Raw genomic sequence first — 112,283 nt, 5'->3', positions numbered from 1 at the left:
CAGCCCGAAGTCGGCGCTGGAGAAGCCGGCCCGGCCCATCGACACCGGCATCGAGACGTACGCCTGCTGGAACAGCGACGCCAGGAGGAGGTTCAGTCCGACGACGGTCATGAAACGGCCGTCGCGCAGCACGGTCAGCATCGAGACGCGCTCGGCGCCGGCCGCGTCCGCCGGTGCGTCCGCGGCCCCGCCCACCTCCGGGCGGGACTCCGGGAGCTTGCAGAAGACCACCAGCGCGCAGGCCAGTACGAGGGTGGCCTCGCCCAGGAAGAGGGCCAGATAGCCGTGTTCGGCGATCAGCCCGGCGGCGGTGGAGGAGATCGCGAAACCGAGGTTGATCGCCCAGTAGTTGAGGGAGAACGCGCGGACCCGGTCCTTCGGGGCGACGATGTCCGCCATCATCGCCTGGACCGCGGGCCGGGAGGCGTTGGACGCCATGCCGACCAGGCCGGCCACCGCGGCGATCGCCACCGGATCGGTCATGAACCCCAGCAGCGCCACGGAAGCCGCCGTGGCCAGCTGCGCGGCCAGCATCGTCGGCCGCCGTCCGAGCCGGTCGGTGAGCACCCCGGCGCCCACCGACGAGATCACCCCGCCCAGCCCGTACACCGCGCCGACCAGCCCCGCGTACGAGGCCGAGTAGCCGCGCTCGACGGTGAGGTAGAGCGCCAGGAACGTCGCGACGAACGAACCGAGCCGGTTGACCAGCGTGCTGGTCCAGAGCCACCAGAACTGCCGGGGCAGACCGGAGACGCTCTCCACGGCGGCCCGCCGGACCCGGGACAGGCCCCTGGGTCGGGGCTCGATTATGGGCGTGGGCATGACAGTTCCCCCTGGTGTGCTGCCCGCTGCCGGACGGCGGGTCGGACGCGATGCGGTAAGTGGCGCAAGTGCTATGCGCAAACTACAAACCGGAGGGTCGGGCAGCCACTCAATTGACCGGAAGCGTCAAACGTCACAGGGCGCCCCGCCCCGGGTCCGCGCAGGTGACAGCCGCGCGCCGGCCCACTCCCCGGCGTCGATTACGCTCGACCGCATGGCCACCGCACCGTACAAGCTGATCCTGCTCCGCCACGGCGAGAGCGAGTGGAACGCGAAGAACCTGTTCACCGGCTGGGTGGACGTCAACCTCAACGAGAAGGGCGAGAAGGAGGCGGTCCGCGGCGGAGAGCTGCTCAAGGAGGCCGGCCTGCTCCCCGACGTCGTCCACACCTCCCTCCAGAAGCGCGCCATCCGCACCGCGCAGATGGCCCTGGAGTCCGCCGACCGCCACTGGATCCCGGTCCACCGCAGCTGGCGGCTGAACGAGCGCCACTACGGCGCGCTGCAGGGCAAGGACAAGGCGCAGACCCTGGCCGAGTTCGGCGAGGAGCAGTTCATGCTCTGGCGCCGCTCGTACGACACCCCGCCGCCCGCGCTGGAAGACGGCGCCGAGTTCTCCCAGTCGGGCGACCCGCGCTACGCGTCGATCCCGCCGGAGCTGCGCCCGAAGACGGAGTGCCTCAAGGACGTCGTCACCCGCATGCTGCCGTACTGGTACGACGGCATCGTCCCGGACCTGCTCGCCGGCCGCACGGTGCTGGTCGCCGCCCACGGCAACAGCCTCCGCGCCCTGGTCAAGCACCTCGACCAGATCTCCGACGCGGACATCGCCGGCCTGAACATCCCCACCGGCATCCCGCTCTCCTACGAGCTCGACGCCGACTTCCGCCCGCTCACCCCCGGCGGCACCTACCTCGACCCGGAGGCCGCCAAGGCCGCCATCGAGGCCGTGAAGAACCAGGGCAAGAAGAAGTAGGCCCTCGCCCGCCCGAACCCCCGCCCGCGGCCCCGGCCGCCGGCGGGGGTTCCGCGTACCGCGGCCCGGATACGCGCCCGGCCCGGCGGCACACCGGCCCGGCGACGCCGCAACACGGTCGCGGCCCCGGTCCGGCCGATCAGGGAGATCGGGCGGACCGGGGCCGCGTTGTCACCGTGCCGTTGTCGTGCCGTGGCGGCAGCCGCTCGTCAGCAGTTGCCGCCGCATTGGCACGGGCCACCGGACTGGCAGCCGCAACCGCAACCGGGCCCGCAACCGCACGCGCCGAGCAGCGGCAGCAGCGGCCGGTCGACGGCCGTCGGCTCGTCCTGGGACGCGGGGATCGGGGAGTCCGCCGTGAGTGCCATGTATTCGCCTCCTTGGGGTCACCTGGTGCTTATTGCAAGCCCGAGTGCGCAGGCGCGTCAACGGCGCGTGGGCGCACGTTACGCGCCCTCCACCGCCGTCGGAGAGGCGATCTCGTCGGCGTGCTCGCCGGTCACGAGGTAGACGACGCGCTTGGCCACGGAGACCGCGTGGTCCGCGAAGCGCTCGTAGTAGCGGCCCAGCAGGGTCACGTCCACGGCCGTCTCGATGCCGTGCTTCCAGCGGTCGTCCATCAGGTGCTGGAACAGGGTGCGGTGCAGCAGGTCCATGGCGTCGTCGTCCTGCTCCAGCTGGAGCGCGAGGTCGACGTCCTTGGTGATGATGACCTCGCCGGCCTTGGCCATCAGGCGCTGCGCCAACTGCCCCATCTCCAGGATGGTGGCGTGCAGGTCGCGCGGCACGGCCCGCTGGGGGAAGCGCAGCCGGGCCAGCTTGGCGACGTGCTGGGCCAGGTCGCCGGAGCGCTCCAGGTCGGCGCTCATCCGCAGGGAGGTGACGACGATCCGCAGGTCGGTGGCGACCGGCTGCTGGCGGGCCAGCAGGGCGATGGCCCGCGCCTCCAGGTCGCGCTGGAGGTCGTCGACCTTCTCGTCGGCGGCGATGACGTTCTCGGCCAGCTTCAGGTCCGCATCGAGTATCGCCGTGGTGGCGCGCCCGATCGCGGAGCCGACGAGCCGGGCCATCTCGACCAGGCCCTCGCTGATCGAGTCCAGCTCCTCGTGGTACGCGTCCCGCATCAGTGACCTTCTCTCGCTTCGAGGATTCCGCGTGCTTCCGGGGGATTCCGGGGATTGTGGGGGATGGTGCGTGGTGATGAGTGGGAGGTGGCCGTTGCGCCTACGCTCCCACGGACCGGCCAGCGGCGGGTCCCCGCACCTTCAATGTGCGGCCGGATCACGACGTGCGGGGCCATCGGGGGTGAACCACCACCGACCTGAAGGTGAACTCTGGGAGACGCCGCCGCGGCCGCGAGGGCGCCCCGGCGGCCCCGCCGTCGCGGTGGGTGAACCACCCCCGACGCCTCGGTGAACTCTGGGCGAAGGGTGTCCGAGCAGCAGCTCCGGGCGCTGGGGGAGTGTCGGACCCGGCACATACTCTGGATTCATGAACGTGGACGCGGCCGTCGCCGCGATGGCAGCGATCGCCGGGCTCTGCACCGGCGTCTTCGCCATGCTGGCGTTCCGCTGGAGCGAGCGGGACCAGGCCAAGCCCACCCGCACGTCGCTGCACACCGAGGCGGTCCTGCCACCCGGCGTCGACACCGTCCTGTCGGTGCTGCGCTCCTCCGCCGTCGTCCTCGACGAGGCCGACACGGTGGTCAAGGCCAGCTCGGCCGCGTACGCGCTCGGGTTGGTCCGCGGCGGTCGGCTCGCCGTCGAGCCGATGCTCCAGATGGCCCGCGACACCCGCCGGGACGGGGAGATACGCCAGGTGGAGCTGGACCTGCCGCGCCGCGGCACCGGCCGCGGGGACGCCCTCGCGGTCTCCGCCCGGGTCGCCCCGCTCGGCTCCCGGCTGGTCCTGCTGCTGGTCGAGGACCTCACGGAGGCCCGCCGCATCGAGGCGGTCCGCCGCGACTTCGTGGCCAACGTCAGCCATGAGCTCAAGACGCCCGTCGGCGCCCTCTCGCTCCTCTCCGAGGCCGTGATGGACGCCAGCGACGACCCGGAAGCGGTCACCCGCTTCGCCGGCCGGATGCAGAACGAGGCCACCCGGCTGACCAACCTCGTCCAGGAGCTCATCGACCTCTCCCGGGTGCAGAACGACGACCCGCTGGAGGACTCCGAGTCCGTTCCGGTCGACGAGCTGGTCGCCGAGGCGGTCGACCGCTGCCGCCAGCAGGCCGGCACCAAACAGATCACCATCGCCGCCGGCGGCACCGCCGACCTGCAGGTCTGGGGCAACCGCGGCCAGCTCGCCGCCGCCCTGGGCAACCTCGTCGAGAACGCCGTCAACTACTCCCCGGCGCGCACCCGCGTCGGGATCGCGGGCCGCCGGGTCTCCGCACCCGGTGGCGACCTGATCGAGATCGCGGTGACCGACCAGGGCATCGGGATATCCGAGAAGGACCGGGACCGCATCTTCGAGCGGTTCTACCGCGTGGACCCGGCGCGCTCGCGCGCCACCGGCGGGACCGGCCTCGGCCTCGCCATCGTCAAACACGTGGCCGCCTCGCACGGCGGGGAGGTCACGGTCTGGAGCGCTGAGGGACAGGGCTCCACCTTCACCCTGCGTCTCCCGGAAGCCGGAGCCGTCCGCGATCGCGAGCGGCCCTCGGACCTCACTGCGGAGGGCCTCGACGACGAGGACCGCCCGTACGAGACCTTCAACGATCCGCTCCCAGCTCACCCAGCCCCGGAGGTCCTTCCGTGACCCGAGTGCTTGTCGTCGAGGACGAGGAATCGTTCAGCGACGCACTGTCGTACATGCTCCGCAAGGAGGGCTTCGAGGTCGCCGTGGCGGCCACCGGCCCCGACGGCCTGGACGAGTTCGAGCGCAACGGCGCCGACCTCGTCCTGCTGGATCTGATGCTGCCGGGTCTGCCCGGCACCGAGGTGTGCCGCCAGCTGCGCGGCCGCTCCAACGTCCCGGTCATCATGGTGACCGCCAAGGACAGCGAGATCGACAAGGTCGTCGGTCTCGAAATAGGGGCCGACGACTACGTCACCAAGCCCTTCTCGTCCCGTGAACTGGTCGCCCGGATCCGCGCGGTGCTGCGCCGCCGCGGCGAGCCGGAGGAGGTCGCCCCGCAGGCGCTGGAGGCCGGCCCGGTCCGGATGGACGTGGACCGGCACGTCGTCACGGTCTCCGGCGGCAAGGTCGACCTGCCGCTCAAGGAGTTCGACCTGCTGGAGATGCTGCTGCGCAACGCCGGCCGGGTGCTGACCCGGATGCAGCTGATCGACCGCGTCTGGGGCGCCGACTACGTGGGCGACACCAAGACCCTCGACGTCCACGTGAAGCGGCTGCGCGCCAAGATCGAGCCCGACCCGGGCGCCCCGCGCTATCTGGTGACGGTCCGCGGCCTGGGCTACAAGTTCGAGCCGTAGGCCGCACCGGCGGCAGACGCGCGTGAAGGGGCGCCCCTCCGGACGGGAGGGGCGCCCCTTCACATGGCTTTGCGCGCCGCGGGCCTCAGTGGCCGGCGTGCGCCGACTCCGAGGGCTTGCCGGAGCCGCTCGGGCTGGTCGGGGCGCCCGACTCCGAGGGCTTGCCGCTCGCGGAGGTGGACGGCTGCGGCGACACCGACGGGCCGTAGTTCTCGAAGATGCTCTTCGCCGGGACGACGTAGGCGCCGATCTTCACCTGGCCGGCGGCGCTGAAGCTGAAGGTCAGCGGCTGGAGGTTGCCGTCCTGGACGGCCTCCCGGCCGCTCTCCAGGAGGGCGCTGGGGTTGCCCTTGCCGCCGATCACGGCGGAGCCGCCGGCCGGCACGTCGATCTTGACGGAGGACAGCTTGGCCGACTGGCCGGTGCCGTCGACCGTGATCCCGGTCAGCTGTTGGTCCTTGGTGCCGCTGTTGAACACCGTCGCGGTGATCGCGGCCGGGCCCTTGGCGTTGGCGTCGGGCTGGGTGACGACGTTGACGTTCTGGATCTTGATGTCACCGACGCTGGTCTCGGCGTTGTCCGGCTTGACCTCCAGCGTCTGGGCGTCGTTCCCGGCACCGCACGCGGAAAGGGTGGCGATGGAGAGCGAGAGGACGGTGGCGGCGAGGACGCCGCGTCGAAGGCTGCGGCTCACGGCGGCGGCATCTCCTTGACGAGCTACGGCGGCCGAACGTTCGTGCCCGGTCGCGGATGGACGGCTGGGACGACCTTGCGCACACGTCATGGCGACGGGCACGTAAAGCCGCCCTAAGGGTGGGTCAGCGCCGCTAGGTTACCGAGCCGCTCTCGCGGCGCCGCACCCGACCCGCCTCCTACGCGATCACGCGCCTCCCGGCCGGTCCGGTCCACCCGCCGCGGCGGTGCCGGGCGAACCGTCCGAAGGCCCCGGGCCGGGATTTCCGGAACGCGTTCTCGGACCGATCTCGGTGGCGATCTCCGCAGAACTGGCTGGCATATTCAGCAGGCGGCTGTTCGAGTGGCCGCCGCGGTGTTTCCCTCGGCGAAAAGAGGTATTCACAAGGAATGCACATGCCGCCCGAAATTGATCACACACCACCGTGCGGGATCGTTGATCAATTCAGGGAATCCCGCCCGGGTCACCGGCAAGCATCCGAACGGAGTAGCGGAACTCGCTCATGCGGATCGGTGCAAACTGTGACTTTTACCCCGTTGATCATTGTGTTTCCGGTGTGCCGCGGGTGGCATTCCGTGCCCCCGGGAAGCCCCTCCGACCTGCGAATACCTGCACCAGGAGCCCCCTCGCAGCACGTTCCGGTCGCTGTTGTCAAGCCCCGAGATATGCCCTGACCTGCGAAAACGCCATTCAGAACGGTCCGTTCCCGTGTTAGCATGGATAGCCACGGAAGGGGTACCTGTCACATGACGTTCAAGGTTGGCGACACCGTGGTCTATCCCCATCACGGGGCCGCGCTGATCGAGGCCATCGAAACTCGCCAGATCAAAGGCGTGGACAAGACCTACTTGGTGCTGAAGGTCGCCCAGGGCGACTTGACTGTTCGTGTGCCAGCGGACAACGCGGAGTTCGTCGGCGTACGCGATGTGGTTGGTCAGGACGGACTGGATCGGGTCTTCGAGGTGCTGCGTGCACCGTATGCCGAAGAGCCGACGAACTGGTCCCGTCGCTACAAGGCAAATCTTGAGAAGCTCGCTTCTGGCGACGTGATCAAGGTCGCCGAGGTCGTCCGTGACCTGTGGCGGCGTGAGCGCGAGCGCGGACTTTCCGCCGGTGAGAAGAGGATGCTCGCCAAGGCCCGCCAGATTCTGGTGAGCGAGCTGGCCCTCGCGGAGAACACCAACGAAGACAAGGCCGAGGCCCTGCTCGACGAGGTCCTCGCGTCCTGACGATGCGCACGGCTGACTGTGGCGACACAGTGTGACGCCGACACGGTGTGACGACTATGGCGTGACGACGACACGGTGTGACAACACAGCAGCAACGTAGCAATGCCGCGGTGCCCGAGTGACGACCCCCGAAGCGGAGGGTCTGTTGCCGGGCGCTGCGGCATATCTACGGCATATCTGCGGGTGGTGCATGGGAAGGCCGGACACCGAGCCGGCGGCGGCTTCCTCGGTGAAGCCCGCCGGTCCCTCCCCCGAGCTCCACGAGCAAGGGGTGCGTCCGGTGGCGTGCCGGGCTCGGGCTGCTGCCCCGACCGCTGTCACGGAAGGGTTCCGGTCAAGGCATAACGCCCGGCACTCCCAGGCCATACCCACCTCGCCCGAGGAAACAAACCTGTCTGCCCCAATTCCGGGTTCGCCCGGACTTTCGGAGCCATCGATGTCAGATCCTTCCCCCCCGGCCGGTACCACCCCGGCCCGTACCGCCGCGGTCATCCCTGCCGCCGGCCGCGGTGTCCGGCTCGGTCCCGGCACACCCAAGGCGCTGCGCACCCTCGGCGGCACCCCGATGCTGGTCCACGCGGTCCGCGCGATGGCCGCCTCGCGGGCCGTCACGCACATCGTCGTGGTCGCCCCACCGGACGGCCCCGAGGAGGTGCGCCGCCTGCTGGACGCCCATCCGCTCGCCGACCGCACCGAACTGACCGTGGTCCCCGGCGGTGCCACCCGCCAGGAATCCGTCCGGCTCGGGCTGGCCGCGCTGCCGGGCGGCATCGACGTGGTGCTGGTCCACGACGCGGCGCGTCCGCTGGTGCCGGTCGAGACCGTGGACGCGGTGATCGAGGCGGTCCGCGCCGGCGCCCCGGCCGTGGTCCCCGCGATGCCGCTGGCCGACACCGTCAAGCAGGTCGAGCCGCGCCCCCAGGGCACCCCGGAGCCGGTGGTCGGCACCCCGGAGCGGTCGCTGCTGCGCGCCGTGCAGACCCCGCAGGGCTTCGACCTGCCGACGCTGCGCAAGGCGCACGAGGCCGTCGTGGAGGGCGAGGGCGCCACCGACGACGCCGGGCTGGTGGAACGGCTCGGGGAGCCGGTGGTGCTCGTCCCGGGCCACGAAGAAGCGTTCAAGGTGACCCGGCCGCTGGACCTCGTCCTGGCCGAGGCCGTACTCGCCCGGAGGAGGGCCACCGATGGCTATGTCTGAGACGTCGGCTGACGCGTCCGCGCAGGTTCCCGCACTGCCCGGGCTGCCCCTCGTAGGGGTCGGCACCGATGTGCACGCCTTCGAGCAGGGGCGCCCGCTGTGGTGCGCCGGGCTGCTCTGGGACGACACGCAGAGCGACGGCTACGGCCTGGCCGGGCACAGCGACGGCGACGTGGCCGCGCACGCCGCCTGCGACGCGCTGTTCTCCGCGGCCGGCATCGGCGACCTCGGCGCGCACTTCGGCACCTCCCGCCCGGAGTGGTCCGGTGCCTCCGGGGTGACGCTGCTGGCCGAGGCGGCGCGGATCGTGCGGGCCGAGGGGTTCGCCATCGGCAATGTCGCGGTGCAGGTCATCGGCGTCCGACCGAAGATCGGCAAGCGCCGGGACGAGGCGCAGCGGGCGCTGTCGGCGGCGGTCGGGGCACCGGTCTCGGTCTCCGGCACCACGACGGACGGACTGGGGCTGACCGGTCGCGCCGAGGGGCTGGCCGCGATCGCCACCGCCCTGGTGGTGCGCACCGGCTGAGGGGTTCTTCGGGTCGAACCGCGGCGTTCCGCCGATCGGGGCCGCACGCTGCGGGAATGTCCGGCGCCGCAAAGGGTGTTGGGGAAGAATCCGGGGCAGTGGTGTCCATCGGAAGCCGACGGTTCGGCCCGTAGGAAGGATCCTTCGTGACTGCAACGCTCTCCGACCAGCTCAAGGAGTTGCTGGACTCCCCGGTCTTCGTGACCGTGGCGACGGTCCAGCCGGACGGCAGTCCCCAGCTCTCCCCGGTCTGGGTGAAGCGGGACGGCGACGACCTGCTGATCTCGACGACCGTCGGCCGCCGGAAGGAGCGCAACATCCGCCGCGACCCGCGGGTGTCGGTGGTCCTCCAGCCCTTCGACGCCCCGTACACCTACGCCGAGATCCGCGGCGAGGCCAGCCTCAGCACCGAGGGCGGGCAGGAGCTGATCGACGAGCTGTCGTTGAAGTACACCGGCAAGCCGTATGCGGAGTTCAACCCGACCTCGGTGGACGACGACCAGCGGGTCGTGGTCCGGATCACCCCGCGGAAGGTGGTCGGGCGCGTCTGAGCCGTTTCCACCGGGCGGCGCGGCGTCTGCGCCCGGAGGAATTCCGTACGGGAAGACCGGCGGATCGGACAGCCGCGAAGCTTCCGTGTCCCCGTGCTCAATAGGGCACGGGGCACTCCCGCGTTCCGACTACCCTGGTCCCGTGACGATTCGCCTGTACGACACCAGCGCCCGGCAGATTCGCGATTTCACCCCGCTTCGGCCGGGCTGTGTCTCGATCTACCTCTGTGGTGCGACCGTGCAGGCCGCCCCGCACATCGGGCACATCCGGTCCGGGCTCAACTTCGACATCATGCGCCGCTGGTTCGCCCACCGCGGCTACGACGTGACGTTCGTCCGCAACGTCACGGACATCGACGACAAGATCATCCAGAAGTCGGCCGAGCAGGGCCGCCCGTGGTGGGCGATCGGCTACGAGAACGAGGTCGCCTTCAACACGGCCTACGACACCCTCGGCTGCCTGCGCCCCACCTACGAGCCGCGCGCCACCGGCCACATCCCCGAGATGATCGAGATGATGCGGGGCCTGATCGAGCGCGGCCACGCCTACGCCGCCGACGGCAACGTCTACTTCGACGTGCGGTCCTTCCCGGAGTACCTCCAGCTCTCCAACCAGGACCTGGACAACCTCCTCCAGCCGTCCGGCGAGGGCGAGACCGGTAAGCGCGACGCACGCGACTTCGCCATGTGGAAGGCGGCCAAGGAGGGCGAGCCCAGCTGGGAGACCCCCTGGGGCCGCGGCCGGCCGGGCTGGCACCTGGAGTGCTCGGCGATGGCCCACAAGTACCTCGGCACGGCCTTCGACATCCACGGCGGCGGCGTCGACCTGGTCTTCCCGCACCACGAGAACGAGATCGCGCAGGCCAAGGCGTACGGGGACGACTTCGCCGCGTACTGGTCGCACAACGCCTGGGTGACCATGAGCGGCGAGAAGATGTCCAAGTCGCTGGGCAACTCCGTGCTGGTCTCGGAGATGGTCAAGCGCTGGCGGCCGATCGTGCTGCGCTACTACCTCGGCACCCCGCACTACCGCTCGATGATCGAGTACAGCGAGGAGGCGCTGCGCGAGGCCGAGTCGGCGTTCGCGCGGATCGAGGGCTTCGTCCAGCGCGTCGTGGAGAAGGCCGGGGTCGTCGAGCCGGCGGCCGAGGTGCCGTTGGCGTTCGCCGAGGCGATGGACGACGACCTGGGCGTCCCGCAGGCGCTGGCGATCGTGCACACCACCGTCCGGCAGGGCAATTCCGCGCTGACCGCCGACGACAAGGAGTCCGCGGTGGCCCGGCTCGCCGAGGTGCGGGCGATGCTCGGGGTGCTCGGCCTGGACCCGCTCGACGAGCGCTGGTCGGGCAGCGGCGCGGACCGCGGCGAGGACCTGCACGGGGTCGTGGACTCCCTCGTCCGACTCGTCCTGGAACAGCGGCAGGGCGCCCGGGCCCGCAAGGACTACGCCACCGCCGACGCCATCCGCGACCAGCTCCAGCAGTCCGGTCTGACCATCGAGGACACCCCGTCGGGTCCGCGCTGGTCGCTGTCCTGAGCCGATCCCCGGGGACCCTCCCGGGGGCCGGCCGCACCCCCGGCCACCAGCCGGATTCGCCCTTCCTCGTGGCCGCGGGCGACACTCAATCCATACGTACGTACCCACTCCACGTCGCGAGACGTCGAGAGCAGTGAAGAAACAGGTGACCCATGGCCGGCAACAGCCAGCGCAGGAACCGCCGCACGTCGAACAAGAAGGGCGCTCAGGTCGGCAGTGGCGGTAAGCGGCGCCGGTCTCTCGAAGGCAAGGGCCCGACGCCGCCCGCGTCCGCGCGCAAGGGGCACGTCAAGAACCGCATCGCCAACTCCAAGGCCAAGCAGGTCGCCGCCGGGCGCCGGCCGGCCCCGCGGCGCGGTGGCCCCAAGGGCACCGCGGAGCTGGTCGTGGGCCGCAACCCGGTCGTCGAGGCGCTGCGCGAGGGCGTGCCCGCCACCACCCTGTACGTGCAGCAGTTCATCGACAACGACGAGCGGGTGCGCGAGGCGCTCCAGCTCGCCAACGAGCTCGGGCTGAACCTCCTGGAGGCGCCGCGGGCCGAGCTGGACCGGATGACGAACGGCCTCAACCACCAGGGCCTGGTCGCGCAGATTCCGCCGTACGAGTACGCGCACCCCGAGGACCTGGCCGCGGCCGCCTTCGACGACGGCGAGGACCCGCTGATCGTCGCGCTGGACGGCGTCACCGACCCGCGCAACCTGGGCGCCGTGGTCCGCTCCGTGTCGGCCTTCGGCGGCCACGGCGTGGTCGTCCCGGAGCGCCGGGCGGCCGGGATGACCGCCGGTGCCTGGAAGACCTCGGCGGGCACCGCGGCCCGTACGCCGGTGGCCCGGGCCACCAACCTGACCCGCGCTCTGGAGTCGTACCAGAAGGCCGGTATGACGGTGGTCGGCCTGGCCGCGGACGGGGACGTGGAGCTGCAGGACCTGGAGGTCCTGGACGGCCCGGTCGTCATCGTCGTCGGCAGCGAGGGCAAGGGCCTGTCGCGGCTCGTCGGCGAGACCTGCGACGTGCGCGTGCGGATTCCGATGCCGGGTGGCGCGGAGTCGCTGAACGCCGGTGTCGCGGCCGGTGTGGTGCTCTGGGAGGCGGCGCGCCGCCGCGGCTGACCGTGGCCGTCGCCGGGTGTTCCCGGCTGTGCCCCGGGCCGGGTGGCGCCGCACCGCCGCCCGGCCCGGGGCACAACATGACGCTCCGTGCGTCCTCGCCGTATCACGTGATCTTTTGACGGGTCTCGGACAGATCGGGCCGGTCAAGGCAGTGTCTTAACCGCGGGTCACTCGGTTAGATGAGCGTGGACACCAGAACACCCCGCACGCCTACGGGGGGACGCTCGTCGTCGAGCTTCGACGACGAGCCGGTCCTGAGCTCGGTCAAGGTGCCGTGCGATCCCGCGCAGGTCATCGTCAACCACGCCAGCTTCCGCGTACAGCTCGCCGCTCCCGTGGTCGCCGGCGCCCTGGCCGAGACTGCGCGCGTCCCCGCTCTCCGGGGATCGCCGCCCAGACGCCGCACGCCCGTGGTCTGGAGCGGCCGCACCGAACCGGGCAGCGCGGCCGGCGCCACCACCCAGCTCCTGCACGCGGTACGCGACGCGGGCGTCGGCCTGGACTCCGGCCCGGCCGAGGACATCGGCACCACCCAGGTGCTCCCCCGGGTCCGGCTCGGCGACACCCCCGCCTCCACCGTCATCGGCCAGCGCGGCCCCGTCGACGACGAGGACACCCTGCCGCGCGGCACCCGCGCGCTGCCCGGACCGTTCCCCGGACCGCGGTACGGCGACGGCGGCGCGGACGACGCCGACGACGAGCGGTTCGAGGCGCGCGATTTCCACGACACCGGGGCCAGACGGCGCGGCGGCGACAGCGTGCGGCACGCGTACTACCCCGGCCGCCGGATGAACCTCGGCGTCGTCCTGCTGCCGCTGCGGATCTTCCTCGGCCTGATCTCCGTCTACGCCGGTATGGGCAAGCTCTGCGACCCCGTCTACTTCGACGGCGGCCAGCGCGGCTCGATGGTCACCTGGCTGCTCTCCCTCCACCCCTGGGAACTGGCCGTCCCGCTGCGGGACTTCGCGGTCGCGCACCCGGTCGGCGCCGGGCTGACGGTGGCCTTCCTCCAGGTCGTGGTGGGCGTGCTGACCATCTGCGGACTGTGGCAGCGGGTCGCCGCCTCGTTCGGCGCGCTGCTCTCCGCGGCGCTGCTGATGACCGTCAGCTGGCGCACCCTGCCCGCCTACGACGCCCCCGACATCATCTACCTCGCCGCCTGGAGCCCGCTGATCATCGCGGGTGCCCCGGTCTACTCCATGGACGCCCGGCTCGCCGGTGAGGCATGGCGGCGGCTCGGCCCGCGCGTCGATGTCGGGGCACTGCGCCGCCGGGTGCTGCGCCGCGGCGCCGTGATGACCGCGGTGGTGGCCGGCCTGACCCTGCTCGTCGGCTCCCTGCTGGGCGGTGCCGTACGGACCGCGCGGGTGCCGACCGTGCCGCGGCCCGGGGAGCCCGCGATCAACAACCTTCCCGGCTCGCCCCTGCCGCGACCCGGCCACGGCGCCTCCCACTCCGGCCATCACACCCCCCACCACCCCGGCGCGCCCTCCACGGGCGCCTCCCGCAAGGCCCACCAGCCGGGCCTGCCGTCGGCCTCGGCCCCCGGCACCCCCTCGGCCGCCGGCCGCACCGGCAGCTCGACCCACCGGCCCGGCGCGACCACCAGCGCCCCGCAGCACTCGGCCCCGGCCCACGCCCCGGCCCGTACGCAGACGCCGGGCACCGGTGGCGGTACGACCGGCAGCTCCAGCAGCGGCACCCCCGGCGGCGACTCCGGCCGCGGCAGCACCCTCGGCGGACTGCTGGGCTGACCCCGCACGGGACCGGCAGCCGGTCCGTACGACGCGTCCCCGATCGCTCCGATCCCTCATGGCCCCAGGGCCAGGGGGTGGCGGGCGGTCGGGGACGAGTGCGTTGACCGGGGGACCGCGTCGGTCGGGGCGACCGTGTCGCGGGGGCGGCGGCCGCGGCGCGCCGGGCGGGGTGCGGCGTCGGTGGGCGTCCGGGGGCGCCTCGGGCGCGCAGGGGGCGGTACGGCGGCCGCGGGGAGCGTTCGCCGTCCCGGGGCTCAACGGGCCTGTGCGGCGAACTCCTTGGCGGCCTCGGTGAGGTCCTTGGCGGTGTCGATGGCACGCCAGTAGGCGCCCTGGGGGAGCGGATAGCCGGCCAGTCGGCGTTCCCGGGCGAGGCGCGGGAAGGTGGTGCGCTCGTGGTCGCCCTGGGTGGGCAGCAACGCGGTGAAGGCCGAGGAGAAGACGTAGACGCCCGCGTTGATCAGATACGGGGAGGGCGGGGCCTCGATGAAGTCCAGGACGTGCCCGAAGGCGTCGGTTTCGACGGCGCCCCAGGGGATGCGCGGGCGGGCCAGCGCCAGGGTGGCGGCGGCGTCGCGCTCGTGGTGGAAGGCGGCCATCTCGCGGAGCGGGAAGCGGGTCCAGACGTCGCCGTTGGTGGCGTACCAGGGCTCGTCCGGGCGGGGCAGGGAACCGGCGGCGTGCTTCAGGCCGCCGCCGCGGCCCAGGGGCTCGGTCTCGACAACGGTCGTGACGCGCAAGGGGAGTCGGGTCCGGTCCAGCCAGTCCTGGAGGACCTCGGCGAGGTGCCCGCAGGAGACGACGGCGTCGGTGACGCCCTCCTCGGCGAGCCAGTTCAGCTGATGGCCGATGATCGGGGTCCCGGTGCCGGGAATCTCGACCATCGGCTTGGGGCGGTCGTCGGTGTACGGGCGGAGACGGGAGCCCTGGCCACCGGCCAGGACCACGGCCTGCGTGGGGTACGGATACGGGGCGCCTGTCATGGTTCGCACCCTATGCGGTGCGAGCAGTGGTCACTGGGCGGCGGCCACGCCGGTGGCGAAGGAGGTGTCGCAGACCGGGCGGGAGAACGCCTGGGCGCGGTGCGCGGCACCGTACTTGGCGACCGCGGCGCGGCCGAGGGCGCGGGCGATGGAGGCGCAGTGCTTGGCCAGCGAGGGCCGGGCGGTGGTGGCCTCCTGGAGGTGCGTCAGGGCGACGCCGGGGTCCTTCTCCTGGAGTTCCACCAGGAGGCGGTCCCGGAGGACGTCCTGGGCGGCGCGGGGGCCGGCCTGGGTGGAGGCCTTCCCGGAGGAGGCGGCGAGTACCTGCGACTCGGAGGTCTTCGACGCCCACGGGACGCGGGTGACCGCGAGGGTCCCGGAGAGCACGAGGACGACGGGCAGGACGAGGGCGAGAGTTCGGCCGATACGGCGGGCTGCGGAGTTCACGGTCGTGATGGTAGCGAGGGGTGATGATTTGGCGACATTCGGTCACCTTATCGGGGGACGGAATGGCTCGTCGGTGCGGTTGTTGGGTTGACGCACTGGTACGAAAAGCCGCCTCCGGGGCGGATTTTGAGGGGTGTGGAGGGGTGTGCGGCATGCCGCCGCGGGCTTGCGGGCGCGGGTCCGCAAGCGGTCCGGACGCGCCGCGGCGGCGGTGCGGGGGACGCGCAATACCCCACACCGCCACCGCGGTAAACCCGTCCCGGGCGGGCCCGGTGGCCCCGCCCGGCCCGCCGGCCCGGCCGGTCGGCTGTCGGGTCAGTCGGTCAGCCGCTTCCCCGTCGAGGTGGAGAAGACATGGGTCTCGCCCGGCTGCGGGACCACGTGCAGCCGCGCCCCCTTGGCCGGGACCTGGCGGCCGTTGACCCGTACGACCAGGTCCTTGACCGTCCCGCCGACCTCGGCCGTTCCGTAGACGTAGCCGTCGGCGCCCAGTTCCTCGACGACGTTGACCGTCACCGGCAGGCCGGCCGGGGCGTCGCCGGCCTCCTTGGACAGCGACTCGGCGGCCGCGCCGTTCTGCTCGACGACGGTGAAGTGCTCGGGCCGGATGCCGACCGTCACGGTCTTGTCGCCCTCGGCGCCGGCCAGCGCCTCCCGGCTGACCGGCACCACGCTGTTGCCGAACTTCACGCCGCCGTCGGTGATCGGCACCTCGATGAGGTTCATGGCGGGCGAGCCGATGAAGCCGGCCACGAAGAGGTTGGCCGGGCGGTCGTACATGTTGCGCGGCGAGTCGACCTGCTGGAGCAGCCCGTCCTTGAGGACCGCGACCCGGTCGCCCATGGTCATGGCCTCGACCTGGTCGTGGGTGACGTAGACGGTGGTGATGCCGAGGCGGCGCTGGAGCCCGGCGATCTGGGTGCGGGTCTGCACCCGCAGCTTGGCGTCCAGGTTGGACAGCGGCTCGTCCATGAGGAACACCTGCGGTTCGCGGACGATGGCACGGCCCATCGCGACCCGCTGCCGCTGGCCGCCGGAGAGCGCCTTCGGCTTGCGCCCGAGGTATTCGGTCAGGTCCAGGATCTTCGCCGCGTCCTCGACCTTCTGCCGGATCTCGGCCTTCGGCACGCCGGCGATCTTGAGGGCGAAGCCCATGTTGTCGGCGACCGTCATGTGCGGGTACAGCGCGTAGTTCTGGAACACCATGGCGATGTCCCGGTCCTTGGGCGGCAGGTGCGTGACGTCCCGGTCGCCGATGCGGATGGCCCCCTCGTCGACGTCCTCCAGCCCCGCGAGCATCCGCAGCGAGGTGGATTTGCCGCATCCGGAGGGCCCGACGAGTACGAGGAACTCGCCGTCCTCGATGGCGATGTCGAGCTTGTCGACGGCGGGCTTGTCGGAACCCGGGTAGATCCGGGTTGCCTGGTCGTACGTGACCGTTGCCATGGTGTGTCCCTTCACCGGCAGGAACGTGCCGGACGATCCGAGTAAAGGAGTGGACGGCCTGCCGCACGGGAGGCACACCACGCGAAGTGGTGTAGTCCACAGCGGCAAACCGCTGGTGACGCTACCGGCGCCGGAGCCGGGTGTCAGTAGGTGCGCGGTCACGAAATGCGGTCGTTGGGTGGGGCCACCCCTGTCACCTCCCCAGGGGGGTGGCTGCGGCGGGGTGGTGGCGGGGCTACGGGGAAGTGGGGGGCGGGGCCAGGAGGGGCGACTGCGGGGCGGTCGTCGAATAAGGCAACGGGCATCGGGCGCGCCTAGGTACACTTCATCCGGCACGCCTCCTTAGCTCAGCTGGCCAGAGCACCGCTCTTGTAAAGCGAAGGTCGTCGGTTCGAATCCGACAGGGGGCTCTGACGCTGAACAGGGAAGAAGCCCCGGGCCGGTGGTGGCCTGGGGCTTCTGACATCTATGGGTGACATCAACGGGGGCGGTCAGTCCCGGTCGATCCGTCGTCTCAGTAGCCGGTCCATGTTGCTGATGGCTTCCCGCTGTGTGTCCTGGGCGACGTGGGTGTACACGTCCATGGTCATGCTGATCTGGCTGTGGCCGAGGATCTCCATCAGGACGCGCGGGGGCACACCGGCCGCGGTGAGCAGGGTGGCGCAGCCGTGGCGGGTGTCGTGCAGACGGATGGGGCGGAGGCCGACCGAGGCCGTGAGGCGGGAGAACGAGCGGTTGAGGTTCCGGGGCTCGATCGGGCGGCCGGAGCGGGTGGTGAACACGAGCCCGGCCGCATCCAGCTCGGCGCCCTGCTTCGCTGCCTCGTGGCTCTGGCGGAGCCGGTGCCAGCGGAGTGCGGCCAGACAGATCAGGGGCAGCGGCACGGGGCGGATCTTCCCGGTCTTGGTGGTGTCCTGGTACAGCTCGCCGCCGATGCGTTGCACCTGGTTGCTGACGCGGATCACCCGGTCGTCCAGGTCCACGTCCGACCACCGCAGGCCCAGGACCTCACCGCGCCGCAGACCCATCGCGATGGCGAGCACGAACGCTGCGTAGAGCGGATCACGGCGGGCTTCTTCGAGGAACGTCAACGTCTCGTCCAGCGTCCAGGGCGTCGTCTCGCGGCTGACGACCTTGGGGGCTTCGACGAGCGAGGCGACGTTGCGGGTCACCAACTCCTCGCGGGTGGCGGCGGTCAGGGCTGTACGGAGCACGCGGTGAGCTTCCTTGGCCGTGGCGGGGGAGGACTTGCGAGTGACATCAGCGAGGAATACCCGGACGTGACGGGGGCCGAGGGTCTCCAGCCGCTTCGTCCCCAGTAGGGGAACGAGGTAAAGCCGCATGTGCATGGCGTACTTGCTGTACGTGCTGCGCTTCCGGTTCGGCTTGATGACGTTGTCGAGCCAGTACGGCAGCCATTCGGCGAGCTTGGCGGAGCGGGTGGGCACGGGGATTCCTTCGTCGACCTTGGCGAGGAGTTCGCGGCGCTTGGTGTCACATTCGGTCCAGGTCTTGCCGTAGGCGTACTTGCGGGCGCGGGTGCCGTCGGGCTGGAGGACGTAGACGGCGGCTTGATAGCGGCCGTCCTTGCGCTGGGTGATGGTGCCGGCGCCGTTGGGATTGCGTTTGCGGGGCTTGGACATCAGGCGGCCTCCTCGATGCGGTCGCGGATGTAGTCGGCCAGGGCGTTTTCGGGGATGCGGCGGGATCGGCCCTCGGTGATCGAGATGAGGCGCTTGGAGCGGATGAGGTCGTAGACCTTGGAGCGTCCGTACTTCAGCCGGGTCATGACCTCCGGCACGGTGAGTAGTTGCCCGGTGGCGGTGGTCATGGCTGGTTGTCTCCTTCGACTTCGGGGTGCGGGTGTTCGCGATGGATGGTGGTGGCGAGCCAGGATTCGCCGGGGGTGAAGCCGGTGCCGGCGAAGGTCCAGTGGGAGAGGACGAGGGTGGTTTCGGCGGTGGCGGCGGGGGTCGGCTCCGGGGTGTTGGGCTGGGCTTGGAGGCGTTGCCATTCGGCGCGGGCGGTGCGGAGGGCGCCGAGGGTGGTGGAGTAGTGGCGGGTCTTGGTGGAGAAGTGGCCGCGGAAGCCGAGCATGTGCGCCCAGGCGCGTAGCCGGAGGTCTTCGAGGTCGCGGCGTCCGCCGAGGGTCCAGGCGGTGCGGATCATGCGGCGGGCGTGGTCGTTGATGTCGAGTTGGGCGAGTTCGGCGAGGAACTTGAGCGGGCGGTCGAGGGTGCCGGTGGCTGTCTCGGCGCCCTTGGTGGCGTACTTGGCGATGTAGGCGGCGACCGCGCGTTCGGTTAGTTCGGCGCCGCCGTCGAGGTCGGCGGAGCGGATGGGGCGGATGTCGAGTTGCTTGCCGAAGGTGAAGGTGTGGGGCCTGCCGTCGATGGTTGGGCCGGGCGCGGTGGCTTTGGTGGTGGCGGCCTGGATGGCGTCGGTCAGCAGGTCGGTGGTGGCCCAGGTCGGGGGTGGGGTATTGCTGCCGGCGGGGCCGTCGAGGCGGATGACGGCGTGGAAGTGGACCGCGCCGCGTTTTTGGTACTCGGCGACCTTGGCGAAGGAGACGCGGGCGTGGTGGCGGAAGGCTCGTTGGGTGAGGCCGGCTCGCTTGGCGATCTCTCGGCGGAGGTAGATGGAGAAGCGTCGCCACAGGGCGCCGGCGTGGGCGTTCCACAGCACTGCTGACTCGTAGTCGTACGTATCCGGGTTGAGCGCGGTGCCCAGCGCGGGGGCGTCGTCGGGGTGGCGGGTTCCGCAGCGGCAAGGGCGGGCCGTTCCGCCCTTTCCCGTGGGGCGGTTGTGGACGGGGCCGAAGGAGGGGGCGGTGAAGGTGGCGAAGACGCGGGGGTGGGTGGCGACTTGTTCGGGGGTGCCTTTGCCGCCGCGGAGGCCGGTGGTGATCAGTTGGTAGGTGTCGCGGCGGTAGGTCTCGGCGCAGGCGGGACAGCGGGTGGTGCGGCGGTTGTTGCAGCGGACCAAGAGGTGACCGGCGGGCAGGTCGCTGGCATGCAACTCGGAGAGGATCTGGCCGGTGGTGGGGTGGATCTCGGTGCGGTGGCCGTCGAGGCGGATGGGTTGGCCGCACCCGCCCAGGCCCCGGAGTTGCCGGAGCAGGGCGGGCATGGTGCCCAGTGAGGCCAGCGCAGCCAGGTGCGTGATCGGCGGCGTGGTGCGGGCGGGCATCGGGTGATTTCTCCTTGGTTGGCTAGTCGTCTAGATGTGTGTGCCGTTGACGATGTGGACTCCGGTGCGGGTGCCGGACTCCACGGCGGGGGCGAGGAAGGTGTGGGCGAGCCAGAAGCCGAAGAGGGCGATGGCGACGGCCGCCCACATGCGGATGCCGAGGAACTTGATCGCGGCCCAGGCGACGACGCCGAGGACGAGGACCAGGGGCAGGGTGACGGTCACGGGCGGGCCTTTCAGCGGACGGGGCAACGGTGGGTGCGGGCCGCCAGCTCGGCGGCGGCGCGGCTGTCGTAGTCGGCGGAGAAGCCGCAGCGCGGGGCGGTGCACGCCGCGGTGTGCTTCTCCCGGCCCCGCATGTCGTAGGCAGTGCCAATCTGGACGGGGCCGATGCGGGCGACGTTGCGGAAGCGGCGGTTGGCGACCATCAGCGCCCCTCCGGCTTACGGACGAAGTCGTCGGCGTGCTCGGTGAGCCACTGCGCGATCTCTTGGCTCTCGTCCGGATCGGCGGCGAGGATGACGGGCTCGGCGGTGGCCATGGCCTCAACGAAGCGGCCAGCACGGGTGAGTTCGGCGGCGTGCTGTAAGGCGTGCAGGGTGGACGGACGCATCGGGTCTTCTCCTGTCAGAGTCGGGCGGCGATGGCTTCGGCGAGCTGTGCGGGGATGCCGAGGCGGGCGCGGAGGGTTGTGGTGTCGATGGGAGCGCCGGTACGGGCGTGGTGGTCGGCGGCGACCTGGCGGGCGTGGTGGACCAGGGCGGCCGGGACGGACGGGACGGGCGGGGCCGAGGGGGCGGGGCTGGTCGGCGTGGCCGACTCGGTGGGCGGCGGTACGGGTGCGGAGGTGTTGAGCTCTTCCGGTTTCCGTTCGGGTGCTTTCTCAGGCGTTGTCTGCTGTGGGGCGGAGTGCGCGAGCAGCGATCCGCCGAGGAAGGCGACCGCGGGCCAACCGGCGACGAGGATGCGGAGCCAGGCCGGGACGGCGTGCAGGTCGAGGAGGCCGGCGGTGGCCACGTTGGCGCCGAGTGAGGCCGTCAACGCGATGACGAACCAGCACCACCCGCTCCGCTTGTCCGTCCCGGACCGCAGCCGCCGCCAGGCCGCCATGAGGAGCAGGTCCACCGACACCGGGTAGGCCCATGCCTTCCAACCGTCCTGCCCGGCTGCCACGGCGATGTCGTGGAGGTGGGCGAAGGACAGTGCGGCGGCGATGACGGCCTGGACGAGCACCGCGTCGACGCGGGCGAGGTACGCAGGCACTGGCTTAGCCCCTTGTCGGTGTGGTGGGCGGGACGGCCCGCGGGCCGAGAACGGCCAGCAGTTCGGCGCGTTCGGCTTCGGCGGTGGCATCCCGGTACAGGCGACGGGCGTCCGCCAGCGCGGTTGCGTAGTCGCCGGCCCGTACGGCCTTCTCGATGCGGCGGACGGATTCGCGTGTCTGATCGCGCATGGGTGGACCTCCTTCCGGTTTCAGGCATGGAGTGGGTAGGGACCTGGCGCGAAGCGGTCGCGCCGACCGTTGAGGGTGTGGGTCAGCCGGTCGCTGGCAGCGGCTTGACCAGCGGAATCGCCGAGTCAGAAGGCTCGGCCGGCACGACGGGCCGGAAGCGATCGAGCGCCGGAACGTCCGGGACCAGGTCGGCCGAGGCGGCACAGACGGCGGCGGCATCGGCGAGCGACAAGTACGGGGTGCGGATACGGGACCAGCCGCCGGAGGTGTCCCCGGCGACGGCCAGGCCAGGGCGTTCGGGCGCGATGCCGCAGGCGGCGATGACCGCCTCAGGGGCGATGTCCCCCAGCGCCATCTTCGCCGAGGCTTCGTCGTTGACCCGGTGGCAGACGCGGCCGGTGAGCTGGGCGCGGAGCATGGTGGCACCCTTGCCCAACTCGGCGCCGAAGCGCTGGCCGCACACTTCGAGGTAGATGCCGGCGGCGCGGCCGAGTTGGGCGAGGCGGATGAGCTGGGTGACCATCTCGTCCCGCCGTTCCTCGTCCTTGCGGGTGGCGACCATGAACAGCTCGGCCACCTCGTCGACGACGACCACCACCGGCACCGGGCGTTCGGACTCCGGCAGGCCCCAGATGTCGGAGGTGATCTCCTCGTCCGGGGTGCCCGGGGCGATGCCCTGCCTGGCCTTGATCAGGTCGTACCGGTCCTCCATCAACCGCACCAGTACGGGCAGCAGTTCAGCCACCTGCCCGGGGTCCGTGGCCAGCGCCGACAGCCGAGGGGCGAACGGTGCCAGCTCTACGCCGCGCTTGCAGTCGATCCCGGCCAGGGCGACCGGCTGCCGGGCCAGCCCGGCGACCAGGTGGCGCAGGAACATCGACTTGCCCGACAGCGTGGCGCCCAGGGTGAGTTGATGCGGGACGGTGCGGTAGTCGCGGACGTATGCGGTCGCGTCCTCCCGCAGCGCCACCGGGACCTTCAGCAACCCGCCCTCGACCTTGCGCGGCATCCGGACCTTGCGGAGCACGTCGAAGCCGACGAGCCGCAGTTCGACCACGCCCGGCTTGACCTCGGTGACGTACACGGCGTGAACGCCCCAGGCATGCCGCAGCCGTTCAGCGGAGGCCGCCACGTCGGCCGGTTCCTGTCCCGGAGCCAGCCGTAGCCGGAGCCGCATGCCTGTCGAGGTCGGGCGGATCAGGCCCCGGCGCGGCGGAACCGGCCGTACCTCGCGCCGAGTCGTCGCCTGGACGAGCAGAGCGCGGAGGCGGGACGGCTGGACGGTCAGTCCGCACGACTCCATGGTCGAGCCGTACGTGCCGAGCAGGCGGGCGGTGGAGATCGGCAGGCCGGCCGTGCACCAGAATGCGGCCGGATGCTTCGCCCGGAGGTAGGCACCCACGCCACCGAGTGCGGCGACCGGAGCACCCACCTCCAGCAACGTCAGCAGATCAGACATGGCGATCAGGCCGCCACCGCAGCCGGAACGGGGAACTCGCCGGGCATCACGGCGGTGGCGCGGAAGGCGATGCCGTGGCGCTCCTGGCCGTTGAAGGTGGACTCCCAGGGGCGAGCCACCAGCCCGGCCAGCGAAACCGGCGCCCCGACCGTCAGGCCCTCGGTCAGCCCGTTCTCCGGCACGGTGACCTTGAGGAGCGCCGATTCGCCGCCCTCGATGTAGACGACCCCTACCGTCCACAGCACGTCACCGGTGTTGGCGTCGGTGGCGACCTCGCCGGTCCGCCGGTCCTTCAACTTCTTCTCCGGAGCCTCGGTCAGCAGGATCGTGGCCGCCGAGGTCTCCACGCGGATGGAACGCAATGCTTTCTCCTCCTCCATGACAGCTAGTCATCTAGACAAGCTGCCGCCGTCGCCCCGCAATCCGGGGGCGTGCGCATCACTATGACATAGAGACAGCTACTCGTCTATACATGTTGGCTGTCTTGTGTGTACGAGTCGACGGAGGGGAGGGCGGAAGCGCATCGCGTTCCATCCGCCCCGTCATCAGGTGGCGGGGAGCTGGTAGTTCAGGACGTAGGCGTCAGCGGCCATCACCGTGTCGCAGACCTCGACCGCGCGTCCTTCGCTGTCGTGCGCGGTGCGGATCAGGTGGATCACCGGCACTCCGGAGGCCAGGCGGAGCGTCTTGACCTCCTGGGGCGAGGGCATCCGGGCACGGATCTCCTCGTCGAAGTGGTCGAGACGGTGCCCCAGCTCTTCCAGCCGGGCGTAGATGCCGCCGGGGCCGGGATTCGGCTCGGCGATCGGAGTGCCGGTCGCCAGGTCCAGCGGGATGTACGAGGTGGCGAACTCCACCGGCCGGCCGTCGAGCAGGTAGCGGCGGCGACGAGCCAGCACGCGGCGCGGCCCACCCAGGCGCGTGGCGATGTCCTGTGAGGGGCGCTCCTCCTTCACCTCCAGGCTGTCCACCTCCGGCCGGCTGCCCGCGGCTTCGGCCTCCACGGTGAACGCGGACTTGCCCTGCTCCCGGTGCCGCCGGGCGAAGCGGTCCGAGGCCAGTCGCCGGACCGGCGGACGCGGCCGGACGAAGACCCCCTTGCCGTGCTCCGAGACCACCAGGCCCTCGCCCTGGAGGACGGACAAGGAGTTGCGGACGGTCATCCGCGATACGCCGTAGTGCTCGACCAGCTCAGTCTCGGACGGGAGCTTGTCGCCCTCCTTGAACCGGCCCTTGTCGATCGCCTCACGGAGCTGATCGGCGATCTGCCGGAACACCGCACGGTCACTGGTGGGGTCCAGTGCACCGAGCAGGGCAGTACCCTGAGCGGGCATTTTGACTCCTTTAGGTATCTAGACGAGCGGCTGACACTTGTTGCTACGGTGGGAAGCCTAGCCAGCCGAAGGGGATGGAAGTTCCGTGAGCGCCGAGCGTCCGCACTCTGTGAGCGTCGCCGGAGTCATCGTCGACGACCGGGGCCGGGCCCTGCTCATCCAGCGCCGGGACAACGGCCAGTGGGAACCGCCCGGCGGCGTGCTCGAACCAGGCGAGACCATCCCCCAAGCGCTCCAGCGCGAAGTCCTGGAAGAGACCGGCATCAAGATTGCCCTCCCGGCGACCCTGACCGGCATCTACAAGAACATGACCGGCTTGATCGTCTCGATGGTCTTCCGCTGCGAAGAGATCGACGGCACCCCCACGACCGGCGAGGAAACCCGCGCCCTGCGCTGGGCAACCCGCGAGGAAGTTACGAAACTCGCCGACGAGGCGTACGCGATCCGCGTCCTGGACGCCCTTGACGCGACTTCGCCACCCGCCGTGCGAGCGCACGACGGCGTGAAACTCATCTAGCTCGAACCCACTACCCATAGCGGCCCACCAGCACAAAGGAACTTGTATGCACGAGTATACGAGCAGTCGCCTAGCTGTTGGAGGCGAACGCCCAACTTCGCTGGAGGAAGGTGCCGATGTCGGCGGCAGGTGGACGCTGCGCGACATTGCCCGCGATCAAGCGGTCGGTGCTGCTGCCGGCTACCGGTGCGAAGCCGTTGCCCACTCGTTCCCTGAAGGCGGTTCCGTTCCGCTCGGCTCGGGCTCGGTGGCCACTCCACGCCTGGCACTGCGGTGGCTCCGCAGCCGAGCCATCGACATCGCGGACCAGCTCGACGCCGCGGCGGCCCGACCGATCCGCCACTGGCTCAGTGATCACGCCGCCCACGAGTACGCACTCTTCACCCTCGCCCGGGGCGACTCCTACCTCCTCACGATCTTCGAGGAAGCCACCCGCTACACGCTGTCAGCGAGCCCCGCATGGAGCACCAAATGACCCCCGCAGTCATGCCTGCCCTTCGCCCCGGTTACTGGTGCGAGTGCTGGACCCAGAGCCCGGCGACCGGTGAGGCCCCCGTCCTCCTCGCCTCCTGCCAGGCCGACAACGCCGTCCAAGCCGTCCGCTGGATCCGCGTCGCACTCCGCACCATCACCTCAGCCCTCGAAGCCGAAGCAGCCGCATGCGCCCGGAGTTGGCTGGCCGGCGGTTACGTGAACGCCATCGAGACCCTCGCCTACACCACGCCCTACGAGATCACCGTCAGCCACCGCGACACCCACATCGAGTGGACCGCCCGTCCCGTGCTCTTCGTCGGCCTGGCCCACCGCGAGGCAACCGAACTCCCAGCCTGTGCCGAGAAGTTCACACCGCGACCGAAAGCCCCCACGCCCTACTGAGTAACAATCTTCTCTACGGGTTCAAGGCGGCTCGCTCCGCTCGCCGCGCGCGGCCCGGCCCCCGGCCGGGCCTGCGCTCCTGTCTCCGCCCCGCTCCAGCCCGGCCGGCGCCCGTGCCGCGCTCACAGCATGCAGCCGCCTGACGTCAGCGAAGAATCCGTCGGCCGGCTCCAGGTCTGAAGCCACCTCTCCGGCCGGGTTCACGCAGCGTGGCGCCGCCATCCGAAGCGACGCCCTATGCCGACGACCAACACCCGCGATCTCCATGCCAACTTGAGGGCCCATCAGTAGAGTCAGCACAAGCCAACCCGAAGATCGCGAGGGGGCACAGATGCACAAGATTCACCAGGTGGACGTCAAAGGCTTGTTCGGCTACATGAATCACTGCCTCGACTTCTCAACTGACTCACCCATTACTATCATTTCTGGCCCCAACGGAAGTGGAAAAACTCATCTCCTGAAACTACTGCATGCCATTTCCGTCTTGAACCTTGCAGAACTAGCTTCAGTCGATTTCCAAGAAGTAAAAATTACCTTTCAGGATAAAAGAATTCTCCGCGTAGTTCGACAGGAAGAAGATCACCCAGGCGAAGTCTTCAAGTTTTTCGGCAGGACACCACCTGCCCGCAACTGGAAAACTCTGACTCTAGAGTACTCGCCAGAGGATGAAGACACTCCTGATATTCCTTCATGGGTTGTACAACTCCCCAACGGGGAATGGTACGACACGCGCACTGAGCGAATCATTCCAACGGACATGGCAAAACGTCGTTACAACACACCGGATCGACTAGCTGGGATTAAGGCGGTCCGAGGTTCATGGCTGGCTTCGTATTACGATGATGCGAGTGCGGTATTCATTGATACCAAACGCCTGGACAGCACTGGCTCTGGGCCCGGCAGTTACACCCGTAGTACCTCTCGGCATCTTCAAAACCGGGTACAACAGTATAGCGCCCAGGTCGCCGCCCAGATTTCGGAGGCTCGGCGGAAATCGCTCAATGAATCGCTGGATGCTGACCAGAGCTTCGCTGCAAGGATGCTTCAAGCCGCACACACCAGCGTAAAAGAACGAGAACTCAAGGAGCGCTACCAGCGCATTGCCGACCAACATGCAGAACTGCATGCGAGCGGAATTAGTGTAATCCCAGTAGATGTGGCCTTCCCTGCACAAAAGACAAATCCGACCACAAGAAGGATTCTCAACGTTTTCCTTGATGACTGGGAGCGTAAACTTCAACCACTTCTACCAATCCACGAAAAGCTGAAGCTGCTGCGCTCCATTGTTGATTCAAAGTTCACCGGTAAAACGCTAGACTTGACTGCGCGCGGGCACATCCGTTTTAAATCCAAACACAACGGAAAGCCCCTGCTTATGAGGTCGCTGTCTTCAGGCGAGCAGCACCTGTTCGCCGTGTTTGCGCTCCTTCTCTTTTCCGCTCGTCACGGAACACTCGTGCTTATCGATGAGCCTGAAATCTCCATGCATGCGGCATGGAAGCACGCCTTTCTAGAAGACATCGAGGAAGTGGCGCGAGTCTCGGACCTGCAAATTGTCCTGGCGACTCACTCAAGCTCGATCATTAAGGGAAGGTGGGACATTGTGAGGGAAATTGAGGTTCCCGAGACAACTCCACCTCCAGGTGACAGTGACGAGGACGATCAATTTGACGGACTCGACTCGGAGGTCGTCGCGTGAAAGGTGGATCCCTAAGAGACTACGACAGGCTTGCTGATCGGATTCGCTTGCACCGGCAGGTGGACAAGCGGCCAGTTATCATCGTGGAAGGTCCATCAGACGAAAGAATCCTCGGTCGAGCTTTTGGAGAAAGCGTTAACTACTTCTCCGCTGGCACACGCAACTCGGCCTTGGAGGAATCTCGGGCTCTGCATGAATGGAAACAAGACTTCTTCACGTGTGTCGTCGATCGAGACTTCGACGACACAGTAGCAGAGTATGAAGCCCGGCAAATTCCAATACACGCTTACGGAAACGCCGACCTGGAGGCAATGCTTACCATTTCGGGCGCCGCTGCCGCGCTAATCGCCGAATTCGGCAGCGCGGGCAAAATAGAGGCTAAGGGGGGTGTCGCTCATATCCTTGAGAAACTCCACCATCTCGTAGAACCTGTAACGCTTCTCCGTCGAGCAAACGTTGAGAACTCCTGGGGTCTCGCGTTCGACGCCGTCGATCTGCGATCAAAAGTCGACAAGAAGAACTTGGAGTTCAAGGTCCAAGGGTATTGCGCGGCCCTAAATGAGACCTCAGACAATGCCCCCGGACAGAAGGTGCTGGTTCAGTACGCGACAGGCGAAACGCCGCTCAAAAAGTCACCATCGTGTCCGCGCGGTACTACCCCCTACTTCCGCGGTCGAGATTTCCTGGCCTTTCTGAGTGCCTCTCTGTGCGGCTACTGTGGGACAAAAAGAGCTCAGAGCGTAGAACCGGATATCCTGGAAGGCTCTCTTCGCTTGGGTGGGTCAGACCACCTTCGAACAAGTTCATGGGGACAGGAACTGAAGGCCCACATCGAAGCACTCAGTGGCCGCAAGTAACGAGGATCAGTCAGCCAGCCATGCGCGTCTAGCCGCGAGGTGCGCACGTTCACTGCTGCCGGTGCACGCCTACTCCCGACAAGAGCGGCGGCGTGGCTGATGCCGGTTGTGGTGCGGCGAGGCATACGCGCGCCTAGTCGGCCGGCGCACCCGCCGTCGTAGCTGACTGTCGTCGGCTGAGGTTCGTGCCACAATCGTGCCAGATCCAGGGGTCAGCCACGGTCAACACCGGTGCCCTTCGGTGGAGTGGCCGCCCGCTTCCTCGGCCGCCGATGTCGCAGTTCAGGCGCGTGATCACCCAGTCTCTCTCCTAATGCGGTGCTCACAAGGCAGAAGCCCGGGCTTGAGCACGGAGTCGCCCGTCGTGACATATAGGCCGGGCGCTCGATGGTTCGTCGTATCCCTGACGCCCTCTACAGTCGAGTGCGACGTTGTTCGATCACGGTCAGACGGGGGCATTGTGCTGCGGCAAGAAAGCGTTGAGGAGCTCTGTGCGGCGGTCGAGACGCTGCGGGTGGATCAATCCACGGGGCTGCCGGCGCGGCATCAGCCGGTCACGCTGTTGTGGGGGCTGGGGCGTGCCGCGGCCGGACAACCACGGTTGGTGCCATGGACCAATGCGCGCACCGAGCTGCGCCGCCTTCTGAGCAAGTACGGGCGCCCGGGTTCGGACCCCTCGCCGGAGTATCCGTTCGTGGCCCTGGGGCGAACCCGACTGTGGGAGCTTGACGGTGTGGCCGGCGAGTTGCCACAGGCGCGTGGCTCAGGGCTACGGCCATGGCTCAATGCGCAGAACCCACGCGGTGGCCTGCGTGACGAGGTGTACACCCTCATGGCTACGAACCCGGCTGCGCGCCAGCGAGTGGTTGACGCACTCTTGCACCGCTTCTTCGATGGCGAAGATCCCTCCAGGCTGTTGCAGGACTGCCAGCTGGCCGAGGAGCTATTTGACGGATTCGGAGCTGTGCCCGGCATCGCGGTAGGCCAGGTCTATATAGACCGTCGAGCGTTGGCAGCCGCGCGCATTCATCGCCCGCTACAGGCGGGTATCTGTGGCACCGCGGAGCAAGGCGCCGAATCCATCGTGGTCTCGGGCGGTTACGAGGACGATGAAGACTACGGTGATGTGATCGTCTACACCGGTCAAGGCGGCCGCGACCCCGAAACTGGCAGACAGATACGCGACCAGGAACTCACCCGAGGCAACGCCGCCTTGGTCACCAGCCTGACCACTGGCGCACCGGTCCGCGTGGTGCGCGGATCCGGCGGTGAGCGGCAGTACTCGCCAGGGACCGGACTGCGTTACGACGGACTGTTCCGCGTAGAGGACCACTGGTCCGAGCGTGGCCGCTCCGGCTATCTGGTGTGGCGCTACCGGCTCACCCAGCTTCCACAATCAGCAGCGATTGAGCAGCAGGCCCTCCCCGCCCCGCGTCGACCGAAGGGACAGCAGACCCCTGGACGTGCCACGGTTACCACGCAGCGCGTCGTACGCAGCACCGCGGTCGCAGACTTCGTCAAGCGTGCCCATGACTACACCTGCCAAGTCTGCGACACGCGCCTGACCACCCCGACCGGGGCCTACGCCGAAGCCGCCCATGTCAAGCCCCTTGGTCGCCCCCACGCCGGCCCTGACGTCGCTGCCAACGTCTTGTGCCTGTGTCCCAACCACCACGTGCTCTTTGATCTCGGCATGCTGACCATTGCCGACGACTTGACCATCACTAGTCGCGCTGGCGCACCCCATCGAGAACGACTCCGGGAGGTCGCCACCCACCAGATCGGCCGCGAATATCTCGCCTATCACCGCGCCCACCACATCCAGCAGCTCCCCGTAGAACCGTGAGACGATCCGCGGAAGCTTGGCGATCGGGCCTCCGGAGCCGTTGTCGTGCAGCGGCGAAGTACAGCAACCAAAGCACCGCCCGCGAGCGACAACGCCCCTGAGGGACCGAGCGGCGGCTTCTATGCGCCTCGTTGGCTGATCTCTGTAGAGCTACGGATCAGAAGGCTTCTGACATCCACGGCTGACATCAACGACGCCGGACAGAGGCGTACACCAGCGGCTCTGTCCGGCCGTCGCACCAGTCGACGGCAGCAGCCGGAGCAGGCCTGGATCGAACTTGTAAAGCGAAGGTCGTCGGTTCGAATCCGACAGGGGGCTCTGTGCGCCAAGCCGCTGACTTGGGGTTTCCCCGGGTAGGCGTCTTGCTCGGCCTCGGGCTTTTCGTCCGGGGCCGTTTGCGTGCGTGGATGGGGTGCCGGTGCTCTGCTGGTCCCCGGCCACCCTGAGGGGAAGGTAGGTCTACGTCGGTGTTCTCTTCGCTGCGGGCAGAGCCGTGATGCCGGCCGTGGCGGCCGGCCTGGTCGCCAGGTGGCGCCCCGCGGTCGTGTGGCTGATCGGGAGCCTCGTGAGTGGGCATGATCACCGGCTTTGGGCTGTCGCGCACGGTGGGGCTGCCCGACGGCTACTGCGAGCCCGGCCGGGAGCCGCCGTACGGGCTCCTGTCCTTGATCGTTGAAGGGGTGTTCGTCCTCGCCTTCCTGGTGTGGTTTGCGAGAGGGGAGGGGGCGTCAACTCCGTTTGGGGACTGCTGTTTTGGGGCTATTTCCGGTAGAATTCTGCTGTGCGTTGAGTTGACTCGACGAGGTGGGGGCCAGTGCGTGAGTGATTCGTCATCGCCGCATTCGAAGAGCGCCGCGGGTGGGAATTCTGATTCCGAGGCAGGGCGGCAAAGACGGTCGAGCCGGCCGGCGAAGGGCCGTGAGCCGGTGGGGCCGCGTAGTTGCGCACCGGAGCGTTCAAAAGTGAAGCGGATTGCGCTCAAGCCGCCGGCTCCCGGGCCGCTCCCCGGGAGTGAGCCCCGACGCGGCGGGGATGAGCAGCCCGATCCGCTTGACTCCATGCTGGAGAAAGTGGAACGAGGCGAGAAGATCGCCGCGCCCGGAGGGAAGCAGGAGAGCGGGGACCGGGACATCTGCGACGAGGAATGGCGCGCCCACGATAGTCATGGTCCATATGGCCAACGGCGTCGCCGTCGGAACTGATCACGGTTCCTGGGCGGTGTGCGTCGGGCGCATCCGTGCCTGGTGTGGCGGGGCGCGGGTGATGTGAAAAGGCTTGGGAATTCCTGTGGGTCAGTGGGAACCGCGGTATGTGGTTTTCGCTGACCCGCAGGAATTTTTCGGTGAATGCGGAGATCGGTCCCGGCGGGGCGAGGTGCGGCGCGTTTCAGGAGGGCCGGGGCGGTCGGGTTTGGGTGCTGTCCGCGCCGGGCGGGTGCTGGGCGAGGGCGGTCCAGGAGCGCAGGAGCAGGGCGTAGGCGTCGACGGCCACGTCGTCCGGGATGCCGTCCGGGGTCAGCAGGCGCTGGATCAGTAGCCCGTCCTCCAGGGCGTGGACGATCAGGCCGAGGAGCGCGGGGTCCGCGGGCGGGGTGACGCCGTGGGCGGCGAGCGCCTGCTCCAGGCCGGTGGTGTGGGCATCCCGGACGAGGCGTTCGCGTGCGCCGAGCAGTGGGCGCAGTTCCTCGTTCCGCAGGGCGTGCAGGACGAGTTCCATGCGCAGGGCGAGCCATTCGGGCAGGTGCGGGGCGCGGGCGCGGTTCCAGGTGCGGAGCCGGTCGAGGGCGTCGGCGCCGGAGTCGGCGTCCTGGGTGAGGGTGCGGACCTCCTCCAGTTCGCGGTCGGTGCGGCGCTGGAGCAACTCGGCGACCAGGGCGTTCTTGCCCTCGAAGTTCCCGTAGAAGGCGCCGCGGCTGTAGCCGGCGCGTTCGGCGATCTGCTCGACGGAGGTGCCGTTGACGCCGCGTTCGGTGAACAGTTCGGCGGCGGCGGCCAGGAGGCGGCTGCGGGTCTGCTGCCGGCTCTCTTCGCGGGTCAGGCGCTTGCGTTCGAGTTCGGGTGTCACGGCGGCATCCTACGGCGCCACCCGGTGGGAATATTCAGTTCTGTATTCAGATACGGGTGTGTATCTTGCCTGTCGGAGTGATCGATCGACGTGATCGATCGACGTGATTGATGTGATCAGGACGGTCGGGACGGTCGAGGGCGATCGGGGCGGTCGGGATGGTCCGGGTGAAGGGAGAGCCAGATGGGGGCCGGTGAGGTGTGGGCGCTGGGGGCCGTGGAGCTGGCGGCGCTGGTGGCGGCCGGTGAGGTGTCGGCGGCGGAGGTCGTGGCGGCGCAGCTGGAGCGGATCGCCGTGGTGAATCCGCAGGTGAACGCGGTGACCAGGCTGATGGGGGACAGTGCGCGGCAGGCGGCGCAGGAGGTCGACCGGCGGCGGGCCGCCGGGGAGCGGCTGGGCCCGTTGGCCGGGGTGCCGTTCACGGTGAAGGAGAACATCCACGTCGCCGGGTCGGCGACCACCCACGGTGTGCCGTACTTCCGGGACCGGGTGGCGGAGGCGGACGCGCCCCCGGTGCGGCGGCTGCGGGCGGCCGGGGCGATCCCGATCGGCCGCACCAACATGCCGGACCTGGCGATCGCCGGGGTGCACACGGTCAGCCAGCTGTTCGGGGACACCGTCAACCCGTGGGACCCGGGGCGCACCCCCGGCGGCACCAGCGGCGGCGACGCGGTCGCGGTGGCGACCGGTATGGCGCCGCTGGGCCTGGGCAACGACTCCGGCGGGTCGGTGCGCAACCCGGCGGCCTTCAACGGCGTCGCGGCGCTGAAGCCGAGCTACGGGCGGTTCCCGGCCGACCACCGGATGGGCGACCAGGACCCGGTCCTCGGGCACCAACTCTTCCCGGTGGACGGGCCGTTGGCCCGTACGGTGGCGGACCTGCGCGCGGCCTACGAGGCGCTGGCGGGGGCCGATCCGCAGGACCCGCGGGCGGTTCCGGTGCCGCTGTACGGGCCGCGGCCGGACGCGCCGGTACGGGTCGGCGTGGTGACCGACCCCGGCGGCCGGGGCGACGTCCACCCGCAGGTGCGCGCGGCGATCGAGGCGGCGGCCGCCGCCCTTCAGGACGCCGGGCACCCCATCGAGGAGGTGGAGGTGCCGCGGCTCCAGGACGCCCTGGACGGCTACGGCGCGCTCCTGCGAACCGAGTTCGCGCTGGCCTGGCCCAAGCTCAGGGGGCTGCTCACCGACGACAGCGCCCGTTTCATCGAGCTGTTCACGCAACGCCACCCGGCCGTCGGCCTGGAGGGGTACGTCAGCCAGGCCGGGGTGCGGCTCGGCGTCCAGCGGGCGTGGGCGGCCCTCTTCGAGCGCTGTCCGCTGCTGCTCGGGCCGGTGTCCACGCAGCCGGTGCCGGAGCCCGTGGTGCCGAGGACCGTGGAGGAGCACGACGCGTTGATGGCGCCGATGCGGCTGCTGACCGCGTCGACCTATGTGGGCGTGCCGGCCGTGGCCGTGCCCACCGGGGTCGCGGACGGGCTGCCGCAGGGTGTGCAGATCATGGCGGGGATGTACCGCGAGGACCTGTGTCTGGACGCGGCGCAGCGGATCGAGGAGCGGTTGGGGGTGTTCGCTCCTATCGATCCGGTCGGGTCGGTCGGGTCGGTCGGGTCGGTCGAAGCGGTCGATCCGGTCGGTCCGGGCCCTTCGGGCGGCTAGGGGCGATCGGTCTGCCCGGGCCGCGTACCGGCTTGCGGGGGAGGGGTTTTGCCGGGTGGGCGAGGGGGCGGCGGCGTACATTCGCGGCATGGTGACTTCGATGACGCGGGACGAGTACGAGCGGCGGATGGCGCGGGCCGGGCGGGCCGCCGAGGAGGCCGGGCTGGCCGGGCTGATCGTCACGCCGGGGCCGGATCTGGTGTGGCTGTGCGGGTACCGGCCGACGGCCGTCACCGAGCGGCTGACGGCGCTGGTGATCGAGCCGGGGCGGGCGCCGCGGCTGCTGGTGCCCGTACTGGAGCGGCCGGACGCGGAGCGTGCCGCGGGGGCCGGGGCGCTGGAGGTGGTGGGGTGGTCCGACGGCTCGGATCCCTGTGCGGAGCTGGGCAAGTGGCTGGCGCCGCAGCGGCGTTACGGGGTGTCGGACGGGATGTGGGCGCTGCATCTGCTCGGGTTGCAGCGCTCGGTCCCGGGGGGCGGTTACGCGGCGCTGACCGAGGCGCTGCCGATGCTGCGGGCCGTCAAGGACGCCTACGAGGTGGAGCGGCTGGCGGCGGCGGGGGCGGCCGCGGACGCGACGTACCAGGACATCCTGGGGGTGCGGTTCGCCGGGCGGCGGGAGTGCGACGTCGCGGGGGACCTGGCGCGGCTGCTGACCGAGCACGGGCACAGCCAGGTGGACTTCACGGTCGTCGGGTCCGGTCCCAACGGGGCCAATCCGCACCACGAGGCGGGGGAGCGGGTCATCGAGGACGGCGACATGGTCGTGCTCGACTTCGGCGGGTTGAAGGACGGGTACGGCTCGGACACCTCGCGGACCGTGCACGTCGGGGAGCCGGGTGCCGAGGAGCGGAAGGTGCACGAGATCGTGCGGGAGGCCCAGCAGGCGGCGTTCGAGGCGGTGCGGCCCGGCGTCGCGTGCCAGGAGATCGACCGGGTCGCCCGGCGGGTGATCAAGGCGGCGGGCTACGGCGAGTACTTCATCCACCGCACCGGGCACGGTATCGGGGTCACCACGCACGAGCCGCCGTACATGGTGGAGGGCGAGCATCTGCCGCTGGTGCCGGGGATGTGCTTCTCGATCGAGCCGGGGATCTATCTGCCGGGGCGGTTCGGGGTGCGGATCGAGGACATCGTGGTCTGCACGGAGACCGGTGGGCGGCGGTTGAACGTGACGGGGCGGGAGTTGGCGGTGGTGGCGTAGGGGCGGGTGCGCAAGGCGGTGGGGGCGAAGGGCCGGGGCGGGGGGTGACTTTGGTCCCGGGCGGGGGAGGCCGTCGGGCCGGGCCGACGCGGCCGGGTCGACGCGGCCGGGAGGGGCCGTGCCGGGTGCCGCGGACCCGGCCGCCGGTCACCGGACGGCCCTTACGGCTCCAGGACGACCTTGCCCATCGTGCCGCGGGATTCCAGGGCGCGGTGGGCGGTTGCGGCCTCGGCGAGGGGGAAGCGCTGGACGGTGGGCACGAGGCGGCCGGCGGCGGCTTCGGCGAGGGCGGCGATCTCCAGGGTGCGGATCGGGTTGATGCCGCCGACCCGGGCCAGCATCGGGGGGCCGAGAACGGATTCCGAGGTGATGCCGCGCTCCGTGAGTTCGGCTTCGGTGAGCTCCAGCGGGCCGCCGGTGAGCGGGCCGCCGGAGGACCAGCCGAAGACCAGGTGGCGGCCGCCGGGGGCGAGGAGGTCCACGGCCGCCCGGCCCGGGTCGCCGCCGACCGAGTCGAAGACGAGGGTGGCCCCGGAGGCGCCGCGTTCGTCGAGGAAGCCGCGGGCGAGGACCGGCCAGTCGGCGTCGGTGTAGTCGAGGGCGAGGTCGGCGCCCAGCTCGCGGACGTGGGCCACCTTGCGCGGGCCGCCGGCCAGGCCGATGACCGTGGCGCCGGTGTTCCTGGCGTACTGGACGAGCAGGGAGCCGATGCCGCCGGCGGCCGCCGGGACGAGCGCGATGTCGTCGGCGGTGAGGGCGGCGCAGAGCAGGATGCCCATGGTGGTGCGGCCGGTGCCGATCATGGCGACGGCCTGGGCCGGGTCCAGGCCGTCGGGGAGGGCGTGCAGCCGGTCGGTGCTGGTGACGGCCAGTTCGGCGTAGCCGCCCGGGACCATGCCGAGGTGGGCGACGACGGGCCGGCCGAGCCAGCTGGGGTCGGTGCCGGGGCCGAGGGCGTCCACGGTGCCGGCGACCTCCCGGCCCGGCACGGTCGGCAGGTCGGGCAGCGGTGCGGGGCCGCCCTCCTGGCCCGCGCGGAGGGCGGTGTCCAGGAGGTGGACGCCCGCCGCGGCCACGGCGATACGGACCTCGCCCGGCCCCGGTGTGGGGTCGTCGACCGTCTCGTAGACGAGGTTTTCCGCGGGACCGAAGGTGTGCAGCCGTATTGCGCGCATGGCGGAGTGGTCTCCTCTGGGGAGGGCGGGCAGGGCGGGGCGCCGTGACGGGCGGCCGCCTCTGCCGGTGGGGATGGTCAGCTGCCGCCACTCTGGTACCTCAAGTCGGGTTGAGGTCAAGGATGCGCCGGAGGGGGCCGGGGGTGGGCAACTGGCGGGCGCCGCGCCTCGGTTGGGTGGTCGGCGGGCGCCGCCGTCGGTCGTCGTCGGTGGATGCGGTCAGCGGGCGCGGCCCAGGGGGGTGACCGCCGGGTGGTGGAGGCGGGTGCGCAGGGCGAGGGAGACCGCCTCCAAGGCGCTGGTGAACGACACCTCGCACAGCACGCCGGGCGCCGCGACCTGGTCGCCCGCCAGGTAGACGCCGTTGCCGCGGTCGATCGCCGGGCGGTCGCGCCAGGAGGTGCCGGGGAGGTCCACCGCCCCCGTACGGCCGGTGGCCAGCGAGGTGCGGCGCCAGGCGGTGCGGTCGCGCCAGTCGGGGAAGCCGGCGTCCAGGAGGCGTTCGGCGCGGGCCTCGCCGTCGGCGCGGGCCTCGTCCGGGGCGATGCCGATCTGCCCCTGGAGGAGTTGTTCGCCGCGCGGGGCGAGAGTCGGGTCCTGGCAGGTGAACCGCTCGATCCAGCCGGGGAAGTCGAGCCCGGAGAGCGCGAACGGGTCGCCGCGCCGGGTCCGGACGGCGAGGTCGAGCAGGACCGTGCGGGTGCCGGTCCAGTGCAGCCGGTCGTCGCCGAGGAGGCTGCGGGCGGAGTCGAGATGGGTGGCGACGACGACCGGGCGGTCCTCCGGGAGGGCGTCGACGCGGGACCCGGTCTCGATGCGTACACCCAGGTCGCGGGCGTGCCGCGCCATCCGTTCGATGAGCGTGCCCCAGCCGCCGGCGGGGTAGTGGGCCTCCGGCGGCAGGTGGGTGGAGCGGCGGAGCCGTTCCTGGACGAAGGCGGCGGAGAGGCTGCCGGGGTCGTGGTGGAAGGTGGCCACGCCGACGTAGTGGGCCGCGGCGCGGGCGGTGGCGTCGTCGGTACGGGTCCGCGCCCAGGTGAGGAAGTCCCGCTCGACGGGGGCGGTGCGGTGGGCGCGCAGCTTCAGCAGGCCGAGCGGGGGCATCCGGTGCAGACCGCCGCGGTGGAAGAAGCGCAGCCCGGCGGCGTCCCGGAGGGGCAGCGCGGCGAGCGGCCGGAGCAGGCCGCGCTGCCGGAGCCAGGACCAGTGCGGGCCGCGGCGGTAGAGGGCGTGCGGGCCGTCGTTGGTGCGGTAGGGGCCGTCGGCGGTGCGGGCGCGGCCGCCGAGCGTGCGGTGGGCCTCGTGGAGGGTGACGGTGGCGCCGGCCTCGGCGGCGGAGATGGCCGCGGTGAGGCCGGCGAAGCCGCCTCCGATGACGGTGAGCGGGCGGCGGGTCATGGCAGCTCCTTCGGTCGCGGATGGTGCGTCTGCGGTGGCGCCGGTGGTGGCGTCCGCGGTGTCGGCGGGCGTTCACGGAGGGGACGGGCGAGGGGGCCGGAGATGTGACATACCCGCGCGGGAACGAAGGTTTTCGCAGGTCAGCGGGGATTGTCAGTGGGGTGGTCCAGCATGGGGGTGTGGGCGTGGAGCGGTCCGCCGGGTGCGGCGCCGAGCCGGTCCGCGGCAGGGCGAGGGACCGGGCCCGGACCCGGACGGACGGAGGCGGTGAGCGCATGGGCGGTGAGCGCGTGGCAGGGCGCGGCAAGGAGACGGTGCGGGCGGTGCGGCGCCCGGAGGTGCGGCTGCCGGAGCTCCAGGCGTACGACGGCCGGGAGCTGGAGCCCGAAGGGGATAACGACGGGCTGGAGTTCACCGAGGTGGACTGCGCGGGGCAGTCGGCCCGGGGCGCCCGGTTCATGGACTGTGCGCTGCGCCGGTGCGCGCTGGACGAGACGGTGCTGAGCCGGGCGCGCGTCATCGACAGCGTGTTCAGCGGGGTGCGCGGGGTGGGTACGGATCTGTCGCAGGCGTCGTTGCGTGACGTGGAGGTGGTCGATGCCCGGCTCGGCGGGGTCCAGCTCCACGGAGCGGTGCTGGAGCGGGTGGTGGTGCGCGGCGGGAAGATCGACTTCGCCAATCTGCGCCGGGCCAAGCTGCGGGACGTCGCCTTCGAGGGGTGCGTGCTGGTCGAGGCCGACTTCGGGGGTGCGGAGCTGGAGCGGGTGTCGTTCGACGACTGCACCCTGGCGCGGGTGGACTTCTCGGCGGTACGGATGAAGGACGTCGATCTGCGCGGTGCGGCCGGGCTCGACATCGCGCGGGGCATCGACTGCCTGGGCGGTGCGGTGATCAGCACAGCCCAACTGATGGATCTGGCACCGGCGTTCGCGGCCCAGGTGGGCGTGCGGGTGGAGTGAGGCAGGGGAGGGCGGGGATGGTTCAGATGCGGGGGAAGCGGGCCTGGAGTGCCCAGATGCCGGGGTTGTCGGCGAGGCCCTCGTGCATATCGGCGAGGTCGGCGATCAGGTCGTGCAGGAAGTCGCGGGCCTCGCGGCGCAGTGCGGCGTGGTTGAAGGTGAGCGGGGCCTCCTCGACCGGCATCCAGTCGGCGGCGACGTCGACCCAGCCGAAGCGCCGCTCGAAGAGCATCCGGTCGGTGGATTCGGTGAAGTCCAGCTCGGCGTGGACGGGGCGGGCGGAGCGGCTGCCCCGGGGGTCGGTGTCGAGCTGCTCGACGATGTCGCACAGCGCCCAGGCGAAATCGAGCACCGGCACCCAGCCCCAGGCCGTGGACACCTCGCGGTCGGACTCGGTGTCCGCGAGGTAGACGTCGCCGCAGAAGAGGTCGTGGCGCAGGGCGTGCACGTCCGCGGTCCGGTAGTCGGTCTGCGGAGGGTCCGGGAAGCGACGGGAGAGGGAATAGCCGAGGTCGATCACCTCTTGATGGTGTCACGCGCGGAGTCGGACCGGCGCGGCGGAGGGGCCGGACGGCCGGGCCCTCCGCGGCGGCGGTGCACGGGAGTCACACAACGGCAGGCAGTCAGAGGGTGGGGTAATGATCGTGTCTGGTTCCTTGGTGAGACGTTCGGGGGTCGCGCTGGTGTCGGCGGCCGTGCTGATGGCGCCGGCGACCGGAGTGGCGGCGCCGGTGCCGCCGGACGGCACGGGCGCGCCGGCCGCGGCGTACGCGGCGGCCGCGCAGGGGTCCTGGCACGGTGGCTGGGCCGCCGCGCCGCAGCAGCCGACCGAGGTGTTCGGGAAGAACTGGTCCGTGAGCGGGTTCGCGCGGCAGACCGTCCGGCAGGTCGTCCGGGTCAGCACGGGCGGCGCGCAGATCCGCATCAAGCTGTCGAACCGCTACGGCACGGCGCCGCTGAAGATCGCCGGGGCGACCGTCGCGCGGACCGACCGCGGCGCCGCGGTGCAGGCCGGTTCGGTGCGCCAACTGACCTTCGGGAAGCGGAGGTCGGCGACCGTGGCGGCCGGCGGCGAGCTGCTCAGCGACGGGGCGGGACTGACGGTGCGCGCCCTGGAGCCGGTCACCGTGACGCTGTACTTCGACGCGCCGACCGGCCCGACCACCTTCCACGCGAAGTCCACCGCCACCAGCTACCGCGCGGCCGGTGATCACCGGGCCGACGCCGGGGCGGCGGCGTTCGCGGAGACCACGCAGTCCTGGTACTACCTCTCGGGCGTCGAGGTGGCCGGCGGTGCGGCCGCCCGGCGGGACGGCGTCGTCACCTTCGGGGACTCCATAACCGACGGCTACGGCTCCACGATCGACGCCGACCACCGCTATCCGGACGCCCTGGCCGAGCGGTTCGCCGCCGCGGGGCGGCCGCGCAGCATCCTCAACGAAGGCATCAGCGGCAACCAACTCACCAACAGCACGGCCGACTTCGGGGAGAAGGCGGTGGCGCGCTTCCCCAAGGACGCGCTGAACGAGCCGAACGTCCGCACCGTGATCCTGCTGGAGGGCATCAACGACATCGGCATGAGCGTGCCGACGGGCGGGTCGAACAAGCCGACCCCCGACGTGTCGGTCCACCAACTCATGTCCGCCCAGCGGGAGTTGATACGCCAGGCGCACCGCAAGGGCGTCAAGGTGATCGGGGCGACGCTGACGCCGTTCAAGGGGGCGGGGTACTACACCGAGCGCGGTGAGACCAAGCGGGTGGCGCTCAACCGCTGGATACGGACCTCCGGCGAGTTCGACGGGGTGGTCGACCTGGACCGGGCGCTGTCCGACCCCGCCGACCGGGGGCGACTGGCCGCCGCGTACGACAGCGGGGACCATCTGCACCCGAACGACGCCGGCTACCGCGCGATGGCCGAGGCGATCGACCTCGACGCGATCTGAGCCGGGGCCCGGCGGTGCGGGCCGCGTCGCGCGTCACTGCCCGCACCGAGCCCCGGGCCGCGCCGAACACCGCGCCGAACGCCGCCACCCGCACCGAGCCCCGCTCCGCGTGCACGGTTCCGCGCGTCCCGTCCCGTCCGGTCCCGCCCTGCCCGTCTCGTGCCCTTACGGCAGGGTGAGGACGCGCGGCCCCTCGTCCGTCACCGCGACGGTGTGTTCGAAGTGGGCCGCGCGGCTGCCGTCGGCGGTGCGCAGGGTCCAGCCGTCGGGGTCGGTCTCGTAGCGGTGGCTGCCGCCGGCCAGGAACATCGGCTCGATGGCGATGACCAGGCCGTGCCGGAGCACGAAACCGCGGCCCGGCCGGCCGTCGTTGGGGACCGCCGGGTCCTCGTGCATCGCCCGGCCGATGCCGTGGCCGCCGAAGTCCTGGGGGATGCCGTAGCCGGCCGCGCGGCCGACGCTGCCGATGGCGTGCGAGACGTCGCCGATCCGGGCGCCGACCACGGCGGCCGCGATGCCCGCCGCCAGGGCCTGCTGGGTGGTCTCCATCAGTCGGCGGTCCTCGGCGCGTTCCGTGCCGACGGTGAAGCTGGTGGCCGCGTCGCCGGCCCAGCCGTCGACGACCGCGCCGCAGTCGAGGCTCACCAGGTCGCCGTCGCGCAGCAGGTAGCCGTCCGGGATGCCGTGCACGATCGCGTCGTTGACGGACGCGCAGATGACCGCGGGGAAGGGGGTGGGGGCGAAGGACGGGCGATAGCCGAGGAACGGCGAGGTGGCGCCGGCCTCGCGCAGCACGGCGCGGGCCACCTCGTCCAGGTCGGTCAGGCGCACCCCGGGGGCGGCCGCGGCGCGGGCCGCGGCCAGCGCGTCCGCGACCACCCGGCCGGCCACCCGCATCGCGTCCAGTGACGCGTCGGTCTTGATCTCCACCATCGGTACGCCTCTCCAATCCGCCGCCCGGCGCGTTGCGCTGCGCGAGCGGTGTGATGTTTCGCCACCGGCCGCCGGAACATGGCGTTCCGTCGACCGGACCGGTATTTCTTTACCGGTATTTCTTTACCGGTATTAGTATCACGAGCATGGTGCGGACTCCACTGACCCCTTGGGAACGCGAACGCGGCGAGCGGCTGGGCGCGCTGCTGCGGGTGGCGCGCGGCGAGCGGAGCATGGTCGAGGTCGCCGCGGCGGCCGGACTGTCCGCGGAGACGCTGCGGAAGATCGAGACCGGCCGGGCGCCGACCCCGGCGTTCTTCACGGTCGCCGCGCTCGCCGGGACGCTCGGGCTGTCGCTGGACGAGGTGGCCGTGCTGGCCGTACCGCCGGCGGCGGAGCCCGCGGCGGCCCCGCACGGCAGCGCGGCGGCCTAGAGCGCAACGGCCGGGGGCGCAAAGCCCCAGGACACAAAGGCCCGGGGTGCAAAGGCCGAGGGCCGGCCCCCTTTCGGGAGCCGGCCCTCGCTGCCGGGTGCGTCCGGCGGTGCTCCGCCGGTGCCGTGGCTCAGACGTTGACGCCGAAGTCCTGGGCGATGCCGCGCAGGCCGGACGCGTAACCCTGGCCCACCGCGCGGAACTTCCACTCCGCGCCGTTGCGGTACAGCTCGCCGAAGACCATGGCGGTCTCGGTGGCGGCGTCCTCGCTCAGGTCGTAGCGCGCGATCTCGGCGCCGCCGGCCTGGTTGACGATGCGGATGAAGGCGTTCCGCACCTGGCCGAAGTTCTGGCTGCGGTTCTCGGCGTCGTAGATCGAGACCGGGAAGACGATCTTGTCGATGTCGGCCGGCAGCGCGCCGAGGTTGACGTTGATCGACTCGTCGTCGCCCTCGCCCTGGCCGGTGGTGTTGTCGCCGGTGTGGACGATGGACTGGTCCGGCGTCGCCTTGTTGTTGAAGAAGATGAAGTGCTGGTCGGAGTAGACCTTGCCGGTCGGGTTGACCGCGATGGCGCTGGCGTCGAGGTCGAAGTCCGTGCCCGTGGTCGTGCGGACGTCCCAGCCGAGGCCGACCGTGACGGCGGTCAGGCCCGGCGCCTCCTTGGTGAGCGAGACGTTGCCGCCCTTGGACAGGCTTACAGCCATGGGAAGTCCCTTTCCTCGTGGAGTCGCGCCGACCTGGGGTCGGTGGTGCCGCTGGTGTGTGGTGTCGGTGATACCACGGTGGACCCGCCCGGGAGCGGAGCCGCCGTCACCCACCTCAACGTGGCGGGGAGCCCAGGTGGTTCCAGCCCTCTTTACTTTCTTTGCCTGATTCTGATGCCCGGCCCGGCCCGCGCTCCTGAAGGCGGCGGGCCGCTCCGGCCGGGAAAACCGAGGTGACGGGCGGCCGCCGGCGCGGGATTATGGGGGGCATGTCCGGACCCCATGTCATCCGCGGTGCGGTCGTCCTCCCGGAGGCCGAGCTGGTCTGGCGGTTCTCGCGCTCCTCCGGTCCGGGCGGCCAGCACGTCAACACCAGCGACAGCCAGGTCGAGTTGCGCTTCGACCTGGCGCGGACGAAGGCGCTGCCCCCGGTGTGGCAGGAGCGGGCACTGGAGCGGCTGGCGGGCCGGCTGGTCGACGGCGTACTGACCGTGCGGGCCTCCGACCACCGCTCCCAGTGGCGCAACCGCGAGACCGCGGCCGTCCGCCTCGCCGCCCTGCTCGCCGAGGCCACCGCGCCGCCGCCCAAGACACGCAAGAAGTCGCGGATCCCGCGCGGCATCAACGAGCGGCGGCTGCGCGAGAAGAAGCAGCGCGGCGACACCAAGCGCGGCCGCTCCGGCCGCGCTTGGGACTGAGGGCCGGACCCGCCGCGGACCGCGCTCGGACCCGCCCCGCCTCGCGCCCGGGCCCGCTCACCCCAGCTGCCGGTACTTCCCCCGGAAGTACGTCAGCGGCCCGTCGTCCCCGGCGGGCGCGGTCGCGGCCAGCACGCGGCCGATGACGAGGGTGTGGTCCCCGGCCACCACCCGCTGCTCGGTCCGGCACTCCAGCGTCGCCAGTGCGCCCCCGATGAGCGGCGCACCGGATGCTTCGCCCCGTACGGAGGGGATGTCCTGGAAGAGCAGACGGTCGCTGATCCGGCCCTTCATGGCGAATCGCCCCGCTACGTGCCGCTGGTGGCCCGACAGCACCGAAACCGCCCACAGCGGCTGCTGCGCCAGCAGGTCGTCCATCCGTGAGTCGTTGCGAACGCTCACCATCACCAAGGGTGGGTCGAGGGACACGGAGAGGAATGCCGTGGCGGTCATGCCGACGTCCTCGCCGCGCGGCCCGGCGTCCGGATCGTGGGCGGTGATCAGCACCACGCCGGCGGCGAGACGGGACAGGGCGGCACGGAACTCGTCGTCACTCACCCCCACAGCATGCGCGATCGGCCCGTCGCCCGGCACGGAGGTGAGGGCGACGGTGGGTGCGGCGGTGGCGGTGGAGCCGTGGGACGGGGCGGCGGCAGGAGTCTTCGTGAACACGCCATGAACGCTAACGTCGTCAGGTCCGCTCGCGCATCGGGCCCCGGAACCATCCGCGCCCTAGGTCCCGCGGCGGAGGCGGCGGCCGGCGAGGGGTGCGGCAATGGTCCGGACCTGGGGTCGAAGTTGGCTGGAATTTGCGTTCAGGAAGTTTTCATCGGGCGCCCGGACGGCGTCCACGTGCGCGGACGAGTCCCTGGTCGGCGATCCGTAACGACCTGTCACGGATTGTGACTTGAGTCACATGGGCCCCTAATTGTTGACCCTGTGTACCGGGTGAACAGCTCACTGTGATTCAGTGAGCGTGGAATCGGACGACAAAGAAATCGGTGGAGTTGCTGTCGAGGTCTCAGGGAGAGCGAGCGATGGAGACCGAGTCGGAGCCCTATGTCCGTCTTGCGACCCTGCGGCAGCTGCACCGAGTGGTCGCCGAACTGAACACCGCACGCAGCCTTGCGGACACCTTGCAGTCCGTCGCCGACGGGGCGATCGTCGGGCTCGGCTTTGAGCTCGCCGCGGTCAACCTCGTACGGCAGGACGGCGATCTCGTGGTCGCCGCGGTGGCCGGCAGCGCGGGCGCGGAGGCGCTGATGGCCGGGCGGGTGGGCTCACGCGCCTCGTGGGAGCGCCGACTGTCCATGGGGGAGCACTGGGGCGAACTGTGCTTCATCCCGTACACCGAGGGCTGGGTGCTGGACGACGACGACGTGCCGCAGTGGCACACCGCCGGGCCCGCGCCGCGCTTCCCCGACGAGTGGCACCCGATGGACCGCCTCTTCGCGCCCATGTACACCGCCGCCAACGGCAACGGCGAACTGCTCGGCGTGATCTCCGTGGACCGGCCGCGCAACGGCCGGCGCCCCGGCCCCTGGGGCCAGGAAGCGCTCCAGATGTACGCGTTCCAGTCCGCCATCGCGATCAGCAACGCCCGGCTGCGGGCCAACATGCAGCGGGCACTGGTCCGCTTGGAGCGCGAACAGCAGGCGCTGCGGGCGAGCGAGGAGAGCTTCCGGCAGGCGTTCGAGTACGCGCCGAGCGGGATGGCCGTCGCCGAGATGGGCGGCGACCAGCACGGCCGGCTGCTGCGCACCAACGACGCGCTGTGCCGGCTGCTGGGCCGCCCGGCCTCCGGGATGCGGCGGCTGTCGTTCTCCGACATCTGCCACCCCGAGGACATCGGCACGCTGCTGCGCACCTCCGCCGAGGGCGGCCGGGCCGAACTGCGCCTGCTGCGCCGGGACGGCACCTATGTGTGGGTCTCGCTGCGCAACTCGGTGGTCGCCGACACCGCCGACGGCCCCCGCTTCCTCCTCACCCACGTCGAGGACATCGAGGAGCGCAAGCGGCACGAGCTCCAGCTCGCGCACCGGGCCAGCCACGACTCGCTGACCGGCCTGCCCAACAGCGCCGAGCTGCGGGCCCGGCTCTCGGCCCGGCTGTGCTCCCGCCCGCCGAGCGCGCTCGCCGACGCCTACGCCTCCTCGGGCGCCGGGGCCGATCCGCGGGCCCCGCACGGCTTCGCGGGGGACGGGCCGGAGCCGTTCGACGGGCTCGACGGCTTCGAGGGCGAGAAGCCGCGGGCGGTGCCGGCCGGTGAGCTCCCCTTCGACCACCACGTCCACCTCTCGGCGCCCGCCGACGGCGTCGAGGACGACGGCGCGAAGGGGCTGGCGGTGCTCTTCTGCGACCTGGACGGCTTCAAGTCGATCAACGACCGCTTCGGGCACAACACCGGCGACGCGGTGCTGATCGAGGTCGCCCGCCGGCTGACCAGCGGCGTCCGGGACGGCGACACCGTGGCCCGGCTCGGCGGCGACGAGTTCGTGGTGCTCGCCGACGGGCTCGGCACGGCCGACGCCCAGGACCTCGCGGTCCGGCTGCGGAACGCGATCATCCCGCCGATCCGGGTCGAGGGCCGGGCCGTCCGGGTCGGCGCCAGCTTCGGCATCGGCTGGGCGAGCTGCGGGATGACCGCCGAAGAGGTGCTGGAATCGGCCGACCAGCGGATGTACGTCGAGAAGCGGCGGTCGAAGAGCAACCGGCGGGCGGCCGGCTGAGCCGCCCCGAACGGCCGCGGCACCGGATCCCGACCCGGTGCCGCGCATCTCACATCCGCGGTGTCCTGCCTGGGCACCGCCCGTTCACCGATCCGTAGTGATCTTGTGAACGTCGGGGACCGGCGTGGCCGGGTTCCGACGGGGTAGGCTGCGCCGATGCGGCGCGGGGGCGTCGGGTGGCCCGGAAGAGGCAGTGCGCACGCAGCCCCGCGAACGCGTACCGCCGCGCACAGACGCGCAGAGACCGCTTGGGAGTGACACGGAATGACGGCCGGCAACAACGGCGCGGACACGCCGGAGAACGACGACCCCTTCGCCCACCTGTACCGCTCGGACGGCGGCGAGGGCGGTTCGGGCACGTCGGGCGCCGGCATCTCGCGGCAGCCAGGCGTTCCGCGGACCTCCTACAACCAGGTGCGCGCGGTCGGCGAGCGGCAGTACGGCAACCCGCAGGGCCAGCAGCCGTACGGCCGGCAGAACCCGACCCCGCACTACGCGGCCCCCGAGACGCTGCCCGGCGGCGGCGCCGGCGAGCGCACCCGCCCGATATCCGCCCCGGAGCCCCGGAAGGGCCGCAACGGCCTGCTGATCGGCGCGGTCGCGGTGGTCGCGGTGGTCTGCATAGGCATCGGCGCGGCCATGCTGACCAACTCCGACAGCACCAAGAACGACGCCGGCGGCAAGCCGGACCCCACCGCCGCCGAGTCGGTCCAGCCCAGCAACCAGCCGTCCACCAAGCCCAGCGCGGCCCAGCTCCCCAAGGACGACGCGGGCGCGCTGCGCCTCGACGGCGGCGCCACCACCGCCAAGGACATCCCCGGCGCCCGGACCGCCAGCGGCTCGTACGTCACCAACATGAACAACCAGGGCGCGGCGGCCACTTGGACGCTCGACGTGGAAGCCGCCGGCAAGTACAAGCTCTGGGTCGGCTACGGCGTGCCCGGCAAGGACGCCAACCTCACGCTCAACGTGAACGGCCAGGCGCTGACCCGGCCGATAAGCCTCAAGAACTTCGCCGGCGCCCCCGAGGGCGCGTGGGACAAGGGCTGGACCAAGTCCTGGTCGTACATCCAGCTCAACAAGGGCACCAACGTCATCAAGCTCTCCTGCGAGAACGGCAACCAGTGCGAGGTCAACCTCGACCAGGTCTGGCTCGCCACGCCCTGAGCCGTCACGCCCTGTGCCGCCGAGCCCTGCGCCGGCGGGCCCGGGGAGCACGTTCCCAGGGCGCGGCCTGAGGGCCGTTCAGGCCGCCGTGGGACGGTCCGTCACCACCACGTGGGGCAGCAGCTCTTCGTAGGTCGCGGCGTCGAACTCGCCCGCAGCGGTGGCCCGTACGGTCGCGGCGGAGAGCGCCACCGCGCGGCTCAGCCGGTCCGGCCAGGGCAACTCCTCGACCAGTCCGGACAGCAGACCGGCCACCGCGGAGTCGCCGGCCCCGGTCGGGTTCCCGGCGTACCGGCGGGGCGGGGCGGCCTGCCAGGCGCCGTCGGCGGTCACCGCGAGCATCCCGTCCGGGCCGAGCGAGGCGGCCACCGCGTGGGCGCCGCGGCGGCGGGCGTCGCGGGCGGCGCGCAGCGGTTCGGTGCTGCCGGTGAGGGCGGCCAGTTCGTCGGCGTTGGGCTTGGCCAGGTCGGGGCGGGCGGCCAGGCCGCGGCGGAGCGGTTCGCCGCTGGTGTCGAGCAGGACGGGGACGCCGGCCGTGCGGGCGGTGCGGATGAGCCGGGCGTAGACGTCCACCGGGACGCCGGGCGGCAGGCTGCCGCAGAGCGCCACCGCCCGTGCCTCGCCCAGCAGTTCGCGGTAGGTGCCGAGGAAGGCTGCCCACTCGGCGGGGGAGACGGTCGGGCCGGGCTCGTTGAGCTGGGTGGTGTCGCCGGTGCTTCCGTCGACCACGGCGACGGTGCGGCGGGTGGCGCCGCCGACCGGGACCAGCGCGTCGGTCACGTCGGTCTCCTGGGCGAGCAGGGCGCGCAGCGCCTCGCCGGTGCCGCCGCCCGCGAAGCCGGTGGCGACCGTGCGGTGGCCGAGCGCGGCGAGCACGCGGGCGACGTTGAGGCCCTTGCCGCCGGGGCGTTCGGCGACCTCGGTGACGCGGTGGGTGGTGTGCGGGTGGAGCCGGGGGACGCGGTAGGTGATGTCCAGGGCGGCGTTCAGCGTGACCGTGAGGATCATGGTCTCCCCTCCAGGAGGAGGCCGGCCGGACGGCCGTGGGTGAAGACACCGCGTTCCGCGGTGGCATACGGACAAGTGCGCGAGCGATCATGCCATCGCGGACGGCCGTAGGCCCAGACCCGGGTCGGCCACCCTGGGCCCGGCCGCCGGTGCGGCGGCCGGGCCGGGGTACCTCCCGGCGATCGCCGGGGGAGAGCCGGTCCGGACGGTCAGACGCCCGGCGGGCGGAGCAGCCAGGCACCCTGCCGCAGCACACCCACGACGTCGTATCCGGCGTCCAGCACCACCAGGTCGGCGTCCTTGCCGGGCTCCAGGGAGCCGGTCCGGTCGGCGATGCCCAACAGCCGGGCGGGGGTGGCGGAGAGCGCCTGCACGGCCTGCTCGACGGTGAGGCCGTCGAGCGTGACGGCCCGCTTGAAGGCCCGGTCCAGGGTGAGCGTGGAGCCCGCGATGGAGCCGGCGGTGGGGCCGTCGCTGATCCGGGCGACGCCGTCCCTGACCTCGACCCGCATGGGGCCGAGCGGATACATCCCGTCGTTCATCCCGGCCGCGCCCATCGCGTCGGTGATGAAGGCGACCCGTCCGGCGCCCGCCTCGCGGAACGCCATCTGGAGGATCGCCGGGTGCAGATGGGTGCCGTCGTTGATCAGCTCGACGGTGACCCGCTCGTCCTCCAGGAGCGCGGCGACCGGGCCGGGGGCGCGGTGGCCGAGCGCCGGCATCGCGTTGAAGAGGTGGGTGGCGACGGTGGCGCCGACGTCGACGGCCTGCCGGGTGGCGTCGTAGGTGGAGTCGGTGTGGCCGATGGCGGCGATCACCCCGGCGTCGGCGAGCAGCCGTACGGAGTCCAGGCCGCCGGGCAGTTCGGGGGCGACGGTCATCATGGCGGCGGTGCCGCGGGCGGCGTCGACCAGTCGGCGGACCTCGGCGGGGTCGGGGTCGCGCAGCAGCTCGGGCTGGTGGGCGCCGCAGCGGTGCGGGGAGATGAACGGGCCCTCGAAGTGGATGCCGGCCAGGTCGCCCTGCTGCACCAACTCGGCCAGCACGGCGGCCTGCCGGGTCAGGTCGTCCAGGTCGCCGGTGACGGTGGAGGCCACCATCGAGGTCGTGCCGTGCCGGCGGTGGGTGCCGATGACGGTCAGGCACTCCTCGGGGTCGGCGGAGGAGAAGGAGCCGCCGCCCCCGCCGTGGACGTGCATGTCGACGAAGCCGGGGACGATCAGATGCCCGGTCAGGTCGAGGACGGTCGCCGCGGCCTCGTCGAGGTCCTGGTCGGCTGCCGTGTCCGGCGACCGGCCGCGGTCCCTGCCCCGGCTGCGGACCGCGGTGATCCGGGTGCCCTCGACGGTGATCCGGCCGTTGTCGGTGACGCCGGAGGGCCGGGCGATCCGGGCGCCGGCCAGGACGGTGCGCCCGGCGTCCGAGGGCCGTCCCGCGGACTGTTGCTGTGCCATCAGGCGGTTACCTCCGTGGAGAGAAGATCCCAGGCGAGCAGTCCTGCGCCCAGGCAGCCGGCGGCGTCCCCGAGGGCCGCCGGGACGATCGTGGGGAGTCGCTGGAAGGTAACGCGCCGACGGACCGCCTCCCGCAGCGGTGCGAACAGCGTGTCGCCGGCCTCCGCGAGCCCGCCGCCGATGATCAGCGTCCGCGGGTCGAGCAGGGTCAGCCCGGTGACCAGGCCGTCGGCGAGCGCGTCCACGGCGCTCTGCCAGACCTCCCGGGCCCGCGGGTCGCCGGACTCCACGGCCTTGGCGCAGTCGGCGGCGGCGGCCTGCGGATCGCCGCAGGCCGCCGCCCAGTCGCGGCCCACCGCGGCGGCCGAGGCCAGCGTCTCCAGGCAGCCGCGCTGTCCGCAGCCGCACGCGGGGCCGCCGGGCCGGACGACGATGTGGCCGATTTCGCCGGCGCTCCCGTGGGCGCCGGCCTCGATGCGGCCGTCGATGCCGATGGCGCCGGCGATGCCGGTGCCCAGGGGTACGAACAGGAACCGGTCGGCGTCCCGGCCGGCACCGATCCGGCCCTCGGCCAGCCCGCCGGTGCGGACGTCGTGGCCGAGCGCGACCGGGACCCCGCCGAGCCGTTCGGAGAGCAGGGCCCGCAGGGGGACGTCCCGCCAGCCGAGGTTGGCGGCGTAGACGGCGGTGCCGGCGGCCTCGTCGACGATGCCGGGGACGGCGACGCCGGCGGCCAGCGCGGTACCGCCGAACCGCTCCCGGCCGATGTCGCGCAGCTCGGTGGCGAAGCCGAGGATCGTCTCGACGACCGCCTCGGGGCCGCGGTCGCGCCCGGTGGGCAGCCGGGCCTCGTACAGGAGGGTGCCGTCCGCCCCGGCGAGGGCGGCCTTCATTCCGGTGCCGCCCACATCAAGGGCGATGACGTGTTTCACGGGGAACAGTGTCGCGCGACCTGCCAAGAAAGGTCTAGTCCACTCACCGTGCTGATCGCCACGCGATGATCGTCAACCGGTGCCGCTGCCCGGATCCGGGCAGCGCGTACGCGCCGGTAGCCTTCCTTTCGCGCCATCCCACAGGGCCCCTGACCTGCGCAAGAGGCAGGGCGATACGGAAAGCGAATAGGGGGTGGTGTAGACCTTGTGGGGGACAGTGGAGAGACTCGCTGTTCCACGTCGATCGCGGGCGATCCCCAAGACGACGCAGGCAATACCCGCAAGCACGGAATTTACGGGACAAAAGGGGCGGTAACAGCGGTGCGACGGCGGTACGTGAGCCTGGCGGCGGCGGGACTCGCCGCCACCATGACACTGACTCTTACCGGCTGCGGCAGCGGCTCAGGGGGCAACGGCGTCGCCCTCACGCTGATCGCCGCGGACTACGGCGACAGCAAGGCCAACAGCTCCCAGCACTACTGGGACGCACTCGTCCACGCCTTCGAGGAGCAGAACCCGGGCATCAAGGTCGACGTCAAGGTCTACAACTGGACCGACGTCGACAAGAAGGTCGAGGACCTGGTCAACGCCGGCAAGGCCCCCGACATGGCACAGATCGGCGCGTACGCCGACTACGCCGCCCACGGCAAGCTCTACAGCGCCGACGACCTGCTCTCCATCCCCGTCCAGGCCGACTTCGCACCCTCCCTCGCGGGGGCCGGCGAATACCAGCGGAGGCAGTACGGCATGCCCTTCGGGGCCAGCACCCGGCGCCTCTTCTACAACAAGAAGCTGTTCACCGAGGCGGGCATCACCACCCCGCCGCAGACCTGGGCCGACATCGCCAGCGACGCCCGGGCGCTCAAGGCGCACGGCGTGAAGATCCCCTTCGCGCTGCCGCTCGGCCCGGAGGAGACCCAGGCCGAGACGCTGGAGTGGCTGCTCGCCGGGGGCGGCGACTACACCGACAACATCGGTAAATACACCATCAACTCGCCCGAGAACATCAAGACCTTCGAGTGGCTCCAGAAGGACCTCGTCGGCAAGGGCCTCACCGGCACCGACCCCGCCAAGCTCAACCGCGAGGACGCCTTCGCCGACTTCGCGAACGGCGACGTCGGCATGCTCAACGGCCACCCCACCCTGATGAAGCAGGCCGAGGCCAAGGGCATCGACTACGGCACCGTCGAACTCCCCGGCACCACCGGCAAGGCCAAGGCCACCATGGGCGTCGCCGACTGGATGATGGCGTTCAAGCAGAACGGCCACCGCACCGAGGTCGGCAAGTTCCTGGACTTCGTCTACAGCCAGAAGAACGTCCTGAAGTTCTCCGCCGACTACAACCTGCTGCCGGTCACCACCTCCGCCTCCCAGGCGATGCTCGCCGACGACAAGTTCAGCAAGCTGCACGGCTTCCTCACCCAGCTGCCCAACGCCCACTTCTACCCGTCCGACAAGACGTCCTGGCCGCTGGTCTCCAAGACCATCAAGTCCCGGATGGGCGCCACGGTCGGCCCGCACGGCAACCCCTCCGCGACCCTCACCGACATCCAGAACATCGCAGAGACCGCCGACAACACCGGCGAATAGCGCCGCCCGCGGGCCCGGTGGACCACCCCGGGCCCGCCCCGGCAACGCCCCGCGCGGTGGGCTTATCGTGGGAACGAGACGACGGACGGCGGAGTGGAATGACGGACGGCACCGACGAGGGCACCGCGCGCGGGCTCTCCACCCGCGACGAGGCGCTGCTCGCCGTCGAACGCCGCTCCTGGACCGGCCCCGGCGCCAAGGAACGCGCCATCCGCGAACAGCTCGGCATCTCCCCGACCCGCTACTACCAACTCCTCAACGCACTCCTCGACGACCCCCGCGCCCTCGCGCACGACCCGGTGACCGTCAACCGACTGCGCCGCGTACGGGACGCGCGGCGGGCGCGCCGCTGAGCCGCCCCGGCCCGCCCGCCCGGGGCCCGCGCCCCCTGGCCCGCACCCCCGCCGCCCCGCGGCGCGCCGACCCGCCCGGCACCCCGCCGCCGTCCCCGGACGACGGCGCCGCGCGCCACCCCGCCGTTCCGATGCGCCCGTACACCCGGCGTGCGCCCACGTCCCGCCGGTAGGGTCGGCGTCATGGGCACCCCGAACGCCGCGCCATCTCCCGAACCGGCACCGGACCCCGTGCCGGCGCCGCCCGCCGTCCCGACTCCGGACACCCCCGCCGGCCGCGAGGGCCTCGCCGCCCTGCTGGCCCACCCCGAACGCGCCGTCGTCGCCCTCGACTTCGACGGCACGCTCGCCGACATCGTCCCCGACCCGGCCAAGGCCCGCGCCCACCCCGGCGCCCGCGCCGCCCTCGCCCGCCTCGCCCCGCACCTGCGCGCACTCGCGGTGATCACCGGCCGCCCGGCCGGCGTCGCGGTCCGCCTCGGCGGCCTCGACACCCTGCCGGTTCTGCCCCACCTCGTCGTCCTCGGCCACTACGGCGCCGAGCGCTGGGACGCCGCCACCGGCGCCCTGCACGCGCCCGCCCCGCACCCGGGCATCGCCGCCGTACAGGCCGAACTCCCCGGCGTACTGGACCGCTCCGGGGTCTGGCACGGCACCTGGGTCGAGACCGCCATCGAGCGCAAGGGCGGCCGCGCCATCGCCGTGCACACCCGCCGCGCCGCCGACCCGCAGCGCGCCTTCGACCGGCTGCGGGAACCGCTCACCGCACTCGCCGAACGCCACGGCCTGATCGTCGAACCGGGCCGGCTGGTGCTGGAGCTGCGCCCGCCCGGTATGGACAAGGGCGTCGCGCTCGCCGAGTGGGTCGAGGAGACCGGGGCCGCCACCGTCCTCTACGCCGGCGACGACCTCGGCGACCTGGCCGCCTTCGCCGCCGTCGAGAAGCTGCGCTCCGACGGGACCGGCGGCGTCCTGGTGTGCAGCGGCAGCAGCGAGGTCACCGAACTCGCCGACCGCGCCGACCTGGTCGTCGACGGCCCGACGGGCGTGGTGGCCCTGCTCGACGCCCTCGCCGACCGGATCGAGCACCCGCCGGCGGCGGGGGGCGACGCCCCGGGCGGGACCGGGGACAGCGGGACCGGGGACGGCCCGGCTACTCCTTGAGGCCCAGCGAGGGCAGTGCCGTCGTCCAGTCGTACGCGATGGCCTGCTGCGCCTTCGCCAGGTCGGCCTTGCCGGAGCAGATGGCGGCCTTGAGCTTGTTCTCCACGCCGTCCTTGGGGTTGTTGGGCCCGGCGCCCGGCTTGTGCCCCGGGGACGGCGGCTCGACCCAGAGGTTGCGCGGATCGTTGGGGTCGCCGCCCAGCTGGAGGCTGATGAGGTGGTCGTACTCGGCGTCGTGCAGCGGGCCGGTGTAGCCGTACGACTTGGCGTTGGCGGTCTTCTCCCGGCCGGTGATGCTCACCGGCGGCCGGATGCCCTTGGTGTACCCGCTCTGGCAGATCGTGGTCTTCAGCGTCTGCGGGGTGACCTTGGGGTTGGTGGCCCCGGGGGTGCACTTGGGGTCGGGCAGCGGCTGCTTGTCCGCGGTGTAGTGGACGTGGCAGGAGCCGGGGGCGGGCTGCTGCTGCACCGTGTACGCCGACTGCGGGCCGGGGCCGACCGGTATCGACCCGGACGGCGCGGAGGCGGACACCGAACCGGACGGTGACGCAGCGCCCTTGGGGTCGGCGCCGCCCTTCCCCGACGAACAGCCGGCGACCGTGGTAGCCAGAACGGTGACGGCCGCAACCGCGGCCCACCGTGCGGAATGTGACCGTGCGCTGATTGGCATGGAAAAGGACTACCCCACTCCGGGCCGCCGCAGCCGCGGGACCGCGGCGCGGGGGTGCACCGGGGAGCACCGAAGGGGCGGACGGGGGGCGGACGGGGCCGGTCCGGCGGACCCGAGGGCCGGTCCGCCGGACCAGGACCGGACGGGCCCTAGCGCCCCCGTCGGAACCGCTCGCCGACCTCGCCCTGGTCGGTCTCCCACCACGGCCGCGTCAACTCCGGCTCCGGAGCCGCCGCCGGTGCCGCCGCCGAACGTGCCGGTGCCGCCGGTGCCGCCGACTGCGCCGGTGCCGCGGCGGCCACCGCCATCTCCCGGTCCAGCCGGTCGTCCAGCGCCCGCGTCCGCCGCCGCTCGTCCCGCACCCACTCCGCGAACACCGCGATCAGGAACGGCAGTCCGACCAGCTCGGCGATGGTCAGCATCAGCCCGCCGCCGATCATCTGGTCCTGCTGGAGGCTCGGATCCCACGGCTGGTGCCGAGACGCGTACCAACCGCCCGCGATCAGCGTCCCGCTGGTCATCACCACGATCCCCGGCACCGCGTCCACCAGTCCGTCCAGCAGGACCAGCAGCGCCCGCACCGGATGGCTGCACCACGACGGCAGCAGCTCCTCCCGGGTGAGCATCGGCAGCACGAAGAGACTGCCGACGACCAGCAGTTGCAGATACATCAGCTCGTGCAGCGGACCGTGCCGCAGCGCCGTCGGAAAGTACGGCGTGAAGTAGATCGCCAGCTCGGAGGAGAGCACCAGCACCGTACTGACCAGCGGGAACGTCAGGAAGCGGACGACCCGGCCGGAGACCGCCGCGCGCAACCGACGGGCCGCCCACCGCTCCTGCGGCAGCGCCTTGAGCGCCAGCGCCAGCGGGTCGCCCAGCGCCAGCCCCAGCGGCGCGATCAGGTCCAGCACGATGTTCTGCACCGCGGCCGGCCAGAACAGCTCGTGGTCGTAGACCGCCAGGCCCGACATCGTCGCCACCGCGATCGCCCCCAGCCCCAGGCCGGCGAACGCCACCACCCGGGCCACCGGCCAGCGCTCCCCGCGCCGCGCCAGCCGCACCACACCCCAGGCGTAGAGGCCGCCCAGGACGAGGATCAGGACCAGGGCGTACGGGTCGAGCCGCCAGCTGTCGAGCAGCCGCCCGGCGGTCAGCTCCGGCAGACCCGACGCGACCGTCGTCGATGCAAGCGTTGTCACTGTCACGGCCCACCACGCTAGCCCCGCCCGCTGACGATCTACCGGCGGGGCACCCCCCACGCCCTCACGGAGCGGCAGGACCCCCCGCCGCGCCCGCGGCCGGTCACTCGCCCAGGGCCCGCAGCTGCTCCAGGAACCACCGCGCCGGCGGCAGCGCGGTCGCCGCCGCGGCCAGCCGGGCGGTGCGGGCGGCCCGCTCGTCGGCCGGCATGGTCAGCGCGGTGTGCAGCGCCTCGGCGGTCTGCCCGACGTCGTAGGGATTGACCGTCAGCGCGTCGGCGCCGAGCTCCTCCCACGCCCCGGCCTCCCGCGAGAGGACCAGCGCGCACCCCGCGTCGGAGACCACCGGCACCTCCTTCGCGACGAGGTTCATCCCGTCCCGGATCGGGTTGACCAGCGCCACGTCGGCCAGCCGGTACGCGGCCAGCGACCGCGCGAAGTCGTCCTCGACGTGCAGCAGGACCGGCTGCCAGGCGGCCGTCCCGTACTCCGCGTTGATCTCCTCGGCGAGCCTGCCGACCTGCGCGGTGTAGTCGCGGTAGACGGGCAGGTCCTGCCGCGAGGGGTAGGCGAACGCCAGGTGCACCACCCGCTCGCGCCACTCCGGCCGGTCGGCCAGCAGCCGCCGGAACGCCAGCAGCCCGCGCACGATGTTCTTGGACAGCTCCGTCCGGTCCACCCGGACGACGGTCTTCCGGCCGGTGCCGCCGATCTGCTCGCGCAGCGCCGCCATCCGCTCCTCGACGTCCGGCCGCCGCGACCGCTCCCGCAGGAACTCCGCGTCCGCCCCCAGCCCGTGGACCCCGATCCGGGTCCGGCGCGCCGTGTGGTCCGGCGGCACGGCGACCACACTGGGCGCCTCGTGCCGCGGCCAGTGCGCCGTGCAGTCCGGCCCCAGCGCCCGCTCGCAGCACGCCGCGAACGCCCGCGCCCACCGCTGGGTCAGGAAGTTCGCCCGGTCGGCGCCGAGGATGCCCAGCACCAGCTGCCGCTGGATGTCGTCGGGCAGCATCGCGAAGTACTCCGGCGGCGCCCACGGGGTGTGCGAGAAGTGCGCGATCCGTACGTCCGGCCGCACCTCGCGCAGCATCCCCGGCACCAGCGCCAGGTGGTAGTCCTGCACCAGCACCGCCGCACCGGGGCTCGCGGAGTCCGCCAGCGCGCTGGCGAACGCCGCGTTGTACGCCTCGTAGGCCGCCCACTGGCCCCGGAAGTCCGCGTCGAAGACCGGCTCCAGCGGCGTCTGGTACAGCATGTGGTGGACGAACCACAGCACGGAGTTGGCGACGCCGTTGTAGGCCGCGGCGTGCACATCCGCCGGGATGTCCAGCATCCGGACGCGCTGTCCGCCGGTGTCCGCGGTGTCCAGCAGGCCACCGGTCCGCCGCACCGCCTCCCGGTCCCCGTCACCGAGCGCCGCACACACCCACACCGCGTCCGTCTCGGGCCCGATCGCCGAGAGCCCGGACACCAGCCCCCCGCCGCCGCGCCTGGCGGTCAGCTCACCGCCCGCTGTCCGGACATACGAAACCGGCCCGCGGTTGGACGCGACGAGGACCTCGGCACCTGGCTGGACCGCACTGCGCTCGGAGACCATGTCGCGACATTAACCCGCAGGGGATCCGCGCAAACGTACGATCGCCCCTCAGGCCGCCCGCCGTTCCGCGTACTCCGGTATTCCGGCCATCGGCGGCCGCTCCTCGGTGTCCACCGCCGTCGTCCGCGGCACGAAGCCGTTCTCCCCGCGGTCGAACTGGGTCAGCCGGGGCCGCACCAAGTGGCCGCGTGCCAGCCGGAGTTGGGCGGTGCGGTAGATCGCGGCGGCCATCCGGCCGAGCGCCTGGCCGCCCTGGTGGCGGTGCTTGCGCACCCCCACGTCCACCTGGGCCAGCGCGTCCAGCCCGACCGTGTGCAGGGCGTCCACCAGCAGCCCCAGCTCCACCCCGTAACCGACCGGGAACGGCAGCCGCTCCAGCAGCGAGCGGCGGGCCGCGTACTCCCCGCCCAGCGGCTGCACGAACCCGGCCAGCTGCGGCCAGTGGAGGTTGAGCAGCGGCCGGGCGACCAGCTCGGTGACCCTGCCGCCCTGCTCGCCCCCGGCCGCGGGCGCCGAGCCCGCCCCGGTCTCCAGCGGCCGGTCGTACATCGCCTTGACGAAGTGGACCTCCGGGTCGGTCAGCAGCGGCCCGACGATCCCCGAGACGAAGGTGGACGAGAACTCCCGCAGGTCCGCGTCGACGAAACAGACGATGTCGCCGCTGGTCACCAGCAGGGAGCGCCACAGCACCTCGCCCTTGCCGGGCAGCGCCGGAAGCCGGGGCAGCACGCTGTCCCGGTGGACGACCCGGGCGCCGGCCGCCGCGGCGACCTCCGCGGTGCGGTCGGTGGAGCCCGAGTCCAGCACCACCAGCTCGTCGACCAGCGGCACCTCCTCGGTCATGAGGTCGGCGCGGATCGCCGCGACGATCGCGCCGACCGTCGCCTCCTCGTCGAGCGCGGGCAGCACCACGCTGACCGTCCGGCCCGTCTGGCGCTTGGCCTCCACCAACCGCTCCAGCGGGCGGTCCGCGGCCGACCAGGAGCGGCCGGCCAGCCAGCGCTCCACTTCTTCCAGCACGTCTACGACTCTCCTCGGTGGCCCCCGAACGGAAGCCCGTTATGTGATCCATCTCGCGGACCGGACGACTATCTCAACGGCGAGTGCCTTCGGTTACAGTCTTGAACAACGCGGATGCCCCTCGCATGTCGGGGTCGCCGCGCAACAAACGCCTGGGCTCCGTCCCAGCGCCATACCGCTCATCCAGAGGGGCAGAGGGATACGGCCCGTTGAAGCCCCGGCAACCCTCCAGTCGGTCTCCGCCGCACGCCAGCACAGTGCGCGCGAGGCTCCCGGCTAGGGAAGGTGCCAAATCCGTCTCACGGCGAGATGCGTCGTGAGGAAGATGAGGAGAAAGGGCCTCGCCTCCATGGCTGTGCAAGTCACCGAATCCGCTCCCGCCGTCCCCCTCGGCCCCGCCGTCGCGCTGTCCTGCCGCGAATGCGGGCAGCGCTTTCCGCTCGGCCCGATCTTCGCGTGCCAGGAGTGTTTCGGCCCGCTGGAAGTCGCCTACGAACTCCCCGACGGCGACCCCGAGGAACTGAAGAAGCGGATCGAGGCCGGTCCCGCCAACATCTGGCGCTACGCCCCGCTGCTGCCCGTCCCCGCCGACGTGGCCGACAAGCCCAACCTCAACCCCGGTTTCACCAAGCTCGTCAAGGCCGACCGGCTCGCCGCCGAGCTCGGCGTCACCGGCGCCCTGTACGTCAAGGACGACTCCGGCAACCCCACCCACTCCTTCAAGGACCGGGTCGTCGCGATCGCCGTCGAGGCCGCCCGCGCCTTCGGCTTCACCACCCTGTCCTGCTCCTCGACCGGCAACCTCGCCGGTGCGGTCGGCGCCGCGGCGCGCCGCGCGGGCTTCAAGTCCTGCGTCTTCATCCCGCACGACCTGGAGCCCGGCAAGGTCGTGATGGCCGCGGTCTACGGCGGCGACCTGGTCGCCATCGAGGGCAACTACGACGACGTGAACCGCTTCTGCTCCGAGCTCATCGGCGACCCGCTGGGCGAGGGCTGGGGCTTCGTCAACGTCAACCTCCGCCCCTACTACGGCGAGGGCTCCAAGACGCTGGCGTACGAGATCTGCGAGCAGCTCGGCTGGCAGCTGCCGGACCAGCTCGTCATCCCGATCGCGTCCGGCTCCCAGCTCACCAAGATCGACAAGGGGCTGAAGGAGCTGATCGCCCTCGGCCTGGTCGAGGACAAGCCGTACAAGATCTTCGGCGCCCAGGCCGAGGGCTGCTCCCCGGTGTCCGCGGCCTTCAAGGCCGGACACGAGGTCGTCAAGCCGCAGAAGCCGAACACCATCGCCAAGTCGCTGGCGATCGGCAACCCGGCGGACGGCCCGTACGTGCTCGACATCGCGCGCCGCACCGGCGGTGCGGTCGAGGACGTCACCGACCCGCAGATCGTGGACGCGATCAAGCTGCTGGCCCGTACGGAGGGAATCTTCGCGGAGACCGCGGGCGGCGTGACCGTCGGAGTGACCAGGAAGCTCATCGAGAACGGCATCCTGGACCCGTCGCTGACCACCGTCGTGCTGAACACCGGTGACGGCCTGAAGACCCTCGACGCCGTCGCCTCCGGGCCCACCGCCACCATCCGGCCCGACCTGGACGCGTTCCGCGCGGCCGGCCTGGCCGACTGAGCCGGTCCCCCGCCCCGATCCCGCACCCGTACTTCCCGGAAGGCAGAACCATGAGCGTCAAGGTCCGCATCCCCACCATCCTGCGCACGTACACCGGCGGCGAGGCCGAGGTGGCCGCCGAGGGCGCGACCCTCTCCGAGGTCATCGCCGACCTGGAGAAGAACCACCAGGGCATCGCGGCCCGAGTGCTCGACGACGCGGGCAAGCTGCGCCGCTTCGTGAACGTCTACGTCAACGACGACGACGTCCGCTTCGAGCAGGGCCTGCAGACGCCGACCCCGGACGGTGCGGGCGTCTCGATCATTCCTGCGGTGGCGGGCGGCTGCTGACCCCGCGGCCGGCGCCGGTGCTCCCGCCGTTCCGGGCATTGAACGCGCCGATCGAATTTGCGCCAACTCTTTGCCGGTAGTGACCGGAAATTGCCCCGTCCGTACGAAACGGACGGGGCAATTCCGTGTTGTGAAAGGGGATACCATTGGGGTGATCCCCCTCCGGTTATCTCCGCGTGCATGCCGAACGCATATGAGATCGCGGTGACTTGTGCGCAAGTTGTGTGCGCGTTTTGTCGTTTGCGCGGCTTATTCCTGGCCCGACTTGGCCTGAGATAAAGGGATTTGAGCGCATACGGCCGATTCTCCGGCGCCAGAATTCTCGTCCGATTGACCTGTTGCGCTGGGCATTGGTCCGGATACATTCAGCGGCGGTCGACGCGTTCCGGCGCACATCCCACGGACCATTTCCGGTGGGGTGAGGTCTGACCCGGGTCCGCGGAGTGCGGTCCTGCGCAAGGGCCAGTAATAGGGGAGTTAGGCATGGCTCAGGGCACCGTCAAGTGGTTCAACGCGGAGAAGGGGTACGGCTTCATCGCGGTCGACGGTGGTGCGGATGTTTTCGTCCACTACAGCGCGATCCAGATGGACGGGTACCGCACCCTGGAGGAGGGTCAGCGAGTCGAGTTCGAGATCTCGCAGGGCCAGAAGGGACCACAGGCGGACATGGTCCGGGTCACCGCCTGAGGCGGCGGCCGACTGCATCGTTGCAAGAAGGCCCGCATCCCCGAACACGGGGTTGCGGGCCTTCTGTCGTTCCCGGACGTCACAGGTGCCCCGCGGGGATGGTACGCGGGCGCGCGGGCGGAGATAGCTGCCTCGGGGGCGGGGCCAGATCCTCTCGGGGGCGGGGTCCGATCGTCTCGCGGGCGGGGGCCCGACCGTCTCACGGACGAGGGGTCCGGCCGTCAAGCGCTTGCACTCGATGGGTGCGAGTGCTAATCATTGCGTTAGCACTCTCCCCGTGAGAGTGCTGAATGTGGACCGGGTCGGTGAGGCCCGCACGCCAGGTGGGGCAAGGAACCACACGGTATGCAGGCCGTCCGTCGCGGGCGCCAACACGGTCCGGTATTTCCACCCCCAGTCCGGAGGGACCACTTCACATGGCCAAGATCATCGCGTTCGACGAGGAGGCGCGGCGCGGCCTTGAGCGCGGTATGAACCAGCTCGCCGACGCCGTCAAGGTCACCCTCGGCCCCAAGGGCCGCAACGTCGTCCTTGAGAAGAAGTGGGGCGCCCCCACGATCACCAACGATGGTGTTTCCATCGCCAAGGAGATCGAGCTGGAGGACCCGTACGAGAAGATCGGCGCCGAGCTGGTCAAGGAGGTCGCGAAGAAGACGGACGACGTCGCCGGTGACGGCACGACGACCGCGACCGTCCTGGCCCAGGCGCTGGTTCGCGAGGGCCTGCGCAACGTCGCCGCCGGCGCCAACCCGATGGCCCTGAAGCGCGGCATCGAGAAGGCCGTCGAGGCCGTCTCCGGTGCGCTGCTCGACCAGGCCAAGGAGATCGAGACCAAGGAGCAGATCGCCTCCACCGCGTCCATCTCCGCCGCCGACCCGCAGATCGGCGAGCTGATCGCCGAGGCGATGGACAAGGTCGGCAAGGAAGGCGTCATCACCGTCGAGGAGTCCCAGACCTTCGGTCTGGAGCTGGAACTCACCGAGGGCATGCGCTTCGACAAGGGCTACATCTCGGCGTACTTCGCGACCGACATGGAGCGCATGGAGGCGGCGCTCGAGGACCCCTACATCCTCATCGTCAACTCCAAGATCGGCAACGTGAAGGACCTGCTGCCTCTCCTGGAGAAGGTCATGCAGTCCGGCAAGCCGCTGCTGATCATCGCCGAGGACGTCGAGGGCGAGGCCCTGTCGACCCTGGTCGTCAACAAGATCCGCGGCACCTTCAAGTCCGTCGCGGTCAAGGCGCCCGGCTTCGGTGACCGCCGCAAGGCCATGCTCGGCGACATCGCCATCCTCACCGGTGGCACCGTCATCTCCGAGGAGGTCGGCCTCAAGCTGGAGAACGCCGGTCTCGACCTGCTCGGCCGCGCCCGCAAGGTCGTCATCACCAAGGACGAGACCACCATCGTCGACGGTGCCGGCGACAGCGAGCAGGTCCAGGGCCGGGTCAACCAGATCCGCGCCGAGATCGAGAACAGCGACTCGGACTACGACCGCGAGAAGCTCCAGGAGCGCCTCGCGAAGCTGGCCGGCGGCGTGGCCGTCATCAAGGCCGGTGCCGCGACCGAGGTCGAGCTCAAGGAGCGCAAGCACCGCATCGAGGACGCCGTTCGCAACGCGAAGGCGGCCGTCGAGGAGGGCATCGTCGCCGGTGGCGGCGTGGCCCTGCTGCAGGCTTCCTCGGTCTTCGAGAAGCTGGAGCTGGACGGCGACGAGGCCACTGGTGCCGCCGCCGTGAAGCTGGCCCTGGAGGCCCCGCTCAAGCAGATCTCCGTGAACGCCGGCCTTGAGGGTGGCGTCATCGTGGAGAAGGTGCGCAACCTGACTCCGGGTCACGGCCTGAACGCCGCGACCGGCGAGTACGTCGACATGATCGGCGAGGGCATCATCGACCCCGCCAAGGTCACGCGCTCCGCGCTGCAGAACGCCGCCTCCATCGCGGCGCTGTTCCTCACCACCGAGGCCGTCATCGCCGACAAGCCGGAGAAGGCCGCCGCGGCCGCTCCGGGCGGCATGCCGGGCGGTGACATGGACTTCTGATCCACCGCGGCTCCGGCCGCCGGTCGATCAACGTCCGCTCGTTCGCCGGGGCGGTACCCCCTCTCCCAGGGGGTACCGCCCCGGCGGCGTTTTCTCTCCGGGCCCCTCGCCCTATGGGCCTACGGGCCTACGGCCGATGGTCGGGCCCTTGTTGCGGCCGATACCACGGCCCGTGCCACGGCCGGTGTTACGGCAGGCGGTCGAGGAGCCAGCTGGACAGCTCCTCGGTGATCAGGGTGTGCTCCTCGTTCCGCGAGGCCAGGACGAAGTCGTCCAGGGGGCTCTCGTCCGGGGCGAGTTCGTCGATCGGGAGGTACAGGTCGGCGTGGTTGCCCGGCTCCCGAACGGCGACGGCGCTCACCGCCGGGACGAAGCAGTGCGCCCGGACCGGGTTCTCCACGGCGAACCCCAGGATGGGGGCCAGCTTGTCGAGCTCGTCGGCGAGGATGCCGAAGCCGTCGAGAGTGCCGCCGGGGGCGCCGTCGATGTCGGGCAGCCCGCTGGTACGGACCTCGCGGGTCGGGACGGTGACCACCCGGAGCTTGGCCACCAGCTCGTCGTCGCCCTCGGACTGGGTGCGCAACTCCGTCCCGTAGACGGCGTGGCCCTTGCCGACGACCGCCTCGACGCCCGGCCGGATGCCGTTGCCGGAGCCGTCGCCCGGCCCGTTGGAGAGGGCGAGGAGGCGGGGCAGCCGCGGCCAGTTGCCCACCTCCTGGAGCCGGTCGAGGAAGTCGGTGCGCAGCGGGCTGGGGCCCGGTTTGTCCTCCCAGTGGGAGAGGTGGCGCCACAGCAGCTGCTGCGCGGCCGGGCTGTTGATCTGGTCGGAGAAGCGGCTGTCCAACTTCCTGATGTAGTGCGCGAACGCCTGCAGGGAGAGCGGGATCCAGGCGCCGGTGTGCGGGCTGTCCCAGGAGAAGTAGACGGCCGTCTGGTGGTCGATGCCCTCGTCCTCCAGCTTGGCGAGGGCGTAGCGGGTGACCAGGCCGCCCATGCTGAAACCGCCGACGACCAGCCGCTCGCCGCCGAGGCGTTGGGCGAGCGCCCGGTCGATGGCGGCCGTGGCGACCCGGGCGTTGTCGAGGATCGAGGCGCTGCGCTCGTCGTAGCCGACCAGGACGACGTCCCGGCGACGGCGGCGGAGCTCGTCCAGGAGCGGGAATCCGCGCCGGTTGAGGTGCTCCCAGGACAGGTCGAGGTCGCTGGGGCCGGTGTTGAACCCGTCGGCCATCAGGACCGGCCGGACCAGGCCCTGGTGGCCCTCGCCGTAGTAGACCCAGGCGGTGCCGCCGGGCAGCTGCCAGGTCTCGTCGGGGGCGGGGGCCGGAGCGGTGGCGGTCCTGGCACCGGTGGCGAGGAGGACCGGGTCGGCGGCCTTCAGTGCCGCGGCGGCCTGTTCTTCCGTGGTGCTCATGGGCGTTCCTTCCGTGCGGGAGGGGGGAGCCGGTGCGCGCTGGTCACTTCGCGGGCGTGACGACGGAGACCGTGGCGGTGGACGTCTGGCCGCGCCTGTCGGTGACCGTGTAGGTGAACGCGTCGCAGCCGGAGAAGCCGGAGTTGGGCGTGTAGACGACCTTGCCGTCCCGGACGGTGGCGGTGCCGTTGGCGGGGGCGTCCACACCGCTGACGGTCAGGCCGCCGGCCGTGGTGGAGCCGCCGTCGGTGTCGTTGGCGAGGACGTCGATCGTCACCGGGGCACCCGGGCGGGCCTGCGCCGCGTCGTCCCGGGCGACCGGGTTCTGCGCGACACGGGTGCTGCCGTAGTAGGTGAGGATCGCGTACGTGCCGTCGCCGCGGTCCACGAGCTGGAGGCTCTGCGGCTGAGTGCCGTTGAACGGCCGCGCGGTGACCGACGACCCGGCGACGGTGAGCGCCAGACCGGAGTAGGTGTTGCGGATGCCGGTGCTGCCGTCGCCCTGGGCGACGAGGTCGAAACTCTGGTTGGCGTTGCCCGCGTAGGGCTCGACGGAGACCTGACCCGGGCCGCGGACGGTCAGCACGCCCTCGGTGCCCCGGTGCCGCAGACCCCAGCTCCCGTCGCCCTGCCGGACCAGGGTGAAGGACTGCGCACCGGCCCCGTCCTGGTAGGGCGCGGTGCCGACCGAGGAGCCGTCGACGGCGACCGCCGTGCCGGAGATCGCGCCCGGCGAGGAGTCGTTCACCGCACCCGTCGCCATGTGGACGGTCGCGGTGGACCGCTGGCCCAGCTCGTCGGTGACGGTGTAGGCGAAGCTGTCGCAGCCGGTGTGGCCCGGGTCCGGGCTGTAGACGACCTTGCCGTCGCGCAGTTCGGCGGTGCCGTGCTCGGGCTTGGCGACGGCGGTCACGCGCAGGCCGGCGGAGGTGGTGGTGCCCGTCCCCCGGTCGTTGGCGAGGACGTTGACGGTGGTCTCCCTGCCCGGCTCGGCGACCGCCGCGTCGTTCTCCGCCTTCGGCTCCTGCGGCAGCCGGTCGCCGCCGTAGAAGGCGCGGATGCCCCAGCTCCCGTCGCCCTGCTTGACCAGCTGCCAGCTCTGCGGCTGGGTGCCGTTGTAGGTCTGGCCGGTGACGGTCGAGCCGTTCATGTTCAGGACTTTGCCGGAGTAGCTGTTGCGGATGCCCCAGCTGCCGTCGCCCTGCTTGACGAGGTTGAAACTCTGCGGCTGGGTGCCGTTGTAGGTCTGGCCGGTGACGGTCGAGCCGTTCATGTTCAGGACTTTGCCGGAGTAGCTGTTGCGGACGCCCCAACTGCCGTCGCCCTGCTTGACCAGGTGGAAACTCTGCGCCTGCGTACCGGCGTACGCCGCGCCCGTGACCGTGGAGCCGTTCATGGTGAGCACCGTGGGCGTGGCGGCCTGGGCCGCCGGGGCGCCGACGAACACCACCGAGCCGACCACCGCCGCGCAGGCCACCGCCGCGCTGATGCGGCGGCCGCTCTCCCCGTGCCCGTTGCGCCGGTGCGCGGTGCTCTGTGTCTGGACCATTGCTGTGGTTCCTCCCCGCGGGTCAGGTGCCGGGGCGAAGCCGTTGTGGTTCGCATCCGTATCCCGGCGAGGCAATGACAGCGGGTCCGTCACTCTCCGCACCAGGTCGTAAGTGGATAGTCATGATCGCCGCTATACGGAAGCGTGATCGGCGATCGATCGAGAATGATGCATTGCTCACGCGAACGCGTGTTCCCTTGATCAGGAACGCTCGGAAACCGGTCGCCCAGTGATCGTCCGGCGCCCCGACAGAGCCTCAAACCCGATGCCGCAATTGGCTGGATCATGTGATCAAGGGATTGGCTGGGCCTGACGGGTGAAGGCTCGGCGCGCCTCCGACCGGCGCGCCAATGGAGAGGGCTTTGCCAGGGAGAACCTTCGCACTAGGCCCCCGCCCCCACCCGGAACAGGACCCGCCCGTGCCGAACGTCCCGAACCCCACGCGGACCGGTGCCCGCACCGTCTACGAGCCCGTGGTCACCCCCACCACCCGCTACGCAGGCCGAGAGGCGACGGCGGCCTTCCTCTTCGCCGTCGCCGCCCTGCTCTACAACTGGTGGCTGCTGGAATTCCGCCTCCGCACCGGCCTGGACCCCCGCCACTCCTACGTCAGCGAGCTCTACGCCGCCGACCAGCCACTGCGCCACCTCTTCGGCGGCCTGGAGAGCGGCTGCGCACTCCTGGTCATCACCGGCGCCCTCCTGGCACGCAGCACACCCGCCGGCCACGGGCGCTGGGCCCGCACCGGCTGGCTCGCACTGGTCGGCCTCGGCCTCTCCTCACTGGCCGACGTCATCCTCCCCATGACCTGCGCCCCCTCGGTGGAGCCCGGCTGCGTGGCGGTCCATCCCTGGCACACCGCCACCAGCGCCTTCGCCCACTTCTTCCTCTTCGCCTCGATGGCCACCCTCAGCCGCGCCGCCGCCGTACAGCGTCCCCCCATGCCACTGGTCCGCCGCTGGGGCCCGCGCGTCCTGGCCGTGGCCATGCCCGCCGCGATCCTGACCATCGGCCCGCTCATCGGCCACCCCGGCTGGCACGGCATCCCGCAGCGCGCCCACCTGACGCTGGTGGGCGTGTGGTTCGCCCTGCTGGCCTGGGAGTTGGGCCGCTCGGCCCGCCGACGGCGACGCTGGGCCGGCCACTGGGACGGCCCCTGGGAGCGGTACGTGGAAGGACTCAGGCGCGTATGGCGGACCGAACCTGCCGGGCGCGGGAACGGACCCGGTCCGGAGCGAGGCGGTCCGGAGCGAGGCGGTCCGGAGCGAAGCGGGGCGGAGCTGGACGGTCCGGAGCGAGGCGGTCAGGAGACGGCCGGTCCGGGGTAGGTCGGTCCGGGGCAGGTCGGGCAGGGGAAGGCCGGTCCGGAGCTAGGTGGGTCGGAGTAAGCCGGGCGGGGGTGAGTTGGGTGGGGGTGGGTTGGGTCGGAGTGGGGTGGTTCGGGGTGGGTGGGGCTGGATGGGGGGGGTTGGGGGCGGTGGTCTTGGTGGGGCGGGTGGGGCTGGTGGTGGTGTTGGTCGCGGTGGTCCCGTTGGGTTGGCCGGTCTCGGCGGTCTCGGCGGTCGCGCCGGTTTCGCTCCGGCAGTCGCGGCAGATGCCGCCGGGGAGTGCCGCCGGGCGTCCCGGCGCGCGGCAGACGGTGCACTCCATGATGCGGAGCGGTGTGGTGGGTGCGGCGGCCGGCGTGGCGGGCGTGGTTGCCGGTGCGGTGGGGGCCTGGGTGATGACGACGGGCGGCAACTTGGCCGTCAGCCGGGACAGGACGAACCGGGCCGGGTGATGGACGGGGGTGGGGAGCCCGGCCGTCAACGTGGCCAGGACTTGGTCCGGTGAAGCGCCCCTGGCCAGCCATTCCGCGACGTACGGCGCCAGCGAGGTGCAGTCGGCCGCCGAGAGCGTCAGGCGGGGTTCGGCCCGGCCGAGGCCCGCGAGAAGCGCGTAGGCGGGGTTGTGCGGGCGGAGGGGGCGGGGTCCGCTGGTTGGTGCTCGTCTGGTTCGGCCTGCGGCACGTTCCCGGCGGGTAAGGCCGCCCACCAGGAGTCGTCCCGCGCCGTACGGGAGAAGTAGGTCCGGGTCACCCACTGCGGGCTGCCGCCGCTGCCGATGAACGTCTCGGTGAACCGCCGCAGGTGACCGGCGTCCGACAACCGGCGCAGGGCGGTGCGGAGGGCGCACTGCCCGTAGTCCGGCAGCACCTTGGCCAACGTCTTCACCGAGACGTCGGCCCCTTCGGGGAGCCGGTCGAGGTATGCGGCGATGGACGCCTCGCGGCGGGGGAAGTGATCGAAGTCGGTGGCGCGGCGGGGGTGTTGGTCCGGGGCGCCGCGTTTGCCGAAACCTGGTTTGGCGAGGGGGTGGGGGGCTGCGTATGCGGCCGTGGGAAGGCTAGAGTTTTCGTCAGCCACGAGATCGGTTTCCTCTTGCATCGATCTTGATGGTGAGACCCCGGCGAGGTGTTGGCGCACCTGCCGGGGTTGTTTTGTTGCTGCGCGCGCCAGACGGGTGGGACGCCGCGTGGCAAGCCCGCTACGGAACGTCATCTGACCTGGTGTGAGCGGGAGTTGGGGCGCGGGGGAGGGTGGGGGGGACTGACCCGTCCGCCCGTTCCTTGGAAAGAGGGCTCGGATTACGAGGCTTGAGCCCCGGGGGCGGTCCGGGGCTGCGGGGGCGGCCGGAGTTGGGTGGCTCACCTTGATGCCGTCGATGAACGTGGACCATGCCGCCGCCCGAAACACGAGCGCCGGGCCGCGCGGATCCTTGGAGCCGCGAACGGGGGCGACGACGGCGTGGTCGTCGGAGACTTCCAGGCGGTTGTCCGACTCCGTCGTATCAGCGAACGGACCCGGACCCCGGGGTGGCTGCTTACCCGATTCCTTCGAGGGCGGTGTTCCGGGGGTCCGGGTCCGTTCGCCGGGGGGTGTCGGGGGGTGTCGGGGGTGCCGCGTCGGCTTCGCCTTTCCGTACGGTGTGCGGTGCCTCGGGGGTCGTGTTCAGGTCCGCGCGTTGCTGCTTGCTGAGGCCGAAGAGGTAGGTGGCGGCGAAGCCGACCGCGTAGCCGATGAGGAGGCCGAGGGCGTAGACGGTGATCGTCGTGGCGAGTGGGTGGTTGCCCTTGACCAGGGGGAAGAGGGCCCAGCCGGAGGGTCCGATGGCGGTGGAGCCGACGGCGTCGCCGAGTTGGTTGAACAGGCCGACGAAGCCCCCGCCGAATGCGCCGCCGACGCAGGCGGTGACGAAGGGGCGGCCGAGGGGGAGGGAGACACCGTAGATCAGGGGCTCCCCGACGCCCAGGAAGCCCGCGGGGAGGGCGGAACGGATCGTCGTGCGGATCGCGCGGTTGCGAGGGAGGCGGAGGTAGACGGCGAGGGCGGCGCCCACCTGGCCCGCGCCGGCCATGGCGAGGATCGGGAGGAGGGTCGTATAGCCCTGCTGCTGGATCAGGGTGGTGTGGATGGGGATGAGGGCCTGGTGGAGGCCCAGCATGACGAGGGGAAGGAAGAGGCCGCCGAGGAGGAAGCCGGCGAGGGCGCCGCCGTTGGCGAGCAGCCAGTCGGCGGTGGTGCCGATGGCGGTGGAGACCTCACCGGCGACGTACATCAGGCCGAAGACGGTGACCAGGCCGGTCAGCAGAACGGTGAGGGTGGGCGTGAGGAGGACGTCCAGGGCCTCGGGGATGCGTCTGCGGAGCTGCTTCTCCAACTGGGCGGCGAGGAGGGCGGCAGCGAGGGCCCCGAGGACGCCGCCCTGGCCGGGGGCGAGCTTCTGGCCGAAGGCGGTGACGTTGGCGATGCCGGGGAAGACGATCACCGCGGCGACCGCGCCGCCGAGGACGGGGGTGCCGCCGAATTCCTTCGCGGTGTTGTAGCCGACGAAGACCGCGATCAGGGACATGAAGCCGGAGGCGATGGCGGTCAGGGCGGGCACCAGGGCGGGGAGCCAACCGGCGTTGGTGAGCAGGCCGTTGAGGCCGGCGATGATGCCGCAGCCGATCAGGGCGGGGATGAGCGGCACGAAGATGTTGGCGATGCGGCGGAGGAAGAGTTTGACGGGGGTGGCGTTGCGGGCCTTCTGGCGGGCCTTGAGGGCTGCGCCTTGGGCGGCGAGGTCGACGGCGGTGGCTGTGGCGGTGGGGGTGGCGTCTGCGGTGGTGGGGGAGGCGGCGGCTGTCGGGGTGAGGGTGTTTGTGGGGGTGGCGTTGTGTGGGCGGGGGTGCTGGGGGGTGGTTTTTGTGGGGGCCGCTGGGGCGCCGCTTCCTTCCTTTTTACGGCAATGATTACTGAGAGTGAATTGTTCCTGCTGAGTGTCACCGAAGGTGGCGGTTTCGGCTGCCAGGCGTTCGAACTCCGGGGTGACGCGGGCGACCGTGCCGGGACCCAGGACGATCTGGTAGGTGTCGTCCTCCACCACGCCCAAGACGGCGGGCAGTGCCTTGAGGGCGTCGTCCTGGACGAGGGTGCGGTCCTGGATGCCCAGGCGGAGGCGGGTCATGCAGTGGGCGACGGAGGTGACGTTGTCGGCGCCGCCGACGAGGGGGAGGAGCGCGGCGGCGATGGCGCGGTTCTTGTCTTCGGTCATGTGTGGCGCCTTGCTGTCGGATGACTGACGGTAAGTCAGTTCGGGTGGGCGTGACCGGTGGCGGACTGGAGGGCGGCGCGGAGATGGCCCTTGGAGGCGTTGAGGAGGCGGGCGGCTTCGTGGCCGTCGACGCCGCCGAGCAGGACGAGGATGGCGTTCTTCACCTCGCCGTCGGTCTCGGTGAGGGCGGCCTCGATCTCCGGGTCGGAGGCGCCGGTGGCGAGCGCGACGATGCGGCGCGAGCGGGCCCGTAGTTTGTCGTTGGAGGCCCGGACGTCGACCATCAGATTCCCGAAGGTCTTGCCCAGGCGGATCATGGTGATCGTCGAGATCATGTTGAGGACGAGCTTCTGGGCGGTGCCCGCCTTGAGGCGGGTGGAGCCGGTGATCAGCTCGGGGCCGACGACGACCTCGATGCCGTGCTCGGCGGCCGCGGCGAGCGCGGAATCGGCGTTGCAGGACAGGCCGATGGTCAGGGCGCCGATCGTTCGGGCGTGCTCGACCGCGCCGACGGCGTACGGCGTGCGGCCGGAGGCGGAGATTCCGACGACGACGTCGCGGTCGGCGACGGCGAGCGCGGTCAGGTCGGCGGCCGCCAGCTCCTTGCTGTCCTCGGCGCCCTCGACGGCGGTGACCATCGCGGACGGGCCGCCCGCGATCAGGCCGCGGACCTCGGAGGGGTCGGTGTTGAAGGTCGGCGGGCACTCGCTGGCGTCCAGGACGCCGAGGCGGCCGGCCGTACCGGCGCCGGCGTAGATCAGGCGGCCGCCGCGGGCCATGCGGGCGGCGGTGGCGTCGATGGCGGCGGCGATCTCGGGGAGGCGCTCGGCGACTGCGGTGGGGACGGTGGTGTCCTCCCCGTTCATCAGGCGGGCGATGTCAAGGGTGGGGCGGCGGTCGATGTCGGCGAGGTCGGGGCGGTACGCCTCGGTGGTGAGGGAGGCCAACTGGGAGCGGAGCGCTGTGTAGTTGGGGTCGGTGGGTGGCATGGGGCGGGCTCCTTGGGGTGCGGGGGCCTTGGGGTGGCGTGGGCTCGGTTGCGGCTGCCGGGCGGGGCGCGCCGCTTTATTTCCGGCTGCCCGCGGGTGGGTGCCGCTGTGCCCACTCGCGCCCCGGCGGCACGACGGCCCGCAACGGGGCGTCGCGGCAGGTGCGGCCGGCCGCGGCGGGGTGTGGCGCGGCCGCCCTCGGCGGGGTCCGGCCGCGGTGTGACGGGATGCCGCGGTGTGGGGTGTGGTCAGTGGCGGGGGTTGTGGCGGTGAGCCAGGGCTTCGTAGGAGGCGGAGAGGGCGGGGGCGGCGGTTTCGTAGGTGCGCTGGGCGACGCCTATGAAGAGGCAGTCGACGACGAGGAGTTGGCTGGTGCGGGAGGACATGGCCGCGGGGCGCAGCTCGCTCTCGCGGGCGGTGGACGTCGTCAGGATGTGGTCGGCGTAGGCGGCGATCTCGCCGTCCGGGCGGCCGGTGATGGCGATCGTCGTCGCGCCGTGGTCGAAGGCGACCCGCAGCGGCTCTATGACGTCCGTCGTCCGGCCGGAATGGGTGATCGCGATGGCCACGTCACGGGCCCGCATCTGCACGGCGTTGGTCACCGCGAGATGCGGGTCGGAGTGGGCATGGGCGATCAGCCCGATGCGCAGCAGCTTCTGGACCAGGTCCTGGGCGACGAGGTTGGAGGCGCCTATTCCGTAGACGTCGATCCGGCGGGCGGAGGCGAGGGCGGCGACGGCCGCTTCCAGCTGGGTGACGTCCAGCGCGGCGGCGGTGTCGGCGAGGCACTGCTGCTCTTCCTGCGCGAGCTTGGCGACGACGTCGATCAGGGAATCGTCGACCGCTATGTCCGCCGTGACGGCGGGCGCGCTGCCGGTCGCCTGCTGTGCGGCGAGCGCGGCGAGGGCGAGGCGCAGGTCGCGGTAGCCCGGGTAGCCGAGCAGGCGGGAGGTGCGCACGACGGTGGCTTCGCTGGTGCCCGTGCGCTCGGCCAGGCCGGTGACGGTGAGGGCGGCGCAGCCGGCCGGATCGCTTGCGACGGTCTCCGCGACCCGCTGCATGGAGCGGGTCATCGTCGGCGCGAGCGTGCGGACCTTGGCGGCCAGTGCCGCGGGGGCCGGTGGCGCCGGAGCCGAGGCCGGCCGGGCGCCGATGAAAGTTTCCTTCACTCCGCTACTCATGGCTGAAAGATATTTTCAGCTCCGGTGACGCGTCAATACCGACCGTGAAGCCTGTGGACGGACCGCCGATGCCACCCGGCCCGCCTGTGGATAACTTCAGCCGCCCGCCCGCCTCGCGCAAGAATGAGGTCATGGAGCTTGAACAGGCATTGCACACCGCGCGAGCACTGGTGCTCGCCGACCTGATGGCGGACGACGTAGCGGACGCCGAGATCGTCTCGCTCGTCGAGGATGCGGTCACGCATCGTCGATGGTGGGTGGAGCAGTGGCCTGAGGGCGCCTCGTTCGTCGCGGGACTGATAGCGCAGGACGTACAGGACGCACTGCTGGAGCGGTACGGCCGCTGGCCGTTGTGCCCGGTGTGCACGGAGTCCGGAGACCCGCACGCGCTCGATGTGGAGCCGGAGTTGGGCCCGGATCCGCACTGGGTGTGCCCGAAGACAGCGGTCGCCGTCGCCCCCGTCGGGCAGCTGCGCGCGCCGGCGGAGGGCTGACGTGACGGTCTACATCGACCCGCCCGACTGGCCAGGGCACGGTCGCATGTGGTCGCACCTCGTGAGTGACGACTCGTTCGAGGAACTGCATCACTTCGCGGCGGCCCTGGGCGCGCCCCGGCGGGCCTTCGAGCGCGACCACTACGACCTGCCGGCCGAGCGCTATGCCGACGCCGTGCGGGCGGGGGCGGTGGAGGTCGGCTCCAAGGAACTGGTGCGCCGCCTCACGGAGGCAGGACTGCGGCGGCCTAAGGGGAGGTGAGGGGCGGGGTGAGGGTGGGGCTGGGGGTGGGCGGGGGGAGGGGGAGGCCCCCCAGGTGGGGTGAGGGTGACCCGGCCAGCAGCCTCCGGCCAGCGCACCCCCCCGGCACGCTCGCAGTGTCACCAGACCAGACCAGACCACGCCCGTCCGTCCGTCGGTGGGCCGGGTGTGTCGGGGCGTGTCGGGGCGGAGGTGCGGCCCGGTTCCCCGCCGCCGACGCTCCGTACGGGTGTCGGTCCGCGGAGCAGGCGCGTGATCAGCCGGTGTTCGTGCGGGCCGGCTGGTTGTCCGTGCGGCCGTCAGGGGCGTTCTGCGGTCTCCGCGGAGAGGAGGGCGGATGCCGAGGTGGATACGTCGTCGGCACCGGTGCTGTGGTCCGTGCCGGAAGCGGCGCCGGGTCCGGGTGCCGAGGACGCGACCACGCGGGAGGGGGCCGAGGCGCGGTGGAGGCGGAAGGCGAGGCCCGTGGTGAGGACGGCGACGGCGGCGAGGGCCGCGCCGGTCCAGGCGACGGACGGGTAGCCCCAGCCGGCGCTGATGGTCAGGCCGCCCAGCCAGGGGCCGAGGGTGTTGCCGATGTTGAAGGCGGCGGTGGTGGTGGCGCCGGCGAGGGTCGGGGCCGCGTTCGCCACGTTGAACATCCGGGCGTTGAGGGCCGGGGCGGTGGTGAAGGCCGTGACGCCGAGCATGAGGGAGAGGGCCACGGCGGCGATCGGGCTGTGCGCGGTCAGCGCGAGGACGGCGAGGACGGCGGTGGAGGCCGATATTCCGCCGAAGAGCGTGCCGAAGAGGTGGGCGTCGGCGATCCGGCCGCCGATGAACGTACCGATCAGCGCGCTGACGCCGAAGAGGGCGAGCACCGTCGGGACCCAGCTCTCGGCGAGTCCGGCGGTGTCGGTCAGGAGCGGGGAGAGGTACGAGAAGAGGGCGAAGACCGCGGCGCCGTTCATGGCGGTGGCGATCAGCGCCAGCCAGACCTGCTTGTCCTTGTAGATGGTCAGCTCGCGGCGGAGCTGGGGGCGGTCCTCGCCGGTGGGCACCTCGGTGTGGGGCACGAGGGCGACGACGCCGATGAGGCCGATCACGGAGAGCCCCGCCACCGCCCAGAAGGCGGCGCGCCAGCCGGCGTGCTGGCCGAGCAGCGCACCGGCGGGGACACCGGCGATGTTGGCGATGCTCAGGCCGCCGACCATGACGGCCATGGCGCGGGCCCGGGCGTTGACCGGGACCAGTGAGACGGCCACGGCCGCGCCCACCGCCCAGAATCCGGCGCAGGCCAGGGCGCTGACCACCCGGGACACGAAGAGGACGGCGTAGGAGGGTGCCAGCGCGCCCGCTACCTGGCCGAGGCCGAAGAGCGCGAGCAGGGTGATGAGGGTGGTGCGGCGGGGGAGGCGGAGCGTCGCGGCGGCCAGTACGGGGGCGCCGACCACCATGCCGATGGCGAACGCGGAGACCAGCAGTCCGGCCTGCGGGATGGAGACCTGGAGATCGCGGGCGAGCGGCTGGAGGATGCCGGAAAGCATGAACTCGCTGGTGCCCAGCGCGAATACGGACAGGCCGAGGACGTAGACGGCGAGGGGGAGGCGGGCGCGGGGAGGGGCGGCGGCTGGTGCTGGCATGACAGGTACCAACCGGGGAATGGGTGCTGGCATTCCCGGTCGGGGGGTGGTGTCCGCCACGCGGAGTCCGTGGCGGGTGCTCGGCCGGCGCAGCCGCAGCGGTCGGCCGGAGGCGGTGCCCGGTGCTCGACCGGCTCGGTCGGAGCGATCAGCCGGAGGCGGTGCCCGGTGCTCGGCCGGCACGGTCGGAGCGGTCGGCCGGCGCTGGGAGCTCGGTCGGCGCGGTTGGAGTGGCCGCAGCGGCCGGTCGGAGCCCGCCGCCGGTTGCTCGGTCGGAGCGATCAGCCGGAGGCGGTGCCCGTGCCGCTCTCCAGGAGGGCGAGTTCGGTCGACAGGTTGTGGCGGGCCGGCCGCTCCCAGCGGTCGTGTCCCTGGGGGGTCGCGAACAGGCGGGGCAGCGCGAGGAGTTGGCGGAGAACGGCGGCGCGACCGGCCCGGAAGTCCGGGTCGGGGACGAAGTCGTACTCGGCGCGGACCGCGGCGGCGTAGGCGGCGTACGCGTCGGGGGAGCCGGCCAGGACGGCCAGGTCGGCGTCGCAGAGGACGGCGCCGTTGTGGTCGTCGGGGGCCGGGTCGTGGGTGACGGTGAGGCGGACGAGGCGGGCGGCCTCGGCCGTGCGGGCGGGGGCGATGCCGAGTTCGGGGAGGGCGCGCTCGGCGAGGGCGGCGCTGCGTTCCTCGTTCTCGGAGCGGTCGGGCCGGTAGACGGCGTCGTGGAACCACGCCGCCAGCTGGACGGCCGGCAAGTCGTCGGCGTACGCGGCGAGTTCGTCGACCCGGTCCAGGACGGTGGTGAGGTGGTCGGTGGTGTGGTAGCGGCGCTGCGGTTCGGCCCAGCGGCGGAGGAGGTTGGCCGCGTACGGGGCGGGGTCGGGGTGCTGCTGGGTGCCGTGGGCCCGGGTGTCGCGGGCCTGGGCCACGGTGGCCGCCCAGCGGGCGGCCAGGTCGGGGCGGGACTCGGTCATGTCGGCCATTGTGCCCGGTCAGGGGGCGGGTTCGTCGCGGCAGGAATAGAGCTCGATCTCGTCCGCGGTGGGTTTGTAGTGGGCTTGCCAGTCGACGTCGGCATCGGTGATGGAGTGGAGCGAGGACTTGAAGTCCTGGTCCCAGTCGCTGGTGGTGACGTAGGCGCGCAGTGCGTCGCGGAGTTTGTAGCAGTCGGCGCGGTGGCCTTTTGCCATGGCGATTCCGTAGCGGTTCGCGGAACCGATGGTGAGTTTGGGGATGACCTTCAGGTTCTTGTGCCGTTCGGTGAATCCATAAAGGATCATCTGGTCGGTGGAGACTGCGCTGGCGTATTTCGTATTGAGGTCGTCGATGCAGCTGGAGGCGTCGGGCGCCTCGTACCACTTGCTGCCGGTGTATTTCTTCAGGGTGTCGACGGAGGTGGTGCCCGTCCAGGTGCAGACGCGTTTGCCGTCGAGGTCGGAGATCTTCTGGATGCTGTGATCGTCCGCGCGGATCATGAAGCCCTGGAGGGTGGAGGCGTACGGGCCGACGAAGTCGAGGTCTTTCATGCGGTCGGCGGTGATGGAGAAGGTCGCGACGACCAGGTCCTTTTTCTTGTTCTTCAGTACGGTGCCGCGGAGTTCCGAGGGGACCGCGCCGAAATCCGGTTCCACGTTGAGTGTTTTGAGTACGTGGTTGGCGACGTCGACGTCGAATCCGAGGGGGTGGTAGTGCTCGATCGAGCTGGTGCCGGGCTGGTCGTCCTTCATACCCACCGCGACCCTGCCGGAGTCGAAGAGGGATTCCGAGGAGCCGCAGGCGGTGGCGGTCGCGGCGAGGGCGGCGAGGACGAGGAGGGGCGCCAGCGTGGTGCGGCGGATCGTCATGGGGTCCCCGTTTCTTCCGTGCGTTGTACTGGACGTGCGTCGGCGCGGTCACCTGCGGTGAGGGGCGCGGCGCGGTCACATGTCGTGGCGGGTGTCGCCGGTGTGGCCGGTGTGGCCGGTGTGTGTGGCGGGTGTGGAGCGGTCACGTGTCGTGGAGCGTGGCCTGTGTGGTGCGGATGTCCAGGAGGCAGCCCTGGCCCGCCTTGAGCTCGACGTCGATCCGTACGGTGCGGACCTGCCCGCCGAGGAGGAAGTCGGCGGTGCCGCCGTGGCGGACGGTCGTCGGCTGGGCCGTGCTGCCGGAGCCGAGCAGGGTGAGGTCGGCGGAGGAGCCGGGGCGGCAGGTCGGGCCGGCGGTGTCGTTGTCGTTGATGGCCAGGGTGAGGCGGAGGGCGTTGCGGGACTCCTCGGGGGTGGCGACGTCCAGGCTCAGGGTGAAGTGGGTGCCGTTGGACAGGGCGCGCTTCACCGGCGGGGTGATCTGCCCCGTGACGTCGATCTCGCCGTGGGTGACGACGTTCCGGAAGGCCAGGTAGCCGCCGACGGTGGCCAGGACGGAGACCAGGGAGAGCGCGGCGACGATGCGGGCGTCGGCGGGGCGCTGGACGAGGACGCGGCCGGTTGCGGTGCCGAGGGAGACGGCGGCCAGGATGCCCCACAGGACGTACTGGGAGGCCGGGCCGTCCGGCCAGGTGCTGCCCGAGACGATCAGGGCGGCGCAGGTCAGGAGCAGCGGCAGCCAGCGGGCGCTGGGGTGCTGCAGGACCCAGCGGATGATGACGTTCCGGATGCTGCCGGCGGCGATCGCGTGGTCACCGGTGGCGGTGGTGTCGTGGTGGATGTGCTCGGGGTCCGGCCGCGGCGGTCTGCGGGGGGTCATTCGTTGCCCTGGGGGCGTGGGGTGCCTCCCATGTTGATGGTGCCGTGGATCTCCCCGGCGGCGAGGGAGTGGTCGCCGGTGGCGGTGACGTGGTGGTGGACGGTCCGCGGGCCGGTGGAGGCGGCGAGCCGGGTGACGTGGTCGCGGAAGCCGGCGGCGTCGCGGTCGCCTGCGGGGGAGTCCAGCCAGGTGGCGAGGGCGTCGGCGAGCAGTCGGCGGTCGTCGGCGTCGAGGGTGGCCAGCAGTGCGTCCAGGGCGTCGGCGCGGTCGGTGTCGAGGCGCGGCGCGGTGGTGTCGTCGTCGCCGAGGGTGGTGGTGTGGTCGCGGCGGTGCAGCAGGCGGCGGAAGAAGCCCTCGCCGGCGGTCACGGTGTGTTCGGCGAGCCGGTCCTGGGCGGCGGTGAGGACGGAGGTGCCCAGGCTGTTGGCAGCTAAGGCCAGATATGGGGCTATTTCGGCGGATACGGTCGCAAGGTCGGACATCTGGGTTCTCCGTGCTCGAAGCCATGGGTGAGCGAGGTGTCAACGCAACGCCCTTATGGGAAAGGCGTGTTACCCAAGCGAGGGCTGATCCACACTCGTGCCATTGGGTGGTTTTCGGGGTGGCGAGAGTGGAGGGGGCGGGTGGATTTCGGCCGCGTCGCGGGACGGATGGCGGCGCCGTGGTCAAGGAGCGCTTAGGCTGGGTATTGGACTAGACCTGTTGGGGGCGGGGGTCGGGACGACGGGCCGCGGCAAGCGCGTGCGGCGTCGCCCCGGCCGCCCGCCCCAAGGGCTCTGGCCGCGTCGGTCGTCATCGGAAGGTTGGGTCGTATGAATCAGCGCGCGCTCCTGGAGGTGATCGCGCTCGGTCCCGAGGATGCGGTCGCCGCGCAGGCCGGCGGTGCCGACCGTCTGGAACTGGTCGCGGACATGGCGGCGGACGGGCTGACACCGCCGCGCGCCACGTTCGCCGCGATCCGCGCCGCCGTCGGCATTCCGCTGCGGGTCATGCTGCGCGCCGCCGACGGCTTCGCGGCGGGCGACGTGGACGCGCTGTGCGCGGAGGCGGCGGCGCTGCGGGCGGAGGGGGCCGAGGAGTTCGTCCTGGGGTTCCTGATGCCGGACGGACGGCCGGACCTGGTGGCGGTGAAGGCGTTGGCCGAGGTGATCGACGGCTGCCGGTGGACGTTCCACCGGGCCGTCGACCGGGCCGTCGACCGGGATGCGCTCCGCAAGGAGCTGGCAGGCTCGGCCGGGCTCGACACCTACCTGAGCGCCGGTTCCGCGGACGGCGTCGACGCGGGGCTGGCGGTGCTGATTGCCGAGCAGGCGCGCACCGCGGCGGGCGAGCCCGGGTACGCGCCGCGGATCCTGGTGGGCGGCGGGCTCCGGCTGGACCACCTGCCGGAGCTGCGGGCGGCCGGGCTCGACGCGTTCCACATCGGCGGCGCGGCCCGCCCCGGAGGATGGGCCGCGCCGGTGGACGCGGCCGCCGTGCGGGAGTGGCGGGCGGCGCTGGACGCGCCGGTGGCTTCCACGGCCTGAGGGCACGTCAAGTCGTAGGAGGTGCCGGGCCGTTCGCGGGCGTCGGCCACCCGGTCGGCGACCTCTCGACGGCCGGGTGGCCGACCGGCCTGGCGGTCCGTCGGGCGGTCGACCGGCCAACCACCGCCCAACCGGCCGAAAACGGTCAGACCTCCCATTGTTAGGATTTACGGGAATCGGCAAGAGGGAGTGAATTCCAACGGCTTGGGGGGATTCGCTCTCTCCTGGCGCCCTCCGGCCCGCACGACCCATCGCCTGGAGGGCAGATGACCCATCCCGTCATATCCCGGCGGCCTTGGACGCCGGGCCGCTCCGCGCGTTCGCGACGCCTGCTGACCGGAGCCGTCGCGCTGACCCTCGCGGTCACCGCCGGCCCGCTCGTCGCGCCCGCCGTCGCCGCCACCCCGGCCGCCGCCGGGGCCACGGCCGCCCCCGCGCAGCAGCTGAAGATCGCTCCCGGCTCCGAGATCCTGAGTGCGGGACGCACCGGCTTCCTCTCCGTCGCCGCGGACGAGACCGTGTCGTGGACGCGTTACGCGGACGGCGAGACGACCGAACTCGCCCGGGACGACGGCACGTTCACGGACTCCACGATGCACGGCACCGCGTCCGACGTCGTGGCGCTGGGCGACGCGCCGTATCTGCCCAGCTCCAAGAAGATCACGCTGCGCGACATGGCCACGGGGTCGTCCACCGTCATCGACCTCACGCCGTACGGCTACTCGTACGCGGGCGCCGTCGGCACGTCGGTGATCGCGCTGAAGGACTCCGGGAAGACCCGGGAAGCCCACATCCTGGAGAACGTGGGCGGAAAGGTGACCGACCGGGCGGTCACCGGCCTGCGCTTCCCGGCACGGGACATGGCGGCGGTGGCGGGCGAACCGGGCGCGGTCGTGCTGCGGTACGAGCCGGACGACGTCATCGGCTCACTGTTCAGCGAGTACATCGTGGTCGACCTGGCCTCGGCCAAGGTCACGCACCACACGCTGGGCGCCGACTTCTCGCGCGTCGCACTGTCCGGCACCCACGTGGCCGTCATGGGCCACGAGAACAACAACCGCGACGACATGAAGCTGGAAGTGGAGAAGCGCGGCGACAACCAGCAGCGGACGACCCACTCGCCCGGCCGCATGTACGACCCGATGGTGGGCCTGGTCGGCAACTGGGTGCTGTACGGCACCAAGCGCAAGGTCCACGAGGGCTGGGCCAACTTTCCCCAGGGGCTCTACGCGATGCCCGCCGACGGGTACGCCGCCCACAAGGTGATGGACCACGCCACCTCCGTCACGCCCACACCGGACGGCGACCTGCTGGTGATGGGCGGCACGACCGAACACGGCGAAGGTCTCTACCGGGTCTCCGTCGGGGCCTTCGCCGAGCCGGTCGCCAAGCTGATCGCCGGCACCGGCGAGCCCACCAAGGTCACCGTCCTCGACTCCGAGGTCCCGGCCGTGGCCGAGATGGACAAGGGCCGCTGGAAGGCGCGCTGGCGGCTCTCCCGCCCCAACGTCGAGGAGGTGGCCGTCACTCTGCGCCACACCGCCTCCGGCGTCGAGCGCGAGGTCGAGATCCCGATCGACTCCGAGGTGTCGACGTCCGGCAAGCCCACCTGGATCGAGCTCGATTGGGACGGCCTGCTCGGCCCCTCCTACGCCCCCGACCGGGCCGCCCCCAACGGCGACTACACCTGGCGGCTGACCGCCAAGCCCACCAACGGCGTCGGCCCGGACCTGAGCGCGAGCGGCACCTTCAAGGTCGCGCGCAAGCCCGCCCCGCACGACTACACCGACAACGGCTCGCCGGACCTGCTCATCAGGAGCGGCGGCGACCTGACGCGCACCGACACCTACCGCGACCCGGAGAACGGGCGGCTGAAGACCCGCGACGCGGAGAAGGCCGGCTGGGGCTGGGACATCTACAACCAGGTCACGGCCGTCGGCAACGTCGCCGGCGCGGACCACGGCGACGTGGTCGCGCGGGACCGGGACGGGGTGCTGTGGCTGTACCTCGGCAAGGGGGACGGCACCTTCGACGGCCCGGTGCGGATCGGCGCCGGCTGGGGCGACTACACCCGGCTCACCGGCGGCGGCGACGTCGACGGCGACGGCCGCGGCGACCTGCTGGCCCGTGACTCCGCCGGGGTGCTCTGGCTCTACAAGGGCACGGGCAACTGGAAGGCGCCGTTCGCCCCCCGGGTGCGGATCGGCGCCGGCTGGAACATCTACGACCGGATCACCTCGGTCGGCGACGTCGCCGGCGGACCCGCGGGCGACGTGGTCGCGCGGGACAAGAACGGGGTGCTGTGGTCGTACCTCGGCAAGGGGGACGGCACCTTCGACCGCCCGGTGCGGATCGGCGCGGGCTGGGGCGCCTACTCCCAGATGGTCGGCGTCGGTGACGCCGACGCCGACGGCAAGGCCGACCTCGTGGTCACATCGGACGACCAGGTGTACGTCTACCACGGCACCGGCAACTGGAAGGCGCCGTTCGCCCCGCGCGAGCTGACCGGCGTCCACAAGAGCCGGAGCGACGAACTCGCCTGACGGGGGAACGGGTCACCCGGTCACCGGGCGGCCGAGGGACGCGCCCCGCCCGGTGGCCGCCGTCAGTCGGTGCCGAGCTGCTCCGGCAGCTCCGTCGCGTGGACGATCGTCAGACCGGAGACCGGCCGGGTCAGGCACACGTACAGGCGGCGCAGGCCGGTCCGCTCGTCCGGTTCGCCGTCCACGATCGCCGCCGGCTCGTCCAGCACCACGTAGTCGTACTCCAGACCCTTGGCCAGGGTCGCCGGCACCAGCGTCAGCCGGGCCTCGGCCGAGGTCTCCGCACCCGGAGGCAGACAGCCGACACCGGCCTCCTCAAGGGCCGCGCGCAGCACCGGAATGCGGGCATCCGCCGCGATCAGGCCGATCGAGCCCTCCTTGGCCAGCGCGTCACGGCAGGCCGCCAGCACGGCCGCGTCCAGCTCCTCGGACCGCACCGCGCGGATCGCGAAGTCGCCCGCCGACTCGCGGATGGAGGTGGCCTCCTTCAGGTCGGGCGCGATCGCCGGCAGCAGCCGGGACGCGTACGCGATGACCTCGCGCGGCACACGGAAGCCCTGGGTCAGCTCCTCGACGACGGAACCGGGCTTGCCCAGGTGGGCCAGCGCCTGCTGCCAGGTGTCGGTCGCCCACGGGGTGGTGCCCTGCGCGATGTCGCCCAGGATCGTCGCCGAGCCGGTGGTGCAGCGGCGGCCCACCGCCCGGTACTGCATGGGGGAGAGGTCCTGCGCCTCGTCCAGCACCACGTGGCCCAGCGAGTGCGTCCGAGCCACCAGGTCCGTCGCCTCGTCGATCAACACCGCGTCCGCGGACGACCACTTGGCGCTCTTCACGCTGCGCGGCGCCTTCCTGCCCGACCCGGGCAGCGCCCAAAGGATCGTCTTCTGCTCCTCGTCGGTGAGCAGCCCGTCCGCGTGCTCGGCGAGGAAGTCGGCGTCGCTCAGCAGCCGCAGCACCAGCTTCGCCGGATCGACCGGCGGCCAGATCGCCTTGACCGCCGCCTTCACCGCGGCGTTGCGCGCCACCGCGTCCTGCACCCGGTCGTCGGGCGCCTCGCCCGCCTGCTCCATCCGCACCAGGACGGCGTGCGCGATCCGCTGCGGCAGCGCCTCGCGGGCCGCGCCGTACCGGATGTCGCGGTCCCGCAACTCCTGCACGATCTCTTCGAGTTCGTACGCCGGGATGCGCCAGCGGCGGGAGCCGCGGACCACCATGCAGGGCTCCTGCGGCATCGTCACATGCGAGCGCACCGCCCGGCGCAGCACCTCGGCCATCCGCGCGTCGCCCTTGACCATGGCCGCGGCCGCGTCGTCCGCGCCGCGCACCTCCACATGGCCCACCAGGTCGTCGATCGTGGCCTGCTTGACCTCCAACTCCCCCAGGGCGGGCAGCACCTGCTCGATGTACTGGAGGAAGGAGCGGTTCGGGCCGATGACCAGGGTGCCGGAACGGGCCAGCCGCTCCCGGTGGGCGTACAGCAGGTACGCGACCCGGTGCAGGCCCACTGCCGTCTTGCCCGTGCCGGGCGCCCCCTGGACGCAGACCGTGCCGCCGATGCCGGCCCGGACGATCTCGTCCTGCTCGGGCTGGATGGTGGCGACGATGTCCCGCATCGGGCCGACGCGCGGGCGCTCGATCTCCGCCTGGAGGAGGGCGCTGGTGGTCTCGGCCTCGGCCGGGTCGGTGAGGTGCTCGTCCTCGTAGGCGGTCAGCTCGCCGCCCGTGTAACCGAAGCGGCGGCGCAGCTTGAGGTCCATCGGGTCCTTCTTGGAGGCCCGGTAGAACGGCTGGGAGACGGGCGCGCGCCAGTCGATGACCATGGGGTCGCCGTCGGCGTCGTGGACGTGGCGGCGGCCCACGTAGAAGTTCTCGCCGGCGGCACCCTCGGCGAGGTCGACGCCGGGGGCGTGGAGGTAGTCGAGCCGGCCGAAGAAGAGCGGGGTGCCGGAGAGGTCGGCGAGGGCCTTGATGCGGGCGTCGATCTCGCCCTGGAGGACCTCGGCGTTGACCCAGTTCGCGGTGACGTCCGCGATGTTCAGGGCCTCGGCGTCCTCGCGCATGGCGCGGAGGGCGGCCCGGGAGGCCGCGAGGTGCGCGCGCTCCCGCTGGAGCGGGTCGGCGGCGGGGGGCGCTGGCGTTGCGGGGAGCTGGTCGGGTGTCGGGTGGGCGTGCGAGGGCACGGCTTGCCTCCGGTAACGGGTCAATCCTCGGTATGCGGCGCGACGGCGCGACGGCGTGCGACGGCATGATGCGACGGGCCGCCCGGTTTCCGACCGGACGGTGGCGCTCCCCTGAACGGGAGACAGGCAGGCGCGCGATTGTAGCCACCACCTATCCCGGGCGCCAACGGATTTTCCGGTGCCGGGCCGGTGCCGGGCGCGGGGTGCGGGCGCGCGATGCCGTCCTCGGGAGGGGTAACCCTGAGGTCCCTAGACCTCCCGTAGGGGATGGCATGGGCCCAGAGGCTGATGCCGGGGCGTGGAGAGATGGAACCGTGGGGCGATGTGCGCCATTCGCGTGAAAACGATGATGGAGACATGAGCAGCGCGACGATCTCCTCAGCCTCTGTCCACGCCGTCCCCCGACGCTCGGCCAAGGGCGCCACGGCCCTCGGCGCCGACCCGACGACCGACTCGGCGGCCGCCCACGAGCAGCGCCACCTGCTGGGCAACACCGTCCGCGCGGTGAAGGTCTTCGCCGCGGCCGCGTTCAGCGTCGTGGTGATGGGGGAGTACGCCGACGGATGAGGCGAGGCGCACCGCGAGCGCACAGCGAACGCACACCGAGGTCCGCACCACGACAGGACCGGACCTTCACGGGAACGGACTCTCACAGGACCGGACTCTCACAGGACCGGACCCTCACGGGACCGGACTCTCACAGGTCCGAGCGACCACAAGTCAGAACCATCGCAAGTCAGAACCATCGCAAGTCCGAGCACGTACGAGCCCGAGCAAGCACGAGTACCGAGCAAGCACGAGTACCGCACACCCCGCATGCACCGCACGCGCGGACGGCACCGCCGGCGGCCGACGCTGCGCGGTTCGGCCGGATCACGCACCTTTCGTGCGTGTGACAGCCGATTCCGCATGGACATCCGGTTGACCGGAAAGCGTTACGGACGGTCGGTCTCGAACGACTAGCGTCGCCGCAGAGAGCGCGCTCAGGGCGACGAGGAGGGGTCAACAGGTGTCTGCCGCCGACGGGACGGGGACGTGGACGTGGAGACGCACCTGGGCGCAGAGCATCGCCAGCCCCGGCCGGCTGGCGATAGGCGTGCTGCTGCTGGGCCTGTCCTGCGCCGGGCTGTATGCGCTCTCCCTGGCCGTGCAGCTCCCGATGTCCGACATAGAGGTCTACCGCGCCGAGGGCCAGGCCGCCGCGACCGGCGGTGACCTCTACGGCTTCACGGTCACGAAGTGGGCGCTGCCGGCGACGTACCCGCCGTTCGCCGCCCTGCTGTTCGTCCCCACCACCTGGATCTCGCTCACCACCCTCAAGATCACTTGTGTGATGGCCAACGCCGCCCTCCTGGCGCTGCTGATCCACCTCTCCTGCAAGACCGCCGGCCTGCGCCGGGCCGCGTACTCCGCGCCGCTGGTCCTCGGCACCACCGCCCTCGGCCTCTGGCTCGAACCGGTCTTCCAGACCCTGGTCTTCGGGCAGGTCAACCTCGCCCTGACCTGCCTGGTCCTCTGGGACCTCTCGCGTCCGGACGGCGCCCGCCTCAAGGGCTTCGCGACCGGCCTCGCGGCGGGCATCAAGCTCACCCCCGCGATCTTCGCCGTCTACCTGCTGATCACCGGCAGGGTGAAGGCCGCCTTCACCGCCTTCGCCGGATTCGGGGTGTCGGTGCTGCTCGGCGCGCTGGTGCTGCCCGCGGCCAGCCTGGAGTTCTGGACGCGGCGGATGTTCGAGACGCAGCGGGTCGGCAAGGTGTGGATCGTCGACAACCAGTCGCTCCAAGGACTGCTCGCCCGGCTCCTGCACACCACCGAGCCGGGGGCGTGGTGGCTGGCGGCGGCCGCGGTCACCGGCGCGGCCGGACTCTGGATCGCCCGCCGGTGCCACGTCCACCGCGGCCTGGACCACTGGGGCGTCCTGGCCACGGCCGTCACGGCACTGCTGGTCTCGCCGATCAGCTGGTCGCACCACTGGGTCTGGTGCGTGCCCCTGCTGGCCGCGCTGATCGCCCATGCCCGCCGCGACGTCCGGCGCTGGGCGCTGGTGGCCGCCGTCGCGGTCGCCTTCACGGCCCGCTCGATGTGGGCGCTGCACCACAAGGGCACCCTGGCCCTGCACTTCTCCTGGTGGCAGCAGCCGTTGGCCTCCCCCTACCCGGTGCTCGGCCTCGCCCTGCTGGCCGGGCTGGCCTGGTGGACGCGCCCGACGCCCGGCCGCCCCGGCGCCCTCCCGGACACCCGCCGGGTCCCCGCGCCCCGCGCCGGCGGCCGCCGTCCCACCGGGGCCCCGGCGAGCTGACGGCCGTCACTCCAAGGGCGCCGGCGGGCCGACGGCCGCCACTTCCGGCCCCGGCGGGCCGCCGTCCGTGATCACGCCGGAGCGGGGTCGTCCTCCCCGGCCGTGACGTCGTCGACGTCGTCCCGGCCCGCCGTCAGCACCTCGTGCGCGTCCATGATCCGGTACGCGTAGCCCTGTTCGGCCAGGAAGCGCTGGCGGTGGGCGGCGAAGTCCTGGTCGACGGTGTCGCGCGCCACCACCGAGTAGAAGCGGGCCTCGTGACCGTCCGCCTTGGGGCGCAGCACCCGGCCCAGCCGCTGGGCCTCCTCCTGGCGGGAGCCGAAGGTGCCGGACACCTGGATCGCGACGGTGGCCTCCGGCAGGTCGATGGAGAAGTTCGCGACCTTGGACACCACCAGCACCGAGATCTCGCCCTCCCGGAACGCGTCGAAGAGCTTCTCGCGCTGCGCGTTGGACGTCTCGCCCTTGATCACCGGGGCGTCGAGGTGCTCGCCCAACTCGTCCAGCTGGTCGATGTACTGCCCGATGACCAGCGTCTGCTCGCCCGCGTGCCGGCGCACCAGCGCCTCGGTCACCCGCTGCTTGCTGTCCGTGGTGGCGCAGAAGCGGTACTTCTCCTCCGTCTCGGCGGTGGCGTACGCCAACCGCTCCGCGTCGGTCAGGTCCACCCGCACCTCGACGCAGTCCGCCGGCGCGATGTACCCCTGCGCCTCGATCTCCTTCCACGGGGCGTCGAAGCGCTTGGGCCCGATCAGCGAGAAGACGTCCGACTCCCGTCCGTCCTCGCGCACCAGCGTCGCGGTGAGCCCCAGCCGCCGCCGCGCCTGCAGGTCGGCGGTGAACTTGAAGACCGGCGCGGGCAGCAGGTGCACCTCGTCGTAGACGATCAGGCCCCAGTCCCGGGAGTCGAACAGCTCCAGGTGCGGGTAGACGCCCTTCCGCTTGGTCGTCAGCACCTGGTACGTGGCGATGGTGACCGGCCGGATCTCCTTCTTCGTGCCGCTGTACTCGCCGATCTCGTCCTCGGTCAGCGACGTCCGCTTCACCAGCTCGTGCTTCCACTGCCGGGCCGAGACGGTGTTGGTGACGAGGATCAACGTGGTCGCCTTGGCCTGCGCCATCGCCCCCGCGCCGACCAGCGTCTTGCCCGCGCCGCACGGCAGCACCACGACGCCGGAGCCGCCGTGCCAGAAGCCCTCCACGGCCTGCGCCTGGTACGGGCGGAGCGACCAGCCGTCCTCCGCCAGCTCGATCGGATGCGCCTCGCCGTCCACATAGCCGGCCAGGTCCTCGGCGGGCCAGCCCAGCTTCAGCAGCGTCTGCTTGATCTGCCCGCGCTCGGACGGGTGCACCACGACGCTGTCCGGGTCGATCCGCGCGCCGACCAGCGGCTGCACCTTCTTCGAGCGGAGGATCTCCTCCAGCACGGGACGGTCGGTCGTGGACAGCACCAGGCCGTGCGCGGGGTGCTTGGTGAGCGTCAGCCGCCCGTAGCGCGACATGGTCTCGGCGACGTCGACGAGCAGCGCGTGCGGCACCGGGTACCGCGAGTACTGCACCAGCGCGTCCACGACCTGCTCGGCGTCGTGGCCGGCGGCCCGCGCGTTCCACAGCCCGAGCGGGGTCACCCGGTAGGTGTGGATGTGCTCCGGCGCCCGCTCCAGCTCGGCGAACGGCGCGATGGCCCGCCGGCAGGCGTCCGCCAGCTCGTGGTCCACCTCCAGCAGCAGCGTCTTGTCGCTCTGGACGATGAGAGGTCCGTTCACGCGCCTCGCCTTTCGCATTCCGGTGTGAACCGTCGGCCCGGGGCCGCCCGGCGGCCCCGTGTGCCAAACGTCCAGTGTGCCGCATCCCGCCGGGAAGCCGGCCCGGTCGGGTGCCGGGCGTGGCCGGGCCCGTGTCCGGGGTGGAGGGTTCCGTCGCAGGTCAGAGGGTGTCGTCGGCGAGTTCGCTGACGCCGGTGATGCGGTGGAGGGGGTAGGTGCGGACCTCGTCGGAGGTGTGGTCGTAGGCCGTGACGTAGCCGCCCTCGACGCGGACGGGGGCGATCACCCGCTGGCTGGCGGCGCCGTCCGCGTTGACGTAGCCGATCCAGACGGGCGAGCTGGTGAGGACCGCGGCCTGCATGGTGGCCAGGGTCTCGGCGGAGGTGGTGCGGGGCAGCGCGCCCGGGGCCGGGGCGTCGGTGGGCGCGGTGGCGGGTTTGCGTTCGGCGGTGGCGGCCAGGTCGCCGGCGCGGATGGCGCGGACCGCCGCCTCCAGCAGGGTGCGGTCGGGCGGCGGCGGGCCGTCCGGGACCGGGGTCGGGGCCGTCCGGGGCGGGGTGCGGTAGGAGTCGGCGCGGGCCACCAGGACGTCGCCGGCGGCGGATTCGGCGGCCGGGGCGTAGCCCATCGCCCGTAGGCCGTCGAGGAGTTGTTCCGGGGAGGACTGGGTGGCGAGCACGGTCGGGGCCAGCCGGCGCAGGCGCAGTGCGGCGGCGCGGCGGTCGGCGAGGATCTCGGAGAGCAGCGCGTCGTCGTCGCAGCGGACGTAGGCGGTGGCCGCGCCGACCCGCAACTGGCCGTGTTTGCGGGCCACGTCGTCGATGAGGTAGGCGAGCGGCTGAGGGACCGGGGTGCGGGAGTGGGTGGTCAGGAACTCCTGGAGCTCGGCGGCGGACCGGCCGCTGTCCAGGGCGCGGCGCACCGAGGCCGGGGTGAAGCGGTAGACCGTGGCGCCGCCCTTGGACTCGATGTCGGCGAGTACGCCGAGCGCCTCGGCGAGCGGGCGGTGCAGCGGGCCGGGCGCGACGGCGGTCAGGTCGGCCTGGAGCAGGACGTGGTCGAGCGGTTCGGGCAGCAGCGGGGTGAGCAGCGCGGCGGCGCGGGTGGCGGCGGTGGCCGCTTCGGCGGGGGTGAGGGGCGTCGTGGCGGCGCCCGGCACCGTTTCGGCGGCCCGGTCGGCGCCGATCAGGGCGCGGCCGTGGGCGGCGAGGGCGCCCCGGCCCGTCACGCCCAGCAACTCGGCTTCGAGGAGCGTCTCTTGGGCGAGTCGGGAGCGCAGGTCCCCGGTCGGGCCGTCCGGGGCGGCGGCCGGGGACGGGGCCTGGCCCGGCACCTGGGCCGCCGGTGCCGGCGCCGGGGGCTGGGCGGCCGGTGCGGCGGCGCGCAGCGGGCGTTCCCAGCGCAGTCGGGACAGCAGCGCCGACTCCGGTACGGAGGTGCCGGGCGGGAGGGTGGCCAGCAGGGTCAGTACGCGGTGGCGGACCTCGGGGGCCGGGGAGCGGTCCAGGTGCGGGCCGAGGGCGGCCAGCGCGCGGCCCTTGGCGTCGGCGGTGCCGACCACTCCGGGGGTGCGGGTGGCGGGCAGCCAGGCGGCGACCAGGGTCGCCCAGCGCTCGTGGTCGGGCAGTTGGAGCCAGTCCTCGGCGGCCGGGGTGGCGGCGTAGCGCTCGTCGGCCTCGCCGTCGGAGGCGATCAGTCCGGCCGCGTAGGCGAGTTCGAGCCAGAGGGCGGCGAGCTGCTCGGTGGTGTCCAGGGCGGTCGCGGTCCGCTTGAGGTCGCGGACGCTCAGGCCGCCGGCGCGCAGCACGGGCGGGCCGCCGAGGTCCCACTCCTTGAGCAGCTCCTCGACGGTGGCCAGCGCGGTGAACGCCTGGCTCGCGGCGGCGTTGTCCACAAGCTGTGGATCGCGTGCGGTGGCCGGGGCGAGGGCGGGCGGCGCCGGCTCGGGGACGCGGTGGGCGCGCCCGGCGCGCAGGTGCAGCGCGGCCTCCCTGGGCAGCACGACGTTGCGGGCGCCCGCCGGCAGCAGCAGCCCGCGGTCCAGCAGCCACTGCAGGTGCGGGGCCGGCCGGTCGGTGACCGCTCCGTAGGGCGGGCCCCACAGCAGCTTGTCCAGGACGGCCACGGCCTCGGCGGGCGCGGTGTCCAGGAGGGCGGCCGTCCGGGCGCGGTCGGAGAAGAGGGCGGTGAGGGCGGCGACCGCGGACACCGGGTCATGGGTGGCGGGCAGGCCGGCCGCGGCCAGGATGTCCTGGAGCCGGCCCGGCGACATCCCGGAGGCGGCCTCGGCGACGGTCGGGCCCAGACCGGTCGGCGAGGGGCGGGTGGGGCTCGGGGTGAGCAGTTCCCGGGCGGTGCGCACCAGCCGCAGCCGGTCGTCCGGGCCCCACACCAGCGCCTGGGCGCGCAGTGCCGCCACCGCCCCGGGCAGGGCGGCGGCGACCGCCTCGTCCCCGGCGTCCCCGGCCATCAGCGCCGCCAGCGTCCCGTACGGGCAGGGGTCCGGCGCGACCGCCAGCGCCTCGGCGGTCTGGAGGGCGAAGGCGTCCAGCCGCTCCACCGCCCGGACCACCGACGCCCGGGTCCCGGCCCGGGTGGCCAGCTGCGTCAGATCACCCGGCACCGGGTTGAGCAGGTCGGGCCGGGCCCGCAGCAGGCCGGCGAGCCCGCGGTCCGAACGGGTCCTGAGCTCCTCGGCGAGGGTGCGGGGGGTAGCGGTGGTCATTCGTCTTACGTTAGCCGGGCGGGCGGGACGGCGGGAGCAGGCGGCGGGCGCGGACCGGCTGCCCGTCCGCAGGGGTGCGCGCCGTCCCGCGCGTCGTCCCGTGTGCCGTTCCGTGGGCGGGCCGAGGTGGCGGTGCGGGCCCACGGGGTACCGTCGGGGCAGCAACCAGCGGACGCCGCAGGGGATTTCGTGGGGATCGAGAGCGAGCAGCTCGTCTTTGACTATCTGAGCCGGGTGGGCGACCTGGCCCAGCAGCGGGGGCTGCCGTCCGGCACCCGGATGCGGCTGGTGGCCTCGCTGCGGGCCGAGATCGACGCCCGGAAGACCGACCCGAAGGCCGATTCGGTGCCCGGGGTGAAGCGGATGCTGGCCCAGCTGGGGACGCCGGAGGCGGTGGTGAAGGCCGCGGCCGACGGGGCGGGCGGGCCCGCCGCGGAGGGCGCCGGTGGGACCGGTGTCCGGGCGGCCGGGCCGGTGGCCGGGCCCGCGGAACCGGTCCGCCCCGCACCGTGGTCCGGTGCGCGGGAGAAGCTCGGCGGGCTGATCGGCAAGGTCCCCGGGCCGCGCGACGCGGACGCGCCGGACGAGGACGGCCGCCGGCCGGGCTTCCTCAAGAAGCGCGCCGCTCGGCCGGCCGTCCCCGAGGTCCCGTCGGGCGGTGCGCCGCCCCATCTGGCCGGCGCCGACGAACTGGGGGACGGGGAGTCCCCGCCCGACTGGTGGCGGGTGGACGCTGCGCCCTACGGAACGGAGGCCATGCCCTTCGGGACGGAGGCCATGCCCTTCGGGACGGCGGCCGCGCCCCCCGGGGCGGAGGACTCCGTGCCCGGGTTCGTCGGCGGTATCGAGCTGCCGGAGGTCTGGGAGCGGCCGGAGGAGGAGGCCAAGGACGGCGCGGCCAAGGACGCCAAGGGTGTGCCGCCGGCGGAGCGGGGCGGCGGCAAGGGGCGGGGGCGGGTGCTGCCGGCCCTGTTGCGGCGGACCCTCGGGCGGCCGGCCAAGGAGGCCGCGGCCGAACCCGCGGCCGCGGCGGGGGGCTCGGGCGGCGCGGGGGACGGTGCCGCGGGCGGTGCGGAGGGGCCCGCTCCGGTTCCCTTGCGGGCGTGGCTCAGCCCGGTGCCGACGCTGGCCGTGCTGCTGCTGGTGGCCGGTGCGGTGGCCGGCTCCTGGCTGGCGCTGGCCGGCGGCTGGGGGATCGCCTACGTCTCGCGCCGGCTCAGCCGTACGGAGACGAAGTTCGCGGCGCTGGGTGTGCCCGGGATCGTCGTCGGCGGCCTGGTGGTCTGGGTCTGGGGCCGCTACGACGGCCGCTGGGGCGCGCCGATCGCCCCCGGGCACCTGGGGCAGGAGCTGCTCGACGGCCTGCCGGGCGTGGTACGGGTGGCCGCGGTCGCCTCGGCGCTGTTCCTGCTCTGGCGGATGCGGCGGACGGCGCGTTGAGGTGCGGGCGGCGCACCGGAGCGCCGCCCGCGCCGCCTCACTTCTTGGCCAGCCGCTGCTGGATCTCGTCCAGGATCTTGTCGGCCGCGGTGTAGCCGATGCCCTGGATCCACAGCTGGTCGTCGACGCGGAGCGACCTGCCGTTCTTGACGGCCCGGAGGTTCTTCCAGAGGGGGCCGGCGGTGATCTGGGCCTCCTTGGACTTCTCGGGGCTGCCGTAGGTGGAGTAGAAGACCGCGTCGGCGTCGGCCTTGGCGATCTGTTCGGGGCCGACCTCGACCATCAGGCCGTTCTGCGCGCCGTCGACGACCGCGGTGGGGCCGGTGCCGAGGTCGTCGAGGACGGTGCCGATGTAGCTCTGGCAGCCGTAGATGCGGGTGTCGGCGCCCTCGACGAAGCGGACGACGTTGGTGCGCAGGCCGCGGGCCTTGGCGGGGCCGCCGAGGGCCCGGGTGACGCGTTCGGCGTGCGTCCGGTAGGCGGCGACGGCGCGTTCGGCCTCGGGGATCCGGTTCAGCGCGGCGGCGTGGACGGCGAAGTTCTGCTTCCACGGGTAGCCGGTGGTCTCGGTCATGACGGTCGGCGCGATCTTCGTGAGTTCGGCGTAGCGCTGGCCGTCGCGGACCTTGTTGGTGAGGATCAGGTCGGGCTTGAGGGCGGCGACCGCCTCCAGGTTGGGGGTGCCGATCTTGCCGACGTCCTTGATGCCGGCGAGTTTGTCCTTGGGCAGGTAGTCGAGGAAGCCGGAGGCGACGTCGGAGCGGGTGGCGCCGACGGGGGTGACGCCGAGGGTGAGGGCGGAGTCCAGTTCGGCGGTGTCCAGTACGACGACCCGCCGCGGGGCGTCGGGGACGGTCACCTCGCCCATCGCGGTGCGGACCGGGTGGCTGCCGCCGCCCTTGGGGGCCGGCTCGGGCCAGGTGGTGGTGGGCTGCGCGGGGCATTTCGCCGCTTTGAAGGTGCCGTCGGGGCCGGTGGCGGAGGCGCCGGAGTCGCCGCTGCCGCAGGCGGTGAGGAGCAGTGCGCCGGCGGCGACGGCGGCCGCGGCGGCCCGGCCGGTGGCGCGGGACCGGGCCGGGCGGGGGGAGCGGGTCTTCGCCGGGTGGGTGGGGCGGGTCATAACAGCCCTTTCGGCTCGGCGGCGGGGAGGTCGGCGGGGCGGGTGCCCCGGGGAGCGGTCGTCACTGCCGGGGTTCCCCTTCCCAGGGACGGCCCGGCACCACCAGGGGCGAGCCGGTCACCGGGTCCGGGACGACCACCGAGTCCAGGCCGAAGACCTCCCGGACCAGGTCGGCCGTGACGACTTCCCCGGGGTGTCCCTGGGCGACGACCCGGCCCGCCTTCATGGCCACCAGGTGATCGGCGTAGCGGGCGGCCTGGTTGAGGTCGTGCAGGACGGCGACGACGGTCCGGCCGCGTTCGTGGTTGAGCTGGCGCACCAGGTCCAGGACCTCCACCTGGTGGGCGATGTCCAGGTAGGTGGTCGGCTCGTCCAGGAGCAGCAGGTCGGTCTCCTGGGCCAGCGCCATGGCGATCCAGACCCGCTGCCGCTGGCCGCCGGAGAGCTCGTCGACCGGGCGGTCGGCCAGTGCGGCCACGTCCGTCCGCGCCATCGCCTCGGCGACCGCCCGTTCGTCCGCCGCCGACCACTGCTGCCACCAGTGCTGGTGCGGCTGCCGGCCGCGGGCCACCAGGTCGGCGACGGTGATCGCCTCCGGTGCGACCGGGGTCTGCGGCAGCAGTCCGAGCGACTGGGCGATCTTCCGGGTGGGGATCCTGGCCAGGTCCGTCCCGTCCAGCAGGACCGCGCCGCGGCGCGGCCGGAGCAGCCGCCCCAGGGCGCGCAGCAGCGTCGACTTGCCGCAGGCGTTGGGGCCGACGACGACGGTGACCGCACCGTCCGGCACGTCCAGGTCCAGGCCCTCGACGACGGTGCGTTCCTCGTAGGAGAGGGTGAGGTCGCGGGCGGTCAGGCGGGCCGCGGCGGACTCCTGGGCGGCGGTGGCCGCCGCGGCCGCCGGCCGGGGTGTGCCGGTACCGGTCACGCTTTTCCTCCTGTGGCCCGGCCACGGGCCCGGTGGCCCCTGACGATCAGCCAGATCAGATACGGGGCGCCGACGGCGGCGGTCAGCACGCCCACGGGCAGTTCGGTCGGCGCGAGCAGTTTGCGGGCGAGCAGGTCGCCGAGGACGACGATGACGGAGCCCAGCAGCGCCGAGCAGAGCAGCGGGATCTGCGCGGTCCGGGTCAGCCGGCGGGCGATCTGCGGGGCGAGCAGCGCCACGAAGTCGACCGGCCCGGCCGCACCGGTCGCCATCGACGCCAGCACCACCCCGACCGCCACCAGTCCCAGCCGGGTGCGTCCCAGTCGGATGCCGAGTGCGGTGGCGGTGTCGTCGTCCAGGGACACGGTCCGCTGGGCGCGCGCCGCCCACAGGACGGCCGGCAGCAGGACCAGCAGCGCCCACCCCAGGGGCGCCGCCTCCGGCCAGCCGCGCCCGTTGAGGGAGCCGGTCATCCACACCTGGGCCTGCTGGGCGACGAGGTAGTCGCCCTTGGTGAGGAACAGCTGGGTGACCGAGCGCAGCGCCACCGCGAAGCCGATGCCGATCAGCACGAAGCGGGTGGCGTGCAGCCCGCCGCGCCAGGCGAAGACGTAGACCAGCAGCGCCGCCAGCAGCCCGCCGGCCACCGAGACGTACGGCAGGACCGCGAACGAAGTGACGCCGAAGGTCATCGCCCCGACCGTCACCGCCCCCGCGCCCTGGGTGACGCCGATGATGTCGGGGCTGGCCAGCGGGTTGCGGGCCACCGTCTGGATCAGCCCGCCGGACACCCCGAAGGCCGCGCCGACCAGCAGCCCGACCACCATCCGGGGCAGCCGCAGCGTGCCGACGACGAGTTCCTGCGGGGACGGTTCGCCCGCCAGGACCTTGAGCACCTCGGAGGGCGCCACCCAGCTCTCGCCGGCGCACAGGTACGCCACGCAGACCACGGCCAGGAGGACGGCGAGCTCGGCGGCGACCAGGGTGGCGCGGCGGTGCAGCAGGAAGGAGCCGCGGCCGGCCCGGACCAGTGCGTACCCGGCGGGGCGGACCGCGCCCGGGCGGGCGGCGGGGGAGAACCCGGGGGCCGTCATGCCGCCACCGCCCGTCGCCGGACCAGGGTGACCAGGAACGGCACGCCGATCAGCGCGGTCATCACGCCCGCCGGGACCTCCGACGGCGGGAACAGCACCCGCCCGACGGTGTCCGAGACCAGCACCACGACCGGGCCGAGCAGTGCGGCCATCGGCAGCGCCCAGCGGTGCTGCCCGCCGACCAGCGCCCGGGCGAGGTGCGGGACGGCGAGGCCGACGAAGGCGATCGGACCGGCCGCCGCCACGCCCGCGCCGGTCAGCACGGTCGCCCCGAGACCGCCCACGATCCGCACCGTGGCGACCTTCTGGCCCAGGCCCCGGGCGACGTCCTCGCCGAGCGCCAGGGCGTCCAGCCCGCGCGCAACCGACAGCACCAGCACCGCGCCGACCAGCAGGAACGGCCAGATCTGGGCGGCCACCGCGGCGTCCCGGCCGGTGAGCGAACCCACCTGCCAGAACCGGAACTCGTCCAGCGCCGCGGCCTTGGTGGTCAGGATCGCCATCGACACCGACACCAGCAGCGCATTGATCGCGGCGCCGGAGAGCGCCAGTTTGACCGGGGTGGCGCCGCCCCGGCCGCGGGTGGCGATGCCGTAGACGACGACGGCGGCGACTCCCGCGCCGGCGAACGCGAACCAGACGTAGCCGGTCAGGGTGTGCACCCCGGCGAAGGCGATGGCGGCCACGACGGCGGCCGCGGCCCCCTGGCTGATGCCGAGGATGCCGGGGTCGGCGATCGGGTTGCGGGTGATGCCCTGCATGACGGTGCCGGCCATCGCCAGCGCGGCGCCGACCATCAGGCCGATCAGGGTGCGCGGCAGCCGCAGGTACCGCACGACCTGCGCGGCGTCGTCGGTGCCGCCGTGGACGAGGGCGTCGAGCACCGCAGACGGCGGGAACGCGCGGCTGCCGACGGCGAGCGAGAGGACCACCGCGAGCAGCAGCGCCAGCACCGCCAGCGCGGTCAGGCCGAGCCGTCGGCTCCGCTTCCGGTGCGTCACGGGCATGGCATCACGGGTGTCGGGTCCATTTCGCGCGATCTGGAGCTGTCGGTACGGACCCGTGGTCACCGCACGGCAGCCACGGGTTAGGTAAGGCAAGGCTAACGGTACGTCCTGGCCGGTTCCGTCCGCAGGGGCGCAGGCACAATGGCAGGCATGGCTCCGCATCCCCTGACCGTCGGGTTCGACCTCGACATGACGCTGATCGACTCCCGCCCCGGCATCAAGGCCGCCTACGAGGCGCTCGCCGCCCGCACCGGCACGTACATCGACGCGGCCGCCGCGGTCACCCGGCTCGGGCCGCCGCTGGAGGAGGAGATCCGCCGGTGGTTCCCGGCGGAGCGGGTGGCGGAGATCAGCCACGTGTACCGCGAGCTGTACCCGGCGCACGCGGTCACCGGCACCCTGGCGATGCCGGGCGCGCGGGAGGCGGTCGAGGCGGTGCACGCGGCCGGCGGCCGGGCCGTCGTCGTCACCGCCAAGTACGAGCCCAACGCCAAGCTGCACCTGACCCACCTGGGCATCGCCGCGGACGCGGTCATCGGCTCACTGTGGGCCGAGGCCAAGGCCGAGGCGCTGCGCGAACACGGTGCGCGGGTCTACGTCGGCGACCACACCGGTGACGTGCGCGGCGCCCGGACCGCCGGCGCGCTGTCCGTCGCGGTCGCCACCGGACCGTGCGACGCGGGCGAACTCCGCGCGGCCGGCGCCCAGGTGCTGCTCGACGACCTGACCGACTTCCCGTCGTGGCTGGATCGTTACGTAGCGGATCCGGATCGCTACCCGGCGGGTGGCGCCGACGGGGACGGGGCGAGGGCCGCCTCCGCCTGACGGCGCTGCGCGCCCACGGAGCGGACCACTCCGGCACCCGCGATCAGGAAACCGGCGCCCATCAGCATGGAAACCCAGTAGAACTCCCACGGCAGCGGGTGCGTACCCAGGAACAGTGGGAGCACTGTGACGAGAGTGCCCAGTGCGCCAACTAGGAACACGATCGCGCCGATTCGGACAAGCAGATCCCCGGCCTGGGGCGTTTCATGAGACACCTGACCAGGGTAAGTCGGGGCCAGGAGCGCCGAGGATCCCCCTGGCGACGTCTTGTCACCGGGCCCCGGACCATTAGCCTTGGGGGAGGCGGGCTCGGTGGCCCGCTGCACTGCTATCCAGACCCATTTTCCGCGCCGCGGCTCCCCAGTGTGCCCGCGGTGGACCAGCCCGCATTTCCCGACGAGTACGAGGACGAGGACAGACGTGCCTACCGGCAAGGTCAAGTGGTTCAACAGCGAGAAGGGCTTCGGCTTTCTCTCCCGCGACGACGGCGGTGACGTCTTCGTACATTCGTCGGTGCTGCCCGACGACGTGGAGGCGCTCAAGCCCGGCCAGCGCGTCGAATTCGGAGTCGTCGCAGGCCAGCGCGGTGACCAGGCACTGAGCGTCATCCTCCTCGATCCGACCCCCTCGGTCGCCGCCGCCCAGCGCCGCAAGCCCGACGAACTCGCCTCGATCGTCCAGGACCTCACCACGCTGCTGGAGAACGTCACCCAGCAGCTGGAGCGCGGGCGTTACCCCGACAAGGCGCACGGCGCCAAGATCGCCGGCATGCTGCGGGCGGTCGCCGACCAACTCGACGTCTGAGCCCGACCGCTCAGACGAACGTCAACGCATCGCGGCCGAGGGGCGGAACGAGCCCCTCGGCCGCGGCGCGGGTGAGCAGCCCGCGCACCGCGGCATAGCCGTCCTCGCCGAGATCGGCGGTGAACTCGTTGACGTACAGCCCGATGTGCTGGTCGGTCACCTTCGGGTCCATCTCCTGGGCGTGCTCCAGGACGTACGGCCGGGACGCCTCGGGGTCGTCCCAGGCCATCCGGACCGACGTGCGGATCGCCTCCGCCAGCCCGCGCAGCACCGGCTCGCCCAGCGACCGCTTGGCGATGATCGCCCCCAGCGGAATCGGCAGGCCGGTGGTCGACTCCCAGTGCTCGCCCATGTCCGCGAGGCAGTGCAGCCCGTAGTCCTGGTACGTGAAGCGGGCCTCGTGGATCACCAGGCCGGCGTCGACCTTGCCGTCCCGCACGGCCGGCATGATCTCGTGGAACGGCAGCACCACGACCTCGCCGACCCCGCCGGGCACCTCGGCCGCCACCCACAGCCGGAACAGCAGGTACGCGGTGGACCGCTCGCTGGGCACCGCGACAGTCTTCCCCGCCAGGTCCGCCGTACCGCCCGGCTCGCGGGTCAGCACCAGCGGGCCGCAGCCGCGCCCCAGCGCCCCGCCGCAGGGCAGCAGCGCGTACTCCTCCAGCACCCACGGCAGCACCGCGTACGACACCTTCAGCACGTCCAGCTCGCCGCGCTCGGCCAGGCCGTTGGTGATGTCGATGTCGGCGAAGGTGACCGCGAGTTCCGGCGCGCCCGGGACCCGGCCGTGCGCCAGGGCGTCGAAGACGAACGTGTCGTTCGGGCACGGGGAGTAGGCGATGGACAGCGGCCGGGTCACGGGGTCCTCCGGGGAGTGTGGGGCGGGGATGCCGGAGCGCCGGAGGGGCCGGAGGGGAGTGCCGCAGCGGGGGCGCCCGCCAGGGCTCCGGGGAACGTGCGGAAGGCGCCGGTCAGCGCGGCGAGGGCGGGGCCGATCCGCCAGGCGGCGCGGTCCCGGGGGCCGACCGCGTTGGAGACCGTGCGGATCTCCAGCACTGGTAGGCCGTGCGCGGCGGCCGCCTCGGCGACGCCGAACCCCTCCATCGCCTCGACCAGCACCCCGGGGTGAAGCGCGGCCAGCTCGGCGGCGCGGGCGGCGCTCCCGGTGACCGTGGAGACCGTGACGACCGGTCCGGCCGCCCCGCCGGTCGCCGCCGCCAGGGCCGCCACCAGCACCGGGTCGGGCAGGTGCGCCACGGTCCCGAAGCCGAGCTCGGTGACCGGGACGAAGCCGTCGGGGGTCTGGGCACCCAGGTCGGCGGCGACGATCGCGTCCGCGACGACCACCGAGCCCAGTGGCGCGGCGGGCGGAAAACCTCCGCCGATGCCGGCCGAGACCACCAGGTCGTACGGGGCGCCGGCCAGGGCGGCGGCGGTCAGCGCGGTGGCGGTGCCGGCGGCCGCGGCGGCCGGGCCGACGCCGGCGGCCAGCACGTCCGGGGCCGGCGACCCGGCGGGCGCACGGTGCAGCGCGTAGCCGCCGGGCAGCACCTCGGGCCGATGGCCGTCCGTGCCGTCCCCGGCGTCCAGCGCGGCGCACACCGCGTCACGCTCGGCGGCCACCGCGGTGACGACCAGCGCCCGCATCAGGCGCCCCGCACCGTGTGCCACCGGTCCCCGGCCCCCGCGCTCAGTGCGCTCAGTCCTTCAGCTTCAGGTTGAAGTGCCACAGGGCCATCGGGCCCGCGCCCTGGGACTTGCCGGCCTCGGCGACCATCAGGGTGACCTCGGGCAGGGACTCGCTCTGGCCCGTCGCCGGGTTCATCGCCTTGAACAGCTCGTCGGTGCTGAAGGTGCGGTACGTGTCGGTGCTGGGCGCGGACATCACCGGCCCGCCGCCGACCACGAACCAGCCGGACTTGGCCACCTTCGGGTCGACACCCACGCGGACCCGCTCGCCCGGGCGCACCGTGATGGTGTCGCCGCCCTTCTTGGCGATGCAGCTCTGCACGGCCTGCTTGTCGAGGGACTTGCCGTCGCCGTCGCAGCCGGGGGTCACCTCCGCCGTGACCGTCTTCGTGCCGACGGTCACGGTCGCCAACGAGGTCGGCTGCTGACAGGCGGAGAGGGTGAGCAGGCCCAGGGTCACGGCACCGAGGGCAGCGGCGGCGCGGCGGCCCTTGCCCCGGGAGATCAACGCAGCGGTCATACGGGGCAGGCTATCGGGCGTCCCGGCGCGCGCCACGCGCGGGTGCGGCGCGCCGCACCGCGGCCCGCCGCACGGGGTGCTCCGGGCGGCGGCGTCACACCACCCGCGGGGCCGGCCGGCCGCCCCGGCGGGCCGCGCCCAGCAGGCCCCGCACGGCCAGCGCCGCACCCAGCGCCACCAGGCCCGCGGCCACCACCATGCCCAGTGTGCCGATCAGCGGCAGCGCGATCCCGAGCGCGCCGCCCACCACCCACGACAGCTGGAGCACCGTCTCGGACCGGGCGAACGCCGAGGTCCGCACCGCCTCCGGCACATCGCGCTGGATCATCGCGTCCAGCGACAGCTTCGCCAGCGCCTGGCACAGCCCCGCGGTGGCGGCCGCCGCGGGCACCACCACGACCGCCAGTACCTCGTAGCAGAGCGCCGCCAGCACCGTGGCGGCCAGCGCCAGCCCCAGCACCGCCGCGATGATCGGCTCCGGGCCGCGCGCCCTCAGCCAGGCGCCGACCGCCGTGCCCAGCGCGTTCCCGGCCCCGGCCGCCACCGCCACGAGTCCCAGCGACACCGCCGGCCCCAGCCCGCCCAGCGGGTGCTCGCGCAGCAGGAACGCCAGGAAGAAGGTGAGGAAGCCGGAGAGCGAGCGCAGTGCCGCGTTCGCCTGGAGGCCGTGCAGCACGGACGGGCCGACGGTCCGCAGTCGCGGCCGCCGCCCGCCCGCCCCGGCGTGCCCCGCGCCGTCCCGGGACGCCAGCCGGGCCCGGGCCTCGCCCTTCCCCGAATCCACCGCGTGCGGCAGCGAGAACGACAGGAACGCCCCGGCCAGGAACACCGCGCACGCCCCGTACAGCGGCCAGGCCGGCCCGATCAGATGCAGCCCCGCGCCCAGCGGCGCCGCCACCCCGGTCGCCAGCAGTCCCGCCAGCGTCACCCGGGAATTGGCCTTCACCAGCGAGACCCGCGGCGGCAGCAGCCGCGGCACCACCGCGCTGCGCACCACCCCGTACGCCTTCGACGACACCAGCACCCCCAGCGCCGCCGGATACAGCCCCGGCCCGCCGTCGGCCACCGTCCCCGACATCGACAGCGCCAGCAGCGCACGGGCCAGCATCGAGCCGGCCATCGCCGCCCGGCGGCCGTGCGGCAGAAGGTCCAGCAGCGGCCCCACCACCGGCGCCAGCAGCGCGAACGGCGCCATGGTGACCAGCAGGTACAGCGCCACCCGTCCGCGCGCCTCGTGCGTCGGCACCGAGAAGAACACCGTCGAGGCCAGCGCGACCGTGATCATCATGTCGCCCGCCGCGTTCACCGCGTGCAGTTCGATGAGCTGGGCCAGTCCGGATTCCCCCGCGCCCTGCGCATGCGTGGCCCGCCGCACCCCGCGGGCCGCGCCGGCCAGCGGTCGGCGCAGCGCGCGCCCGGCCGCCCGGCCCGCCCGGCGGGCCTTCGACTCCCTCGTCCCCCTGACGGCAGCCACCCGGTCATACTGCCCCAACTCGCCCCGGAGGTGCCGTTTTCTCCCCCCGTTCCGGCGGGGCGCAGCGGCCGTCCGGCCGTCACCGTCGCCCTCCCGCGCGGTCACGGTCGGAGAGATTTGCTCCTCCCGCCGAGGGGTCGTGCAGCGTTGAAGGGGTAGCGTGTCCAGAGCGCCACCGGCGGTCCGTTCCGGCCGCGTACCTCATTTCCCTGCTATCCCGCAGAATAGGACGTAAGAGGTGCGCTCGACCGAACGATCCAGCCGGGCGCGGACGTCGACGCGGTCCCCTGGTCCGCTCCGCCCGCCCCGGTCCCGCCGGTCGTCCGGACAGGACCAGGACAGCCCCGGCTGGCGCGCTCGTGAGACGGCGTGGAAGAGAGAATCGATTCTTGTGAGTGCTGCGATGCGAAGCCGTACCCCGGACCGCCTGTGCGCCGAGGCGGTCGACCTTGCCCGTGCGGCGGCCGAGGAGGTCGCCACGCCCGGCATGGTCGGCGAGCACCTCGACGCCGTCGCCGAGGCGGACCGCGTCGTCACGCACCTCTTCGCCTGCAAGGAGCCCGGCTACCGCGGCTGGCGCTGGGCCGTCACCGTGGCCCGCGCCTCCCGCGCCAAGGTGGTCACCCTCGACGAGTCGGTGCTGCTGCCCGGCCCCGACGCGCTGCTGGCCCCCGAGTGGGTGCCGTGGAGCGAGCGGCTGCGCCCCGGCGACATGGGCCCCGGCGACCTGCTGCCCACCGAGGCCGACGACCTGCGGCTGGAGCCCGGCTTCAGCGGTGAGGACACCCCGCCGCCGAACTCGCCGGTAGCCGAGGGCATGGCCGCCGACGTCGCCGACACCGAAGAGGCCGACGTCGTCCCCGGCTCGCCCGCGATCCAGCCGGCGCCCGCCCGCGGCAGCATCGCCGCGGTCGCCGGGGAACTGGGCATGCGCCGCGCCCGGGTCCTGTCCCGCTACGGCCTGCACGCCGCCGCCGACCGCTGGGAAGAGTCCTTCGGCTCCAAGACCCCGATGGCCCAGGCGGCCCCCGCGACCTGTGTGAGCTGCGGCTTCCTGACGCCGATGGCCGGTTCCCTGCGGCAGGCGTTCGGGGTCTGCGCCAACGAGTTCTCGCCGGCCGACGGCCGTGTCGTCTCGCTGTCCTACGGGTGCGGGGCGCATTCGGAGGCGGCCGTCATGCCGAAGCCCCCGAAGCCGGCGGAGCCGGTGCTGGACGAGACCGTGGTCGAGCCGGTCACGATCCGGCCGGTGGCGGACGGGGGGTCCGTGGAGGACGCCGGTCCGGCCGAGGAGCTGGGCCACAGCTAGTCGCCTGCCGCCGGGCGGGCGTGCGGGACGGGTCCGTCGCGGTGGCTCCCGGACCGGAGGCGCGGGTGCGGCAACACCCCCGCCACCGGCGGAAACCCGTACGGCGGGAAAGCCGACAGCGTGGGGGTACCGTCGGGTCAGACACGGTCTGACGAGGGAGACGAGAAACGTGGCAGGTATGCCGTGGGTGCGGGGCGCGGACGACGGCGCCGACCCGTTCGGTACGGCCCGGTTGCGGCGCGGCGTGCTCGACGCCTGGGCCGCCTCGCCGGCCCGGTTCCGTGAGGACGCCAACGCCGAGGAGGACCTCGCGCTGGGCGGCTACCGCGACCGGCTCGCCGTGGAGCTGGCGCAGAACGCGGCGGACGCGGCGGCCCGGGCCGGCGTCCCCGGCCGGCTGCGGCTCACCCTGCACGCCGCCGACGGCGACGCGCCCGCGGTGCTCGTCGCCTCCAACACCGGTGCCCCGCTGGACGCCACCGGCGTCGAATCGCTCTCCACGCTGCGCGCCTCCGCGAAGCGGGAGAGCAGTGTGGCGGCCGGTGCGGTCGGCCGGTTCGGTGTCGGGTTCGCCGCGGTGCTGGCGGTCAGCGACGAACCGGCGCTGGTGGGCCGTACCGGCGGCGTCCGCTGGTCGCTCGCGGAGGCCCGGGAGCTGGCCGAGGCGGTCGCCGCGCACAGCCCCGGCCTGGGGGGCGAACTCCGCCGTCGGGAGGGGCACGTACCGCTGCTGCGGCTGCCGCTGCCCGCGGCAGGCACCGCTCCCGAGGGGTACGACACCGCGGTGGTGCTGCCGCTGCGCGACGGTGCCGCGCAGGACCTCGCCGAGCGGCTGCTGGCCGGTATCGACGCGGCGCTGCTGCTGACCCTGCCGGGGCTGGCCGACGTCGTGGTGGAGACGCCGGAGGGCGTCCGGACGCTGACCCGGCGCCAGGACGAGGCGTATGTGCTGATCGAGGACAGCGAGCGGGGGGCCACCCGGTGGCGGGTGGCGACCGACGGCGGCGCGTTGGACGCGGCGCTGCTGGCGGACCGCCCGGTCGAGGAGAAGCTGCGTCCGGCCTGGTCGGTGACCTGGGCGGTGCCGGTGGACGCGTCGGGTGCGCCGGTGCGGCCGGGCACCGTGCCGGTGCTGCACGCGCCGACCCCGACCGACGAGCCCCTGGGCCTGCCCGCGCTGCTCATCGCCTCGTTCCCGTTGGAGCCGACCCGGCGCCATGTCGCGCCCGGTCCGCTCGCCGACTTCCTGGTGGGTCGGGCGGCCGCCGCGTACGCGGGCCTGCTGGGTGACTGGCAGCCGGTGTCGACCGGCACCCTGGACCTCGTTCCGGGACCGCTGGGCAAGGGCTGGCTGGACGGTGAACTCCGGCGGCAGGTCGGGGAGTTGCTGCCCCGGGTGCGGTTCCTGCCGAGCGCGGCGGCGGAGCGTGCCGCGTGGAGCGAGGGTGAGGGCGAGGGCGAGAACGGCGAGCGGTACGTCCTGCGGCCGGTGGACGCCGAGGTGGTGGAGGGCGCCGGGGCGGCGACCGTCGGGGTGCTGGCCGAGCTGTTCCCCAGCCTGCTGCCGGCCGGGCTCGAACGGCGGGCGGAGCTGCGGGCGCTGGGCGTGGCCCGGGTGCCGCTCACCGAGATGATCGACCGGCTGGCGGGCGTGGAGCGGTCGCCGGAGTGGTGGTGGCGGCTCTACGACGCGCTGGCCGGCACCGACCCGGACCGGCTCAGCGGCCTGCCGGTGCCGCTGGCGGGCACCGGGCGGACCGTCATCGGGCCGCGCCAGGTGCTGCTGCCGCTGCCCGACGGCGGCCCGGACGCCGGGGACGAGGCCGCGGACCGGCACCGCACGCTCACCCGGCTGGGCCTCAAGGTCGCCCACCCCGACGCCGTCCACCCGCTGCTGGAGAAGCTCGGCGCGACCCCCGCCGCGCCCCGGGCCGTCCTGACGACGCCTCAGGTGCGGGCGGCCGTCGCGCACTCGCTGGACGCCGACGAGGACGCCTACGACGTCTTCGAGGACGAGCTGGCGCCGGGCGCCGGGGTGCCGCTGGGCGCGGAGGAACTGGCCGAGGCGGTCCTCGGGCTGGTCCGGGACGCCGATCTGGCGCCCGGCGACGAGCCCTGGCTGGCCGCGCTGGCACTGCCCGACGAGGACGGCGAACTGGCGCCGGCGGGCGAACTGGTCTTCCCCGGCAGCGACTTCGAGCGCGTCATCAGGGAGGGCGAACTCGCCGCCTGCGAAGCCGAGTTGGCGGAGCGGTGGGGTGCCCAGCCGCTCACCGCGGTGGGGGTGCTGGCCACCTTCGCGCTGGTCCGGGCCACCGACGTGGTGCTCGACCCGGACGAACTGGAGCCGCGGGACGGCGACTTCCCCGAACCGGACGACGCCGGGCTGCTGGACGCCGTGGACGTGTGGTGCGAGGACATCCTCGACACGCTGCCGGAGGCCCCCGTTCCCCCGGTCGTCACCGAACTGGTCGCGGTCCGCGACCTCGACCTGGTCGCCGACGACGCCTGGCCGCAGGTCCTGGAGATGCTCTCCCAGCCGCCGCTGCGGGACGCCCTGACCACGCCGGTGCGGGTGCTGCTGCCCGACGGCACCACCGAGTCGGTGCGGCCGTACACCGCCTGGTGGCTGCGCGGCCACCCGGTGCTGGACGGGCGCCGCCCCGCCGGGCTGCGCGCCGCGGGCGGCGATCCGCTGCTGGCCGGGCTGTACGAGGCGGCGGACGCGGGCCGGGTCGACGCGCAGGTGCTGCGCGCCCTCGGCGTCCGCACCTCGGTCGGGGCGCTGCTCGACGAGCCGGGCGGCGCGGCCGAGCTGCTGACCCGCCTCGCCGACCCGGAGCACGGTGTGGGAATCGGCCAACTCCACGCCCTGTACGGCATGTTGACCGACCTCGATCCGGACCACGTGACGCTCCCCGACGAGCTGCGGGCGGTCGTCGACGGGCAGGTCCGGGTGGTGGACGCGGCGGACGCGCTGGTCGCCGACGCCCCGGACCTGATGCCGCTGGCCGGCGACCGGGCGCTGCTGCCGGTGCGGCCGGCCCGCGCCGCGGAGCTGGCCGAGCTGTTCCAGGTGCGGCGGCTGAGCGAGGCGGTCGCCGCGGAGGTCCGCTCCGACGGGGCGGCGCACGACGTTCCGGAGGCGGTCCGCGCCCTGCTCGGCCCGGCCGCCCCCGACGCGTACGTCGAACACGAGGAGTTGCTGGTCGACGGCCCCGACGGGGGTGTGGAGCTGGACTGGCGGTGGAGCCCGGACGGCACCCTGCACGCCGCGACCCTGGAGGGCGTGGCGGCCGGTCTGGCCTGGGCGAGTGGGCAGTGGCCGCGCCGGTTCGAGGTCGCGGCGCTGCTGGAGGACCCGGAGCGGGTCGACGAGCTGGCCCGGGCGCGGTGGTTCGACTGAGAGCGGTGCGCCCGGTGTGACCGGGTGGAGCGGAGGCGGTCGTCGGGCGTGGGCCCGGCGGCCGCCGTCGCGTTTCCGGGCCTTGCCGCCGGCCGCGGCTCCCGGGGCGTGCGAATGCGGAGAAGCGGGATGCCCCGGGCAAACAGTGCGTCAATAACAGAGCCTGACACGGAAGTTGCCGGACGCCGCCGACAGGCTAGAGTGCCAGAGCGATCTTCGATCACCCTCTCGTCGCACACCGAGACCCGTACTGAACGGTGCCCGCCGCGGATCGGCATCCCGATGCCCGGGCCCCGTCCCCGCCGATCGCTCCTCCTGCCCCGCCCGCCGTCGCCATCGCCACGAGGACCTGTTTGATGCCAGCACGGATATCCTCCCGCCCCGGGGCAGCGCCCACACCGCTGGGCGCCGCACTGCGCACGCTGGCGGTCGCTCTGGTGGTGACCGGCGGGCTGTGCGCCGGCGTCGTCCTGCTCGTACCGGACTCCGCGCGCACGCTGCTCGCCTGGACCGGGGGGATCTGCGCGGCGCTGCTCAGCGGCGCGGTGGCCACCGCGGTCTACCAGCAGCGGCTGGTCCGGCTCTACCGGTCGCGGATCGGGAGCATGAAGACCGAGGCCGAGCGGCTGGCCAACGTGACGATGCCGGGGCTGGTCGCGCAGCTGCGCGACGGGGCGTCGGTGGACACCGCGCTGGGCCGCACCGACCTGCCCGCGACCGCGGCGCACCAGCGGATCGTGCGGACGCTGGCCGAGGAGGTCGGGCGGGGCGAGCGGATGCGGGCCGCGGCGATGTCCGCGTGCGCCAACGCCGCCGGCCGGGTGCAGGCGCTCGCCACCGGGATGCTCGCCGACCTGCGCGAGATGGAGAACCGGCACGGCGAGGAGGTGCTGGGCGACCTGCTGAAGCTCGACCACACCACGGCGCAGGCGGGACGGCTGGCGGACAGCATCGCGGTGCTGACCGGCGCCCGGTCCGGACGCCGGTGGAACAAGCCGATCGCCATGGAGAGCATCCTGCGCGGCGCGATGGGGCGGATCAACGCCTACCGCCGGATCCAGCTGCACAGCAGCAGCGACGTCGCGATCGCCGGCCACGCGGCCGAGGGCATCATGCACGCGCTGGCCGAGATCATGGACAACGCCGCCTCGTTCTCCCCGCCGTCGTCGCCGGTCCACGTGTACGTGGAGGAGGCGCAGGCCGGAGTGGTGGTGAGCGTCGAGGACAGCGGGCTGGTGATGGGCGAGGCCGCGCTGCAGCGCGCCCAGGAGACGGTGTCCGCGGACACCCTGGACCTGATGTCGCTGTCCGGGACGCGGCTGGGGCTCGCCGTGGTCGGCTGCCTGGCGCGCAAGCACGGGCTGAACGTCTCCTTCCGGCCGTCGGCGCGCGGCGGCACGGGCGTGGTGATGCTGATCCCGCAGCAGCTGGTCACCGAGACCCGCCCGGCGGTGCAGCCGTCGGCCACCGCCCCGGCCGCCCCCTCCGGGCCGGCTCCGCGGCCCGTCGCCCAGGCTCCCCGGCACACCCCCGAAGCCGGCCCCGAGGAGCGGCCGTCGGCCCGGACGCAGGACCGGGAGCCCGGCGCGGCGCCGGACCGGGCCGCGCGCCCGGCCGACGCCCCGGCTCCGCTGCCGCGGCGCACCGCCCGGACCGGTGGGGCCGAGCCGGCCGCCGCAACCGCGCCGGAGTTCGGCGAGAGCGGGCTCCCCAAGCGCCGCCGTGGCCAGACCCTGGCCTCCGCCCCCACGGGGACCGGCCCGGCGCGCGACGAGGCGGCGCGGCCGACGCGCTCCCGCGAGGAGTCCGCGGCACGGTTCCGCGCCTTCCGTCAGGCCGTCCAGGGCAGGTCCGGCCAGGACGGCGCCGACGCCCCCCGTACCAGCGTCACCCCCGCGTCACCCCCAGCCCCCTCGCCAGCACGCCCGGAGGACGAGACCCGATGAACACCACTGACCACAGCCTCGACTGGATGCTGGAGAACCTGCTCCAGAAGACCCCCGGGGCCCGGCACGCGCTGGTCCTGTCCCGGGACGGGCTCAAGCTCTGCCACTCCAAGGACCTGACCGTCGACCAGGCCGACCAGCTCGCCGCGATCGCCTCCGGGATCCAGAGCCTGTCGCACGGCGCGTCCGTGGAGTTCGGGGACGGCACGGGGGGCGTGCGGCAGGCGATGACGGAGTTCCACGGCGGGCTGCTGTTCATCGTCGAGGCGGGCAACGGCGCCCACCTGGCCCTGATCGCCGTCGAGGACGCCGACGTCGGCGTGATCGGCTTCCACATGAACGAGCTGGTGGAGCAGATCGGCGAGTACCTCCAGGCCGCCCCGCGCGGTGAGGGCGGGCCGTCGGCATGAAGCGGCTCGGTCCTGACGACGATCCGGACCGGCTCTACACCGTCACCGGCGGCCGCAGTCGGTCCGCCGACGACCACACGCTCGACCTGGTCACCCTCATCGTCAGCGAATGCGATCCGACTCCGGGCATGCAGTCCGAGCATGTCCGGATCCTGACCCTGTGCCGTCGCCCGACGGCCGTGGTCGAGATCTCGGCGGAGCTGCGGATGCCGGTCAGCGTGGTGCGGATCCTGCTGTCCGACCTGCTGGACGGCGGCCGGGTCACCGCCCGGCACCCGCGGGTCCCCGCGACCGCCCAACTACCCGACGCCGACCTGCTGAAGGAGGTGCTCGATGCACTCCACCGCCTCTGAGCCCGCGCATCCCGAGGGAGCGGCCGGCACCGAAGCCGACCGCGTTCCGCTGCGCGCCACCGCCGACAACGGCCTGAAGATCGTCATCGTCGGTGGCTTCGGCGTCGGCAAGACCACCATGGTCCGCTCGGTGAGCGAGATCCGGCCGCTGAACACCGAGGAGACGATGACCCGGGCGGGGGTCGGCGTCGACGACCCCAGCGGGGTCGAGTCCAAGACGACGACCACCGTCGCCTTCGACTTCGGCCGGATCACCGTCAACGACAGTGCGGTGCTCTACCTGTTCGGGGCGCCGGGCCAGGAACGCTTCTGGTTCCTGTGGGACCGGCTGTTCTCCGGCACGCTGGGCGCGGTGGTGCTGGTCGACACCCGCCGGCTGGACGACTCCTGGTACGCCATCGACCGGCTGGAGGCGCACGGGATGCCGTTCATCGTCGCGCACAACGACTTCGGCGGGGACCCCCACACGTTGCAGCAGATCCGCGACGCGCTGGACCTCTCCCCGAACGTGCCGATGGTCGCCTGCGACGCCCGCGACCGGGAGTCCAGCAAGGCCGTGCTGATCGCGCTGGTCGACCACCTCTACGCCCTGTCCACCCAGGGCGCCGTATCCGTTCAGGAAACCGCGGAGACCGCACCGTGAACGATCCGCAGCACCCCACGACCGGCGGCTGCCCGCTGAGCGCCGGTACCTCCGGCGCCCCCGGCACGGACGCCGTGCCGCTCTACGGCGCCGGCCTCAGCGGCGACCCGTCCCGGCTCTACCGTGAGATGCGCGCACGGTACGGGACGGTCGCGCCGATCCTCCTGGACGGTGACGTGCCCGGCTGGTTCGTGCTCGGCTACCGCGAGCTGCACCAGGTCACCAGCAACCCCGAGCTGTTCGCCCGGGACTCCCGCCGCTGGCACGCCTGGGACCGGATCCCCGAGGACTGGCCGCTGATGCCGTTCGTCGGCCACCAGCCGTCGGTGATGTTCGCCGAGGGGCCCGAGCACCGCCGCCGGGCCGGGGCGATCAGCGACGCGCTCACCGCGATCGACCAGTTCGAGCTGCGGCAGATCTGCGAGCGGCTGGCGGACGGGCTGATCGACACGTTCGCCGGGTCCGGCGAGGCGGATCTGATGGCCCGTTACGCGGCCCGGCTGCCGCTGCTCGTCATCGCCGAGCTGTTCGGGTTCCCGCACACCGAGGTGCCCGAACTCGCCGCCGACATCGCCGCCTCGCTGAACGAGGACGACGGGGCCATCGCCGCGCACCAGCGGGTCGCCGGACGGATGCAGCGGCTGGTCAAGGCCAAGCGGTCCGCGCCGGGCGCCGACGTGCCGTCCCGGCTGCTGGCCCATCCGGCGGGGTTGGCCGAGGAGGAGGTGGTCATCGACCTGCTGGTGGTGATGGCCGCCGCCCAGCAGCCGACCGCCAACTGGATCGGCAACACCCTGCGGTTGATGCTGACCGACGACCGGTTCGCGCTCAGCCTCTCCGGCGGGCGGCGCAGCGTCGGCCAGGCGCTCAACGAGGTGCTCTGGCACGACACCCCGACGCAGAACTTCATCGGCCGCTGGGCGGTCCGCGACACCCAGCTCGGCGGGCGCCGCATCCGGGCCGGGGACCTGGTGATCCTCGGGCTGGCCGCCGCCAACACCGACCCCCAGGTGCGGCCGGACTTCAGCGACGCCGGGGCCGACGGCAACCAGGCCCATATGTCCTTCAGCCACGGCGAACACGCCTGCCCCTACCCGGCCCCGGAGATCGCCGAGGTGATCGCCAAGGCCGCGGTGGAGGTGCTGCTCGACCGGCTGCCGGACGTGATGCTGTCGGTGCCGGCCGAGGAGCTGGTGTGGCATCCGTCGCTGTGGATGCGCGGACTGGTCAGCCTGCCGGTGGAGTTCACGCCCGCGTACACCCCGATCCCCGCGATGGCGGCACCGCGCACGACGCACCACTGAGGTCCAACGGGGTGGTGTGGGGCGGGAGTTGCGGGCCCGCGTCGCCGACTCCGCCGCACCGGTGACGTTTCACGTGAAACGTCACCGGTGTCCGCGTGCCGCTAGCCGGCCGGGGTGAACCGCACCGGCAGCGCGTCCAGTCCGCGGGTGAACACCCCCCGCTCCCGGGGCCGCGCTCCCGGCTCCACCGCCAGGTCAGGCAGCGCGTCCAGCAGCTGCGCCACGCCCACCTCGACCTCGGCCTTGGCCAGCAGCGCGCCGACGCAGAAGTGCCGGCCGAGGGCGAACGCGAGATGGTCCGCGGCCGCCGAGAACGCCGTGGTGGCGGACAGGTCGGTGCGGTGGATGTCGAAGACGTCCGGGTCGGCGTAGCGCCGCTCGTCGCGGCCGGCGGCGCCGATCAGGCAGGTGAGGGTGGCGCCCTTGGGTACCCGGCCGCCGCCGATGGTGAGGTCCTCCGCGGCCTGCCGCATGATCATGTGCACCGGCGGGGTGTACCGAAGGGTCTCCGCGAACGCCCGCGGGATCAGCGAGTGGTCCGCGCGCACCGCGGCCAACTGCTCCGGATGCCGCAGCAGGTTGTGCACCAGGCTCGAAATCGCCTTGTCGGTGGTGTCCCCGCCCGCGGTCAGCAGCAGGCTGCAGAACGCCTTGATGTCCTCGTCGCTCATCCGCGTGCCGTCGATCTCCGCGGCGCAGAGCGTGGAGAGCAGGTCGTCGCCGGGGTGTTCGCGGCGTTCGCGGATGATCGGCAGCAGGTACGCGGCGAATTCGTCGCGGGTGCGCAGGCCGGCCTCGGTGACGTCCGGGTCCTGGGCGAGGTTGCCGAGGAAGCCGATGATCGCGGTGTACCAGCGGTGGAAGCGGTCGTGGTCGGCCCGGTCCAGGCCCAGCATGTCCGCGATGACGTTGACGGGGAAACGGGTGGCGAAGTCGGCCACCAGGTCCGCGCTCCCGGACCCCCGGAAGGCGTCGATCAACTCCCGGGCGTTGCGCTCGATCACGGGCAGGAACGACTGCTCCAGGGCGTTCCCGCGGAAGGCCGGGGCGACCAGCGCCCGGCGCACCGCGTGTTCCCGGCCGCTCATCTGCAGGATGGTCCGACCGTGCACCGGCTCCAGCTGCCAGTCGTAGTTGTCCGTGGTGAACACCGCGTCCTTGAAGGCCCGTTCGACGTCCTCGTACCGCGAGACGACGTAGCTCTGGGTGGCCTCGTGGTGCAGCAGGGGGAAGTCGTCGCGCAGCACGCGGTAGGCGGGATAGGGGTCCGCGGCGAATTCCGGCGACAGGATGTCCGGTGCGTCTCGGTAATCGGGCACGACTCTCCTCGGTTGGGTTGCCGGACGGGGCCGCGGCGGGCGCGGGCCGTCCGTCCCCCCAAGATCGTTGCTGGGGAGGGCCGTTATCAAGACCGCCGACGCGACGGCTCGACGACCGGAGAGGGAAGATCGGCGGTCCCCCGGGGGACGCCTAGGCCGTTTCTGATGG

General features: G+C 72.4%; 105 protein-coding genes, 2 tRNA genes, 1 pseudogene and 1 riboswitch (1 of these 109 running past the window's edge). Of the genes and pseudogenes, 51 read left to right on the top strand and 57 right to left on the bottom strand.

What is annotated here, in order from left to right; all coding sequences use genetic code 11:
• A protein-coding gene (locus CG747_RS35685; protein WP_257980957.1) for an MFS transporter crosses the window boundary here: on the bottom strand, nt 1–822 show its 5' portion. 600 nt of this gene lie to the left of the window's left edge; only the first 822 of its 1,422 coding nucleotides appear in the window; the start codon lies at nt 820–822; its stop codon lies beyond the left edge, outside the window.
• A gap of 214 nt (nt 823–1,036) precedes the next feature.
• Between CG747_RS35685 and CG747_RS35680 the strand changes: the two genes are divergently transcribed.
• On the top strand, nt 1,037–1,798 hold the full coding sequence (locus CG747_RS35680) for a phosphoglyceromutase (protein ID WP_100606040.1): 762 nt from the start codon (nt 1,037–1,039) through the stop codon (nt 1,796–1,798).
• A gap of 209 nt (nt 1,799–2,007) precedes the next feature.
• Here CG747_RS35680 and CG747_RS48370 read toward each other — a convergent pair whose 3' ends face one another.
• A complete protein-coding gene (locus CG747_RS48370) occupies nt 2,008–2,166 on the bottom strand; it encodes a hypothetical protein (protein WP_180985839.1) in 159 nt (52 codons plus the stop codon).
• Between the two features lie 78 nt (nt 2,167–2,244).
• Nucleotides 2,245–2,922, bottom strand: a complete 678-nt coding sequence (gene phoU, locus CG747_RS35675) for a phosphate signaling complex protein PhoU (RefSeq protein WP_100606039.1) — start codon at nt 2,920–2,922, stop codon at nt 2,245–2,247.
• A gap of 367 nt (nt 2,923–3,289) precedes the next feature.
• On the opposite strand from phoU, the gene CG747_RS35670 reads away from it, so the two are divergent.
• Together CG747_RS35670 and CG747_RS35665 are read left to right on the top strand one after the other, a co-directional pair.
• On the top strand, nt 3,290–4,558 hold the full coding sequence (locus tag CG747_RS35670) for a cell wall metabolism sensor histidine kinase WalK (RefSeq protein ID WP_100606038.1): 1,269 nt from the start codon (nt 3,290–3,292) through the stop codon (nt 4,556–4,558).
• Nucleotides 4,555–5,235, top strand: coding sequence for a response regulator transcription factor (locus CG747_RS35665; protein WP_016572018.1), 681 nt, complete (start codon nt 4,555–4,557; stop codon nt 5,233–5,235). Before CG747_RS35670 ends, CG747_RS35665 begins: the two co-directional genes overlap by 4 nt.
• An 85-nt stretch (nt 5,236–5,320) precedes the next feature.
• Here the strand turns inward: CG747_RS35665 and CG747_RS35660 are convergent, their stop codons facing one another.
• Entirely contained in the window at nt 5,321–5,929 is a 609-nt protein-coding gene (locus tag CG747_RS35660) for a DUF461 domain-containing protein (protein WP_100606037.1), read from the bottom strand.
• Nucleotides 5,930–6,675: 746 nt separating this feature from the next.
• Here CG747_RS35660 and CG747_RS35650 point away from each other — a divergent pair.
• From CG747_RS35650 to CG747_RS35620, 7 genes are all read left to right on the top strand, one after another.
• Nucleotides 6,676–7,158: a CarD family transcriptional regulator gene (locus tag CG747_RS35650; RefSeq protein ID WP_003953493.1), complete on the top strand. Its 483-nt coding sequence runs from the start codon at nt 6,676–6,678 to the stop codon at nt 7,156–7,158.
• A 436-nt stretch (nt 7,159–7,594) separates the two neighbouring features.
• Nucleotides 7,595–8,356: a 2-C-methyl-D-erythritol 4-phosphate cytidylyltransferase gene (ispD, locus tag CG747_RS35645; RefSeq protein ID WP_100606036.1), complete on the top strand. Its 762-nt coding sequence runs from the start codon at nt 7,595–7,597 to the stop codon at nt 8,354–8,356.
• Nucleotides 8,349–8,882, top strand: coding sequence for a 2-C-methyl-D-erythritol 2,4-cyclodiphosphate synthase (ispF, locus tag CG747_RS35640; RefSeq protein ID WP_100606035.1), 534 nt, complete (start codon nt 8,349–8,351; stop codon nt 8,880–8,882). The genes ispD and ispF overlap by 8 nt, the downstream gene beginning before the upstream one ends.
• A 146-nt stretch (nt 8,883–9,028) precedes the next feature.
• Nucleotides 9,029–9,433, top strand: a complete 405-nt coding sequence (locus CG747_RS35635; RefSeq protein WP_100606034.1) for a PPOX class F420-dependent oxidoreductase — start codon at nt 9,029–9,031, stop codon at nt 9,431–9,433.
• A gap of 142 nt (nt 9,434–9,575) precedes the next feature.
• Entirely contained in the window at nt 9,576–10,970 is a 1,395-nt protein-coding gene (gene cysS, locus CG747_RS35630) for a cysteine--tRNA ligase (RefSeq protein WP_100606033.1), read from the top strand.
• Nucleotides 10,971–11,122: 152 nt separating this feature from the next.
• A complete protein-coding gene (gene rlmB, locus CG747_RS35625; protein WP_100606032.1) occupies nt 11,123–12,079 on the top strand; it encodes a 23S rRNA (guanosine(2251)-2'-O)-methyltransferase RlmB in 957 nt (318 codons plus the stop codon).
• A gap of 179 nt (nt 12,080–12,258) precedes the next feature.
• On the top strand, nt 12,259–13,833 hold the full coding sequence (locus CG747_RS35620; RefSeq protein WP_257980955.1) for a DoxX family protein: 1,575 nt from the start codon (nt 12,259–12,261) through the stop codon (nt 13,831–13,833).
• Nucleotides 13,834–14,090: 257 nt separating this feature from the next.
• On the opposite strand, the gene CG747_RS35615 is transcribed toward CG747_RS35620, so the two are convergent.
• From CG747_RS35615 to CG747_RS35605, 3 genes are all read right to left on the bottom strand, one after another.
• Entirely contained in the window at nt 14,091–14,819 is a 729-nt protein-coding gene (locus CG747_RS35615) for a nucleotidyltransferase family protein (RefSeq protein ID WP_100606030.1), read from the bottom strand.
• 30 nt (nt 14,820–14,849) lie between these two features.
• Nucleotides 14,850–15,266, bottom strand: coding sequence for a hypothetical protein (locus tag CG747_RS35610; RefSeq protein ID WP_100606029.1), 417 nt, complete (start codon nt 15,264–15,266; stop codon nt 14,850–14,852).
• A gap of 315 nt (nt 15,267–15,581) precedes the next feature.
• Nucleotides 15,582–16,712, bottom strand: coding sequence for an ABC transporter ATP-binding protein (locus CG747_RS35605; RefSeq protein ID WP_100606028.1), 1,131 nt, complete (start codon nt 16,710–16,712; stop codon nt 15,582–15,584).
• A 336-nt stretch (nt 16,713–17,048) separates the two neighbouring features.
• On the opposite strand from CG747_RS35605, the gene CG747_RS35600 reads away from it, so the two are divergent.
• Nucleotides 17,049–17,122: transfer RNA gene (locus CG747_RS35600), tRNA-Thr, on the top strand.
• 81 nt (nt 17,123–17,203) lie between these two features.
• Here CG747_RS35600 and CG747_RS35595 read toward each other — a convergent pair.
• The 11 genes from CG747_RS35595 to CG747_RS35545 all read right to left on the bottom strand — a co-directional run bounded on the left by CG747_RS35595 (nt 17,204) and on the right by CG747_RS35545 (nt 24,147).
• Nucleotides 17,204–18,355 carry a site-specific integrase gene (locus CG747_RS35595; RefSeq protein WP_100606027.1) on the bottom strand — a complete coding sequence of 384 codons (1,152 nt, stop codon included), beginning with the start codon at nt 18,353–18,355 and terminating at the stop codon, nt 17,204–17,206.
• Complete coding sequence (locus CG747_RS35590; RefSeq protein WP_100606026.1) at nt 18,355–18,543, bottom strand: helix-turn-helix domain-containing protein; 189 nt, start codon at nt 18,541–18,543, stop codon at nt 18,355–18,357. Before CG747_RS35590 ends, CG747_RS35595 begins: the two co-directional genes overlap by 1 nt.
• Nucleotides 18,540–19,901: a replication initiator gene (locus CG747_RS35585; protein ID WP_257980954.1), complete on the bottom strand. Its 1,362-nt coding sequence runs from the start codon at nt 19,899–19,901 to the stop codon at nt 18,540–18,542. The genes CG747_RS35590 and CG747_RS35585 overlap by 4 nt, the downstream gene beginning before the upstream one ends.
• Before the next feature lie 30 nt (nt 19,902–19,931).
• The gene (locus tag CG747_RS35580; protein ID WP_100606025.1) at nt 19,932–20,126 is read right to left on the bottom strand and encodes a hypothetical protein; all 195 of its coding nucleotides are present in this window, start codon (nt 20,124–20,126) and stop codon (nt 19,932–19,934) included.
• Between the two features lie 11 nt (nt 20,127–20,137).
• A complete protein-coding gene (locus CG747_RS35575; RefSeq protein WP_100606024.1) occupies nt 20,138–20,329 on the bottom strand; it encodes a mobile element transfer protein in 192 nt (63 codons plus the stop codon).
• Entirely contained in the window at nt 20,329–20,514 is a 186-nt protein-coding gene (locus CG747_RS35570) for a hypothetical protein (protein WP_100606023.1), read from the bottom strand. The genes CG747_RS35575 and CG747_RS35570 overlap by 1 nt, the downstream gene beginning before the upstream one ends.
• Nucleotides 20,515–20,528: 14 nt before the next feature.
• The gene (locus tag CG747_RS35565; RefSeq protein ID WP_100606022.1) at nt 20,529–21,164 is read right to left on the bottom strand and encodes a DUF2637 domain-containing protein; all 636 of its coding nucleotides are present in this window, start codon (nt 21,162–21,164) and stop codon (nt 20,529–20,531) included.
• 4 nt (nt 21,165–21,168) lie between these two features.
• Nucleotides 21,169–21,354, bottom strand: a complete 186-nt coding sequence (locus tag CG747_RS35560) for a hypothetical protein (protein WP_100606021.1) — start codon at nt 21,352–21,354, stop codon at nt 21,169–21,171.
• An 82-nt stretch (nt 21,355–21,436) separates the two neighbouring features.
• Nucleotides 21,437–22,813 (bottom strand): FtsK/SpoIIIE domain-containing protein, encoded by a 1,377-nt coding sequence (locus CG747_RS35555; protein WP_100606020.1) that lies wholly within the window; start codon nt 22,811–22,813, stop codon nt 21,437–21,439.
• 5 nt (nt 22,814–22,818) lie between these two features.
• Complete coding sequence (locus CG747_RS35550; protein ID WP_100606019.1) at nt 22,819–23,175, bottom strand: hypothetical protein; 357 nt, start codon at nt 23,173–23,175, stop codon at nt 22,819–22,821.
• Between the two features lie 183 nt (nt 23,176–23,358).
• Nucleotides 23,359–24,147, bottom strand: coding sequence for a GntR family transcriptional regulator (locus tag CG747_RS35545; RefSeq protein ID WP_100606018.1), 789 nt, complete (start codon nt 24,145–24,147; stop codon nt 23,359–23,361).
• A 109-nt stretch (nt 24,148–24,256) separates the two neighbouring features.
• Between CG747_RS35545 and CG747_RS35540 the strand changes: the two genes are divergently transcribed.
• The 7 genes from CG747_RS35540 to CG747_RS48365 all read left to right on the top strand — a co-directional run bounded on the left by CG747_RS35540 (nt 24,257) and on the right by CG747_RS48365 (nt 30,260).
• Nucleotides 24,257–24,664, top strand: a complete 408-nt coding sequence (locus tag CG747_RS35540) for an NUDIX hydrolase (RefSeq protein WP_100606017.1) — start codon at nt 24,257–24,259, stop codon at nt 24,662–24,664.
• A gap of 247 nt (nt 24,665–24,911) precedes the next feature.
• Nucleotides 24,912–25,139 carry a hypothetical protein gene (locus CG747_RS35535; protein ID WP_257980953.1) on the top strand — a complete coding sequence of 76 codons (228 nt, stop codon included), beginning with the start codon at nt 24,912–24,914 and terminating at the stop codon, nt 25,137–25,139.
• Nucleotides 25,136–25,540, top strand: coding sequence for a hypothetical protein (locus tag CG747_RS35530; protein WP_100606016.1), 405 nt, complete (start codon nt 25,136–25,138; stop codon nt 25,538–25,540). Before CG747_RS35535 ends, CG747_RS35530 begins: the two co-directional genes overlap by 4 nt.
• Nucleotides 25,541–25,871: 331 nt before the next feature.
• The gene (locus CG747_RS47560) at nt 25,872–27,239 is read left to right on the top strand and encodes an AAA family ATPase (RefSeq protein WP_146022205.1); all 1,368 of its coding nucleotides are present in this window, start codon (nt 25,872–25,874) and stop codon (nt 27,237–27,239) included.
• On the top strand, nt 27,236–28,096 hold the full coding sequence (locus tag CG747_RS47555) for a DUF4435 domain-containing protein (RefSeq protein ID WP_146022204.1): 861 nt from the start codon (nt 27,236–27,238) through the stop codon (nt 28,094–28,096). The genes CG747_RS47560 and CG747_RS47555 overlap by 4 nt, the downstream gene beginning before the upstream one ends.
• 460 nt (nt 28,097–28,556) lie before the next feature.
• Nucleotides 28,557–29,942 (top strand): YDG/SRA domain-containing protein, encoded by a 1,386-nt coding sequence (locus CG747_RS35520; RefSeq protein WP_219621576.1) that lies wholly within the window; start codon nt 28,557–28,559, stop codon nt 29,940–29,942.
• A 254-nt stretch (nt 29,943–30,196) separates the two neighbouring features.
• Nucleotides 30,197–30,260, top strand: a tRNA-Tyr gene (locus tag CG747_RS48365).
• Between the two features lie 1,068 nt (nt 30,261–31,328).
• Here the strand turns inward: CG747_RS48365 and CG747_RS35510 are convergent.
• The gene (locus CG747_RS35510; RefSeq protein ID WP_100606013.1) at nt 31,329–32,006 is read right to left on the bottom strand and encodes a TetR/AcrR family transcriptional regulator; all 678 of its coding nucleotides are present in this window, start codon (nt 32,004–32,006) and stop codon (nt 31,329–31,331) included.
• Between the two features lie 183 nt (nt 32,007–32,189).
• Here CG747_RS35510 and CG747_RS35505 point away from each other — a divergent pair, with 183 nt between their 5' ends.
• Nucleotides 32,190–33,665 carry an amidase gene (locus tag CG747_RS35505; RefSeq protein ID WP_100606012.1) on the top strand — a complete coding sequence of 492 codons (1,476 nt, stop codon included), beginning with the start codon at nt 32,190–32,192 and terminating at the stop codon, nt 33,663–33,665.
• A gap of 100 nt (nt 33,666–33,765) precedes the next feature.
• Nucleotides 33,766–34,869, top strand: a complete 1,104-nt coding sequence (locus CG747_RS35500; RefSeq protein ID WP_100606011.1) for an aminopeptidase P family protein — start codon at nt 33,766–33,768, stop codon at nt 34,867–34,869.
• Between the two features lie 161 nt (nt 34,870–35,030).
• Here CG747_RS35500 and CG747_RS35495 read toward each other — a convergent pair whose 3' ends face one another.
• Nucleotides 35,031–36,044: a zinc-binding dehydrogenase gene (locus tag CG747_RS35495; RefSeq protein WP_100606010.1), complete on the bottom strand. Its 1,014-nt coding sequence runs from the start codon at nt 36,042–36,044 to the stop codon at nt 35,031–35,033.
• Between the two features lie 219 nt (nt 36,045–36,263).
• A complete protein-coding gene (locus CG747_RS35490; RefSeq protein WP_100606009.1) occupies nt 36,264–37,442 on the bottom strand; it encodes an FAD-dependent oxidoreductase in 1,179 nt (392 codons plus the stop codon).
• Between the two features lie 275 nt (nt 37,443–37,717).
• Between CG747_RS35490 and CG747_RS35485 the strand changes: the two genes are divergently transcribed.
• Entirely contained in the window at nt 37,718–38,401 is a 684-nt protein-coding gene (locus tag CG747_RS35485; RefSeq protein ID WP_180985831.1) for a pentapeptide repeat-containing protein, read from the top strand.
• A gap of 22 nt (nt 38,402–38,423) precedes the next feature.
• Here CG747_RS35485 and CG747_RS35480 read toward each other — a convergent pair whose 3' ends face one another.
• Nucleotides 38,424–38,921, bottom strand: a complete 498-nt coding sequence (locus CG747_RS35480) for a hypothetical protein (RefSeq protein ID WP_100606008.1) — start codon at nt 38,919–38,921, stop codon at nt 38,424–38,426.
• A 118-nt stretch (nt 38,922–39,039) separates the two neighbouring features.
• Between CG747_RS35480 and CG747_RS35475 the strand changes: the two genes are divergently transcribed.
• Nucleotides 39,040–40,344 (top strand): SGNH/GDSL hydrolase family protein, encoded by a 1,305-nt coding sequence (locus CG747_RS35475; protein ID WP_100606007.1) that lies wholly within the window; start codon nt 39,040–39,042, stop codon nt 40,342–40,344.
• A gap of 165 nt (nt 40,345–40,509) precedes the next feature.
• Here the strand turns inward: CG747_RS35475 and map are convergent, their stop codons facing one another.
• Complete coding sequence (gene map / locus CG747_RS35470) at nt 40,510–41,277, bottom strand: type I methionyl aminopeptidase (protein WP_100606006.1); 768 nt, start codon at nt 41,275–41,277, stop codon at nt 40,510–40,512.
• A 146-nt stretch (nt 41,278–41,423) separates the two neighbouring features.
• On the opposite strand from map, the gene CG747_RS35465 reads away from it, so the two are divergent.
• Nucleotides 41,424–41,711, top strand: coding sequence for a helix-turn-helix domain-containing protein (locus CG747_RS35465; protein WP_100606005.1), 288 nt, complete (start codon nt 41,424–41,426; stop codon nt 41,709–41,711).
• A gap of 130 nt (nt 41,712–41,841) precedes the next feature.
• Here the strand turns inward: CG747_RS35465 and CG747_RS35460 are convergent, their stop codons facing one another.
• Nucleotides 41,842–42,417: a TerD family protein gene (locus CG747_RS35460; protein ID WP_100606004.1), complete on the bottom strand. Its 576-nt coding sequence runs from the start codon at nt 42,415–42,417 to the stop codon at nt 41,842–41,844.
• 269 nt (nt 42,418–42,686) lie between these two features.
• Between CG747_RS35460 and arfB the strand changes: the two genes are divergently transcribed.
• Nucleotides 42,687–43,115 carry an alternative ribosome rescue aminoacyl-tRNA hydrolase ArfB gene (arfB, locus tag CG747_RS35455; protein WP_100606003.1) on the top strand — a complete coding sequence of 143 codons (429 nt, stop codon included), beginning with the start codon at nt 42,687–42,689 and terminating at the stop codon, nt 43,113–43,115.
• 57 nt (nt 43,116–43,172) lie between these two features.
• Here the strand turns inward: arfB and CG747_RS35450 are convergent, their stop codons facing one another.
• Nucleotides 43,173–43,709 (bottom strand): flavin reductase family protein, encoded by a 537-nt coding sequence (locus CG747_RS35450; RefSeq protein WP_100606124.1) that lies wholly within the window; start codon nt 43,707–43,709, stop codon nt 43,173–43,175.
• A 443-nt stretch (nt 43,710–44,152) separates the two neighbouring features.
• Here CG747_RS35450 and cdgB point away from each other — a divergent pair, with 443 nt between their 5' ends.
• Nucleotides 44,153–45,844, top strand: coding sequence for a diguanylate cyclase CdgB (gene cdgB, locus CG747_RS35445; protein ID WP_100606002.1), 1,692 nt, complete (start codon nt 44,153–44,155; stop codon nt 45,842–45,844).
• 264 nt (nt 45,845–46,108) lie between these two features.
• On the top strand, nt 46,109–47,011 hold the full coding sequence (locus CG747_RS35440; RefSeq protein ID WP_100606001.1) for a CBM35 domain-containing protein: 903 nt from the start codon (nt 46,109–46,111) through the stop codon (nt 47,009–47,011).
• Between the two features lie 78 nt (nt 47,012–47,089).
• Here the strand turns inward: CG747_RS35440 and CG747_RS35435 are convergent, their stop codons facing one another.
• The 3 genes from CG747_RS35435 to CG747_RS35425 all read right to left on the bottom strand — a co-directional run bounded on the left by CG747_RS35435 (nt 47,090) and on the right by CG747_RS35425 (nt 50,405).
• Entirely contained in the window at nt 47,090–48,019 is a 930-nt protein-coding gene (locus CG747_RS35435) for a 1-phosphofructokinase family hexose kinase (RefSeq protein WP_100606000.1), read from the bottom strand.
• 209 nt (nt 48,020–48,228) lie between these two features.
• Nucleotides 48,229–49,473, bottom strand: coding sequence for an N-acetylglucosamine-6-phosphate deacetylase (nagA, locus tag CG747_RS35430; protein ID WP_100605999.1), 1,245 nt, complete (start codon nt 49,471–49,473; stop codon nt 48,229–48,231).
• A complete protein-coding gene (locus CG747_RS35425) occupies nt 49,473–50,405 on the bottom strand; it encodes an ROK family protein (protein WP_100605998.1) in 933 nt (310 codons plus the stop codon). Before CG747_RS35425 ends, nagA begins: the two co-directional genes overlap by 1 nt.
• A 369-nt stretch (nt 50,406–50,774) precedes the next feature.
• On the opposite strand from CG747_RS35425, the gene CG747_RS35420 reads away from it, so the two are divergent.
• The 3 genes from CG747_RS35420 to otsB all read left to right on the top strand — a co-directional run bounded on the left by CG747_RS35420 (nt 50,775) and on the right by otsB (nt 53,512).
• Entirely contained in the window at nt 50,775–51,995 is a 1,221-nt protein-coding gene (locus tag CG747_RS35420; protein WP_257980951.1) for an extracellular solute-binding protein, read from the top strand.
• Between the two features lie 98 nt (nt 51,996–52,093).
• Nucleotides 52,094–52,348 carry a DUF3263 domain-containing protein gene (locus tag CG747_RS35415; RefSeq protein ID WP_100605996.1) on the top strand — a complete coding sequence of 85 codons (255 nt, stop codon included), beginning with the start codon at nt 52,094–52,096 and terminating at the stop codon, nt 52,346–52,348.
• A gap of 183 nt (nt 52,349–52,531) precedes the next feature.
• Nucleotides 52,532–53,512 (top strand): trehalose-phosphatase, encoded by a 981-nt coding sequence (otsB, locus tag CG747_RS35410; protein ID WP_100605995.1) that lies wholly within the window; start codon nt 52,532–52,534, stop codon nt 53,510–53,512.
• Here otsB and CG747_RS35405 read toward each other — a convergent pair.
• From CG747_RS35405 to CG747_RS35390, 4 genes are all read right to left on the bottom strand, one after another.
• Nucleotides 53,502–54,182 (bottom strand): hypothetical protein, encoded by a 681-nt coding sequence (locus CG747_RS35405; RefSeq protein ID WP_100605994.1) that lies wholly within the window; start codon nt 54,180–54,182, stop codon nt 53,502–53,504. The genes otsB and CG747_RS35405 overlap by 11 nt on opposite strands.
• A 149-nt stretch (nt 54,183–54,331) precedes the next feature.
• Nucleotides 54,332–55,387 carry a cytochrome c oxidase assembly protein gene (locus CG747_RS35400; protein ID WP_257980950.1) on the bottom strand — a complete coding sequence of 352 codons (1,056 nt, stop codon included), beginning with the start codon at nt 55,385–55,387 and terminating at the stop codon, nt 54,332–54,334.
• Between the two features lie 97 nt (nt 55,388–55,484).
• Entirely contained in the window at nt 55,485–56,978 is a 1,494-nt protein-coding gene (locus CG747_RS35395; protein ID WP_100605992.1) for a trehalose-6-phosphate synthase, read from the bottom strand.
• Nucleotides 56,979–57,026: 48 nt separating this feature from the next.
• Nucleotides 57,027–57,998, bottom strand: coding sequence for a glucosyl-3-phosphoglycerate synthase (locus CG747_RS35390; RefSeq protein ID WP_100605991.1), 972 nt, complete (start codon nt 57,996–57,998; stop codon nt 57,027–57,029).
• Nucleotides 57,999–58,174: 176 nt separating this feature from the next.
• A riboswitch (SAM riboswitch) is annotated at nt 58,175–58,330 on the top strand.
• A 17-nt stretch (nt 58,331–58,347) separates the two neighbouring features.
• On the opposite strand from CG747_RS35390, the gene thrC reads away from it, so the two are divergent.
• From thrC to groL, 4 genes are all read left to right on the top strand, one after another.
• Complete coding sequence (thrC, locus tag CG747_RS35385) at nt 58,348–59,625, top strand: threonine synthase (protein WP_180985830.1); 1,278 nt, start codon at nt 58,348–58,350, stop codon at nt 59,623–59,625.
• Nucleotides 59,626–59,675: 50 nt separating this feature from the next.
• Nucleotides 59,676–59,954, top strand: coding sequence for a MoaD/ThiS family protein (locus CG747_RS35380; RefSeq protein WP_100605989.1), 279 nt, complete (start codon nt 59,676–59,678; stop codon nt 59,952–59,954).
• 483 nt (nt 59,955–60,437) lie between these two features.
• Nucleotides 60,438–60,641, top strand: coding sequence for a cold-shock protein (locus CG747_RS35375; RefSeq protein ID WP_004986573.1), 204 nt, complete (start codon nt 60,438–60,440; stop codon nt 60,639–60,641).
• A 416-nt stretch (nt 60,642–61,057) separates the two neighbouring features.
• Nucleotides 61,058–62,680, top strand: a complete 1,623-nt coding sequence (gene groL / locus CG747_RS35370; protein WP_100605988.1) for a chaperonin GroEL — start codon at nt 61,058–61,060, stop codon at nt 62,678–62,680.
• A gap of 187 nt (nt 62,681–62,867) precedes the next feature.
• Here groL and CG747_RS35365 read toward each other — a convergent pair whose 3' ends face one another.
• Together CG747_RS35365 and CG747_RS35360 are read right to left on the bottom strand one after the other, a co-directional pair.
• Nucleotides 62,868–64,094, bottom strand: a complete 1,227-nt coding sequence (locus CG747_RS35365; protein WP_100605987.1) for a hypothetical protein — start codon at nt 64,092–64,094, stop codon at nt 62,868–62,870.
• Between the two features lie 43 nt (nt 64,095–64,137).
• The gene (locus CG747_RS35360; protein ID WP_100605986.1) at nt 64,138–65,643 is read right to left on the bottom strand and encodes an Ig-like domain-containing protein; all 1,506 of its coding nucleotides are present in this window, start codon (nt 65,641–65,643) and stop codon (nt 64,138–64,140) included.
• Between the two features lie 419 nt (nt 65,644–66,062).
• Here CG747_RS35360 and CG747_RS35355 point away from each other — a divergent pair, with 419 nt between their 5' ends.
• Nucleotides 66,063–66,971, top strand: coding sequence for a DUF998 domain-containing protein (locus CG747_RS35355; protein ID WP_308303829.1), 909 nt, complete (start codon nt 66,063–66,065; stop codon nt 66,969–66,971).
• Between the two features lie 167 nt (nt 66,972–67,138).
• Nucleotides 67,139–67,423 carry a hypothetical protein gene (locus tag CG747_RS47550; RefSeq protein WP_146022203.1) on the top strand — a complete coding sequence of 95 codons (285 nt, stop codon included), beginning with the start codon at nt 67,139–67,141 and terminating at the stop codon, nt 67,421–67,423.
• A gap of 118 nt (nt 67,424–67,541) precedes the next feature.
• Here CG747_RS47550 and CG747_RS47545 read toward each other — a convergent pair whose 3' ends face one another.
• The 5 genes and pseudogenes from CG747_RS47545 to CG747_RS35330 all read right to left on the bottom strand — a co-directional run bounded on the left by CG747_RS47545 (nt 67,542) and on the right by CG747_RS35330 (nt 72,388).
• On the bottom strand, nt 67,542–68,048 hold the full coding sequence (locus CG747_RS47545) for a hypothetical protein (RefSeq protein ID WP_146022202.1): 507 nt from the start codon (nt 68,046–68,048) through the stop codon (nt 67,542–67,544).
• A 297-nt stretch (nt 68,049–68,345) separates the two neighbouring features.
• Nucleotides 68,346–68,450 (bottom strand): annotated as a pseudogene (locus CG747_RS51095) (DUF397 domain-containing protein); the annotation flags it as partial.
• Nucleotides 68,451–68,505: 55 nt separating this feature from the next.
• Entirely contained in the window at nt 68,506–70,218 is a 1,713-nt protein-coding gene (locus CG747_RS35340; protein WP_100605983.1) for a PTS transporter subunit EIIC, read from the bottom strand.
• A gap of 35 nt (nt 70,219–70,253) precedes the next feature.
• Nucleotides 70,254–71,207, bottom strand: coding sequence for an N-acetylmuramic acid 6-phosphate etherase (gene murQ / locus CG747_RS35335; protein ID WP_100605982.1), 954 nt, complete (start codon nt 71,205–71,207; stop codon nt 70,254–70,256).
• Nucleotides 71,208–71,455: 248 nt separating this feature from the next.
• The gene (locus CG747_RS35330) at nt 71,456–72,388 is read right to left on the bottom strand and encodes a MurR/RpiR family transcriptional regulator (RefSeq protein WP_100605981.1); all 933 of its coding nucleotides are present in this window, start codon (nt 72,386–72,388) and stop codon (nt 71,456–71,458) included.
• Between the two features lie 131 nt (nt 72,389–72,519).
• Here CG747_RS35330 and CG747_RS35325 point away from each other — a divergent pair, with 131 nt between their 5' ends.
• Both CG747_RS35325 and CG747_RS35320 read left to right on the top strand, forming a co-directional pair.
• Complete coding sequence (locus tag CG747_RS35325; RefSeq protein ID WP_100605980.1) at nt 72,520–72,882, top strand: hypothetical protein; 363 nt, start codon at nt 72,520–72,522, stop codon at nt 72,880–72,882.
• Nucleotide 72,883: 1 nt separating this feature from the next.
• Nucleotides 72,884–73,144 carry a DUF4031 domain-containing protein gene (locus CG747_RS35320; RefSeq protein WP_100605979.1) on the top strand — a complete coding sequence of 87 codons (261 nt, stop codon included), beginning with the start codon at nt 72,884–72,886 and terminating at the stop codon, nt 73,142–73,144.
• Between the two features lie 299 nt (nt 73,145–73,443).
• On the opposite strand, the gene CG747_RS35315 is transcribed toward CG747_RS35320, so the two are convergent.
• From CG747_RS35315 to CG747_RS35295, 5 genes are all read right to left on the bottom strand, one after another.
• Nucleotides 73,444–74,766 carry a Cmx/CmrA family chloramphenicol efflux MFS transporter gene (locus CG747_RS35315; protein ID WP_100605978.1) on the bottom strand — a complete coding sequence of 441 codons (1,323 nt, stop codon included), beginning with the start codon at nt 74,764–74,766 and terminating at the stop codon, nt 73,444–73,446.
• Nucleotides 74,767–75,047: 281 nt separating this feature from the next.
• Nucleotides 75,048–75,731, bottom strand: coding sequence for a hypothetical protein (locus CG747_RS35310; protein WP_100606123.1), 684 nt, complete (start codon nt 75,729–75,731; stop codon nt 75,048–75,050).
• Nucleotides 75,732–75,749: 18 nt separating this feature from the next.
• Nucleotides 75,750–76,601, bottom strand: a complete 852-nt coding sequence (locus tag CG747_RS35305; protein ID WP_100605977.1) for a transporter substrate-binding domain-containing protein — start codon at nt 76,599–76,601, stop codon at nt 75,750–75,752.
• A gap of 142 nt (nt 76,602–76,743) precedes the next feature.
• Nucleotides 76,744–77,481, bottom strand: coding sequence for a hypothetical protein (locus tag CG747_RS35300; protein WP_100605976.1), 738 nt, complete (start codon nt 77,479–77,481; stop codon nt 76,744–76,746).
• Complete coding sequence (locus CG747_RS35295) at nt 77,478–77,963, bottom strand: hypothetical protein (RefSeq protein ID WP_100605975.1); 486 nt, start codon at nt 77,961–77,963, stop codon at nt 77,478–77,480. Before CG747_RS35295 ends, CG747_RS35300 begins: the two co-directional genes overlap by 4 nt.
• Nucleotides 77,964–78,293: 330 nt before the next feature.
• On the opposite strand from CG747_RS35295, the gene CG747_RS35290 reads away from it, so the two are divergent.
• Complete coding sequence (locus CG747_RS35290) at nt 78,294–79,007, top strand: copper homeostasis protein CutC (protein WP_100605974.1); 714 nt, start codon at nt 78,294–78,296, stop codon at nt 79,005–79,007.
• Between the two features lie 266 nt (nt 79,008–79,273).
• Nucleotides 79,274–81,550 (top strand): VCBS repeat-containing protein, encoded by a 2,277-nt coding sequence (locus CG747_RS35285; RefSeq protein ID WP_100605973.1) that lies wholly within the window; start codon nt 79,274–79,276, stop codon nt 81,548–81,550.
• Between the two features lie 62 nt (nt 81,551–81,612).
• Here the strand turns inward: CG747_RS35285 and CG747_RS35280 are convergent, their stop codons facing one another.
• The gene (locus tag CG747_RS35280) at nt 81,613–83,730 is read right to left on the bottom strand and encodes an AAA family ATPase (protein WP_100605972.1); all 2,118 of its coding nucleotides are present in this window, start codon (nt 83,728–83,730) and stop codon (nt 81,613–81,615) included.
• Nucleotides 83,731–84,087: 357 nt separating this feature from the next.
• Between CG747_RS35280 and CG747_RS35275 the strand changes: the two genes are divergently transcribed.
• Together CG747_RS35275 and CG747_RS35270 are read left to right on the top strand one after the other, a co-directional pair.
• The gene (locus CG747_RS35275; protein WP_100605971.1) at nt 84,088–84,297 is read left to right on the top strand and encodes a hypothetical protein; all 210 of its coding nucleotides are present in this window, start codon (nt 84,088–84,090) and stop codon (nt 84,295–84,297) included.
• Between the two features lie 442 nt (nt 84,298–84,739).
• Nucleotides 84,740–86,032: a glycosyltransferase 87 family protein gene (locus CG747_RS35270; protein WP_100605970.1), complete on the top strand. Its 1,293-nt coding sequence runs from the start codon at nt 84,740–84,742 to the stop codon at nt 86,030–86,032.
• 71 nt (nt 86,033–86,103) lie between these two features.
• Here the strand turns inward: CG747_RS35270 and CG747_RS35265 are convergent, their stop codons facing one another.
• A complete protein-coding gene (locus CG747_RS35265; protein WP_100605969.1) occupies nt 86,104–87,798 on the bottom strand; it encodes a DNA repair helicase XPB in 1,695 nt (564 codons plus the stop codon).
• 160 nt (nt 87,799–87,958) lie between these two features.
• Nucleotides 87,959–90,523 (bottom strand): helicase C-terminal domain-containing protein, encoded by a 2,565-nt coding sequence (locus tag CG747_RS35260; RefSeq protein ID WP_100605968.1) that lies wholly within the window; start codon nt 90,521–90,523, stop codon nt 87,959–87,961.
• A 189-nt stretch (nt 90,524–90,712) separates the two neighbouring features.
• Between CG747_RS35260 and CG747_RS35255 the strand changes: the two genes are divergently transcribed.
• Entirely contained in the window at nt 90,713–91,963 is a 1,251-nt protein-coding gene (locus CG747_RS35255; protein WP_100605967.1) for a hypothetical protein, read from the top strand.
• A 37-nt stretch (nt 91,964–92,000) separates the two neighbouring features.
• Here the strand turns inward: CG747_RS35255 and CG747_RS35250 are convergent, their stop codons facing one another.
• The 4 genes from CG747_RS35250 to CG747_RS35235 form a co-directional block, all read right to left on the bottom strand.
• On the bottom strand, nt 92,001–93,083 hold the full coding sequence (locus tag CG747_RS35250; protein ID WP_180985829.1) for an ABC transporter substrate-binding protein: 1,083 nt from the start codon (nt 93,081–93,083) through the stop codon (nt 92,001–92,003).
• A 61-nt stretch (nt 93,084–93,144) separates the two neighbouring features.
• Nucleotides 93,145–94,008: an ABC transporter ATP-binding protein gene (locus CG747_RS35245; protein WP_374701858.1), complete on the bottom strand. Its 864-nt coding sequence runs from the start codon at nt 94,006–94,008 to the stop codon at nt 93,145–93,147.
• Nucleotides 94,005–95,102, bottom strand: a complete 1,098-nt coding sequence (locus CG747_RS35240) for an iron chelate uptake ABC transporter family permease subunit (protein ID WP_100605966.1) — start codon at nt 95,100–95,102, stop codon at nt 94,005–94,007. The genes CG747_RS35245 and CG747_RS35240 overlap by 4 nt, the downstream gene beginning before the upstream one ends.
• Entirely contained in the window at nt 95,099–96,109 is a 1,011-nt protein-coding gene (locus CG747_RS35235) for an iron ABC transporter permease (protein ID WP_100605965.1), read from the bottom strand. Before CG747_RS35235 ends, CG747_RS35240 begins: the two co-directional genes overlap by 4 nt.
• A gap of 150 nt (nt 96,110–96,259) precedes the next feature.
• Between CG747_RS35235 and CG747_RS35230 the strand changes: the two genes are divergently transcribed.
• The gene (locus tag CG747_RS35230; RefSeq protein ID WP_100605964.1) at nt 96,260–96,934 is read left to right on the top strand and encodes an HAD family hydrolase; all 675 of its coding nucleotides are present in this window, start codon (nt 96,260–96,262) and stop codon (nt 96,932–96,934) included.
• Here CG747_RS35230 and CG747_RS50020 read toward each other — a convergent pair.
• Nucleotides 96,883–97,149, bottom strand: coding sequence for a hypothetical protein (locus CG747_RS50020; RefSeq protein ID WP_100605963.1), 267 nt, complete (start codon nt 97,147–97,149; stop codon nt 96,883–96,885). The genes CG747_RS35230 and CG747_RS50020 overlap by 52 nt on opposite strands.
• A gap of 205 nt (nt 97,150–97,354) precedes the next feature.
• Here CG747_RS50020 and CG747_RS50800 point away from each other — a divergent pair, with 205 nt between their 5' ends.
• On the top strand, nt 97,355–97,738 hold the full coding sequence (locus CG747_RS50800) for a cold-shock protein (RefSeq protein WP_100605962.1): 384 nt from the start codon (nt 97,355–97,357) through the stop codon (nt 97,736–97,738).
• Nucleotides 97,739–97,748: 10 nt separating this feature from the next.
• Here the strand turns inward: CG747_RS50800 and CG747_RS35215 are convergent, their stop codons facing one another.
• The 4 genes from CG747_RS35215 to CG747_RS35200 all read right to left on the bottom strand — a co-directional run bounded on the left by CG747_RS35215 (nt 97,749) and on the right by CG747_RS35200 (nt 101,424).
• Nucleotides 97,749–98,600 carry a 1,4-dihydroxy-6-naphthoate synthase gene (locus tag CG747_RS35215; RefSeq protein ID WP_100605961.1) on the bottom strand — a complete coding sequence of 284 codons (852 nt, stop codon included), beginning with the start codon at nt 98,598–98,600 and terminating at the stop codon, nt 97,749–97,751.
• Nucleotides 98,597–99,388, bottom strand: coding sequence for a futalosine hydrolase (locus CG747_RS35210; protein ID WP_100605960.1), 792 nt, complete (start codon nt 99,386–99,388; stop codon nt 98,597–98,599). The genes CG747_RS35215 and CG747_RS35210 overlap by 4 nt, the downstream gene beginning before the upstream one ends.
• Nucleotides 99,389–99,440: 52 nt before the next feature.
• Nucleotides 99,441–99,950: a hypothetical protein gene (locus CG747_RS35205; protein WP_100605959.1), complete on the bottom strand. Its 510-nt coding sequence runs from the start codon at nt 99,948–99,950 to the stop codon at nt 99,441–99,443.
• Between the two features lie 94 nt (nt 99,951–100,044).
• The gene (locus CG747_RS35200) at nt 100,045–101,424 is read right to left on the bottom strand and encodes an MFS transporter (protein ID WP_100606120.1); all 1,380 of its coding nucleotides are present in this window, start codon (nt 101,422–101,424) and stop codon (nt 100,045–100,047) included.
• A 403-nt stretch (nt 101,425–101,827) separates the two neighbouring features.
• Between CG747_RS35200 and CG747_RS35195 the strand changes: the two genes are divergently transcribed.
• The 7 genes from CG747_RS35195 (at nt 101,828) to CG747_RS35165 (ending at nt 110,795) form a co-directional block, all read left to right on the top strand.
• Nucleotides 101,828–102,733: a DUF3027 domain-containing protein gene (locus CG747_RS35195; RefSeq protein WP_100605958.1), complete on the top strand. Its 906-nt coding sequence runs from the start codon at nt 101,828–101,830 to the stop codon at nt 102,731–102,733.
• A gap of 178 nt (nt 102,734–102,911) precedes the next feature.
• On the top strand, nt 102,912–106,139 hold the full coding sequence (locus CG747_RS35190; RefSeq protein WP_100605957.1) for a sacsin N-terminal ATP-binding-like domain-containing protein: 3,228 nt from the start codon (nt 102,912–102,914) through the stop codon (nt 106,137–106,139).
• Nucleotides 106,140–106,495: 356 nt separating this feature from the next.
• On the top strand, nt 106,496–108,085 hold the full coding sequence (locus CG747_RS35185) for a sensor histidine kinase KdpD (protein WP_100605956.1): 1,590 nt from the start codon (nt 106,496–106,498) through the stop codon (nt 108,083–108,085).
• A complete protein-coding gene (locus CG747_RS35180) occupies nt 108,082–108,495 on the top strand; it encodes a roadblock/LC7 domain-containing protein (protein ID WP_100605955.1) in 414 nt (137 codons plus the stop codon). The genes CG747_RS35185 and CG747_RS35180 overlap by 4 nt, the downstream gene beginning before the upstream one ends.
• Entirely contained in the window at nt 108,492–108,848 is a 357-nt protein-coding gene (locus CG747_RS35175) for a DUF742 domain-containing protein (protein ID WP_100605954.1), read from the top strand. The genes CG747_RS35180 and CG747_RS35175 overlap by 4 nt, the downstream gene beginning before the upstream one ends.
• The gene (locus CG747_RS35170; protein WP_100605953.1) at nt 108,829–109,491 is read left to right on the top strand and encodes an ATP/GTP-binding protein; all 663 of its coding nucleotides are present in this window, start codon (nt 108,829–108,831) and stop codon (nt 109,489–109,491) included. The genes CG747_RS35175 and CG747_RS35170 overlap by 20 nt, the downstream gene beginning before the upstream one ends.
• Nucleotides 109,488–110,795 (top strand): cytochrome P450, encoded by a 1,308-nt coding sequence (locus tag CG747_RS35165; protein ID WP_100605952.1) that lies wholly within the window; start codon nt 109,488–109,490, stop codon nt 110,793–110,795. The genes CG747_RS35170 and CG747_RS35165 overlap by 4 nt, the downstream gene beginning before the upstream one ends.
• A 101-nt stretch (nt 110,796–110,896) precedes the next feature.
• Here CG747_RS35165 and CG747_RS35160 read toward each other — a convergent pair whose 3' ends face one another.
• A complete protein-coding gene (locus tag CG747_RS35160; RefSeq protein ID WP_100605951.1) occupies nt 110,897–112,114 on the bottom strand; it encodes a cytochrome P450 in 1,218 nt (405 codons plus the stop codon).
• Nucleotides 112,115–112,283: the final 169 nt, after the last annotated feature.

The sequence above is a fragment of the Streptomyces sp. CB02959 genome (genome assembly GCF_002803155.1).
In the GTDB taxonomy this organism is placed as follows: Bacteria; Actinomycetota; Actinomycetes; order Streptomycetales; family Streptomycetaceae; genus Streptomyces.
This window is presented reverse-complemented; position numbering and strand designations above follow the sequence as displayed.

Excerpts from the sequence above, each read along its gene's own strand:
- CG747_RS35680 (WP_100606040.1), top strand. The coding sequence starts at position 1,037 with ATGGCCACCGCACCGTACAAGCTGATCCTGCTCCGCCACGGCGAGAGC.
- CG747_RS48370 (WP_180985839.1), bottom strand. The coding sequence starts at position 2,166 with ATGGCACTCACGGCGGACTCCCCGATCCCCGCGTCCCAGGACGAGCCG.
- phoU (WP_100606039.1), bottom strand. The coding sequence starts at position 2,922 with ATGCGGGACGCGTACCACGAGGAGCTGGACTCGATCAGCGAGGGCCTG.
- CG747_RS35670 (WP_100606038.1), top strand. The coding sequence starts at position 3,290 with ATGAACGTGGACGCGGCCGTCGCCGCGATGGCAGCGATCGCCGGGCTC.
- CG747_RS35650 (WP_003953493.1), top strand. The coding sequence starts at position 6,676 with ATGACGTTCAAGGTTGGCGACACCGTGGTCTATCCCCATCACGGGGCC.
- ispD (WP_100606036.1), top strand. The coding sequence starts at position 7,595 with ATGTCAGATCCTTCCCCCCCGGCCGGTACCACCCCGGCCCGTACCGCC.
- ispF (WP_100606035.1), top strand. The coding sequence starts at position 8,349 with ATGTCTGAGACGTCGGCTGACGCGTCCGCGCAGGTTCCCGCACTGCCC.
- rlmB (WP_100606032.1), top strand. The coding sequence starts at position 11,123 with ATGGCCGGCAACAGCCAGCGCAGGAACCGCCGCACGTCGAACAAGAAG.
- CG747_RS35620 (WP_257980955.1), top strand. The coding sequence starts at position 12,259 with ATGAGCGTGGACACCAGAACACCCCGCACGCCTACGGGGGGACGCTCG.
- CG747_RS35615 (WP_100606030.1), bottom strand. The coding sequence starts at position 14,819 with ATGACAGGCGCCCCGTATCCGTACCCCACGCAGGCCGTGGTCCTGGCC.
- CG747_RS35605 (WP_100606028.1), bottom strand. The coding sequence starts at position 16,712 with ATGGCAACGGTCACGTACGACCAGGCAACCCGGATCTACCCGGGTTCC.
- CG747_RS35595 (WP_100606027.1), bottom strand. The coding sequence starts at position 18,355 with ATGTCCAAGCCCCGCAAACGCAATCCCAACGGCGCCGGCACCATCACC.
- CG747_RS35590 (WP_100606026.1), bottom strand. The coding sequence starts at position 18,543 with ATGACCACCGCCACCGGGCAACTACTCACCGTGCCGGAGGTCATGACC.
- CG747_RS35585 (WP_257980954.1), bottom strand. The coding sequence starts at position 19,901 with ATGCCCGCCCGCACCACGCCGCCGATCACGCACCTGGCTGCGCTGGCC.
- CG747_RS35575 (WP_100606024.1), bottom strand. The coding sequence starts at position 20,329 with ATGGTCGCCAACCGCCGCTTCCGCAACGTCGCCCGCATCGGCCCCGTC.
- CG747_RS35570 (WP_100606023.1), bottom strand. The coding sequence starts at position 20,514 with ATGCGTCCGTCCACCCTGCACGCCTTACAGCACGCCGCCGAACTCACC.
- CG747_RS35560 (WP_100606021.1), bottom strand. The coding sequence starts at position 21,354 with ATGCGCGATCAGACACGCGAATCCGTCCGCCGCATCGAGAAGGCCGTA.
- CG747_RS35555 (WP_100606020.1), bottom strand. The coding sequence starts at position 22,813 with ATGTCTGATCTGCTGACGTTGCTGGAGGTGGGTGCTCCGGTCGCCGCA.
- CG747_RS35545 (WP_100606018.1), bottom strand. The coding sequence starts at position 24,147 with ATGCCCGCTCAGGGTACTGCCCTGCTCGGTGCACTGGACCCCACCAGT.
- CG747_RS35530 (WP_100606016.1), top strand. The coding sequence starts at position 25,136 with ATGACCCCCGCAGTCATGCCTGCCCTTCGCCCCGGTTACTGGTGCGAG.
- CG747_RS47560 (WP_146022205.1), top strand. The coding sequence starts at position 25,872 with ATGCACAAGATTCACCAGGTGGACGTCAAAGGCTTGTTCGGCTACATG.
- CG747_RS35505 (WP_100606012.1), top strand. The coding sequence starts at position 32,190 with ATGGGGGCCGGTGAGGTGTGGGCGCTGGGGGCCGTGGAGCTGGCGGCG.
- CG747_RS35500 (WP_100606011.1), top strand. The coding sequence starts at position 33,766 with ATGACGCGGGACGAGTACGAGCGGCGGATGGCGCGGGCCGGGCGGGCC.
- CG747_RS35495 (WP_100606010.1), bottom strand. The coding sequence starts at position 36,044 with ATGCGCGCAATACGGCTGCACACCTTCGGTCCCGCGGAAAACCTCGTC.
- CG747_RS35490 (WP_100606009.1), bottom strand. The coding sequence starts at position 37,442 with ATGACCCGCCGCCCGCTCACCGTCATCGGAGGCGGCTTCGCCGGCCTC.
- CG747_RS35485 (WP_180985831.1), top strand. The coding sequence starts at position 37,718 with ATGGGCGGTGAGCGCGTGGCAGGGCGCGGCAAGGAGACGGTGCGGGCG.
- CG747_RS35475 (WP_100606007.1), top strand. The coding sequence starts at position 39,040 with ATGATCGTGTCTGGTTCCTTGGTGAGACGTTCGGGGGTCGCGCTGGTG.
- map (WP_100606006.1), bottom strand. The coding sequence starts at position 41,277 with ATGGTGGAGATCAAGACCGACGCGTCACTGGACGCGATGCGGGTGGCC.
- CG747_RS35465 (WP_100606005.1), top strand. The coding sequence starts at position 41,424 with ATGGTGCGGACTCCACTGACCCCTTGGGAACGCGAACGCGGCGAGCGG.
- CG747_RS35460 (WP_100606004.1), bottom strand. The coding sequence starts at position 42,417 with ATGGCTGTAAGCCTGTCCAAGGGCGGCAACGTCTCGCTCACCAAGGAG.
- arfB (WP_100606003.1), top strand. The coding sequence starts at position 42,687 with ATGTCCGGACCCCATGTCATCCGCGGTGCGGTCGTCCTCCCGGAGGCC.
- cdgB (WP_100606002.1), top strand. The coding sequence starts at position 44,153 with ATGGAGACCGAGTCGGAGCCCTATGTCCGTCTTGCGACCCTGCGGCAG.
- CG747_RS35440 (WP_100606001.1), top strand. The coding sequence starts at position 46,109 with ATGACGGCCGGCAACAACGGCGCGGACACGCCGGAGAACGACGACCCC.
- CG747_RS35435 (WP_100606000.1), bottom strand. The coding sequence starts at position 48,019 with ATGATCCTCACGGTCACGCTGAACGCCGCCCTGGACATCACCTACCGC.
- nagA (WP_100605999.1), bottom strand. The coding sequence starts at position 49,473 with ATGGCACAGCAACAGTCCGCGGGACGGCCCTCGGACGCCGGGCGCACC.
- CG747_RS35420 (WP_257980951.1), top strand. The coding sequence starts at position 50,775 with ATGACACTGACTCTTACCGGCTGCGGCAGCGGCTCAGGGGGCAACGGC.
- CG747_RS35415 (WP_100605996.1), top strand. The coding sequence starts at position 52,094 with ATGACGGACGGCACCGACGAGGGCACCGCGCGCGGGCTCTCCACCCGC.
- otsB (WP_100605995.1), top strand. The coding sequence starts at position 52,532 with ATGGGCACCCCGAACGCCGCGCCATCTCCCGAACCGGCACCGGACCCC.
- CG747_RS35405 (WP_100605994.1), bottom strand. The coding sequence starts at position 54,182 with ATGCCAATCAGCGCACGGTCACATTCCGCACGGTGGGCCGCGGTTGCG.
- CG747_RS35395 (WP_100605992.1), bottom strand. The coding sequence starts at position 56,978 with ATGGTCTCCGAGCGCAGTGCGGTCCAGCCAGGTGCCGAGGTCCTCGTC.
- thrC (WP_180985830.1), top strand. The coding sequence starts at position 58,348 with ATGGCTGTGCAAGTCACCGAATCCGCTCCCGCCGTCCCCCTCGGCCCC.
- CG747_RS35380 (WP_100605989.1), top strand. The coding sequence starts at position 59,676 with ATGAGCGTCAAGGTCCGCATCCCCACCATCCTGCGCACGTACACCGGC.
- CG747_RS35375 (WP_004986573.1), top strand. The coding sequence starts at position 60,438 with ATGGCTCAGGGCACCGTCAAGTGGTTCAACGCGGAGAAGGGGTACGGC.
- groL (WP_100605988.1), top strand. The coding sequence starts at position 61,058 with ATGGCCAAGATCATCGCGTTCGACGAGGAGGCGCGGCGCGGCCTTGAG.
- CG747_RS35365 (WP_100605987.1), bottom strand. The coding sequence starts at position 64,094 with ATGAGCACCACGGAAGAACAGGCCGCCGCGGCACTGAAGGCCGCCGAC.
- CG747_RS35360 (WP_100605986.1), bottom strand. The coding sequence starts at position 65,643 with ATGGTCCAGACACAGAGCACCGCGCACCGGCGCAACGGGCACGGGGAG.
- CG747_RS35340 (WP_100605983.1), bottom strand. The coding sequence starts at position 70,218 with ATGACCGAAGACAAGAACCGCGCCATCGCCGCCGCGCTCCTCCCCCTC.
- murQ (WP_100605982.1), bottom strand. The coding sequence starts at position 71,207 with ATGCCACCCACCGACCCCAACTACACAGCGCTCCGCTCCCAGTTGGCC.
- CG747_RS35330 (WP_100605981.1), bottom strand. The coding sequence starts at position 72,388 with ATGAGTAGCGGAGTGAAGGAAACTTTCATCGGCGCCCGGCCGGCCTCG.
- CG747_RS35325 (WP_100605980.1), top strand. The coding sequence starts at position 72,520 with ATGGAGCTTGAACAGGCATTGCACACCGCGCGAGCACTGGTGCTCGCC.
- CG747_RS35315 (WP_100605978.1), bottom strand. The coding sequence starts at position 74,766 with ATGCCAGCACCAGCCGCCGCCCCTCCCCGCGCCCGCCTCCCCCTCGCC.
- CG747_RS35310 (WP_100606123.1), bottom strand. The coding sequence starts at position 75,731 with ATGACCGAGTCCCGCCCCGACCTGGCCGCCCGCTGGGCGGCCACCGTG.
- CG747_RS35305 (WP_100605977.1), bottom strand. The coding sequence starts at position 76,601 with ATGACGATCCGCCGCACCACGCTGGCGCCCCTCCTCGTCCTCGCCGCC.
- CG747_RS35300 (WP_100605976.1), bottom strand. The coding sequence starts at position 77,481 with ATGACCCCCCGCAGACCGCCGCGGCCGGACCCCGAGCACATCCACCAC.
- CG747_RS35295 (WP_100605975.1), bottom strand. The coding sequence starts at position 77,963 with ATGTCCGACCTTGCGACCGTATCCGCCGAAATAGCCCCATATCTGGCC.
- CG747_RS35290 (WP_100605974.1), top strand. The coding sequence starts at position 78,294 with ATGAATCAGCGCGCGCTCCTGGAGGTGATCGCGCTCGGTCCCGAGGAT.
- CG747_RS35285 (WP_100605973.1), top strand. The coding sequence starts at position 79,274 with ATGACCCATCCCGTCATATCCCGGCGGCCTTGGACGCCGGGCCGCTCC.
- CG747_RS35275 (WP_100605971.1), top strand. The coding sequence starts at position 84,088 with ATGAGCAGCGCGACGATCTCCTCAGCCTCTGTCCACGCCGTCCCCCGA.
- CG747_RS35260 (WP_100605968.1), bottom strand. The coding sequence starts at position 90,523 with ATGACCACCGCTACCCCCCGCACCCTCGCCGAGGAGCTCAGGACCCGT.
- CG747_RS35250 (WP_180985829.1), bottom strand. The coding sequence starts at position 93,083 with ATGACCCGCCCCACCCACCCGGCGAAGACCCGCTCCCCCCGCCCGGCC.
- CG747_RS35240 (WP_100605966.1), bottom strand. The coding sequence starts at position 95,102 with ATGACGGCCCCCGGGTTCTCCCCCGCCGCCCGCCCGGGCGCGGTCCGC.
- CG747_RS35235 (WP_100605965.1), bottom strand. The coding sequence starts at position 96,109 with ATGCCCGTGACGCACCGGAAGCGGAGCCGACGGCTCGGCCTGACCGCG.
- CG747_RS35230 (WP_100605964.1), top strand. The coding sequence starts at position 96,260 with ATGGCTCCGCATCCCCTGACCGTCGGGTTCGACCTCGACATGACGCTG.
- CG747_RS35210 (WP_100605960.1), bottom strand. The coding sequence starts at position 99,388 with ATGCGGGCGCTGGTCGTCACCGCGGTGGCCGCCGAGCGTGACGCGGTG.
- CG747_RS35205 (WP_100605959.1), bottom strand. The coding sequence starts at position 99,950 with ATGACCGCTGCGTTGATCTCCCGGGGCAAGGGCCGCCGCGCCGCCGCT.
- CG747_RS35195 (WP_100605958.1), top strand. The coding sequence starts at position 101,828 with ATGCGAAGCCGTACCCCGGACCGCCTGTGCGCCGAGGCGGTCGACCTT.
- CG747_RS35190 (WP_100605957.1), top strand. The coding sequence starts at position 102,912 with ATGCCGTGGGTGCGGGGCGCGGACGACGGCGCCGACCCGTTCGGTACG.
- CG747_RS35185 (WP_100605956.1), top strand. The coding sequence starts at position 106,496 with ATGCCAGCACGGATATCCTCCCGCCCCGGGGCAGCGCCCACACCGCTG.
- CG747_RS35180 (WP_100605955.1), top strand. The coding sequence starts at position 108,082 with ATGAACACCACTGACCACAGCCTCGACTGGATGCTGGAGAACCTGCTC.
- CG747_RS35175 (WP_100605954.1), top strand. The coding sequence starts at position 108,492 with ATGAAGCGGCTCGGTCCTGACGACGATCCGGACCGGCTCTACACCGTC.
- CG747_RS35170 (WP_100605953.1), top strand. The coding sequence starts at position 108,829 with ATGCACTCCACCGCCTCTGAGCCCGCGCATCCCGAGGGAGCGGCCGGC.